Annotated in this window: 103 protein-coding genes, 1 other RNA gene, 2 pseudogenes and 1 riboswitch (2 of these 107 only partly in view); of the genes and pseudogenes, 48 read left to right on the forward strand and 58 right to left on the reverse strand. The window is 61.4% G+C overall.

Going from position 1 to position 114454, the window contains the following annotated elements; genetic code table 11:
* The 11 genes and pseudogenes from BFN10_RS21270 to BFN10_RS21320 form a co-directional block, all read right to left on the reverse strand.
* Window positions 1-240 (reverse strand): annotated as a pseudogene (locus tag BFN10_RS21270) (cobyric acid synthase) (its annotated part extends 1219 nt beyond the left edge of the window); the annotation flags it as partial.
* Window positions 237-1226 carry a threonine-phosphate decarboxylase CobD gene (gene cobD, locus BFN10_RS21275; RefSeq protein ID WP_071491314.1) on the reverse strand — a complete coding sequence of 330 codons (990 nt, stop codon included), beginning with the start codon at window positions 1224-1226 and terminating at the stop codon, window positions 237-239. The gene cobD and the pseudogene BFN10_RS21270, both read right to left, overlap by 4 nt.
* Window positions 1219-2127 carry an adenosylcobinamide-phosphate synthase CbiB gene (gene cbiB / locus BFN10_RS21280; protein WP_071491315.1) on the reverse strand — a complete coding sequence of 303 codons (909 nt, stop codon included), beginning with the start codon at window positions 2125-2127 and terminating at the stop codon, window positions 1219-1221. Before cbiB ends, cobD begins: the two co-directional genes overlap by 8 nt.
* Complete coding sequence (gene bluB / locus BFN10_RS21285; protein WP_071491316.1) at window positions 2124-2774, reverse strand: 5,6-dimethylbenzimidazole synthase; 651 nt, start codon at window positions 2772-2774, stop codon at window positions 2124-2126. The genes cbiB and bluB overlap by 4 nt, the downstream gene beginning before the upstream one ends.
* A complete protein-coding gene (locus tag BFN10_RS21290) occupies window positions 2771-4078 on the reverse strand; it encodes a cobyrinic acid a,c-diamide synthase CobB (RefSeq protein ID WP_071491317.1) in 1308 nt (435 codons plus the stop codon). Before BFN10_RS21290 ends, bluB begins: the two co-directional genes overlap by 4 nt.
* Window positions 4075-4686: a cob(I)yrinic acid a,c-diamide adenosyltransferase gene (gene cobO, locus BFN10_RS21295; RefSeq protein ID WP_010208674.1), complete on the reverse strand. Its 612-nt coding sequence runs from the start codon at window positions 4684-4686 to the stop codon at window positions 4075-4077. The genes BFN10_RS21290 and cobO overlap by 4 nt, the downstream gene beginning before the upstream one ends.
* 79 nt (window positions 4687-4765) lie before the next feature.
* Window positions 4766-5012, reverse strand: a riboswitch (cobalamin riboswitch).
* A gap of 165 nt (window positions 5013-5177) precedes the next feature.
* Window positions 5178-5717 carry a C40 family peptidase gene (locus tag BFN10_RS21300; protein ID WP_071491318.1) on the reverse strand — a complete coding sequence of 180 codons (540 nt, stop codon included), beginning with the start codon at window positions 5715-5717 and terminating at the stop codon, window positions 5178-5180.
* A gap of 144 nt (window positions 5718-5861) precedes the next feature.
* Entirely contained in the window at window positions 5862-6491 is a 630-nt protein-coding gene (locus BFN10_RS21305; protein WP_058424953.1) for a C40 family peptidase, read from the reverse strand.
* A gap of 209 nt (window positions 6492-6700) precedes the next feature.
* Entirely contained in the window at window positions 6701-7405 is a 705-nt protein-coding gene (gene hda, locus BFN10_RS21310; RefSeq protein ID WP_058424954.1) for a DnaA regulatory inactivator Hda, read from the reverse strand.
* Window positions 7406-7608: 203 nt separating this feature from the next.
* Window positions 7609-8682 (reverse strand): AI-2E family transporter, encoded by a 1074-nt coding sequence (locus BFN10_RS21315; RefSeq protein ID WP_071491319.1) that lies wholly within the window; start codon window positions 8680-8682, stop codon window positions 7609-7611.
* 32 nt (window positions 8683-8714) lie between these two features.
* Window positions 8715-9755 (reverse strand): DUF2066 domain-containing protein, encoded by a 1041-nt coding sequence (locus BFN10_RS21320; RefSeq protein WP_071491320.1) that lies wholly within the window; start codon window positions 9753-9755, stop codon window positions 8715-8717.
* 342 nt (window positions 9756-10097) lie between these two features.
* Here BFN10_RS21320 and purM point away from each other — a divergent pair, with 342 nt between their 5' ends.
* The 7 genes from purM to BFN10_RS21355 all read left to right on the forward strand — a co-directional run bounded on the left by purM (window position 10098) and on the right by BFN10_RS21355 (window position 18555).
* Window positions 10098-11156, forward strand: coding sequence for a phosphoribosylformylglycinamidine cyclo-ligase (gene purM / locus BFN10_RS21325; protein ID WP_016976515.1), 1059 nt, complete (start codon window positions 10098-10100; stop codon window positions 11154-11156).
* The gene (gene purN, locus BFN10_RS21330; RefSeq protein ID WP_071491321.1) at window positions 11156-11806 is read left to right on the forward strand and encodes a phosphoribosylglycinamide formyltransferase; all 651 of its coding nucleotides are present in this window, start codon (window positions 11156-11158) and stop codon (window positions 11804-11806) included. The genes purM and purN overlap by 1 nt, the downstream gene beginning before the upstream one ends.
* Before the next feature lie 8 nt (window positions 11807-11814).
* Entirely contained in the window at window positions 11815-12528 is a 714-nt protein-coding gene (locus BFN10_RS21335) for a DUF3108 domain-containing protein (RefSeq protein ID WP_058424959.1), read from the forward strand.
* A gap of 380 nt (window positions 12529-12908) precedes the next feature.
* The gene (locus BFN10_RS21340; RefSeq protein ID WP_071491322.1) at window positions 12909-13097 is read left to right on the forward strand and encodes a hypothetical protein; all 189 of its coding nucleotides are present in this window, start codon (window positions 12909-12911) and stop codon (window positions 13095-13097) included.
* A 205-nt stretch (window positions 13098-13302) separates the two neighbouring features.
* Window positions 13303-15231, forward strand: a complete 1929-nt coding sequence (locus BFN10_RS21345) for an IucA/IucC family protein (RefSeq protein WP_071491540.1) — start codon at window positions 13303-13305, stop codon at window positions 15229-15231.
* Window positions 15221-16432: an MFS transporter gene (locus tag BFN10_RS21350; RefSeq protein WP_071491323.1), complete on the forward strand. Its 1212-nt coding sequence runs from the start codon at window positions 15221-15223 to the stop codon at window positions 16430-16432. Before BFN10_RS21345 ends, BFN10_RS21350 begins: the two co-directional genes overlap by 11 nt.
* Window positions 16433-16443: 11 nt before the next feature.
* Window positions 16444-18555 (forward strand): TonB-dependent receptor, encoded by a 2112-nt coding sequence (locus tag BFN10_RS21355; protein WP_071491324.1) that lies wholly within the window; start codon window positions 16444-16446, stop codon window positions 18553-18555.
* A gap of 130 nt (window positions 18556-18685) precedes the next feature.
* Here the strand turns inward: BFN10_RS21355 and BFN10_RS21360 are convergent, their stop codons facing one another.
* From BFN10_RS21360 to BFN10_RS21395, 8 genes are all read right to left on the reverse strand, one after another.
* A complete protein-coding gene (locus BFN10_RS21360; protein ID WP_028617375.1) occupies window positions 18686-19231 on the reverse strand; it encodes a DUF2058 domain-containing protein in 546 nt (181 codons plus the stop codon).
* Window positions 19232-19256: 25 nt separating this feature from the next.
* The gene (gene mazG, locus BFN10_RS21365; RefSeq protein ID WP_071491325.1) at window positions 19257-20090 is read right to left on the reverse strand and encodes a nucleoside triphosphate pyrophosphohydrolase; all 834 of its coding nucleotides are present in this window, start codon (window positions 20088-20090) and stop codon (window positions 19257-19259) included.
* Window positions 20090-22333, reverse strand: a complete 2244-nt coding sequence (relA, locus tag BFN10_RS21370) for a GTP diphosphokinase (RefSeq protein WP_071491326.1) — start codon at window positions 22331-22333, stop codon at window positions 20090-20092. Before relA ends, mazG begins: the two co-directional genes overlap by 1 nt.
* Window positions 22334-22454: 121 nt before the next feature.
* Window positions 22455-23807 carry a 23S rRNA (uracil(1939)-C(5))-methyltransferase RlmD gene (gene rlmD / locus BFN10_RS21375; RefSeq protein ID WP_071491327.1) on the reverse strand — a complete coding sequence of 451 codons (1353 nt, stop codon included), beginning with the start codon at window positions 23805-23807 and terminating at the stop codon, window positions 22455-22457.
* Window positions 23807-24709, reverse strand: coding sequence for a cysteine synthase CysM (gene cysM / locus BFN10_RS21380; protein WP_058425337.1), 903 nt, complete (start codon window positions 24707-24709; stop codon window positions 23807-23809). The genes rlmD and cysM overlap by 1 nt, the downstream gene beginning before the upstream one ends.
* A gap of 108 nt (window positions 24710-24817) precedes the next feature.
* Window positions 24818-30736, reverse strand: a complete 5919-nt coding sequence (locus tag BFN10_RS21385; RefSeq protein WP_071491328.1) for an NEL-type E3 ubiquitin ligase domain-containing protein — start codon at window positions 30734-30736, stop codon at window positions 24818-24820.
* Between the two features lie 71 nt (window positions 30737-30807).
* Complete coding sequence (locus tag BFN10_RS21390; protein ID WP_071491329.1) at window positions 30808-31398, reverse strand: tRNA-uridine aminocarboxypropyltransferase; 591 nt, start codon at window positions 31396-31398, stop codon at window positions 30808-30810.
* A 5-nt stretch (window positions 31399-31403) separates the two neighbouring features.
* Window positions 31404-32297 carry a LysR family transcriptional regulator gene (locus BFN10_RS21395; protein ID WP_017134867.1) on the reverse strand — a complete coding sequence of 298 codons (894 nt, stop codon included), beginning with the start codon at window positions 32295-32297 and terminating at the stop codon, window positions 31404-31406.
* 249 nt (window positions 32298-32546) lie between these two features.
* Between BFN10_RS21395 and speB the strand changes: the two genes are divergently transcribed.
* Genes speB through BFN10_RS21415 form a run of 4 tightly spaced genes read left to right on the forward strand, consistent with a single transcriptional unit; the run spans window position 32547 to window position 36870 of the window.
* Window positions 32547-33497 carry an agmatinase gene (speB, locus tag BFN10_RS21400; protein ID WP_033900672.1) on the forward strand — a complete coding sequence of 317 codons (951 nt, stop codon included), beginning with the start codon at window positions 32547-32549 and terminating at the stop codon, window positions 33495-33497.
* Window positions 33497-33919, forward strand: coding sequence for a YybH family protein (locus BFN10_RS21405; protein WP_071491330.1), 423 nt, complete (start codon window positions 33497-33499; stop codon window positions 33917-33919). Before speB ends, BFN10_RS21405 begins: the two co-directional genes overlap by 1 nt.
* Before the next feature lie 21 nt (window positions 33920-33940).
* Window positions 33941-35452: a purine-cytosine permease family protein gene (locus BFN10_RS21410; RefSeq protein WP_071491331.1), complete on the forward strand. Its 1512-nt coding sequence runs from the start codon at window positions 33941-33943 to the stop codon at window positions 35450-35452.
* Between the two features lie 35 nt (window positions 35453-35487).
* On the forward strand, window positions 35488-36870 hold the full coding sequence (locus tag BFN10_RS21415) for a sodium:solute symporter family protein (RefSeq protein WP_071491332.1): 1383 nt from the start codon (window positions 35488-35490) through the stop codon (window positions 36868-36870).
* A gap of 64 nt (window positions 36871-36934) precedes the next feature.
* On the opposite strand, the gene BFN10_RS21420 is transcribed toward BFN10_RS21415, so the two are convergent.
* The 3 genes from BFN10_RS21420 to ptrR form a co-directional block, all read right to left on the reverse strand.
* Complete coding sequence (locus BFN10_RS21420) at window positions 36935-39025, reverse strand: FAD-dependent oxidoreductase (RefSeq protein WP_071491333.1); 2091 nt, start codon at window positions 39023-39025, stop codon at window positions 36935-36937.
* A 364-nt stretch (window positions 39026-39389) separates the two neighbouring features.
* The gene (locus tag BFN10_RS29900; RefSeq protein WP_003193089.1) at window positions 39390-39512 is read right to left on the reverse strand and encodes a PA1414 family protein; all 123 of its coding nucleotides are present in this window, start codon (window positions 39510-39512) and stop codon (window positions 39390-39392) included.
* A gap of 142 nt (window positions 39513-39654) precedes the next feature.
* Window positions 39655-40548, reverse strand: a complete 894-nt coding sequence (gene ptrR, locus BFN10_RS21425; RefSeq protein ID WP_071491334.1) for a putrescine utilization regulator PtrR — start codon at window positions 40546-40548, stop codon at window positions 39655-39657.
* Between the two features lie 103 nt (window positions 40549-40651).
* On the opposite strand from ptrR, the gene BFN10_RS21430 reads away from it, so the two are divergent.
* Window positions 40652-41857 carry an MFS transporter gene (locus BFN10_RS21430; RefSeq protein WP_071491335.1) on the forward strand — a complete coding sequence of 402 codons (1206 nt, stop codon included), beginning with the start codon at window positions 40652-40654 and terminating at the stop codon, window positions 41855-41857.
* Here the strand turns inward: BFN10_RS21430 and BFN10_RS21435 are convergent.
* The 3 genes from BFN10_RS21435 to BFN10_RS21445 all read right to left on the reverse strand — a co-directional run bounded on the left by BFN10_RS21435 (window position 41769) and on the right by BFN10_RS21445 (window position 44697).
* Complete coding sequence (locus tag BFN10_RS21435) at window positions 41769-43211, reverse strand: NCS1 family nucleobase:cation symporter-1 (protein ID WP_071491336.1); 1443 nt, start codon at window positions 43209-43211, stop codon at window positions 41769-41771. The genes BFN10_RS21430 and BFN10_RS21435 overlap by 89 nt on opposite strands.
* 198 nt (window positions 43212-43409) lie before the next feature.
* Complete coding sequence (locus BFN10_RS21440; RefSeq protein WP_071491337.1) at window positions 43410-43808, reverse strand: DUF2177 family protein; 399 nt, start codon at window positions 43806-43808, stop codon at window positions 43410-43412.
* Between the two features lie 52 nt (window positions 43809-43860).
* Window positions 43861-44697: a CvfB family protein gene (locus BFN10_RS21445; RefSeq protein ID WP_017134857.1), complete on the reverse strand. Its 837-nt coding sequence runs from the start codon at window positions 44695-44697 to the stop codon at window positions 43861-43863.
* 323 nt (window positions 44698-45020) lie between these two features.
* Between BFN10_RS21445 and BFN10_RS21450 the strand changes: the two genes are divergently transcribed.
* The 3 genes from BFN10_RS21450 to BFN10_RS21460 all read left to right on the forward strand — a co-directional run bounded on the left by BFN10_RS21450 (window position 45021) and on the right by BFN10_RS21460 (window position 47051).
* Complete coding sequence (locus BFN10_RS21450) at window positions 45021-45200, forward strand: hypothetical protein (protein WP_003193095.1); 180 nt, start codon at window positions 45021-45023, stop codon at window positions 45198-45200.
* A gap of 196 nt (window positions 45201-45396) precedes the next feature.
* Window positions 45397-46119 (forward strand): TorF family putative porin, encoded by a 723-nt coding sequence (locus BFN10_RS21455; protein WP_071491338.1) that lies wholly within the window; start codon window positions 45397-45399, stop codon window positions 46117-46119.
* Window positions 46120-46184: 65 nt separating this feature from the next.
* Window positions 46185-47051, forward strand: a complete 867-nt coding sequence (locus BFN10_RS21460; RefSeq protein WP_071491339.1) for a DUF6279 family lipoprotein — start codon at window positions 46185-46187, stop codon at window positions 47049-47051.
* On the opposite strand, the gene copD is transcribed toward BFN10_RS21460, so the two are convergent.
* From copD to BFN10_RS21485, 5 genes are all read right to left on the reverse strand, one after another.
* Complete coding sequence (gene copD, locus BFN10_RS21465; protein ID WP_071491340.1) at window positions 47048-47902, reverse strand: copper homeostasis membrane protein CopD; 855 nt, start codon at window positions 47900-47902, stop codon at window positions 47048-47050. The two genes, BFN10_RS21460 and copD, sit on opposite strands and share 4 nt — an antisense overlap.
* Window positions 47899-48273 (reverse strand): copper homeostasis periplasmic binding protein CopC, encoded by a 375-nt coding sequence (gene copC / locus BFN10_RS21470; protein ID WP_071491341.1) that lies wholly within the window; start codon window positions 48271-48273, stop codon window positions 47899-47901. Before copC ends, copD begins: the two co-directional genes overlap by 4 nt.
* A 53-nt stretch (window positions 48274-48326) precedes the next feature.
* The gene (locus tag BFN10_RS21475; protein ID WP_071491342.1) at window positions 48327-49142 is read right to left on the reverse strand and encodes a copper resistance protein B; all 816 of its coding nucleotides are present in this window, start codon (window positions 49140-49142) and stop codon (window positions 48327-48329) included.
* Window positions 49143-49152: 10 nt separating this feature from the next.
* Complete coding sequence (locus tag BFN10_RS21480; protein ID WP_071491343.1) at window positions 49153-50859, reverse strand: copper resistance system multicopper oxidase; 1707 nt, start codon at window positions 50857-50859, stop codon at window positions 49153-49155.
* Window positions 50860-50984: 125 nt separating this feature from the next.
* A complete protein-coding gene (locus tag BFN10_RS21485; RefSeq protein WP_071491344.1) occupies window positions 50985-51374 on the reverse strand; it encodes a transcriptional regulator in 390 nt (129 codons plus the stop codon).
* 154 nt (window positions 51375-51528) lie between these two features.
* Between BFN10_RS21485 and BFN10_RS21490 the strand changes: the two genes are divergently transcribed.
* A complete protein-coding gene (locus BFN10_RS21490) occupies window positions 51529-51804 on the forward strand; it encodes a hypothetical protein (RefSeq protein WP_071491345.1) in 276 nt (91 codons plus the stop codon).
* Between the two features lie 50 nt (window positions 51805-51854).
* On the opposite strand, the gene BFN10_RS21495 is transcribed toward BFN10_RS21490, so the two are convergent.
* Window positions 51855-53201 carry a DEAD/DEAH box helicase gene (locus tag BFN10_RS21495; RefSeq protein WP_071491541.1) on the reverse strand — a complete coding sequence of 449 codons (1347 nt, stop codon included), beginning with the start codon at window positions 53199-53201 and terminating at the stop codon, window positions 51855-51857.
* Window positions 53202-53394: 193 nt separating this feature from the next.
* Here BFN10_RS21495 and BFN10_RS21500 point away from each other — a divergent pair, with 193 nt between their 5' ends.
* Window positions 53395-54693, forward strand: coding sequence for a mechanosensitive ion channel family protein (locus BFN10_RS21500; protein ID WP_071491346.1), 1299 nt, complete (start codon window positions 53395-53397; stop codon window positions 54691-54693).
* Here BFN10_RS21500 and BFN10_RS21505 read toward each other — a convergent pair.
* The 3 genes from BFN10_RS21505 to BFN10_RS21515 all read right to left on the reverse strand — a co-directional run bounded on the left by BFN10_RS21505 (window position 54690) and on the right by BFN10_RS21515 (window position 56815).
* Window positions 54690-55559 carry a carboxylate/amino acid/amine transporter gene (locus BFN10_RS21505; protein ID WP_071491347.1) on the reverse strand — a complete coding sequence of 290 codons (870 nt, stop codon included), beginning with the start codon at window positions 55557-55559 and terminating at the stop codon, window positions 54690-54692. The two genes, BFN10_RS21500 and BFN10_RS21505, sit on opposite strands and share 4 nt — an antisense overlap.
* A 202-nt stretch (window positions 55560-55761) precedes the next feature.
* Window positions 55762-56361, reverse strand: coding sequence for an FMN-dependent NADH-azoreductase (locus tag BFN10_RS21510; RefSeq protein WP_071491348.1), 600 nt, complete (start codon window positions 56359-56361; stop codon window positions 55762-55764).
* Window positions 56362-56500: 139 nt separating this feature from the next.
* The gene (locus BFN10_RS21515; RefSeq protein WP_058425359.1) at window positions 56501-56815 is read right to left on the reverse strand and encodes a hypothetical protein; all 315 of its coding nucleotides are present in this window, start codon (window positions 56813-56815) and stop codon (window positions 56501-56503) included.
* A 49-nt stretch (window positions 56816-56864) separates the two neighbouring features.
* Here BFN10_RS21515 and BFN10_RS21520 point away from each other — a divergent pair, with 49 nt between their 5' ends.
* From BFN10_RS21520 to aqpZ, 5 genes are all read left to right on the forward strand, one after another.
* Complete coding sequence (locus BFN10_RS21520; protein ID WP_071491349.1) at window positions 56865-57788, forward strand: PA3225 family LysR-type transcriptional regulator; 924 nt, start codon at window positions 56865-56867, stop codon at window positions 57786-57788.
* Between the two features lie 14 nt (window positions 57789-57802).
* A complete protein-coding gene (locus BFN10_RS21525) occupies window positions 57803-58606 on the forward strand; it encodes an alpha/beta fold hydrolase (RefSeq protein ID WP_071491350.1) in 804 nt (267 codons plus the stop codon).
* Window positions 58607-58609: 3 nt separating this feature from the next.
* A complete protein-coding gene (locus tag BFN10_RS21530; RefSeq protein ID WP_071491351.1) occupies window positions 58610-59173 on the forward strand; it encodes a peptidylprolyl isomerase in 564 nt (187 codons plus the stop codon).
* A gap of 82 nt (window positions 59174-59255) precedes the next feature.
* Window positions 59256-61088: an ABC transporter ATP-binding protein gene (locus BFN10_RS21535; protein WP_071491352.1), complete on the forward strand. Its 1833-nt coding sequence runs from the start codon at window positions 59256-59258 to the stop codon at window positions 61086-61088.
* Window positions 61089-61224: 136 nt separating this feature from the next.
* The gene (gene aqpZ, locus BFN10_RS21540) at window positions 61225-61926 is read left to right on the forward strand and encodes an aquaporin Z (protein ID WP_071491353.1); all 702 of its coding nucleotides are present in this window, start codon (window positions 61225-61227) and stop codon (window positions 61924-61926) included.
* A gap of 55 nt (window positions 61927-61981) precedes the next feature.
* Here aqpZ and BFN10_RS21545 read toward each other — a convergent pair whose 3' ends face one another.
* The 3 genes and pseudogenes from BFN10_RS21545 to BFN10_RS21550 form a co-directional block, all read right to left on the reverse strand.
* Window positions 61982-62230, reverse strand: coding sequence for a BrnA antitoxin family protein (locus BFN10_RS21545; protein ID WP_071491354.1), 249 nt, complete (start codon window positions 62228-62230; stop codon window positions 61982-61984).
* Window positions 62208-62485 (reverse strand): annotated as a pseudogene (locus tag BFN10_RS29000) (BrnT family toxin). The gene BFN10_RS21545 and the pseudogene BFN10_RS29000 overlap by 23 nt, the downstream one beginning before the upstream one ends.
* A 77-nt stretch (window positions 62486-62562) precedes the next feature.
* Window positions 62563-63687 carry a GNAT family N-acetyltransferase gene (locus BFN10_RS21550; protein ID WP_071491355.1) on the reverse strand — a complete coding sequence of 375 codons (1125 nt, stop codon included), beginning with the start codon at window positions 63685-63687 and terminating at the stop codon, window positions 62563-62565.
* 282 nt (window positions 63688-63969) lie between these two features.
* On the opposite strand from BFN10_RS21550, the gene BFN10_RS21555 reads away from it, so the two are divergent.
* Window positions 63970-65292: a putative porin gene (locus BFN10_RS21555; RefSeq protein ID WP_028617432.1), complete on the forward strand. Its 1323-nt coding sequence runs from the start codon at window positions 63970-63972 to the stop codon at window positions 65290-65292.
* A 107-nt stretch (window positions 65293-65399) separates the two neighbouring features.
* Here BFN10_RS21555 and BFN10_RS21560 read toward each other — a convergent pair whose 3' ends face one another.
* The 4 genes from BFN10_RS21560 to hrpA form a co-directional block, all read right to left on the reverse strand.
* Entirely contained in the window at window positions 65400-65645 is a 246-nt protein-coding gene (locus BFN10_RS21560; protein WP_071491356.1) for an anti-sigma factor family protein, read from the reverse strand.
* Window positions 65639-66253 carry an RNA polymerase sigma factor gene (locus tag BFN10_RS21565; RefSeq protein WP_071491357.1) on the reverse strand — a complete coding sequence of 205 codons (615 nt, stop codon included), beginning with the start codon at window positions 66251-66253 and terminating at the stop codon, window positions 65639-65641. The genes BFN10_RS21560 and BFN10_RS21565 overlap by 7 nt, the downstream gene beginning before the upstream one ends.
* A 17-nt stretch (window positions 66254-66270) precedes the next feature.
* Window positions 66271-67392: a beta-ketoacyl-ACP synthase III gene (locus BFN10_RS21570; RefSeq protein WP_071491358.1), complete on the reverse strand. Its 1122-nt coding sequence runs from the start codon at window positions 67390-67392 to the stop codon at window positions 66271-66273.
* Window positions 67393-67699: 307 nt separating this feature from the next.
* Window positions 67700-71611: an ATP-dependent RNA helicase HrpA gene (gene hrpA, locus BFN10_RS21575; protein ID WP_071491542.1), complete on the reverse strand. Its 3912-nt coding sequence runs from the start codon at window positions 71609-71611 to the stop codon at window positions 67700-67702.
* A gap of 606 nt (window positions 71612-72217) precedes the next feature.
* Between hrpA and BFN10_RS29315 the strand changes: the two genes are divergently transcribed.
* Together BFN10_RS29315 and BFN10_RS29320 are read left to right on the forward strand one after the other, a co-directional pair.
* Window positions 72218-72517: a hypothetical protein gene (locus tag BFN10_RS29315; RefSeq protein ID WP_130898137.1), complete on the forward strand. Its 300-nt coding sequence runs from the start codon at window positions 72218-72220 to the stop codon at window positions 72515-72517.
* 18 nt (window positions 72518-72535) lie between these two features.
* Window positions 72536-72805 (forward strand): hypothetical protein, encoded by a 270-nt coding sequence (locus BFN10_RS29320; RefSeq protein ID WP_130898136.1) that lies wholly within the window; start codon window positions 72536-72538, stop codon window positions 72803-72805.
* A 34-nt stretch (window positions 72806-72839) separates the two neighbouring features.
* On the opposite strand, the gene aceK is transcribed toward BFN10_RS29320, so the two are convergent.
* On the reverse strand, window positions 72840-74555 hold the full coding sequence (gene aceK / locus BFN10_RS21580; protein WP_071491359.1) for a bifunctional isocitrate dehydrogenase kinase/phosphatase: 1716 nt from the start codon (window positions 74553-74555) through the stop codon (window positions 72840-72842).
* Window positions 74556-74961: 406 nt separating this feature from the next.
* Between aceK and BFN10_RS21585 the strand changes: the two genes are divergently transcribed.
* Window positions 74962-76572 (forward strand): methyl-accepting chemotaxis protein, encoded by a 1611-nt coding sequence (locus BFN10_RS21585; protein ID WP_414860447.1) that lies wholly within the window; start codon window positions 74962-74964, stop codon window positions 76570-76572.
* A gap of 52 nt (window positions 76573-76624) precedes the next feature.
* Window positions 76625-77509, forward strand: coding sequence for a DMT family transporter (locus BFN10_RS21590; RefSeq protein ID WP_071491361.1), 885 nt, complete (start codon window positions 76625-76627; stop codon window positions 77507-77509).
* Window positions 77510-77542: 33 nt separating this feature from the next.
* Here the strand turns inward: BFN10_RS21590 and BFN10_RS21595 are convergent, their stop codons facing one another.
* Entirely contained in the window at window positions 77543-78403 is an 861-nt protein-coding gene (locus BFN10_RS21595) for a DMT family transporter (protein WP_071491362.1), read from the reverse strand.
* A gap of 409 nt (window positions 78404-78812) precedes the next feature.
* On the opposite strand from BFN10_RS21595, the gene BFN10_RS21600 reads away from it, so the two are divergent.
* Both BFN10_RS21600 and BFN10_RS21605 read left to right on the forward strand, forming a co-directional pair.
* On the forward strand, window positions 78813-79604 hold the full coding sequence (locus tag BFN10_RS21600) for a CPBP family intramembrane glutamic endopeptidase (protein ID WP_071491363.1): 792 nt from the start codon (window positions 78813-78815) through the stop codon (window positions 79602-79604).
* Window positions 79605-79707: 103 nt separating this feature from the next.
* On the forward strand, window positions 79708-81273 hold the full coding sequence (locus BFN10_RS21605) for a methyl-accepting chemotaxis protein (RefSeq protein ID WP_058427327.1): 1566 nt from the start codon (window positions 79708-79710) through the stop codon (window positions 81271-81273).
* Between the two features lie 113 nt (window positions 81274-81386).
* Here BFN10_RS21605 and BFN10_RS21610 read toward each other — a convergent pair whose 3' ends face one another.
* Entirely contained in the window at window positions 81387-82079 is a 693-nt protein-coding gene (locus BFN10_RS21610) for an alpha/beta family hydrolase (RefSeq protein ID WP_071491364.1), read from the reverse strand.
* A 79-nt stretch (window positions 82080-82158) separates the two neighbouring features.
* Here BFN10_RS21610 and ccoN (BFN10_RS21615) point away from each other — a divergent pair, with 79 nt between their 5' ends.
* The 14 genes from ccoN (BFN10_RS21615) (at window position 82159) to hemN (ending at window position 96156) form a co-directional block, all read left to right on the forward strand.
* Window positions 82159-83583: a cytochrome-c oxidase, cbb3-type subunit I gene (gene ccoN, locus BFN10_RS21615; RefSeq protein ID WP_058427329.1), complete on the forward strand. Its 1425-nt coding sequence runs from the start codon at window positions 82159-82161 to the stop codon at window positions 83581-83583.
* A 10-nt stretch (window positions 83584-83593) separates the two neighbouring features.
* Window positions 83594-84202, forward strand: a complete 609-nt coding sequence (gene ccoO, locus BFN10_RS21620; protein WP_017735321.1) for a cytochrome-c oxidase, cbb3-type subunit II — start codon at window positions 83594-83596, stop codon at window positions 84200-84202.
* Between the two features lie 3 nt (window positions 84203-84205).
* The gene (locus tag BFN10_RS21625; RefSeq protein ID WP_010208563.1) at window positions 84206-84406 is read left to right on the forward strand and encodes a cbb3-type cytochrome oxidase subunit 3; all 201 of its coding nucleotides are present in this window, start codon (window positions 84206-84208) and stop codon (window positions 84404-84406) included.
* Window positions 84403-85350 carry a cytochrome-c oxidase, cbb3-type subunit III gene (gene ccoP, locus BFN10_RS21630; protein WP_058427331.1) on the forward strand — a complete coding sequence of 316 codons (948 nt, stop codon included), beginning with the start codon at window positions 84403-84405 and terminating at the stop codon, window positions 85348-85350. Before BFN10_RS21625 ends, ccoP (BFN10_RS21630) begins: the two co-directional genes overlap by 4 nt.
* A 350-nt stretch (window positions 85351-85700) precedes the next feature.
* Complete coding sequence (gene ccoN / locus BFN10_RS21635) at window positions 85701-87143, forward strand: cytochrome-c oxidase, cbb3-type subunit I (protein ID WP_071491365.1); 1443 nt, start codon at window positions 85701-85703, stop codon at window positions 87141-87143.
* Window positions 87143-87751 (forward strand): cytochrome-c oxidase, cbb3-type subunit II, encoded by a 609-nt coding sequence (ccoO, locus tag BFN10_RS21640; RefSeq protein WP_003193167.1) that lies wholly within the window; start codon window positions 87143-87145, stop codon window positions 87749-87751. The genes ccoN (BFN10_RS21635) and ccoO (BFN10_RS21640) overlap by 1 nt, the downstream gene beginning before the upstream one ends.
* A gap of 3 nt (window positions 87752-87754) precedes the next feature.
* Window positions 87755-87940: a CcoQ/FixQ family Cbb3-type cytochrome c oxidase assembly chaperone gene (locus BFN10_RS21645; protein ID WP_003175465.1), complete on the forward strand. Its 186-nt coding sequence runs from the start codon at window positions 87755-87757 to the stop codon at window positions 87938-87940.
* Window positions 87937-88914, forward strand: coding sequence for a cytochrome-c oxidase, cbb3-type subunit III (ccoP, locus tag BFN10_RS21650; protein ID WP_071491366.1), 978 nt, complete (start codon window positions 87937-87939; stop codon window positions 88912-88914). The genes BFN10_RS21645 and ccoP (BFN10_RS21650) overlap by 4 nt, the downstream gene beginning before the upstream one ends.
* A 301-nt stretch (window positions 88915-89215) precedes the next feature.
* Complete coding sequence (ccoG, locus tag BFN10_RS21655; protein ID WP_071491543.1) at window positions 89216-90619, forward strand: cytochrome c oxidase accessory protein CcoG; 1404 nt, start codon at window positions 89216-89218, stop codon at window positions 90617-90619.
* A gap of 14 nt (window positions 90620-90633) precedes the next feature.
* Window positions 90634-91173: a FixH family protein gene (locus BFN10_RS21660; protein ID WP_071491367.1), complete on the forward strand. Its 540-nt coding sequence runs from the start codon at window positions 90634-90636 to the stop codon at window positions 91171-91173.
* Between the two features lie 141 nt (window positions 91174-91314).
* On the forward strand, window positions 91315-93759 hold the full coding sequence (locus tag BFN10_RS21665) for a heavy metal translocating P-type ATPase (RefSeq protein ID WP_071491368.1): 2445 nt from the start codon (window positions 91315-91317) through the stop codon (window positions 93757-93759).
* Between the two features lie 22 nt (window positions 93760-93781).
* On the forward strand, window positions 93782-93994 hold the full coding sequence (gene ccoS / locus BFN10_RS21670) for a cbb3-type cytochrome oxidase assembly protein CcoS (RefSeq protein WP_010208549.1): 213 nt from the start codon (window positions 93782-93784) through the stop codon (window positions 93992-93994).
* Window positions 93987-94670, forward strand: coding sequence for a sulfite exporter TauE/SafE family protein (locus BFN10_RS21675; protein WP_071491369.1), 684 nt, complete (start codon window positions 93987-93989; stop codon window positions 94668-94670). Before ccoS ends, BFN10_RS21675 begins: the two co-directional genes overlap by 8 nt.
* A gap of 103 nt (window positions 94671-94773) precedes the next feature.
* Complete coding sequence (gene hemN, locus BFN10_RS21680; RefSeq protein WP_071491370.1) at window positions 94774-96156, forward strand: oxygen-independent coproporphyrinogen III oxidase; 1383 nt, start codon at window positions 94774-94776, stop codon at window positions 96154-96156.
* Between the two features lie 6 nt (window positions 96157-96162).
* On the opposite strand, the gene BFN10_RS21685 is transcribed toward hemN, so the two are convergent.
* Window positions 96163-96660: a hypothetical protein gene (locus BFN10_RS21685; RefSeq protein ID WP_071491371.1), complete on the reverse strand. Its 498-nt coding sequence runs from the start codon at window positions 96658-96660 to the stop codon at window positions 96163-96165.
* A gap of 156 nt (window positions 96661-96816) precedes the next feature.
* Between BFN10_RS21685 and fnr the strand changes: the two genes are divergently transcribed.
* Window positions 96817-97551 (forward strand): fumarate/nitrate reduction transcriptional regulator Fnr, encoded by a 735-nt coding sequence (gene fnr, locus BFN10_RS21690; RefSeq protein WP_071491372.1) that lies wholly within the window; start codon window positions 96817-96819, stop codon window positions 97549-97551.
* Window positions 97552-97631: 80 nt separating this feature from the next.
* Window positions 97632-98180 (forward strand): adenine phosphoribosyltransferase, encoded by a 549-nt coding sequence (locus BFN10_RS21695; protein ID WP_071491373.1) that lies wholly within the window; start codon window positions 97632-97634, stop codon window positions 98178-98180.
* 112 nt (window positions 98181-98292) lie between these two features.
* On the opposite strand, the gene BFN10_RS21700 is transcribed toward BFN10_RS21695, so the two are convergent.
* From BFN10_RS21700 to dnaX, 5 genes are all read right to left on the reverse strand, one after another.
* Window positions 98293-99441: an acyl-CoA dehydrogenase family protein gene (locus BFN10_RS21700; protein WP_071491374.1), complete on the reverse strand. Its 1149-nt coding sequence runs from the start codon at window positions 99439-99441 to the stop codon at window positions 98293-98295.
* A gap of 65 nt (window positions 99442-99506) precedes the next feature.
* The gene (gene recR, locus BFN10_RS21705) at window positions 99507-100109 is read right to left on the reverse strand and encodes a recombination mediator RecR (protein ID WP_015885312.1); all 603 of its coding nucleotides are present in this window, start codon (window positions 100107-100109) and stop codon (window positions 99507-99509) included.
* A 65-nt stretch (window positions 100110-100174) separates the two neighbouring features.
* Window positions 100175-101209, reverse strand: coding sequence for an NADP-dependent oxidoreductase (locus BFN10_RS21710; RefSeq protein WP_071491375.1), 1035 nt, complete (start codon window positions 101207-101209; stop codon window positions 100175-100177).
* Between the two features lie 133 nt (window positions 101210-101342).
* Window positions 101343-101681 (reverse strand): YbaB/EbfC family nucleoid-associated protein, encoded by a 339-nt coding sequence (locus BFN10_RS21715; protein ID WP_017527493.1) that lies wholly within the window; start codon window positions 101679-101681, stop codon window positions 101343-101345.
* Between the two features lie 43 nt (window positions 101682-101724).
* Window positions 101725-103776 (reverse strand): DNA polymerase III subunit gamma/tau, encoded by a 2052-nt coding sequence (gene dnaX / locus BFN10_RS21720; RefSeq protein ID WP_071491376.1) that lies wholly within the window; start codon window positions 103774-103776, stop codon window positions 101725-101727.
* Window positions 103777-103909: 133 nt separating this feature from the next.
* Here dnaX and BFN10_RS21725 point away from each other — a divergent pair, with 133 nt between their 5' ends.
* Together BFN10_RS21725 and BFN10_RS21730 are read left to right on the forward strand one after the other, a co-directional pair.
* On the forward strand, window positions 103910-104659 hold the full coding sequence (locus BFN10_RS21725) for a substrate-binding periplasmic protein (RefSeq protein WP_071491377.1): 750 nt from the start codon (window positions 103910-103912) through the stop codon (window positions 104657-104659).
* Between the two features lie 59 nt (window positions 104660-104718).
* Window positions 104719-105090, forward strand: coding sequence for a VOC family protein (locus BFN10_RS21730; RefSeq protein ID WP_071491378.1), 372 nt, complete (start codon window positions 104719-104721; stop codon window positions 105088-105090).
* Here the strand turns inward: BFN10_RS21730 and BFN10_RS21735 are convergent.
* On the reverse strand, window positions 105004-105963 hold the full coding sequence (locus BFN10_RS21735) for a DMT family transporter (RefSeq protein ID WP_071491379.1): 960 nt from the start codon (window positions 105961-105963) through the stop codon (window positions 105004-105006). The genes BFN10_RS21730 and BFN10_RS21735 overlap by 87 nt on opposite strands.
* A 102-nt stretch (window positions 105964-106065) precedes the next feature.
* Between BFN10_RS21735 and BFN10_RS21740 the strand changes: the two genes are divergently transcribed.
* Window positions 106066-106929, forward strand: coding sequence for a LysR family transcriptional regulator (locus tag BFN10_RS21740; protein ID WP_071491380.1), 864 nt, complete (start codon window positions 106066-106068; stop codon window positions 106927-106929).
* Here BFN10_RS21740 and BFN10_RS21745 read toward each other — a convergent pair whose 3' ends face one another.
* From BFN10_RS21745 to ligA, 7 genes are all read right to left on the reverse strand, one after another.
* On the reverse strand, window positions 106930-107520 hold the full coding sequence (locus tag BFN10_RS21745; protein ID WP_071491381.1) for a hypothetical protein: 591 nt from the start codon (window positions 107518-107520) through the stop codon (window positions 106930-106932). It lies immediately after the preceding gene.
* A gap of 1 nt (window position 107521) precedes the next feature.
* Window positions 107522-108568: an N-acetylmuramidase family protein gene (locus BFN10_RS21750; RefSeq protein ID WP_058427350.1), complete on the reverse strand. Its 1047-nt coding sequence runs from the start codon at window positions 108566-108568 to the stop codon at window positions 107522-107524.
* Window positions 108569-108725: 157 nt separating this feature from the next.
* On the reverse strand, window positions 108726-110687 hold the full coding sequence (locus BFN10_RS21755; protein WP_071491382.1) for a hypothetical protein: 1962 nt from the start codon (window positions 110685-110687) through the stop codon (window positions 108726-108728).
* Between the two features lie 20 nt (window positions 110688-110707).
* A complete protein-coding gene (locus BFN10_RS21760) occupies window positions 110708-111121 on the reverse strand; it encodes a hypothetical protein (protein ID WP_071491383.1) in 414 nt (137 codons plus the stop codon).
* 125 nt (window positions 111122-111246) lie between these two features.
* Window positions 111247-111343, reverse strand: an RNA gene (gene ffs / locus BFN10_RS21765) — signal recognition particle sRNA small type.
* A 224-nt stretch (window positions 111344-111567) separates the two neighbouring features.
* Window positions 111568-112734: a zinc-binding metallopeptidase family protein gene (locus tag BFN10_RS21770; protein ID WP_071491384.1), complete on the reverse strand. Its 1167-nt coding sequence runs from the start codon at window positions 112732-112734 to the stop codon at window positions 111568-111570.
* Window positions 112735-112862: 128 nt separating this feature from the next.
* Window positions 112863-114454, reverse strand: the 3' portion of a protein-coding gene (ligA, locus tag BFN10_RS21775) for an NAD-dependent DNA ligase LigA (RefSeq protein ID WP_071491385.1). 766 nt of this gene lie beyond the right edge of the window; 1592 of the gene's 2358 nt are visible here — the last part of the coding sequence; its start codon lies off the right edge, out of view; it ends in the stop codon at window positions 112863-112865.

Raw genomic sequence — 114454 nt, forward strand, 5'->3', positions numbered from 1 at the left:
GGGTTTGAGCAGCACCGGGTTCATGTCGGTATGAGGCGCCAGGTTGGCGGCCTGGGCCTGCACCGCCTGGGCGCGGCCGATTTCACCACCTTCGGCGGTCACGGCGCTGTTGAGCGCCATGTTCTGCGGCTTGAACGGCGCCACGGCCACACCCTGGCGCACCAGCCAGCGGCACAACGCGGTCACTAACGTACTTTTGCCGGCATCGGAGGTGGTGCCCTGCACCATCAGCGTACTCATGTTGCGTCCTTATAGGCGGCCAGGGCGTCGTCGAGGCGCTGCCAGTCGGCCTCAGTGTCGGGCAGGCCGAAACGCAGGCTGCTGTCGTGGACGAACAGGCGCAGCAGAATGCCGCGCTGGGCCATGAATTCGTGCACACGTTCGGCATGGGGCGTGATCAGCCATTGGAACAAGGCACAGCCGCCCTGAGGTGGAAAGCCGTGGCGCTCCAGCAACGCGAACAAGCGCTGGCCCGCCTCTATGCAACGCGTGCGTTGCCGCGCATGCCCGGCGGTGTCGCGCAGGCACCCTTGGCCCAGCACCCGCGTCGGTCCGCTGACCGCCCAGGGGCCGACCTGCTCGGCGAGCAACTTGAGCAACTTGCGCTCGGCCAACACAAAGCCCAGCCGCACGCCGGCCAGGCCGAAGAACTTGCCGAACGAACGCAGCACGATCAAACCGACCTGATGCGCCTGGCCGGCCAGGCTCAGTTGCGGGGTGACGTCCATGAAGGCCTCATCCACCACCAGCCAGCCGCCGCGCTGGGCCAGCCGCGAGTGCCAATCCAGCAGGCGTTGCGGGCTCAGGCTCAGGCCGGTGGGGTTATTGGGGTTGACCACCACCAGCACGTCGAGGCCATCAAGAAAGAAGTCGACTTCCTGCTCCTGCACTTCGCGCACCACGTAACCGGCGCGGCGCCACGCTTCGGCGTGTTCGGCATAGCACGGCGACAACACGCCGACCTTGCCGGCGCGACGCAGGCGCGGCAATAACTGGATCGCCGCCTGGGAACCCGGCACCGGCAATAGATGCGCAGCGCCGTAGTATTCGCTGGCGGCCTGCTCCAGGCCGTCGTCGGTTTCCGGCAGGCGCGCCCAGGCACGCAGGGGAATCCCGGGGATCGGCCAGGGCCAGGGCGCGAGCCCGCTGGACAGGTCCAGCCAGTCGGCTTCGGCTATCCCGTACTGAATCGCTGCCTTGCGCAGCCGGCCACCATGCTCAAGCATAGAATTGCGCCCCCGCGCACAGGATCAACAGCCACAACCATACGCCGCGCTGCACCAGTTGCCAGCCCCGATCGATGGAATCGGCATCCGCCGCCGGGCCTTCGCCCAGTTGCGGACGATGGTGCACTTCGCCGTGATAGATCGCGGCACCGCCCAGCTCCACGCCCAGGGCGCCCGCACCAGCGGCCATGACCGGGCCGGCGTTGGGGCTGTCCCAGGTCGGGCCCTGGGTGCGCCAGCATTTGAGCGCCAGCCGGGTCTTGCCCAGCAACGCGTAGGTCAACGCCACCAGGCGTGCGGGAATGTAGTTCAGCACATCGTCGATTTTTGCCGCCGCCCAACCGAAGCGCTCAAAACGCTCGTTGCGATAACCCCACATGGCGTCGAGGGTGTTGCTCAGGCGGTAAAGCACCACGCCCGGCACACCGGCCACCACAAACCAGAAAATCGCAGCGAACACCGCATCGCTGCCGTTCTCCAGCACCGATTCGGTGGCGGCACGGGCGACTTCGGTGCGGTCCAGCTCGCTGGTCTGGCGGCTGACCAGGTAGCTCACGCGTTTGCGCGCCGCCTCCAAGTCATCACTGCGCAGGGCCTGGGCCACCGGGATCACATGCTCGCCAAGGCTGCGCATGCCAAGGGCGCAGTACAACGCCAGGATCTCCAGTACCCAGCCAATGTAAGGCGCCCACGACAAGGCCGTAGCCAGCAGCGTCAGCGGCACCACGGCGATAAACCACGCGGTCACGCCATGGCTGCGCCAGCCACGGCCACCGGTATTGAAACGTTGCTCGATGCGCCCGGCAAAATCGCCGAACGCCACCAGCGGATGCCAGCGCCTGGGTTCGCCCAGCAGCGCATCCAGCGCGACTGCAGCGACACACAGCAAGGCCACACTCATTGACTCACTCCCCACGCATTTTCATACAACATGTCACTCAAGGGCCGAGGCTCGGTCCAGCCTTCGAGCTGCAACATCGGTGCCGGGTAGAACTCGGCTACCGGCCCCAGGCACAACACGGCCAGGGGTTTCGCACCGGGCGGCAAACCCAGCAGATCGGCCAGCGCCTGGGGTTCGAACAACGAGACCCAGCCCATGCCCAGGCCTTCGACCCGCGCCGCCAGCCACAAATTCTGGATAGCACAGGACAATGACGCCATGTCCATTTCCGGCAGGGTGCGACGCCCGAAGATGTGCCGCTCGCGATCATCCATCAACGCCGCTACCAGCACTTCGGCACAGTCGTGAATGCCTTCGACCTTGAGCTTCATGAACTCATCGGAACGCTCGCCCAGGGCTTCGGCGGTGCGTACGCGTTCTTCTTCCACCACCTGTTGAATCTGCCCACGCAACTGGCGATCGCTGATGCGAATAAAGCGCCAGGGCTGCATCAGGCCGACGCTGGGCGCCTGGTGTGCGGCCTGGAGCAAGCGGTGGAGCAGCTCGGGGGCGACAGTGCCGCCGCTGAAGTGGCGCATGTCGCGGCGTTCGGCGATGGCGCGGTAGACGGCGTCGCGGTCGGCCTGGGGAAAAGCGTTGTCGCTCATAGTGCTGGATCGGGCGCGAACAATGCGGCCACCGCCTGGGGATTGGATGGGAAATAGAAGTGTACGTAGGACGCCGTCATCCGCCCCTGTCGATACACCGCCTCGGCACCGCGCCCGCCATTGGGGCTCAGGCCACGGGCAATCGGTTGCCATTCAGTGGTGGTCAGGGAATGGTGATAGGTATGGCCACGCAGGGTGCCTTCCGGCAATTCGACGCTTTGCAGGGCCAGGGCCGCCAGTTTCTTTTGCATCACCGCGTCGCCCTGCAACAGGCCGAGCAGTTCAGCGCGGATGCCGTCGACATCGGTCAGCGAGTCCAGCAGGTAGAGCATGCCGCCGCATTCGGCAAGCAAGGGTTTGCCGGCCGCGTGGTGAGCGCGAATGGCGTCGAGCATCGGGATGTTTTCCGACAGCGCCTGGTGGTGCAATTCGGGGTAACCACCGGGCAGGTAGAGGCTGTCGGCATCGGGCAATTGGCGATCGTGAATCGGCGAAAAAAACTTCAGCTCAGCGCCCATTGCGCGCAGCAGGTCGAGACTCGCGCCGTAGGTAAAGGCGAAGGCCTCATCGCGGGCCACGGCAATGCGCACGCCCTTGAGCAACGGCTCAGCCTCGATCACTTGGGGCGCAGCGAACGTCACCGGCGGCGGCAAGGCGACTTCGCAACTGCTGCCCAACGCTTGGGCGGCGGCGTCCAGGCGTACATCGAGGTCATTCAGTTCGCTCGCTTGCACCAGGCCGAGGTGGCGACTGGGCAGTTCGATACCGGTCTCGCGTGACAATGCGCCATACCAGCGCAGGCCCTCGGTGAGGCTGCCTTCGAGCAGTTGCGCATGACGCAGGGTGCCGACACGGTTGGCCAATACGCCGGCGAATGGCAGATCCGGCTGATAGCGCGCCAGGCCCAATGCCAACGCGCCGAAGGTCTGCGCCATGGCCGTGCCGTCGATCACCCCCAGCACCGGCACGCCGAAGTGTCGCGCCAGGTCGGCGCTGGAGGGTGTGCCGTCGAACAGGCCCATCACGCCTTCGATCAGGATCAGGTCTGCCTCCCCCGCCGCTTCCCACAGCAAACGACGACTTTCCTGCTCGCCCACCATCCACATATCCAACTGATACACCGGCGCACCGCTGGCGCGTTCGTGGATCATCGGGTCGAGAAAGTCCGGGCCGCATTTGAACACGCGCACCTTGCGCCCCAGGTTGCGGTGCAAACGGGCGAGCGCGGCGGTGACGGTGGTTTTGCCCTGGCCGGACGCCGGAGCGGCGATCAAAACGGCAGGGCAATGACGGGGCTGATTCAAAGTTCGACGCCCTTCTGTGCCTTGATACCCGCCTGGAACGCGTGCTTGAGCATGCCCATTTCGGTGACGGTGTCGCCCATTTCGATCAACTCGGGCTTGGCGCCGCGGCCGGTGACCACCACGTGTTGCATCGGTGGACGGGCTTGCAGGTCGCTGAGGACCTGGTCCAGGTCGAGGTAGCCGTGCTTGAGCGCGATGTTCAGCTCGTCCAGCACCACCAGGCCGATGGAGGGGTCTTGCAGCAATTCGCGGGAGACCGCCCAGGCGGCCTCGGCGGCGGCGATGTCGCGCTGGCGGTCCTGGGTTTCCCAGGTGAAGCCTTCGCCCATTACATGGAAGCGCACTTGCTCGGGGAAGCGACGGAAGAACAATTCTTCTCCAGTGCTGTTGCGCCCCTTGATGAACTGCACCACACCGCACTGCATGCCGTGGCCCATGGCACGGGCCAACATGCCGAACGCGGAGCTGCTTTTACCTTTGCCGTTGCCGGTCAGCACCAGCAGCAGACCGCATTCGTTGGGGGAGTTGGCGATGCGCTCGTCGATCACGGCTTTTTTGCGCAGCATGCGCGCCAGGTGGCGTTCGTCGCGGTCGGGGGAATCGGTCATGGCAGCTCTCCGTTGGGGCTGGACAAAAACGGCGGGCAGGAAAAAAGAAAAGCAGACAGCCAAGCATCGCCCACCGTGATGCTGTTGGATGTTGCAGGCCGGTCTCCGGGCTCATGAGTGGCGTGCTGGCTGAAGGCAGGCCAACGCTGCGCCTTCCCATATCGCAGGCGATACAGTGGCAAAAGGCAGCGTCTTGACTCATTTACCGTTGCGGGGGCAGCGCCGGAATCGCGGCGGCACTGTGTAGAAGTGCGCTCACTCACCGGCTTCCCTGTTTCACTCTGTCGACCCGTGGGTCACAGAGCACCTGAAACAAGCAGCGAAGGGTAGTAGGTTGGGGGTGGAGCGTCAATTAAAGCAACTTGAAGTCGACACAAAACAACTGTGGGAGGGGGCTTGCCCCCGATGGCGGTGGATCAGCCCAGTTATCTTTAGCTGACACACCGCTATCGGGGGCAAGCCCCCTCCCACATTTCGATTCGAGTCTGGCGCTAAGGATTGCGTGCCAGGTTGCCCGGCAACACGCGCTTGGCGCTCAAATAGGCATTCTGCCAATAGGCCTTGGACAACGTGTCCAGCTTCACCGTACCGCCGGTTTGTGGCGCATGCACAAAGCGCCCTTCACCCACGTAGATTCCGGCGTGGCTGACCTGGGAACCGCCACCGGTGGCGAAGAACAGCAGGTCGCCGGTCTGCAGGTTCTGCTCGCTGACGTCCTGCGCGCGCATTACGATCAACTCGCGGGTGGTACGCGGCAGGGAAATCCCGGCGGCATCGCGGAAGACAAACCCGATCAGGCCGCTGCAATCAAACCCGGAGTCCGGCGTGTTGCCGCCCCAACGGTAAGGCGTGCCGACAAGGCCCAGCGCGCGGAAGAGTACGTCTTCAGCTGCGGGCGAGAAATTCTGGGTGGAATAGTTGAACACCGGCTTGGGCTTCACCGCTACGGGAGCGGGCGGCGGTGTGCGGCTTGCGCAGGCGCTGAGCAGCGCGGCGCAAACAATGAGAATCAGGCGGGCCGAGGTCGACATGTGCAGAACAATCCTGGTCTGGATGCGGCTTTCGCTGCCGAACGCTGAAAACCAGAACGCGCAAGCAAAGCTCGCGCGAACGGATTACAACAATGTCCAGGGATTCTAGCGCTTACACGTCAAACTTCAAGTATCACTTTAAGTTTACTTGCTAGCGGTAACCGTCGTCGGGGCCATGGCGAGTGCGCGCTTGGCTTCGATGAAGGTTTTGCTCCAGTAGCTGTCACCCAGGTTATCGACCCGGACACCGCCACTGCGACGGCTGCTGGAGTGGATAAACTGGTTATCGCCCAGGTAGATACCGGCGTGGCTCACACGACCACGGCCTGCCGTACTGAAGAAAAGCAGATCACCAGGCTTGAGGTTGTTGCGTGCGACCAACGGTGCATTCACGTTGATCATTTCGCGGGTGGAGCGCGGCAGATTCATGCCGGCCTCTTCACGAAACAGGTAGCCGATGAAACCGCTGCAGTCGAAACCGGCTTCAGAGGTACCACCGAAACGGTAACGGGTACCGATCAGGGACATGCCGCGTTCGAGGATGCTGTCGGCCAGGACTGGAAGCTGATAAGGCTTGTTGCCGGCGAAGTCGGCCAGTTCCTTTTCCGTTGCGACTTCTTCCTCATAAACAGAGGCAGATTGTGCAGCAACGAATTTTGCCTGATTTTGAACCTGTGGTTTCTGCTGATCTGCCACCTGCTGAGGGTGGGAGGCGCAACCAAACAACAGGGTAACGAGTGCGAGGGGCACGAGGGGTGCGAAGCGATTTAGCATGGGCACGACCGTGGCTGATATGTAAAGAAGTCGAGACTATGCCTTCTATCACATCGATTTGCAAATTCAATCGTGCTCTATGTGACTTCCCGATTGGACTATGACATCTAAGCCGTAATTCCATTTATCGGTTCGAATGCGAAGCCCAGCCGGCAGAAACGCAGGTTTTCTGGCGCCCGTAAAATGGCGAACCACGCAAATTCAATGAGTTACCAGCCCAACGTTTCCTTGAGAAAAGGGATCGTCAATTTTCTTTGCGCCTGCAAGGACGCCTGATCGAGCTGCTCGAGCAAATCGAACAGCGCACTCATGCTGCGGGTGCCTCGAGTAAGGATAAAGTGCCCGACTTCGTCGGTGAGGTGCAGGCCGCGACGGGAGGCCCGCAATTGCAGGGCACGCAATTTGTCTTCGTCGGACAGCGGGCGCATCTGGAAGATCAGCGCCAGGGTCATGCGCGACTTGAGGTCGGCCAGCTTGATCGGCAACTCGCGTGGCGAAGTCGACGCGGCAATCAGCAGGCGCCGACCGCTGTCACGCAAGCGATTGAACAGGTGAAACAGCGCTTCTTCCCAATCCGCCTTGCCGGCGATCGCCTGCAAGTCATCCAGGCACACCAGTTCGTATTGCTCAAGGTGATCGAAGATGCCGATACCGCGATCCATCAACTCGGCCAACGGCAGGTACACCGCCGGTTCGCCCATCTGCTCGAACCGCAGGCACGCAGCCTGCAACAGGTGGGTACGCCCTACGCCGTGCTTGCCCCACAGATAGATCAGGCTTTCAGTCCACCCGGCGTCGGCTTCGCAGAGCCGCTCGACATAGCCGAGTGCAGCGGCATTGGCGCCTGGGTAGTAGTTGATGAAGGTGGCGTCGTCACGCAGACGCACACCCAAGGGCAGCTGAATCGGTTTCATGCTGACTGAACGGCTCCGAACGAACCGTTAGTGGCCTCTGTGTAAAGTTTGCAAAGTTTATACCCGTGACGCCGGGCGCACAATGCAACAGACCCCAAGCAAAATCAAAGGTTTGCGTTAACTTGTTGGATTTATGCAGATTGTTTGACGGACCGCCCCCAGAAAAGACAAACCCGGCCTTGGCCGGGTTTGTGAAGATAGAGTTACAGGTCGGGATCTTCAACCCCCGTATAAGCATCCGAATCCTTGTACAGATCGTGCACATGGCGCACCAGCACCATGATCACTGCAGCCACCGGCAACGCCAGCAGGATGCCCGTGAAGCCAAACAACTCACCACCCGCCAGAATCGCAAAGATCACCGCCACCGGATGCAGACCAATCCGATCCCCGACCAACAACGGCGTGAGCACCATGCCTTCCAACGCCTGGCCGACCATGAAGACGGCCACGATCCCCAGCATCGGGTACAAGTCCCCGCCAAACTGGAACAAGCCCGCGACCAGCGCCGCGCCGATCCCAATCACAAACCCCATATAAGGCACGATTGCGGCAAGGCCGGCGATCAGGCCGATCAACAGACCCAGCTCCAGGCCGATAGCCATCAAGCCGGCCGCGTAGATGATCCCCAGGGCCAGCATCACCAGCAACTGCCCGCGCACGAAGGCGCCGAGCACCTCATGGCATTCCTCAGCCAGCGAAACAATGCGCTCCTCACGGTTGCGCGGCAGCAGGCTGCGGATCTTGGCCATCATGATGTCCCAGTCGCGCAGCAGGTAGAACGCCACCACCGGGATCAGCACCAGGTTGGTCAGCCAGCCGATCAACGCCAGGCTGGACGCCGTCGCCTGGCTGAGGATGACCCCGACAATATCGGTGGTCTGGCCCATATGTTCGCTGATGGCCGCCTTGACCTTGTCGAACTTCCAGAAACCATCCGCCAACCCCAACTTGGCCTGGGCCCACGGCATCGCCGTGTGCTGCAGCCAATCGAGCATCTGCGGCGCCAGCTCATACAAGCGGAACAACTGCTTGGCCAGCATCGGCACCAGCACCAGCACCAACGCCGTGATGATCAAGGTAAACAGGGCGAACACCGTCACCACGCCCCAGGTCCGCGACAACCCGGCTTTTTCCAGGCGATCCACCACCGGATCGAACAGGTAAGCCAGCAGCAACGCGACCAGGAATGGCGTCAGGATCGAATGCAGCAGGAACACAAAAACGCACAGCAGGACAAACCCGCCAAGCCACACCCAACGACGCGTATCCGCCATAAACCACTCCATCTATATAAAGAAGAAAACTGCTACCAGCGAAAACGCAGCTGCGCCTGAGGTTCTGGTGCAGCAGCCGGCTGCGCACCCTCCGCCACCGGTTGCGGGACCGGTGCCTCACCCGCAGGAATCTCCTGCAACTTGGCCAGGCTCAACTGGGTACGCAACTGATCGGCACTGCCATTGACGCGGTATACGATGCGATTGCCATCCACTAACTGCGGCTGGCCACCGAAAGGCTCCAGCAGGTGACCCAGCGCGGCATAACGCTCAAGGGTCATGCCCTGCACTTCCAGCAATTGTTCGGTGCTCACGCCGGGTTTGACCGCAAAGCGTGGCGCGAGCTTTTGGCTGACCGCCAGCATCACCGCGTCGGCTACAGCGCCGGTGTCGGCCCCTTGCGCGGTGCCCTGCTCGCTCTTGTCGCCCAGCCACAGGCGCCATTTGGCTTGCCATTGGTTGCCTTCCTGACGCGCATGCACGGCCAGCAAAGCGTCGGCGCCGTAACGTTCGGAAGCGGCGCGCAACGGTGTGGCGTCAGCACTTTCCAGGTTCGGTGCGGTGGCGACCACCTGCTCATCCAGGTCGCCCAGCGGCAGGCGCAGCGGCAAGCCACGGTGTTGCGCGGCACGGCGCAGCGCCTGGGCGACGGTCTGGCCATCACCCACCAGGCTGCTGCCTTCGGTGGAGTCGTTCAGCCACCAGCCAAGGATCGACGGCCGATTGCTGCCCCAGATCGACAGACCCGCTTCACGCAGCACGCGATCGGTGCTCACCGGGTCGAAATCCACTTGCAGGCTTTCCGGCGGGCCGGCGTCGTAGCCGTACTGGCTGATGATTTGTTGCGGATCCTTGCGAACGGCCGCCAGACCGGGCCCCTCGGCGGCCTTGGCGTCGCCGGTCAGGCGGATCACCAGGGTCTGCACGGCGCGCTGGGTCGCCTGTTCACGCTCTTGCGGCGACTGACTGCTGACGGGTTCGAGTACTTGATAAAGGCCATTGAGGGTTTCGGCATGACTCGCCAGGCTGACCAACGACAAGCAGCCCACAAAGAAGAATTTACACAGACGCATGGAAGATTCCCGAACGACAAATTTAGCGGCTGGAACAGACCGCGTGAACTCGGTTTGCCAAGGCTGTGACCACGGCGACCGATAAAACATTCACAGGGTCTTGGTAAGTTTTCGTACTGTCACAACGCTAGCGCAGTAAAGGCTATACCTTAATACGCACCAAAGCAGACCCGATTAGCATTTTTTTAACGCCATATGCCCCTGCCCGTCGGCCCGAGGATGGCCGCTGCCCCTCAAGCCTGATAAAATCGCGCGCCTTCGCAGACCGTCAACGGCGTGGCCTTTATAAAAGCCCCCGCCCGCTCGGTCGTTACCCAGAAATCCCCCCTAAAGGCCTGGATCATGAGCAAGCAACCCTCCCTGAGCTACAAGGACGCCGGTGTAGACATCGACGCCGGTGAAGCATTGGTCGAACGCATCAAGAGCGTCGCCAAGCGCACTGCGCGCCCTGAAGTCATGGGCGGCCTGGGCGGTTTTGGCGCCCTCTGCGAGATCCCGGCCGGCTACAAGCAGCCTGTACTGGTGTCCGGCACCGACGGCGTGGGCACCAAGCTGCGCCTGGCGCTGAACCTGAACAAGCACGACACCATCGGCATCGACCTGGTCGCCATGTGCGTCAATGACCTGGTGGTGTGCGGCGCCGAGCCGTTGTTCTTCCTCGACTACTACGCCACCGGCAAGCTGAACGTGGACACCGCGGCCCAAGTGGTCACCGGCATCGGCGCCGGCTGCGAACTGTCGGGTTGCTCCCTGGTCGGCGGCGAAACCGCTGAAATGCCAGGCATGTACGAAGGTGAAGACTACGACCTGGCCGGCTTCTGCGTCGGCGTCGTGGAAAAAGCCGAGATCATCGACGGCTCCAAGGTTGCCGCCGGCGATGCCCTGCTCGCCCTTCCATCCTCCGGCCCGCACTCCAACGGTTACTCGCTGATCCGCAAGATCATCGAAGTGTCCGGCGCCGAGATCGAGAACACCCAGCTCGACGGCAAGCCGCTGACGGACCTGCTGATGGCCCCGACCCGCATCTACGTCAAGCCGTTGCTCAAGCTGATCAAGGACACTGGCGCCGTCAAGGCCATGGCCCACATCACCGGCGGTGGCCTGCTGGACAACATCCCGCGCGTGCTGCCAAAAGGCGCCCAGGCCATCGTTGACGTGGCCAGCTGGCAGCGTCCGGCAGTATTCGACTGGCTGCAAGAGAAAGGCAACGTCGACGAAACCGAGATGCACCGCGTGCTGAACTGCGGCGTCGGCATGGTCATCTGCGTGGCTCAGGAGCACGTTGAAACCGCACTGAACGTACTGCGCGAAGCCGGCGAGCAGCCTTGGGTCATCGGCCAGATCGCCACCGCTGCCGAAGGCGCGGCTCAGGTTGAGCTGAAGAACCTCAAGGCTCATTAATGTCTCAGACCTGTGATGTCGTGGTGCTGCTCTCCGGCACCGGCAGTAACTTGCAGGCCCTGATCGACAGCACGCGCACCGGCGACAACCCGGTGCGCATTGCTGCGGTGATCTCCAACCGCAGCGACGCCTACGGCCTGCAACGCGCCAGGGACGCGGGTATCGACACCCGCTCGCTGGATCACAAGGCGTTCGACGGTCGCGAGGCCTTCGACCGCGCCTTGATCGAACTGATCGACGCCTTCAACCCCAAGCTCGTAGTACTCGCCGGCTTCATGCGCATCCTCAGCGCTGACTTCGTGCGGCATTACGCCGGGCGCCTATTGAATATCCACCCTTCCCTGCTGCCCAAGTACAAAGGCATGCACACACACCAGCGTGCGCTCGAGGCCGGCGACAGCGAGCATGGCTGCAGCGTGCACTTTGTCACCGAGGAACTCGATGGCGGGCCTCTGGTCGTACAGGCAGTGGTTCCGGTAGAGTCTGACGACTCGGCGCAGACGCTTGCGCAACGGGTTCACGCCCAGGAACACAGGATTTACCCGCTGGCCGTTCGCTGGTTTGCCGAGGGGCGGTTGATTCTTGGTGACCAGGGTGCATTATTGGACGGTCAGTTACTCGCGGCCAGCGGCCACTTGATTCGAACCTAGGAGATTTTATGCGTCGCGCCTTGCTCTTCGCTTTTGCGCTGTTCGCCTTGCCAGCCGTGCAAGCAGCAGACCTTCACCCCTTCTCCGTCAGCTACACCGCCGACTGGAAACAGTTGCCCATGAGTGGTTCGGCCGAACGCAGCCTGGCCAAGAACGGCGACGGCTCCTGGACCTTGAATTTCAAGGCTTCCATGATGATCGCCAGCCTCACCGAAACCAGCGTGATCCTGTTTGACAAGGACACCCTGCAACCGAAGAGCTACACCTTCGAACGCGGCGGCCTGGGCAAGGCGAAGAAAATCAATCTGGACTTCGACCAGACCGCCAAGAAAGTCACCGGTTTTGAAAACAAAGACCCGGTCAACGTGCCCCTGCAAAGCGGCATGCTCGACAAGTCGACTTACCAGTTGGCCTTGCAACGCGATGTGGCCGCCGGCAAGAAAAGCATGAGCTACAACGTGGTCGAAGGCACCGACGTCGACACCTACGACTTCCGCGTGATCGGCCCGGAAAAAGTCCAGACCAAGGTCGGCTCCATCGACGCCATCAAGGTCGAGCGCGTGCGTGACCCGACGCAAAGCAAGCGCATCACCCAGATGTGGTTCGCCAAGGACCAGGGCGGTATTCTGGTTGCCCTGCGCCAGGTAGAAACCGATGGCAAGGAATACAACATCATGCTGCAGGACGGCACTGTTGACGGTAAGGCTGTCAAAGGTAGCTGATCGGTAGCTGGAACAACGAGCCTCGCGAATGCGGGGCTTTTTTTCGCCTATGGATTTGGTGTTCAAACCTCTACCGCTATCGGGGGCAAGCCCCCTCCCACACTTGGTTGTGTTCACCGATCAAAATGTGGGAGGGGGCTTGCCCCCGATAGCGATAGCCGGGCCAACAAAGGGTTCAATGCCTGACTTGAACATGAAACTTTCGTCATAAAACTCAGCACCCTGCGGCGTAATGTCGCGGTTTACGCGGCCTGCAGCACTGTTGCGTTTGCTGCAATGATTTGTTGCGCGAAAAGTCGGTTTACTTAGCAAGCTAACAAAACATATAACAAAGGCCTGCGACGACTTGCCGCAGATCCACCAGAGATTGGAGCAAGCAGATGACTGTAAAAGTAACTGAACGCGACGACGAACATATGTCCCACGAAGCACTGGGCCATGGGATTCACATCTGGGATGTACACCAGCAAGACCTGTTGGTCGGCATGTTTCACAACGAGAGCGACGCTCATAATTATAAGAACGAGCTCGAAGCCCTTGAGATGAGACGCCAGACACAAAGCTCCTGAACACCTGAAATCTCGTAGGCCCCAGCCCCACGCAGCTGGAGGGCCTACCCCCGACGACCCCGCCTTCGAGCGGGGTTTTTCGTTTTGGCAAACTGCACGGCGGGCATAAACGATTCAGTAAAATTGTATCAGCAAATAGACAATTGGAAATGATTCTCGATAATATCCACCACCTTTCAGCACGCCCATGAAAACGGAATTCATCATGACGAACGGATGCAGCAATACGCCAGACCAACAATTGCTCAAACGCTGGGGTGAAGCACTGGTTACGCCCCAGTTCCAGACTCACAACGTCACCCTCGAAGCCCTGATCGACACCCTCGCACCCGCCGCCGAACGCAGCTTTCAACGCCTGATCCAGGCCCTGTTCCGTGAAGGCCTGCTGGCACCCGATACACTCACCCAAGACGAACAAGGCCGCCACCACCTACCGCTGTCCGATCACGCCTGCCTGCGTTTCGACCACCTGCGTGCCGGGCGCATGGCCAGCTGGGACCTGCGTGGCGCGGTGACGCTTGTGCAAACTGGACAGGCCGCACGGAAGATCCAATTCCCATCGCAGTTGCTGACGCTGCTCAACGACACCCTCGAAACACCTGCCGCCCCGCAGGTATTGAGCCGCCTGAACAGCGAGATCGACGACAGTTTTGTCAACGATACGCTCTGCCTGGCCTTCCACGAGCAATGGAGCCTGAGGCTGCACGCCTCGATGGGCCCGTCCCATCAGGACAACCTGCTGAGTCACCTCAAGGATGAGCCAAGCGTTACCAACCCGACTTCCGTGCTTGAGCAGTGGGGCACGCTGGGCCACCCCTGGCACCCCAACTACAAAACCAAACTGGGTTTGGACACCCACCAGGTCATCGACTTCTCACCGGAGTTCGAAGCGCGCTTCCCGGTGTTGCTGTGCGCGCTGCACCACCAGTACGCCCACGTGGAAACGCTGGCCGATACCGCTGATTACTGGCAATGGTGGCAAGCCCACTTTCCACGTGCTGCACAGCAATTGACCGCAGCGCTGACGGCCCAGGGCCTGGAAGCCAGTGAGTATCTGCCGCTGCCTGCGCACCCTTGGCAAGCCCAACGGGAACTGCCTCAATTGTTCGCCAACGAAATCGGCGACCGACTGCTGGTGCTGACCGACATCGTCGCGTTTACCGCCCACCCCACCATGTCCTTCCGGACCGTATTGCCTGATGGCCAGGGCGGTGCGCCCATGGTCAAGCTCCCGGTCTCACTGCGCCTGACCAGCGTACAGCGCACGGTATCGCCACGCTCGGCGCGCATGGGGCCGCGGATCAGTCACTTGCTGCAAACGATCCTGGCGCGCGAACCCGCGATCCAGAACATCCTGAACATCGTTCCCGAGCGGATCGGCGTGCATTTCAACCCCCAACCGGTGAATGACGAACACGCCCGCCACCTGGCCGTGCTCTACCGCGACAACCCCCAGAGCCTGCTACAACCGGGGGAAATGGCCGTTCCGGTAGGTAGCCTGTTTGCCATCGACCAACACGGGCAGCCTTTGCTGAGACAGTGGGTACGTTTGAGTAAAGGCCAGGACAATGCACCGGCCATGCTCGCGTTCTTTCGAGACTATGCAGCGATCACTGTGCCGGCCCTGCTGGGGATGTACCTGCGCTACGGTGTGGCGTTCGAGGCCCATCAGCAGAACGCCTTCATGGTCATGGCCGCAGACGGGCAGTTGAGCCGCCTGCTGTTGCGTGATTTTGGCGATATTCGCATCGACCGCCAGACCTTGCATGCCCACGGGCTGGACATCGAACTGCATGACCCCAAGATGACCCTTTACGACGATGCCGGTTTTGTCCGTGACAAGCTGCTGCACACGGTATTCATGTGCCACCTGGGCGAACTGGTGCTGCTCAGTGCCCGCTACTTCGATATTCCCCAGGCGCAACTGTGGAACGAACTCGCGACCCAAGTCAGCCAGTGCTTTGATCGCATGCGCAACGAGGTCGCTCCCCAACGCTGGGAAACCGAACGTGCAGCGCTGCTGGAGCAGCCGTGGCCAGCCAAGTCGTTCATGCGGATGCGGCTGCTGGACAGTCACGCCGATATCGTCGGGCGCCTGCCGAACCCGCTGAGCGGCGCCGCACATGCCGGCTAACAGCACTGCACTGCGTTTGTTGGTGGTCATCCAGTTGGTGTCGATGGGTGCCATGGAAATGAGCGGCCCCTTCTGGCCTTTGCAGATCCAGAGGCTGCTTGGCGATGCCGGCGCCCATTACACCGGCCTGCTGTCGTCGCTGGTATACGCCGGACCGATGATGGCAGCGATGATCCTGACGCCCCTGTGGGGTCGCCTGGGCGACCGAACCGGGCACAAGCCGATGATCATTCGGGCGCTGCTGGCGCTGGCGGCCTGTCAGGCGCTGGCCGCCCTGACCTTCGATCCCTGGCTGCTGGTCGCGATCCGCGTGGCACAAGGTGCACTGGCGGGTTTTATCGCGGCCGCCCAAGCCTATGCGCTGGCGTGCTGCGGCGACAGTGGGCGCGGACACATAATGGCCCGCCTGCAATCCGCCACCGCCGTGGGTTCGCTGGCCGGTCCGGTGTTGGGTGGCTGGCTGATGGATATCTCCGGATTCGCCCTGCTGTGCTACAGCGCTACCGCCGTCTGCCTGGTATGCGCGCTGGTCAGCCTGTTCTTGCCCAGCGACACCCAGCGCCTGCGAAAGACTCATGCCACCACGCCCACCGCCCTGCCCAAAGGCTGGCTCGGCGCAATGTTGGGGATCATCGTACTGATCCAGGCTGCCAAAATGATGCCCCAGCCGTTTTACGCCCTATACGTCGCGGACGTCCTGCATGCGCCAGGCTGGTTGATCGGTGCCAGCTATGCCGCCAGCGCACTGACCCTGGCCCTGTCCGCACCGCTCTGGGGTCGCCTGTTCGACCGACACTCGCCCGCACACACGCTGCGCATCATCGAATGGGTCACCTGGGCCTGCGCCTTGACCCTGGCCTGCACAGCACTGGCCAACGAATGGCTGGGCTTCATCGCCAGCCGGCTGCTGTGGGGCATGTGGCAAGGCGCCTTGCTGCCGGTCGCCTATACGTTGATCGCCAATACCGTTGCGCCCGCCCAACAGGGGTTTGCCCTGGGCATCGGCAACAGCGCCGCCAAGGCGGGAGCGCTAGGCGGTGCCTTGTTGGGTGGTATCGGCATGGGGATGGTAGGCCTGGCACACAGCTTCTGGCTGGTTGCACTCACGTACGCCTTGGCCGCCCTGGGTATCCGCATCATCCGCTCGTTCACCCGAACACCCGCTATGCCTGTTTTTTCTGTCAATACGTCTAATAATTGAAAGGCAAGATCATGAGAAAGTCGCAATGGGCAGCGCTGCTGCCACTGATGGGATCGATAAGCGCACCGACCTGGGCCGATCAGTCCGAGGCCGAGCCCACCAACCTGCAATTGCAGGCCACCGTCGTCTCGGCCACGCGCAGTGAAACCAGCATTGCCGCGATTCCAGGCTCCGTACAGGTCATCGACGAAACCCAGATCCGCCAGCAAACAGCCGCGGGGCGCCGGGTCGCGGATATTCTCGGGCAATTGGTGCCAGGCATTGCCCCTTCCAGCGGTGGCATGAGCAACTTCGGCCAGACCCTGCGCGGACGCAATACGCTGATCCTGATCGACGGCGTGTCCCAGAACGCCACACGCGACAACTTCCGCCAGCTCAACAGCGTTGCGCCGGAAAGCATCGAGCGCATCGAAGTGATCTCCGGAGCGAGCAGCGTTTATGGCGCGGGCGCCTCAGGCGGCATCATCAATATCATCACCAAGCGTAACCAAGGTGAAGACCTCGCCTTTAGCAGCAAGATCGGCATGACCAGCGGCAATAACTTCAGTCACAAGGGCTTTGCCTACGAGGCGTTCCAAAGCGCTACTGGGCGCAAGGGCCCGGTGGACTGGTACGTATCGGCGAACGGCGTGCAGCGCAACGACCAGTTCGACGGCAACGGCAAGCGCATTCCCCAGGACACGTCCCAGGGCAGCAACATGGATACCCAGACCTACGACCTGCAAGGTCGCTTCGGCTACACGCTGGATGACGACAAGAAGATCAGCCTGTCCCTGCAAGATTACAAAGACGAACAGGACACCCGTTACACCAAGAACCCACGCATCACCACCACCGCCGTTGCGGTCAAAGGCCTGGACCTGGACGATCAACCGTTCACACACAACCAGGCGGTCAACCTCAACTACTCCGACAAAGCGTTCTTCGGACAGGGCTTGCAGGTCGAAAGCTACTGGCGCCGGGCCGACGCGCTGTTTTTCCCGGACCTGTCCCGCGGTCGCGCAGGGGTTTCCGACAACAACAGCGTGCAGGACGTCTATGGCGTGCGCGCAGCCATCGACACGCAAATGCCGGATATCGGCCCGGCGACCGGCAACCTGGTCTGGGGCGCTGACTATGATCACGAAACCTCACGCCAGCGCGGCGACCAGTACCGGGTCAATGGCCTGACCTACACCAAGACCGGCACCACGTTCGAGATGGGGCCGGACATCACCACTACCACCAAGGCGATTTTTGGCCAACTGTCCTACGACATAGACGACTGGACCTTGCGTGGCGGTGTGCGCCGCGAGTGGATCGAGAGCCGGATCGACGACAGCATTGCCTATGGCGAAATCGTTCAGACCGGTAACCGCGCTACCCTGCCGGGCGGCACCCTCAAATATGACGACACCCTCTATAACCTCGGGGCGGTGTATCACCTGAGCGAAAACCAGGATGTATTCGTCAACTACAGCCAGGGCTTTTCCCTGCCGGACATCCAACGTTTCCTGCGGGACGTCAACAGCCAGTACGACATTCAGAAGCTCAATGCCCAAGCCCTCAAGGTCGACAGCTATGAGCTGGGCTGGCGTGGCAACTGGGACAAATGGCTGGCCAACGTCACGGCGTATGAAAACACTTCGGATGTCACCCAGTTCTATGACGCCAATGATCGCGTGCTGCGCCTGATCAACCAGAAAGAACGCGTGCGCGGCATTGAAACCAGCCTGACGTACAACGTCACTGACCAGTGGTCGGTCGGCGGTACTTACGCGTATGCCAAAGGCGAGACCCGCCAAAACGGCAAATGGATCGACTTGCCGGCCACGCGCATCTCCCCCGCCAAGACCACCGCCTTTGTCGGCTATGACCACGACGACTACAGCCTGCGCCTGCAAGCCATGCGCCTGGCCGACTATGACGCCGCGTTCAAGGACAACAACGGCCGCGATATCCAGGGCTACACCCTGGTCGACCTGCTGGGTTCGGTACGCTTGCCTGTGGGTCGCCTGGAGGGGGCGATCTACAACCTCAGCAACCGCAATTACCAGAACATGTTTGCCCAGGCCAACGCGCGAGCACCGTACCCGAATGCCGAAGGTCGGACCTTCAGCGTGAGTTATGCCGTGGACTGGTAACACGCGGCGCTGAAAGCACAAACCCCGCCTTTTGAGCGGGGTTTGTGTTTTGGGGCCGCTTCGCGGCCCAACGCGGGGCAAGCCCGCTCACCACAGGCAAGCCTGCTCACCACAATTGAGGCTTGCAGCCTTACCACATCAGATCATCCGGGATCTGGTAGGCGGCGTAGGGATCATCTTCATCCGGCACCTGGCTTTCGGTAAGGATATTGAGCTGCACGATACGCTCCGGTGCGCGCTCCTGGATCTTCAGCGCCGCTTCACGCGGGATCACCTCATAACCGCCACCGTGGTGCACGATCGCCAGGGAGCCGTTGCTCAGCTTGTTGCGCATCAGCGTGTTGACCGACAGGCGCTTGACCTTCTTGTCGTCCACGAAGTTGTAGTAGTCCTCGGTGGTCAGCTTGGGCAGGCGCGAAGTCTCGATCAGTTGCTTGACCTGGGCCGTGCGGGCCTTGGCCTCGGCTTTTTCCTGCTGCTGGCGGTTCAGCTCCTGGTCGCGCTTGACCTTCTCGGCGTGCGCCTCGGCCGCCAGGCGGGCCTGGGTGTCGTCGGCCTCGATCTGGCCTTTATGGACCAGGCGCTGCTGTTTCTGTTTCTCTTTGCCGACCTGCTTGGCCTGCTTTTGATTGACCAGACCTGCTTTGAGCAACTGGTCGCGAAGGGAAAGGCTCATGGTGCTTACTCACTTAGGCAACTGCTCAACCGCAGCTGGACACATTCTTTTCCTGACGTTTGGCTTCGCCCCACAGGGCGTCCAACTCTTCGAGGGTGCAATCTTCTATGGGACGGCGGGTATCGCGCAATGCCTGTTCGATAAATCGGAAGCGTCGTTCGAACTTGGCATTGGCGCCCCGTAGCGCGGTTTCCGGGTCGACCTTGAGGTGACGGGCCAGGTTGACCGCCGCAAACAGCAGGTCGCCGACCTCATCGGCAATCGCCGCCGGGTCGTTATCGGCCATGGCTTCGAGCACTTCATCCAGCTCTTCGCGCACGTTATCCACCACCGGCAAGGCGCAGGGCCAGTCGAACCCGACCTGGCTGGCGCGCTTCTGCAATTTGGCGGCACGGGAAAGGGACGGCAACGCGGTGGGTACATCGTCCAGCAGGGAAAGCTGCTCCGGCGCGTCGGACTTCTGCGCGCGCTCCTCGGCCTTGATCTGCTCCCAGCGTTCCTTGACCTGTTCTTCGCTCAACTGCGGGATATCCAGCGGCGCATACAGGTCGCCGGTGGGGAACACATGGGGATGGCGACGGATCAGCTTGCGCGTGATGCTGTCGATCACCCCGGCAAATTCGAAGCGCCCTTCTTCCCGCGCCAACTGGCTGTAGTACACCACCTGGAACAGCAGGTCGCCCAACTCACCTTGCAGATGATCGAAGTCGCCGCGCTCGATGGCGTCGGCGACTTCGTAGGCCTCTTCCAACGTGTGCGGGACGATGGTGGCGTAGGTTTGCCTGATGTCCCACGGGCACCCATATTGCGGGTCCCGCAGGCGACTCATCAGGTGCAGCAGGTCTTCGAGCGTATACATCATGGGGTACGGTTACGCCGCGTCTCGATGATATTCGGCAACTGGGAAATCCTCCCCAGCAACCGTCCCAGTGCGTCCAGCCCCGGAATCTCGATGGTCAGGGACATCAGCGCGGTGTTGTCCTCTTTGTTCGAGCGGGTGTTGACCGCCAGTACGTTGATCCGCTCATTGAGCAGCACCTGCGACACATCACGCAGCAACCCGGAACGGTCGTAGGCACGGATGACGATGTCCACCGGGTAAGTGAGCACCGGCACCGGCCCCCAGCTGACCTGGATGATCCGCTCCGGCTCACGCCCGCCCAGTTGCAGCACCGAGGCGCAATCCTGGCGGTGAATGCTTACACCGCGGCCCTGGGTGATATAGCCGACGATGGCATCCCCCGGCAGCGGCTGGCAACAGCCGGCGATTTGAGTCATCAGGTTGCCCACGCCCTGGATCTGGATATCGCCACGCTTGCCAGGCTTGTAGCCGGTGGCCTTGCGCGGGATCAGTTCCAGCTGTTCGCTGCCGCGTTCCGGCTCGACCAGTTGCTGGGCCAGGTTGACCAGTTGGGCCAGGCGCAGGTCGCCTGCACCGAGGGCGGCGAACATGTCTTCGGCGATCTTCATGTTGGCCTTTTCGGCCAGCTTGTCGAAGTCCACCTGAGGCAGGCCCAGGCGTGCCAGTTCGCGCTCGAGCAAGGTTTTACCGGCAGCGACGTTCTGGTCGCGCGCCTGCAGTTTGAACCAGTGGACGATCTTCGCCCGCGCCCGCGACGTGGTGATGTAGCCCAGGTTCGGGTTCAGCCAGTCGCGGCTCGGCGTACCGTGCTTGCTGGTGATGATCTCGACCTGTTCACCGGTCTGCAGGCTGTAGTTGAGCGGCACAATGCGCCCGTTGATCTTGGCGCCCCGGCAGTTGTGGCCGATCTCGGTGTGCACGCGGTAGGCGAAGTCCAGCGGCGTGGCACCCTTGGGCAGGTCGATGGCGTGGCCGTCTGGGGTGAAGATGTAGACCCGGTCCGGCTCGATATCCACGCGCAGCTGTTCGGCCAGGCCGCCGATGTCGCCGAGTTCTTCGTGCCATTCCAACACCTGGCGCAGCCAGGAGATTTTCTCTTCGTACTGGTTGGACCCGGCCTTGACGTCGGTGCCCTTGTAGCGCCAGTGCGCGCATACCCCAAGTTCCGCCTCTTCGTGCATGGCGTGGGTGCGGATCTGCACTTCCAGCACCTTGCCCTCGGGGCCGATCACCGCCGTGTGCAACGAGCGATAGCCGTTTTCCTTGGGGTTGGCGATGTAGTCGTCGAACTCCTTGGGAATGTGCCGCCACAGGGTGTGGACGATCCCCAGCGCGGTGTAGCAGTCGCGCATTTCCGGCACCAGCACGCGCACCGCACGCACGTCGTAGATCTGGCTGAAGGCCAGGCCCTTGCGCTGCATTTTGCGCCAGATGGAATAGATGTGTTTGGCGCGGCCGCTGATGTCGGCTTCGACGCCAGTGGCCTGCAACTCGGAGCGCAGCTGGTTCATCACATCGGTAATGAAGCGCTCACGGTCCAGCCGCCGCTCATGCAGCAACGTGGCAATCTGTTTGTATTGATCGGGTTCGAGGTAGCGGAAGGACAAGTCCTCCAGCTCCCACTTGATATGGCCGATGCCCAGGCGATGCGCCAACGGCGCATAGATGTCGAAGACTTCGCGGGCAACACGGTTGCGTTTTTCGTCGTCGGCGGTCTTCACCGCACGGATCGCGCAGGTACGTTCGGCCAGCTTGATCAGGGCGACGCGCACGTCATCGACCATCGCCACCAGCATCTTGCGCAGGTTCTCGACCTGGCCCTGGGTGCCCAGCACCATGGACTGGCGCGGGCTCAGGCTGGCACTGATCGCCGCCATGCGCAGCACGCCGTCGATCAGCTTGGCCACCACGGTGCCGAAACGCTGGCTGACGGTGGGCAACGGGATATGCCCTTCACGCACGCCGCGATAGAGCACGGCGGCAATCAACGAATCCTGGTCCAGCTTGAGATCGGCGAGGATCTCAGCGATTTCCAACCCGGTGCGAAAGCTGGAAGTGCCTTCGGCCCATAGGTTCTTGGCCGCATTGTCTTGCTGCTCAGACTCACGAGCGAACTCGCAGGCTGCTTTCAAGGCTTCACGGTCCAGTGCCGGATCGACACTGATGGCATGGTCCAGCCATGCCTCGAGATTGATACTGCCGTCGGTGTTGATCGGCTGGTGTGCTCTCACCTGTACCATCTTGCTTACCTTCCCTACGACGCACCTTCGATGCGCCAAAATCATCGCCGACGTTTACTGCGGACTCCCTGGCAGATCAGAGGCCCTGGAGAACGCAGGCCAGTCGGATTAAACAGGCATCCTAGCCCGCTTCAAATAACGCCATGGCCTCGACATGCGCGGTTTGCGGAAACATGTCGAGGATCCCGGCACGTTTTAGCCGGTAGCCTTGCCTGACCAACTCAACCGTGTCCCGCGCCAGCGTGGCCGGGTTGCAGGACACATACACCAGACGCTTGGCACCCAAGGTCGCAAGCTTGCGCACAACCTCCAGGGCACCGTCACGGGGTGGGTCCAAGAGTACCGCAGAAAAGCCCTGTTTGGCCCATTCTGCGTCAATCAAAGGCTGGGACAAATCGGCTTGAAAAAACTGCGCATTGTGCAAATCGTTGCTGACGGCATTCACGGCCGCCCGGTCCACCATGGTCTGCACACCTTCCACCGCCACCACTTCGCGTACCTGGCGTGCCAGTGGCAAGGCAAAATTGCCCAGGCCACAAAACAGGTCCAACACCCGTTCGTCGGGTTGTGGCGCCAGCCATTCCAGGGCCTGGGCAACCATCGCGGCATTGACGCCGGCGTTGACCTGCACAAAGTCGCCTGGCCGGTAAGCCAGTTCCAGATTCCACTGTTCCAGTGGAAAGCCCAACACAGCATCGGTGTCGACCGGCGCCGGCTGGCCCTCGCCCTGCAGCCACAACTGGGCCTCGTGGAAAGCGCAGAATTCGTTCAATACCTGCAGGTCCGCTTCGGACAGCGGCGCCATATGCCGCAGCAACACCGCAATGGACGTACCGCTGAACAATTCCACATGCCCCAGGGCCTGCGGTTTGCTCAGGCGGCGCAGCATGTTCGGCAGGCGCTGCATGATCGGTTGCAAGGCCTGTACCAGCACCGGGCAATCATCGATGGCGACGATGTCCTGGCTGGCCACGGCGCGAAAACCGACGTCCAGGTGTTTCGCCTTGGCATCCCAACGCACGGCCACGCGGGCGCGGCGACGGTAGCCGAATTCCGGCCCGCTCAACGGTGCGGCCCACTCTTGCGGTTCCACGCCCGCCACGCGGGACAGTTGCTCGGCGAGCATGCGCTGTTTCAGGGCAAGCTGTTCGGCATGGGGCAAATGCTGCACGCTGCAACCGCCGCAACGACCGACGTGCGCACAAGGCGCCGGGCGGCGCAGCTCGCTGGCCTTGAAGACGCGCTCGGTGCGCGCCTCGACGATTTTGCCGTGGGCACCCAGCACCCGCGCTTCGACTTCTTCGCCGGCCAGCGCGCCGTTCACAAACCAGGTGCGCCCTTCGAAGAACACGATGCCACGGCCGTCATTGGCCAGGCGCTCGATGGTCAGGCGTTGTTTCTTGCCCACCGGAATCTGCGGGGCGCGGCTGCCGCCCGTCGGTTGGAAGCGCAGGCCTCTCTCGTGCCTGGCCATCAGTTGGGTTCGTCGAAGATGCCGGTCGACAGGTAGCGGTCGCCTCGGTCACAGATGATCGCGACGATCACCGCGTTTTCCACCTCCTTGGACAGGCGCAACATACCGGCCACGGCGCCGCCGGAGGATACGCCGCAGAAGATGCCTTCTTCACGGGCCAGGCGGCGGGTGGTGTCTTCGGCCTCGCGCTGGGCCATGTCGATGATGCGGTCCACGCGCGTGGCGTTGTAGATCTTCGGCAGATACTCTTCGGGCCAACGGCGGATACCCGGGATGGCCGCGCCTTCCATCGGTTGCAGGCCAACGATCTGGATCGCCGGGTTCTGCTCCTTGAGGTAGCGCGAGTTGCCCATGATGGTGCCGGTGGTGCCCATGGAGCTGACGAAATGGGTGATGGTGCCCTGGGTCTGGCGCCAGATTTCCGGGCCGGTGCTGGTGTAGTGCGCCTCGGGGTTGTCACCATTGGCGAACTGGTCAAGCACCAGGCCACGGCCTTCGGCGGCCATGCGCTCGGCGAGGTCGCGCGCGCCCTCCATGCCTTCTTCCTGGGTAACCAGCACCAACTGCGCGCCATAGGCAGTCATCGCCGCCTTGCGCTCGGCACTGCCGTTGTCGGGCATGATCAGGATCATCTTGTAGCCCTTGATCGCGGCGGCCATGGCCAGGGCGATACCGGTGTTACCCGAGGTGGCTTCGATCAGAGTGTCGCCGGGCTTGATCTGCCCGCGCAACTCGGCGCGGGTGATCATCGACAGCGCCGGACGGTCCTTCACGGAACCGGCCGGATTATTCCCTTCGAGCTTGAGCAGCAGGGTATTGCTGGTTTCACCCGCCATGCGTTGCAAGCGGACCAGGGGCGTGTTGCCGACGCAATCGGCGATTGTAGGGTACTGCAAGGTCATGGCGTATTCGCAATCCAGACTGCGGGGCGCACATCATACCGGGAAAGGCCGGCGGGCCATATCACGCAAAGTGTGGTGCTTATTGCGTTAGGATATAAGCACGAAAAATCATCCGATCACGAACGCCGTCCACTCCTGGCGGGTAAGTTCCCGAATCCGCTTGTTTTCGGCTGATGCCCTTGCGTCCCGCACGCCATTGAGACGATTCACGTACTGCCCTTCACTGATCAAGCCGCTCGCCAGTTGTTGATCAGCAACCTCCAATAGCCTCTGGAAACGGCGGAGTTTGAATTCGAGATCTGCGGCATATTTATGTTGAATAAAATGCACCCAGAAAGGCTCATTCTGTAACAACTCAGGCCAGTTCGTTCCCGTCTCATTATTCAGTACAGCCGTGCGCACGGTATTGACTGAATGGGCATCCGGCACAGCCGCCTCAAAACGCTGGGGAAGTACTTGCGGCAAATTCAGGCTCGATGCCAGGGCGATGCGATAACTCAGGACCCGCGTGCAAGCGAATGCCATGCCCTGGGGCTCAAAGTGCCTGGAAAGATACTGATCTATGTATTCAAGGCGACGCCGTGCCCGGTAGTAATGCAACAGATTTGGCCCTGCCGTTTGGACGCCGGCATCGAGTATCCGTAAAGGAACTATTTGCAACTCAAGTTGATGCAAGCACAACAGGCAACCATCAATCCCTCCGCGAAGGGTGCGATAACACGGTAAGTAAGCAATCCGCTCCATGCCCTCATGGGACATCGCATCGTCAATCACCCCCCAGACTCGGTGTGAAATGATCTCTCTCATTACACGGTGGTGAGGGTCAATGAACTGCGGGTATTCGGCAATGCTTGCCAGCAACTCAAAGAAATAATCCGCCATTGGCTGGTTTTGCAAGTACGCCCAATCGAGTTGGCGCGCTTGTACTTCTCCAGGAGGGAGCAGCGCCAACCAGCGGTCGGGACGCTGATCAAGAGGAACCGTCGGTTCCCATAGTCCGAAATCAATACCGGGTGGTCCCCGACGCTCGCCCACTCGGCGTAACAACTGCCGTGCCTCGGCGGAAAGCGGATTACCTCTCAGGTTCATCCCTCGATGGACATCGGGATAAATGAACAAGTCCGTCTCGGCCAATTCCTGTAGTTGATTGTCACGCAGGTCAAGGCTGCTCAAGGTAGGGAGGCTCACGGCACCGCGCGGCAATTGCTTCAACTCGCAATTGCGCAGGTTCAGCTCCCGCAGGCTCTTCAACTTATAGACATTCAAGCGTCGGCCCTGCCCAAGCGGGTTTCCCGACAAATCGAGGCTTCTGAGTCGGGTAAGCTCAGCCAACCGTTCCTCGTCTATGTAGTTGAACCGCAAGTGGTTGTTCGACAAATTGAGCACTGCCAGGTGAGCGTGGACATCCAGATTGGGAAGATGAGTGAGTTGGTTACCATTGAGATAAAGAATGCGCAGGGCCGGAAAGTTGAACAGAAAGCGCTCCGGCAACGCCGTCAATCGGTTGTTTCTCACGCTCAACATCGTCACATGACCAAAGTACGCGCCCAGGGTGGGTAAACTTGCCAAATCCAAATCGTCCAGGTTGAGTTCCTCGGCCACTCCCGGAGTGAACCCTTCCTTGGCCCAGCAACGCTGAATCCGCTCGGCCGCCAAGGCCCGCGAACGGGCCGATACGCTGTCCGGCTGGACTGTCGACGCCTGATCCCGCCACGCCTGCAAATCCCTGTACAGCCGATCACGCTCCCTGACCTGATAGTTGATCAAGTCTTCGCGCTCTCTGACCGTGTCACCCGCCTCCGCCAGCATCGCCCAAACCTCGGCATCCGTTTTAGAGGGGTACAGCTCGCGCATGCGTGAGATCTGATCACGCTCTGTCGGCCCAAACTCAGTTCCACCACTGAATGGATAGCCTTTGCGACCATTGATCAGCCGGAATGGCCCAAGCCTCAATGGCATTTGACGCATGTTGAGTGTCGCTTGGATTCCCGACCAATCCTGCCCCAGGCGGGCGCCCATGTCGGCGCGCAATTCCTCCAATGCGCCGGCGTGGGTATAGCCCAACGACTGGCGCTCGGCCGGGGGCAATGCGCCGAACAAAGCCTCCAGGAACGGCGCGCGCGCGCCCACCGCCTGCAAGGTGCCATCTGCCCGTTGGACGTAAGCCAGGTACTGCCCGACGCTTGGTTTCAAGACCCGCCGAAGATCCGCATCATCAGGACCGACACTGTCGATCACGCGATGGGCGTCCCAGAGTTCAACCCGCAGCGATGTCGGCCAACCCTCGAGACCGGCCAGCTCATGGAGCATCAGCCGTGAACTGTCGTCATTCGCCAACGGGGACAGGTAGACGCCTTCCAGGGCGCCACAGACCCGTAACCAACGGATCCACCAACGCGCCTCTTGCGCCAGAGAGTTCGGTACACGCCCCGCCCTGAGGCGCTCCAACTCCGATGCAGAGGCGTGTTGCACCCAGTCTTGCGCGATACCCAGTGTCAAGCCGGGATACTGGCGCAATATCACCTGTACCAAAGGGTCGTCGGAACGCTGGTTCTTACGACGCAGCACATCGAAAAACCGTGCATGCATCTGCAGTTTGTCCATATTCACCTTGGCTTCCAACACCGTAACCTGGTCTTCACGGGCAGCTCCAGGCAGGCCTACCAACACATCAGCGTTGTCGGGCGTTATTTCATCGAGCACCTGGACGATAAATTCCGACCCAGCCTCCAGCCCTTGCTTGACCCGTTCAAAAATATTCAGCCGCTCGAACGTCTCCACCAGCAGCACCGGCGGCGGTTCGCCGCGCACATGCACCTTGCGCAGCATGTCCGGCGTCACGCCGCTGATCTGCTGAACCTTGTCGATGGCATCAGGGGTCAATGCGCGAAACCTGGGCCCTAGGCGGTAAAAGGGTTTCTGCCCATCCCACGTCAGCGGGTTCTCCCATTCATGGCGCCAGGCGCCCGCACCGTTATGGCTCAATACCGGCGCATACGCGTCGTCCAGGGAAGGATGGCGGATACGCCAGGGTTGGGTCTGATCCGCTTGGGTCACTTTGAAATATTGGCTGTCGATAAACAAATAGCGGTCCGACTCCAAACGGTACACACCCATCGCATCAGGCTCGGAGGCCATACGCGTGGCGTCGACGTGGCTCGCATACTGGGTGATCTCGCGCAGCACGGGGTAAAACGTGCCTTGCGGTGCACGATTGCGCAGCATGGCCTGCGCCACCTGATGACGAAACCCGGTGATGGCTGCCGGAATATCGGCGCCGAACCTGGCGCGATCATGCTCGGAGAGTTGGCTCAGCATCACCCGGAAAAACGCATCCGCGCCACCCTGCTGCACACCGGCACTCTGGCTATCCGGATCGTAGGGCGAAAATTCTCCCTCGCCGTGGTCGAGGACCAACACGGCATGTCTGTCACGGTCCAGGGGCACATAGGTTGGAGGGCCGACAATCAGGCGTTTGCCGAGAGCGCCCAAGGCACTGCGGGCGAACGCCTGGACCCACGCCTGGGTTTGCGGGTCAAACCTGCGGCGGTGGTAGATCCGGTCAATGAGGGCCTCGGCGCGCGCCATCTGCGCGGCGGCCTTGAGCCCATCGTACAGTCCCTCGGGTTGTTGTCGGACCTCAAGCAGACGGGCTTGCTGATCAGCCGACAGCGGATGCTGATCCAGCACCTCCAACAATCTCGGCAGGCTGACGTCGGGATGCAAAGCGCGCAGCACCTCGATCACCTCGGGTACCGGGTAGTCATGCCCAACGCTGTCGGGCAACCACTTGCGCACGGACACCGACGCGCGGATAGCGGCCGACCGATGGATATCGGCAAACCGGGTCAGGGCTTCGAACAGATCGAACCGCGACGCCTGGGCCTGGGCTGACAGTTGCCGACGAACCGCGTGCTCGTCGGCAAAACGATTGGGTAATAGCCGCATGACCGCCTGGGTCAGGTCCATCGTGATGCGCTGAGGGATTGCGTAGCCAAACTGATAGTTTTCCAGCGCTGTCACCGTGACCACCGCGGTCGTCGGATGGTCGGCATCCTTGCTGTAGCGCCGCAGCTCCAGGCCCTGCGCATTCACGATACGCAGCGTGGTGTCCACCGGCCATGCGGGCAACTGCACGAGCAGCGGGCCCGCCACGGCAAAACTATCGACAGGCGCCGGCCCGCCTGCGCCGGCGGGATCGGCGACCCAGTCAATCAGGCGGTCGGCATTGAACCGTACGGTAGCCTCGACCAGCGAAGCCGACGGTTTCTCACCCGCCCACACACGCTCAAGGTCAGCCCGTGAGGTACCGCTGGTGTCGAGCAGCGCCTGTATTTCACGCGCCGGTGCCTGAGCGGGCAGCAGCATGCGCTCCACCCACTGGGAGTCGCTCAGGTCTTTGGTTTCCTGGGCGCGGGTGGCTTCAGGCAGTTGCGACAGGCGTCTATACAACGCGTGATGACGCCGCCGTACACTGATTGCCAGTCGGGAGTGCAGCCGCCCGCTGATAAGCAAGTCGGCCAAGTCGGCAAAGGCCAGGACCAATTCGCCGGCGTGCCCCTCCAACATCCTGGAAACACCATTGAGCAGCCCTTCACCGAGTGCCGCAAACAATGCAACAACCCGTATGCGCGCCAGCCCTTTTAGCGCACCAGGCACCGGCAGCAGCAATATTTCCAGCACCTCACTCAACACCACCCGAGCAACACCGGTAATAGTCTGCAGAAGCCCGGGAGTCTCATTAGCCAGGCATTTCAGGTTGGTGCGGATACGCGTCAGGTGGAGGTCTCCCAGACTGACGGGGGGCGCTTGGGTCACAGTCTTGCGGTCATACCCGGTCCTGTCCTCCAACCGAGACTCGAACGTGCGATGGACAAAGTCCTGTAGTATTCTGGCATATTCATAAAGGCCTTCTTCACGAGCGTAACCTCGCCTGAGTCTCGTCAAGCGCTCTTGGTCAGGGTATGCCATGACCGTGTAAAGCCACGCCACCTTACCCTGCCTGTAGAAAGCGCTGAACACGACATAGAACTCCTGGCAGGCTTCCCGGTGACTGTCGTAATGACGCAAATCGCCTCCGCCTGGCCTTCCGGGGAAGTAACTGAAAGCGCCTTTGCAACCGTTAACGGCAAATACCAGGTGAGAAATCTCCAGGGTGTCACCGGGTGGCCTGCTAAGGATCTGCCCGATATACCCGACAAACTGAGGCACCCAACCGATGACGTCTTTATCTTTGCCATCGGGGATGAACAGTTGCATTTCTTCGCAGTGCCCCCAGCGTCCCTCTTGCTCCAACGCTTGCTTGATATACCGATATTTTTCCCGATCAACCCGGGTGGTTTTCGAGTCTCTCAGGGCCTCGATCAGGGCGAACTCAAATTCCAGGCGCCCCAGGCTCGCAATCGCGACACCCAACGGCTTATCCTTGCCCAGGCGGTCGTCGAGCAGAGTGCGGAGTTGACCGCCGAGGTTGAGTTTACGCACCAACGCAATGAAATCCTCAGGGCTGATATCAACACTCAGCCTGCTGGATTTCGCCACCCCGGGCTCGCCTGGGCGCTCCCAACTGGTCAGGCCGTCGTAATTCATGCACGCGGCCACCCAGAGTGTCAGGTGAAGTTGTCCGTGAGAGGGAGGCCCCGAAGGCGCGCGACGATAACGACCAGACCGCAAGGAATACACCGTGGTGATATGCTCGGCCTTCGGGTCGATATCCTTGCCGACCAGGTCTTTGAGGCCTTTGCGCAAACGCTCCAGGCCTTGGCGTTCAAACTGCGCCACCAGTTGACTTACATCTCGCGACACCGTCGTCTGAATCTCGATCAAGGCCCGCTGCGCGCGCACATACTCACGCCGCTCACCTTCTTCGAGCCCACCGAGGAAGGCCGCGAACTTCTCACGCAAGGCGTCCACGGTTTGCAGGGTCGCCCACTCGTCGCCTGAGACCAGGGGCAGCCTCGCTCGCTGCTCCGTCATGAACGTGGCCAACGGGTCTGCCTGCTGGTGTGTCGCTAACGGCTCGATCATTTCACACTCCTTGAAATGATCAGCCTATCCACTACTTGTCGACGGCTCCGGTAACTATGTAGCGCGTTGATTCAGCCATGGTTCTTCTCGAAGACCGCTGCGCCCATCGCTGCAATCTGCCGCTCGATCAGTGCGTCGAACGGGCGCAGCAATGGCTCGAAGGAGGCAGGCGCTTCCAATACTTGCAGGGCCTGCGCAATCGCTTCGACGGTGGACAACGCACCGGGCCCGGGCGCCTTGCGCAATCGATAGCGTGATACGGCGTCGCCCATCAAGGTCACTCGCGGCAACGCCGCCAGCAAAGGGTTGAGGTGCAGCAATTTGCGCGCCTTGCGCCAGGTGCCGTCGGGAACCACGAGCAACATCGGCTGTTCGTCCGGCGCATAGCGTTGCAAGGGTTGCGCATCGTCCGACGGAAACAACAGCCGCGCCTGATAACCGGGTGGGTTCAACAATGTCGCCAGATCGTCGAACACCTCCCCCACCACCAACTGCGCGTTGTTCAAACCCAGCGCGGCCAGCCTTGCGGTATTCAGCGCGTGGTTGACCTCACTCGGGTGCTGCAACAGCAAGACGCGGGTGCGGCTTTCCAGGCTGGGGATCAACGGGCACAGGCAGTGGGTGGCAGGCCTGAGACAACGGGAGCATTGGGGTCTGGACATGATTTTCAGGCCTGGTTGAGCTGGGCTTTGAGGAGGTCGCGAAAGGTCTGGATCAGCGGTTCACGGCTGCGACCACGGCGCATGATCATCGAAAACGGCGCCTGGTAGCCGAAGGTCGCCGGCAGCAACACACGCAAATCGCCCTTGTCGGCCCAGGCCTGGGCATAGTGTTCGGGCAAGTACCCGATATAGGCACCGGACAACACCAGGATCAGTTGCGCCTCCATACTTTCCACTGTCGCCGCGCTGTGCTTGAAGCCATGGCGCGCCAGTTCGGCCTGGCTCCAGTAGCCGCGTCCGACCATGCGTTGCTGGGTAATCACTTGTTCCGGGATACGTCGTTCATTGAATAAAGGATGCCGGGTGCTGCAATACAGCCAGTGCTGTTCGCGGTACAGCGGCATGTAGATCAGCCCGCTCATGCGGTTGGAGAAGGCGCCGATGGCCAGGTCCAGGCGGTTGTCCTGCACGCCCAGTTGCAGCTCGTAGGGGCTCATCACCGATAAGTGCAAATGCACCGCCGGGTGCTCCAGGCTGTAGGCGCCGATCACCTCGGCGAACGGCAGCGCCTTGTCGCTGACGGTGGAATCGAGCACGCCGAGCTTGAGGGTGCCGCGCAACTCGCCCTTCAACGCGGCAGCATATTGCTCGAAGCCTTCCAGCTCACCGAGCAGGCGCAGGGTTTCCTGATGGAACAGCTCGCCCTTGCTGGTGAGGCTGAACCCGCCGCGGCCGCGATGGCACAGCACCAGGCCCAACGCCGATTCCAGCTGGCTCATGTAGGTGCTGATGGCCGAGGTGGACAGGTTGAGTTCGTGCTGGGCATTGGCGAACCCCTGGTGACGCACGACGCTGACGAAGATGCGCAGGAGTTTCAGGTCGGGCAAGGCGTTGGCCATGGGCGGCTCCAGAGGCACACACAAAATCCTGTGGGAGGGGGCTTGCCCCCGATGAGGGCGTGTCAGTCGGCACAACATTGACTGACCCACCGCCATCGGGGGCAAGCCCCTTCCCACATTTAAACGCAGTTTACCCCAGGCATTAGTTTAGAAAAATCTGAACTAAGTATTTGCCCCTGCCGATTCTTTCGTTTCCCTGTATTTCGCAGAATCGACCCCTAATAAACAAAACAACGATGAGGCACTCCCGTGGACAAGATTTTCCACCAACCACTGGGCGGCAACGAAATGCCGCGCTTTGCCGGCATCGCCACCATGATGCGACTTCCCCACCTGCAAACCGCCAAAGGCCTGGACGCTGCCTTCATCGGCGTGCCCCTGGACATCGGCACCTCGCTGCGCGCCGGCACCCGCTTCGGGCCGCGTGAAATCCGCGCCGAATCGGTGATGATCCGCCCGTACAACATGGCCACCGGCGCCGCACCGTTCGACTCGCTGTCGGTGGCGGACATCGGCGACGTGGCGATCAACACCTTCAACCTGCTCGACGCCGTGCGCATCATCGAAGAAGCCTACGACGAGATCCTCGAACACGACGTGATCCCGATGACCCTGGGTGGCGACCACACCATCACCCTGCCGATCCTGCGGGCGATCCACAAGAAACACGGCAAGGTCGGGCTGGTGCATATCGATGCCCACGCCGATGTGAACGACCATATGTTCGGCGAGAAAATCGCCCACGGCACCACCTTCCGCCGCGCCGTGGAAGAAGGCTTGCTGGACTGCGACCGTGTGGTGCAGATCGGCCTGCGTGCCCAGGGCTACACCGCCGAAGACTTCAACTGGAGCCGCAAGCAAGGCTTCCGCGTGGTCCAGGCTGAAGAATGCTGGCACCACTCCCTCGCACCGCTGATGGCCGAAGTGCGTGAAAAGGTCGGCGGCGGCCCGGTGTACCTGAGCTTCGACATCGACGGCATCGACCCAGCCTGGGCACCGGGCACCGGCACCCCGGAAATCGGCGGGCTGACCACCATCCAGGCCATCGAGATCATCCGTGGCTGCCAGGGCCTCGACCTGATTGGTTGTGATCTGGTAGAAGTTTCGCCGCCCTATGACACCACCGGCAACACCTCGTTGCTGGGCGCCAACCTGCTGTACGAAATGCTCTGCGTATTGCCGGGCGTGGCGCACCGCTGATGAGCACGCACGAGGTGCTGCAAGCCGCCGCCGAGTTGGTGGCGGCCTTCGCCCGCAATGACCGCGCCGCCTACTTCGGCGCGTTCACGGCCGATGCCAGCTTTGTGTTCTACACCCTCCCCCAGCCGCTGCTCAGCCGCGATGCCTACCAGGCGTTGTGGGACAGCTGGCGTCGGGACGAGGGGTTCGAGGTGCTGTCGTGCACCTCGAGCAACGCCGTGGTCAGCCTGCAGGGCGACGTGGCGATATTTATCCATGACGTGGCCACCGAGCTGCGCATGAACGGGGAGCAATTCAAAAGCCAGGAACGCGAGACCATTGTCTTCACACGGCAAGGATCTGGCGCACAACAAAAACAAGGCCGGTGGCTGGCCTGTCACGAACATTTGTCCGCTATGCCGGAAGGGCTGCCGCCCCCTTAGCCAATGTGATCGGAGCTGATCATGAATAATAAAAACAACGATAAAAGTATTCGAAAAATAGAAACCAACGGGGTCGAGCAGATCCCGGACCACGAACGTACCGCCGGCCCCAAGGATCTGTTCCGACTGATCTTCGGCGGTGCCAATACCTTTGCCACCGCCGTGCTGGGCTCCTTCCCCGTGCTGTTTGGCCTGTCATTCCAGGCCGGCGTCTGGGCGATTGTGCTGGGCGTGCTGGTGGGTGCGCTGATCCTGGCGCCCATGGGCCTGTTCGGGCCGATCAATGGCACCAACAACGCTGTGTCTTCCGGTGCGCACTTTGGTGTGCACGGGCGGATCGTCGGCTCGTTTCTGTCGCTGCTGACGGCGATTGCCTTCTTCTCACTGTCGGTGTGGAGTTCGGGTGATGCGCTGGTGGGCGGTGCGAAACGTCTGATCGGCCTGCCGGAAACCGACCTGACCCTGGGGCTGGCCTACGGGGTGTTCGCCATTCTGGTGCTGACGGTGTGCATCTACGGCTTTCGCTTCATGCTGTGGGTCAACCGCATTGCGGTGTGGGCGGCGAGCCTGTTGTTCCTGCTGGGTATCTTCGCCTTCGCGCCGGCTTTCGACAGCCACTTCGCAGGCACCGTCGCGCTGGGGCAGACCGGCTTCTGGGCCGCCTTCATCGGCGCCGCGCTGGTCGCCATGAGCAACCCGATTTCCTTCGGCGCGTTCCTCGGCGACTGGTCGCGCTACATCCCGCGTGAAACGCCGAAAATGCGCATCATGCTGGCAGTGGTCCTGGCACAAATCGCGACGTTGATCCCGTTCCTGTTTGGCCTGGCCACCGCGACCATCGTGGCGATCAAGGCACCGGACTACATCGCGGCGAATAACTACGTCGGCGGTTTGCTTGCAGTGGCACCGACCTGGTTTTTCCTGCCGGTGTGCCTGATCGCGGTGATCGGCGGCATGTCCACCGGCACCACCTCGCTGTATGGCACCGGGTTGGACATGTCCAGTGTGTTCCCGCGCCTGCTGTCACGGGTCAAGGCCACCTTGCTGATTGGGGTGATGTCGATTGCCTTCATCTTTATCGGACGTTTCGCCGCCAACCTGGTGCAGAGCGTGTCGACCTTCGCCGTGCTGATCATCACCTGCACCACGCCGTGGATGGTGATGATGATCATCGGACTGATCGTGCGTCGCGGCTTTTACTGCCCGGATGACTTGCAGGTGTTTACCCGTGGAGAAACCGGCGGTCGCTACTGGTTCAGCCATGGCTGGAACTGGCGCGGGCTGGGGGCGTGGATTCCGAGTGCGCTGGTGGGTCTGTGCTTTGTCAACCTGCCGGGGCAGTTTGTCGGGCCGCTGGGCAACCTGGCCGACGGCATCGATATCAGCCTGCCGGTGACGCTGGGACTGGCCTCGGTGGTGTACCTGACCTTGCTGCGTGTGTTCCCGGAACCGGCGGCCGTCTACGGGCCCGCCGACCCTCGCAGCAAGCGCACGGATGCGCGCGTTAAACCGGCGCTGCAACCCGCCGCCTGATCGCCCATAAAAAAGATAATCGGAGAACCGCCGTCATGGCTTTGGATTTATTCGTCGTACTCATCTACGCCGCCGGCATGCTCGTGCTCGGCTACTACGGCATGCGCCGCGCCAAGACCCACGAAGACTACCTGGTGGCCGGGCGCAACCTGGGCCCGTCGCTGTACATGGGCACCATGGCCGCCACGGTATTGGGCGGTGCATCCACCGTCGGCACCGTGCGCCTGGGTTATGTGCATGGCATTTCCGGCTTCTGGCTGTGTGCCGCGCTGGGCATGGGCATCATTGCGCTGAACCTGTTCCTGGCCAAGCCGCTGTTGAAGCTGAAGATCTTCACCGTGACCCAGGTCCTGGAAAAACGCTACAACCCCATGGCCCGCCAGGCCAGCGCTGTGATTATGCTGGCTTATGCACTGATGATCGGCGTGACGTCGATCCTGGCCATCGGCACTGTGTTGCAGGTGTTGTTCGGCTTGCCGTTCTGGATCTCGGTGCTGCTCGGCGGTGGCGTGGTGGTGGTGTACTCGACCATCGGCGGCATGTGGTCGCTGACCCTGACCGACATCGTGCAGTTCGTGATCAAGACCGTCGGCCTGATGTTTATCCTGCTACCGATCTGCCTGTACCGCGTCGGCGGCTGGGATGAGTTGGTCGCGAAGCTGCCGGCGTCGAGCTTCAGCTTCACCGCCATCGGCTGGGACACGATCATCACCTACTTCATGATCTACTTCTTCGGCATCCTGATCGGCCAGGACATCTGGCAGCGGGTGTTCACCGCCCGTGATGAAAAGGTCGCCCAGTACGCCGGCACCTTCGCCGGTTTCTACTGCATCCTCTACGGCCTGGCCTGTGCGCTGATCGGTATGGCCGCGCACGTGCTGATCCCGGACCTGGACAACGTCAACAATGCGTTTGCCGCTATCGTGAAAGCCTCGCTGCCAGATGGCATCCGTGGCCTGGTGATTGCCGCAGCACTGGCGGCGATGATGTCCACCGCCAGCGCCGGCCTGCTCGCTGCCTCCACCGTACTGACCGAAGACCTGCTGCCGCGCCTGCGTGGCGGCAAACAGTCGAGCCTGGCCGTCAACCGCCTGTTCACGATGCTGACCGGTGTTGCCGTGCTCGGCATCGCACTGGTAGTCAGCGATGTGATCAGCGCCCTGACCCTGGCCTATAACCTGCTGGTGGGCGGCATGTTGATCCCGCTGATCGGCGCGATCTTCTGGAAGCGCGCCACCACCTCCGGGGCAATTACTTCCATGACGCTGGGCTTTGTGACCGCGCTGGTATTCATGATCAAGGATGGGCTGGATTCGAACACGCCGATCTATTACAGCCTGGCGGTGGGGCTGGTGAGCTTTGTGGTGGTGAGTTTGTTGTCGCGTCGACCAGAGGGCGTGGCGGCCAGCGCGGTTTGAGAGACAGCGGGGTTTAGAGGGGTTTCTTCAGCGGGCGCGACGTCGGATGTCGCGCCCGTTTTTTTCATTCAACCGCCAGGTTCTGGTTTGCCTGGATGATCTCCTGGACCAGGGAGGCCCATAACAGTCCTTGCGTTGTGCCGGCGGCGTAGGCTCCTCCGGCTGCGATGTGGTGGTGGGCCGACCAATGCACTATCGAAAGCCCATCCGAGGTGCCGGGCCTGGCACATTCGATAACTTGTAAATCACCACGTTCGATTGCCCTTCGGTAGGACTGTGGAAAGTGCCGAGAAACAGCCGCCAAGCATGCCCCCAATATCTGCTCTTTGCGTTCTGGCGCCGAATCAGGAGGAACCTGCCCGCCGGAAACAAGCATGCAGTCTCCGTCCAATCGGCAATTCATAACCCCGATTGGTAAATCGTACTGCAGTTTGAGCCCGCGTATCCCGGCGCCTTCATGACCCACTGCGCGCAGCTTGAAAAACCAACCAGTGATGGCGATTATCTCTGACTCCTCGACCCCCATAGCAGTAACAACGAAGTGTTCTCTGCTTAGCTCACCAATTTGCATCGGAGTCAGGTGCCCAGGCATGAACTGAACTCCAGAGTTCAGCAACAGCACCTCTATTTCATGCTTTAAATCGATAAAATCCAAATCGTAGCCCGACACCTCAATAGCGCGACCGACCCCGGGAACGCCAAAAGTCTCCAAGAACGTCTGCTGACTGATTTCTGTGAGCTCACCTCCTGGCTTGCCACTCGGCCAAGGTCTGTTTTCTATATCGCGTTGCTCGCGTATCGCAGTCTCTACCCCGCTGGCGTCGTCCATATAAGCGCGTACTACCCGAGCCCGCGCGAATGGTGCCAGCGTTGGGTTGTCAGCCAGAAACTTTTCAAACAGCTCGATACCTGCACGGTTGCACTCAACAGCCAAATATTGATTGGCGGGAAGTAGATAGTCGTTATGCAGTGGCTTTGCAGTCGTCTCCGTTGCCGACATATGGCGCATGTTTACAGGCTTATGACTGGCGCCATCGCTCTTCTGATTTCCCCCATACACCGTGACCTGATAATTCGCCAACCGGAGCATCACGGCCTGGAACAGGCCATTAATGCCTCTGCCGATGATTGAAACACGCGGCGCACTGGCCGCTGCGGGCAGAGAAGGGAGCGTCAATGACTGTGCAAGTTTACGCCTCACCAGACCGCGCAAGGCCATCAAACTCAGTTGTATTGAAACGGCATAGTCAAGGTCGCGGTGGCAGGCCTCGGTAGTTGACGCCTGGGTGGTCAGCGTCGCAGGCCTGTACCAAGTGGAGACCTCACAGCCGAGCCTCTGTGTGCGTTGTCGGAACTCATCCAGTGTCGCAGGCCCATAGTCCAATACCAGCTGAATATGTTCAGCCTCGGCCAGGGCGTGCAACGCACCGTCGCTGAAGACGTCCGGCTTGGCGACACAGATCAGGCGGGCTTGTCGGTGCAGGCACTGAATGAGGACCCGATCGAGGCGATGAACGGACTCGTCATTGAGGGATACGCATACAGCGACAGCGGCGGCGCCCTCCAAGGCCTCGAACCAGTCCACGACAAATGACACTCGACTGTCGGAGGCGGCATTACCGAGAGTATCCGACGCTCGACCTGGCCGGACCAGCACTCTGATCCGAACATCGGGATCTCGATCAAGCAACAGGTTGACCAGTTCTTTCCCCACATTGCCGTATCCCAGTACACGCACGTCACGGGGAATGGAACCATCAGCCAGTCTCAGCCAACGCAGGATATAGGCGGCCACATGCGGCGCATTCACCCCTGGGGTGTTGAGTACTTGAATGGCGTGGGATTCACACAGGTCCTGTCGTATCTTGTCCAAACTCGTCCCCCTGCGGATCAAACAGAGGTTTCCAAAGGGGTGGGAGGTACGCCATTGCTCCAGGACATCTGCATCGATGGGTTGGTCTCCAACAATGATGGTTGTTGGACGCAGGAGCGCGATCTGTATCAGCAGCGCCTGCCTGGTCAATGCCGGCGAAAGAAACACGACGTTTCTGGGCGCGTCGGCCCTCCAGCTTTTCGACACAGGCGCAGCCTGTAAAACACAATCGGTTGTGGTGATGAGTGACGCGGCGACCGGAGGAACTGAAGAGAGCAACATAGCTTTGTCTCCAACAACTCTGACTGACACCTCGAAAAGAGGCACTCAACAACGTTGGGGCGCTATGAAGAGGCGCTTGAATTTCAAGCTATGGGTATTTCTAGAATTAGATAAGCCAGCTGATTCCGACTGACAGGTAGTCCGATTCTGACCATTAGTCAAAACGCTTGAAGAGAGGCGGATGCTCACCCTAAAACGGGGCGACGTTAGCTGTCGCACATTTCTTTGGCCTGGTACAAAACGACTGTGGGAGCGGGCTTGCTCGCGAAGGCGGTGTGTCAGTACATAAAATGTTGACTGACACACCGCCTTCGCGAGCAAGCCCGCTCCCACATGGATTCTGAGGCGATTTACAGGTCGCGTTTTATCGCCGACGTGGACGACGCTGCTCGTCATCTGTGCGAATCGGCACCGGCTGCAGCGGAGGCTCGATCAAGCCCAGTGCAACACCCAGGTCATGGAGCCAGTTTTGAATTTTCTCTTTCATGGTTGCCCCCTTTGAGGGTAATGCGAGTAGGCGCAAGTTCTGTCGCCCTTTCCTACAGTGATAGTAGCCCTAAGTCCTACGTATTGCTTGAACGAAACCACAACGAACTATTACTGAATTCATCAAAATCCTGACGGATCGCTCAAGCAATGGCGCGCGTGTCTTGCACCACCGCAGCCTTGCCGGCTTGCTGCAGGTCGATCCATGCGTTGAGGTTAGCGCCGAGCATACCCTTTCGCCACATCAGCCAGGTGGTCGCAGTGGCAAAAGGCCCTGTCAGCGGATGAACGGACACGCTGTCCTTGCCAGGCAGGCTGTCGAGCATCGATTCGGACATTAGCGCCACGCCCGACCCGGCGATCACACAGGCGAGCATGCCTTGGTAGGACTCGATCTCAATCGCCCGGCCCATGGCCACGCGCTCATGGGAGAACCAGGTCTCCAGGCGGGTGCGGTAGGCGCAACTGCGACGGAAGGTGAACACCGAGCGCCCCGCTACATCCTGAGGCCCACGCACGGGGGGATGATCGGCTTCGCAAATCAGCACCAGACGTTCTTCGCACAGGGCGATGCCGTCCAGGGAGGCGATGGTGATGGGGCCGTCCACAAAGGCCGCATCCAGGCGACCGGTGATCAACCCTTCGAGCAACTCCCCGCTGGGCGCCGATTGCACCTGAAGGTTCACCATCGGATAAGCCTTGTGATAGCCCGCCAACAGCTTCGGCAAATGCACCGCGGCCGTGCTGTACATGCTGCCCAATACGAAATCGCCAGCCGGTTGCCCACCTTGCACGGCGCCATGGGCTTCATCATGCAGGGCCAGTAGACGGGTGCTGTAGTCCAGCAGCACCTTGCCCGCAGGAGAAAGCTGCAAGCGCTGGCGTTCACGCACGAACAGCTCTACACCGAGCTGCTCCTCCATTTGCTTGAGGCGCGTCGACAGGTTCGACGGCACCCGGTGCAAGCGGTCAGCCGCACGGGTAATGGAGCCCTCTTCCGCCACGGCCTGGAAAATGCGCAATTGACTGAACTCCATGACTTTCTCCAAAACTGAACAAGTTGCTCACTATTATTCAATTCTACAGAAAGTCAATCCACCTTAGCCTGAAGGTATTCGCTTAGCCGCAGGAAATGTGACCATGTCTCCCTTGATTCGCTTAACTGCCAGCTTTGTCGCCTTGATGATGGCGATGGGGATTGGCCGCTTCGCCCTCACCCCGCAAATGCCGCACCTGCTCAGCGAGGGGCAGATCGACTTGACCGGTGCGGGCCTGATCGCCGCCGCCAATTACCTGGGCTACTTCGTCGGCGCGGTAGATTCGATCTTCGCGCGCAGCCATCACCACGTCCGTGGCCGGTTGTATGGCGGCTTATGGCTGTGCGTGCTGCTGACCCTGGCGTCGTACTGGGCCCATGGCTTTTGGCCACACCTGTTGCTGCGCTTTGGCACCGGCGTCGCCAGTGCCTGGGCATTGGTGATGATCACCAGCCTGAGCCAGCCACTGGCGATTGCCGCCGGACGTCCGCGCCTGGGTGCCTTGGTGTTTGCCGGTCCGGGACTGGGGATTTTGCTGACGGGCTTGCTGGCGCTGGGCTCCAATCTGCTGGGGCAAAGCTCCGCAACGTTGTGGCTGGTGTATGGCGCAGTGGCGCTGGTGATGTTGCTGGCGATTCTGCCGTTCCTGCCCAAGCCGTCTGCCGCCGCCCCCCTTAGCGGCCACTCCGACGCAGGCATTAATGGCAGCATCGCGCATTTGTGCTGGATCTACGTACTGTTCGGCCTGGGCTACATCATCCCGGCGACGTTCCTGTCACAGATGGCCAACGCGCAGTTCAAAGGCGCCTGGCAGGCCGACCTGTTCTGGCCGTGCTTCGGCCTGGCCGCCGCGATCGGTGTGGTGGTGGCGACCCTGCGCCGCAAGGACCCGAACACCACACGCCGCTGGCTGATGACCACGCTATGGCTGCAAGCGGCCGGGGTGTTTGCCTGCTTGCTGGGCAATGGCTGGGGCCTGGCACTGGGGGTCTTGCTGTGTGGCGGGCCGTTCCTGGCCTGCATGCAGTTGGTGATGGCCCGGTTGCGGGACGTCGCGCCCCATGGCTACCAGCGCAGCACCGGGCTGTTGACCGCCAGCTTTGCCATCGGCCAATTGAGCGGGCCGTTGCTGGCGTCGGTCAGCAGCCACCTGAGCGGTGGCCTGCAACCGGCGTTGGTGGTCGCCGGGGCAGGCTTGTTGGTGGCGGGCTCGGTGTTGATCAGCCGACAACCAGCGGCGCAGGCACACGCACCTGTTCACGCCGCGCCAGTACCAGGAAAAACAGCCCACCCAGGAAGCACCCGGTAAACCAGGCAAAATTGGCCATGCCCTGCAAGGCCGGGGTGAAGGTGATCGCGACGCCCACCAGCGTCGCGGGCACCAATGCCTTGACCGCCGTCCAGTTCACGCCACCGTCGAAGTAGTAGCGCCCGCTGGGGCTGTCATCGAACAGTGCATCCACGTCGATCTGCTGTTTTTTGATCAAATAGAAATCCACCAGCAGGATCCCGAACAGCGGCCCGATAAACGCCGCGAGGATGTCCAGGGTGTAGTGGATCATCAGCGGGTTATTGAACAGGTTCCACGGGGTGATGAAGATCGACGCCACGGCAGCGATCATCCCGCCGGCGCGCCAGCTGATCTTGCTCGGTGCGACGTTGGCGAAGTCAAACGCCGGGGACACGAAGTTGGCGACGATATTGATGCCGATGGTCGCGGTGACGAAGGCAAAGGCCCCGAGCAATACGGCCATGCTGTTGTCGATGCGCGACACGGTCGCGATCGGGTCATGCAGCATTTCACCAAACACCGGCAAGGTGCCCGAGACAATCACCACGGTCACCAGGGAAAACGCCAGGAAATTCACCGGCAGCCCCCAGAAGTTGCCGCGTCGTACGTCCTGCATGCTGCGGCAGTAACGGCTGAAGTCACCGAAGTTCAATGTTGGCCCGGAGAAGTACGACACCACCAGCGCCGTCGCCACAACGACCTGGCCAAACGCCTGCCAGCCCGACAGGGATTTTTCCGCCAGGGTAAAACTGATGTTCGACCAACCGGCCTTCCACACGATCCAACCGGCCAGGGCAAACATCACCGCGTACACCACCGGCCCTGCCCAATCGATAAAACGGCGGATGGACTCCATGCCCGCCCAGAACACCGCCGCTTGCAACACCCACAGGCTGAGGAAACCAAACCAGCCAAGGTAGGACAGGCCTGCAAAATGCGGCTCTGCATACACCGCCATCTGTGGGAAGAAGCGCAGCACCACGATGATCAAGGCACTCGACGCCAGGTACGTCTGAATCCCGTACCAGGCCACGGCGATCAGGCCGCGAATCACCGCCGGAATATTCGCGCCAAACACACCAAACGCCAGCCGGCAGATCACCGGATAAGGCACCGCAGCCTGCTGGCTTGGCTTGGCCACCAGGTTGGCGATCAACTGCACAATGCAGATCCCCACGAGCAAGGCGATCAACACCTGCCAACTGGCCAGCCCCAGGGCGAACAAGCTGGCGGCGAACACGTAGCCGCCGACGCTGTGCACGTCGCTCATCCAGAAGGCGAAGATGTTGTACCAGTTCCACTTTTGCGGCAGCGGGCCCAAGTCCTGGTTGTACAGGCGTGGGCTGTAGCCTTTGGGCAATTGTTCGGTCATCGCTGGGCTCCTCGAAATACCGGCCTGCGCTTCCGTCACGGGGTGCATACGGGAGGCGGCATGGTTTGTATACGAGATAGTCAGCAGAATGCGTGCCAATTGAACGCAATCCCTCTGGCACGGTGCTCCAAAGGGACTGATAACGGGCTATAGGGCGGCGCCACGCTCAGCAACGGTGCACAGATATCCTGTACACAATCAGCGTTGCACTCGTTGTGCACACAGGTAGCCCACCGTACAGCATGCGGCGGTCAGGAACGTCCCCCAGGCCATGTCCATGATCGCCAATCGAGCGGACCAACCTTGCAGCGTGGCCCAGTTGCTCAGGTCATAGGTGCCGTAGGCGACCAGGCCGAGCAAGGCGCCCAGGCGGCCGGCGCGTTGCCAGCTTGCGCTGGGCAAGACCACGAACACGACGCAACCGAGCACATAAAGGAGATAGAACAGCGTTGCCGGCAACAGCCGAGGTTGATCCAGCATCAGTGGACCCAACAGGGACTTATAGGTGGGCCCCATGATGACGCCGAGCCAGAGGCCGTCCAGGATCAGGAAGGCGAGCAACGTGCCGAGGTAGGCGAACAGCGTTTTCTTATTCATTGAGGCGGCCTCTGTAGACGCCAATGGGCGCCTACAGAAGAGCAGAACGCACTCAGCTTAGTTCAATGCGATCGGCATGAATCACAATCTGGCCCTGCTTATACAGCGCACCGATGGCCTTCTTGAAGTTGCCCTTGCTCACGCCGAACAAGTTGCTGATCACCGCCGGGTCGCTCTTGTCGCTGACCGGCAACGTGCCGTTGTTTTCACGCAACTTGGCAAGGATCTTCGAGTTCAGGCTGGAGGCCGCTTCCTGGCCAACCGGTTGCAGGCTCAGGCTGATGTTACCGTCGGCACGGATCTCTTTGATAAAGCCTTTTTCTTCCTTGCCCGGGCGCAGGAACTTGAACACTTCGTTCTTGTGGATCAGGCCCCAGTGCTTGTTGTTGATGATCGCCTTGAAACCCATGTCCGTGGCTTCGGCCACCAGCAGGTCGACTTCCTGGCCCACCTGGTAGTTGGCCGGAGTCTTGTCCAGGTAGCGATCCAGGCGCGCGGTGGCGGTGATGCGCTTGGTGTGCTTGTCGAGATAGACATGCACCACGCAGTATTCACCGGCCGTCAGCTGGCGCTTTTCTTCCGAATACGGCAGCAGCAGATCCTTGGGCAACCCCCAGTCGAGGAACACGCCAATACTGTTGACTTCCACCACTTTCAAACTGGCGAATTCACCGACTTGAACTTTGGGTTTTTCAGTCGTGGCGATAAGTTTGTCATCGCTGTCCAGATAAATGAAAACGTTGAGCCAGTCTTCATCTTCACTGGGAATATCTTTGGGGATATACCGATTGGGCAAGAGGATTTCGCCATCTTGCGCACCGTCCAGGTACAAACCGAAGTTAGTATGTTTAACCACTTGCAAGCTGTTGTAGCGCCCGACTAAAGCCATGTCCAAACCCCTCATTACGTGGGCGGCATTCTACCCGAGTTGCACTCGCCACGCGCGCGCGCCTGAAAAATCGCGGGCTGGCGTGGCCTTCCAATGGCACAGCCCCGCTCGTCCGATCACTGGACTGAATTTTCCCGCGCTGCCGAACGCCCTCCATCCCCGTGGTTTCGAGTTAAAACAGTAAGTTAGAGGCTTATCTCAAAGATAAACTTTGGCTATTTCCACACCCGACACTTATTCCCGGGGGATATTTACCAAGCAATTGTCAAGTATTTCATGTACGATGCCTGGCCAAGTTAATTTTCTACAGGTTAGTGGCCGCCATGCGCGTAAAAGCATCCAACAGCAAAGCAAAGCCAGCTCCCGCCGTTGAAACCAGCGAGTCGATCAACAGCCAGATTGCGGCGTTCCTCAAGTCCGGCGGCGAAATCCAGCAAATTGCCAAAGGCGTAAGCGGCCAGACTTTCGGCCCGTCCAAGCAGATCAGCCTGGGTAAAAAGTAATACCGCGCAATACCCCTGGTCCCTAAGCGTCTTGACTCTCAAGGCGCTAGGACTAGAGCCCCAAGTCCCCCCGCTATACCTCTAATCGACGAACGGGCCTCACCGCCTGCCATTCGCCGGTATGCTTGCACACGTCTAGCACGGGCATCTGCCCGATTTCATCCGTCACTGCTCCTCGCTTTTCATGGAGTGAAGCATGTTCAAATCCTGCATCTTCCTGGTCTTTGCCCTGGTTGCCAGCCCCCTCGCCGAAGCGCAGGTCTTCCAGCGTGAATTGGGCGATTTCGACCTGAAATTGGGCACCACGCCCAGCCGAAGCATGGCCCAGGGCCTGGTCAAGCCCACCTCCCCCGGCAGCGACTCGTTCCATGGCGGGCTGGACCTGAGCCACGACAGTGGCCTGTATTTCGGTCAGTTTTCACCCAACATGGGCTTGTCTTCGTCCAGCAACCTCGAAGTCGATTCCTACATGGGTTTCAAACACCCCTTCGACCAGACCCTGGGTTACGAAGTGGGCCTGATCCACTACAGCTACCCCAAGCTCAGCCCCCTCGACAGCCAGGAGTTCTACGGCGGCCTGAACCTGTTGGGCAACCGCTTCGGGGCGTCCTTCAGCAACGACCCGGACCGCCAGGACAGCACCCTGTTCGCCGACCTCGGTGGCACGCAGCCGTTTGGCATCGGCGTCAGTATGAAATACACCACCCATCAGTTGGGCACTCCGGTTTCGGTGGACGGCGGCTCCATTCGCAGCTTCAGCGACTGGTCGGTGCAATTCTCCCGGGAGTGGATGGGCGTTGACTTGAACCTGATCTACAGCGACTCCAGCCTCAGCGGCGGGGATTGCTCGGCCTACTCCGGACACAATTCGCAATGCGATGGCCTGTTGACGCTGAAGGCTGCGCGGTCGTTTTATTGATGGGCTGAACTGTTGCAACCGCCGCGGGTTCACATGTGATAACCCACTCTGCGAAGGACCCGCCCATGCTGCGTCGGCTCAAACTACTGGTGCTATTACTGAGCCTGAGCCTGGTGCTCGCCGGCTGCAATCGCGTGGGCCTGGCCTACCGCAACCTGGACGTGATCATCCCCTGGACCCTCAACGACTACCTGGACATGAACGCCGGGCAGAAGAGCTGGTTCAACGACACCCTCAAGCAGCACCTGGCCTGGCACTGCACCACGCAATTGCCGGGTTACCTGGATTGGCTGGACCGCCTGCAGCGGATGGCCGATGACAATCAGGTCACCGACGCTGCCTTGCAGGCCCGTACCGTCGAGGCCAAGCAGGCCATCAACGAAATCGCCCACGAGATCACCCCCTCCGCCATCCAACTGCTACAGGGCCTGGATGATCAGCAGGTCAAGGACATGAACGACGCGCTGGCCAAGGACCTGCGCAAACGCCAGGACGAATACCTCAAGCCGCCCCTGGCACAGCAGATCAAGGAGCGCGCCGAACGCATGAATAAACACCTGGACGCCTGGATAGGCCCGCTCAGCGCCAGCCAGCAGAACCGCGTAACCGCGTGGTCCATCGCCCTGGGCGAGCAGAACCGGGAATGGATCGGCAACCGCGCCCGCTGGCAGGCGCAATTTATCGACGCCGTGCAACAACGCCGCAGTGCCGATTTCCCGCAGAAGATCCAGCAGTTGCTGGTTGACCGCGAAAGCCTGTGGACCCCGGAGTACAGAGCGGCCTATGCCCGGACGGAAGCGGCGGCGCGCAGCCTGATTGTCGATGTGATGGCCGAAAGTACGCTGCAACAACGGCAGAAACTCACGCAGAAAATCGACAAGGTCCGCAGTGATTTCCAGGCACTTAAATGCTTGAAGAGCGCGCAGTCCTAACCGGGCGCCAACGTCCCCAGCCAGGCCACCAGCGCCAGGATCAACACCACTGCGGCAGACTCCAGCGCAATGCTGCGACGCAGTGCTTTGACTGCCACGGTAGTGGCGCCCGCCGCCAGGGCGCGTTGCAGCAACGGCGTGAAGTGCGAGCGATTGAGCGCCGCCAGCCCCAGCATCACACCGAACACGCCCAACTTGACGCACAACAGGAGCGCGTAGGTGCCCCCGGTGATGCCATCGAGGTTCGGCCCGACCACAAACAGATAATTCGCCACGCCCGTGCCGATCAGCACCGCTACGAACAGCATGCCCATCCGCTCGAACGCCGCCAGCGCGTGGGCCAGCCTGTGGAGCGCCGGTAACGAGGTACTCCTCAGCGCCAACCCGAATGCAGCCAGCGCGCCGACCCAACCCGCCGCCGCCAGCAGGTGCGCACTGTCGCTGAGGACGTGCCACAACCCCTGCGTACCCTCATGCATCACGCCGTGTCCAGCCCACGCCAGCGTCACCAGCGCAATCGCGCCGAACAGCGGCGCCAGTCCGGTATTGAGCGCAACCAGCACCAACGCCACCATTCGCAAGCTCCAGGTCCAGCCCAGCTCGGTCTGCCAGAGCATCATCTGCAGGTGCGGCCACAGCGTTTGCCAATCTTCAGCGCCGCTCATGGCCTGGGTCATGACCAGCAGCGACGCCACCGACAGCAGTACGCCCAGGCACGCCGCCAGTCGCAACAGCGGCTGCAGATTCAATAGGCCGCGGTCGCCATAGAGGCCAAACAACCCCAGGCCGAACAGCAGCATCAAATCCAGATAAAGCGCAAAACGCAGGAATATCGAGACCGCCTCACTCATGGCTGGACGCTGAACATCACATTCCCCAGGATCGGATGCGTATCGGACGACACCGCGCGCCAATCCACCCGATAAGTACCCGCCGTCAGCGCGGACGCCGGCTTGATCAGCATCACCTTGGGATCGGTACTGGCCGCGACGCTGGCTTTCACCGGCATCGGCGATTGAGACATGCCGGGCATATCGGTCATGGTCAGTTTGGCGCCAGAAAACTGCGTCAGCAGGTTTTCCGAGAAACGCAGTTCAATCACGGCGGGTGGCGCCCCCTTGGCCCCATCCGATGGTGTGGACGACAGCAGCTTCGGATGAGCTGATACCGCCAGGCTGGTGATCAGTCCGGCGCACAGCACAGTAGTTTTCAACAATGACATGCAAGGCTCCAGGCCGCTCATGGCGGCGAGTGAGTTATAGGATGGGTAAACCGTCAGAACCACAGACGCACACCGACCACCCAGCGCCATTGGCTGATGTCTTCGCCTTCATCCCGGGCGTATTGCGCGGTCTGGCCGTAGCTGCGGTTCCAGCTGACGCCCACATAGGGCGCGAACTCACGGCGTACTTCGTAACGCAACCTCAAACCCAGCTCACTGTCCGACAGGCCCGAACCGACGCCGCGCGGCGGATCGTTGCGTCCATAGAAGTTGAGTTCAGCGGTGGGCTGCAGGATCAGCCGGTTGGTCAGCAGGATGTCGTAGTCGCCTTCCAGGCGAGCAGCGGTACGACCCGCCTCACCGACAAACAACGTGGCTTCGGCTTCGAAGTTGTACAGCGCCATGCCCTGGGCGCCGAACGCCGCCCAGGTCTGGCCGTCGCCCGGTTTGAAGTCATGGCGCACGCCGCCCATCAGGTCCCACCACGGGCTGATGGCGTGCCCCCACAAGGCCTGGACCTCGGCACTTTCAGTGCGGCCGGCACTGCGCTCGCCTTCACTGCGCAGCCACAGACGGTCGATATCGCCGCCAACCCAGCCTTTGATGTCCCAGTTCAGCGCGCCTGCACCGTCACCGCCCTGCCATTCCAACTGGTTGATCAGCAGCAGCGAATTGACGCCACTGTCATGAACCCTGTGCCCACCGGGGGCGTTGTACACCGCCGCGCGATCAGCATCGGTCAGCGCCGGGATCGGTGTCCGGCTCTCGGTGAGCGCCGGTGTCGCCGGGCTCATGCCCTGGAACTCGTCGGCCTGCACCAACGGAGCGAACGCCAGCCCGATAAAGGCGAATAAAACACGATGGCTCATGCTTGCGTCCTTACTCATGCACGCGCACCTCTCGGAACATGCCCATTTCCATGTGGTACAGCAGGTGGCAGTGATAGGCCCAGCGCCCCAGCGCATCGGCGGTTACCCGGTAGCTGCGCCGCGAGCCCGGCGGCATGTCGATGGTGTGCTTGCGCACCTGGAACTGGCCGTTTTCATCCTCCAGATCACTCCACAAGCCATGCAGATGAATGGGATGGCTCATCATGGTGTCGTTGACCAGCACCAGCCGGACCCGCTCGCCATAGGTCAATTGCAAGGGTTCGGCGTCGGAGAACTTCACGCCATTGAACGACCAGGCGAACTTCTCCATGTGCCCGGTGAGGTGCAGCTCAAGGGTGCGGCTGGGGTCGCGGCCGTCAGGGTCTTCAAAGGTGCTGCGCAAGTCGGCGTAAGTCAGGACACGCCGGCCGTTGTTGCGCAGGCCGATGCCGGGGTCGTCGAGTTTGGGCACCGGGTTCATGGCCTGCATGTCCACCAGCGGGTTGCCTTGCTCGCTGGCCGGATGGGCCTGCATCGACATGGCGCGGTGATCCATGCCCGCCATGTCCGGCATATCCGCCATGGCGCCGTGGTCCATGCCGCCCATGCCCATGTCGTCCATGGTGATCCAGGGGCGCGGGTCCAGCGCCGGCACCGACGCGATTGCTCCCGCTTGAAGGGCCAGCGTGCCGCGGGCGTAACCACTGCGGTCCATCGACTGCGCAAACAGGGTGTAGGCGGCCGCGGTAGGTTCGACCAGCACATCAAAGGTCTCCGCCACGGCAATGCGGAACTCATCGACACTCACTGGCTGCACCGGCTGGCCATCGGCGGCGATCACCGTCATTTTCAGCCCCGGGATGCGCACATCGAAATAGCTCATCGCCGAGCCGTTGATGAAGCGCAGGCGCAGGGTCTCGCCCGCCCGGAACAGGCCAGTCCAGTTGCGTTCCGGTGGCTGGCCGTTGAGCAGGTAGGTGTAGGTCTCGCCGCTGACGTCGGCCAGGTCGGTGGGGTTCATCTTCATCTGCGCCCACATCAGGCGATCGGCGGCGGTGGCCGACCAGCCCTGCTTGCCCACATCCCGCACGAAATCGCCCACGGTGGGTTTGTGCAGGTTGTAGTAGTCGGACTGTTTCTTGAGGGTTTTCATCAGCGCAACCGGGTCTTCATCGGTCCAGTCCGACAGCATCACCACGTAGTCACGTTGGTAAGTGAAGGGCTCGGGCTCCCTGGGATCGATCACCAACGGGCCATACACGCCCTGCTGCTCCTGAAACCCCGAGTGGCTGTGGTACCAGTAGGTGCCGTGCTGCTTGAGCGTGAACTGGTAGACAAACATCCCACCCGGCTCGATGCCCTTGAAGCTCAAGCCCGGCACACCGTCCATGGACGACGGCAGGAGAATGCCGTGCCAGTGGATCGACGTCGGCTCGGCCAGGCGGTTCTTCACGCGCACGGTGACCGTGTCGCCTTCGCGCCAGCGCAGCAAGGGGCCAGGCAGGCTGCCGTTGATAGTCAGCGCGGTACGGTTGCGACCGGTGAGGTTGATTGGCATCTGGTCGATGAACAAATCAAATTCGGTACCCGCCAGCACGGTGGGCTGGCCGGGACTGGTGAGCGCCCAGACCGGGCTGCGCCAGAGCCCTAGCCCGCTGAGCAAGCCGCCGGCGGCCAAGCCTTTGACGAAGGTTCGTCGGGTAGTGGTGGAGTGCATGCCGATTCAATTCCATGGGTTGAATGGCAGCAGATTAGGCAGGGCCGGCTGTCAGCCAGCTTAGCGGCAGATTACCGATCTGACAGTTTCGCCCGGCACCGTACTCGGTGCCGGAGCGTAGGGGGTCAGGCGATCTGCGCCTTGGAGGCCACTTCGGCAAAGGTCGTTGGGTCCAGCGCATCCGCCTGTTCGTCCAGCACCTGGCGCGGGTGATCATTGCCCGGGATCGAACTGTCGATCAGCGCCAACAGCTGCGCGCCGAGCGGAGTCAGGATGAAATTCTCACCATTGCCGCCCTCCTCTTCAGGGCGCGACTCGATGAAGCCGCGCTTGAACAACAGCGCTTCATAATCTGCCGCGGTCTTCTTGAGCGCGTCCAGGTTACCGGTGGGCTCGCCCGCGGTGGCCTTCTCGGCCGCTTCCTGCTCGGCGTATTTGCGTGGGGCGAAGCTGCCCTCGCCGTTCTGCACTTCATGCAGCAGACGTTCGATCAGATCCCAGTTGTAAGTCGTCATCCTGATTCCTCCTGCAGGCGGGTGGAAAATAGCCTGTCTAAAGGTGTGACACGCCCTGTCGGTCACCGTTCAGCCGAATAGACGGACGTTATTTCTCTGAACTTTCCAGACGTTCGCGGCCTCAACAGCTCATATCCGCCAAGGAGGTGTGCCCATGAAAACCCTGATGAACCTGGCCGTCGCGGCCGCGCTGTTGAGCGCCCTGCCCGCCTGGGCCTGTACGCCCGACGAAGCCACGAGCAAGCGCGAGCAATTGGCTCAGGAAGTGACCAGGCTGACCGAGCAGAATCCGACCAAGGCCAAGGAGATCAACGACGAACTGCAGAAGATGGACCTGGATACGCAAAGCGCGGAGTTCCCCGACAAATGCCAGTTGATCGACGCCCGGCTCAAGGAACTCAAGGAAGCCGCCGCCAAAGCCAAAGACTGAGGGCATAAAAAAACCGGACAATCGTCCGGTTTTTCACATCACCCGCGCCTTTATTCGGCAGCCGGGGCTTGCGGCTTGCGGCGCTTGAGCGGTGCCATGCCGTCCTTGCTGACGAGCGACAGGTTGTCGGTCTTAGGCCGGTTGGCGATCTTGCGCTTGGTGGGCGACTTGGCGCCGGTTTTCTTCTTGTCGCCCTTGGCGTCGGTCTTTTTCTTCTTCACGCCAACGGCCTTGCCCGAGGCCTTGACCTTCTTCGGCCCGGTGTAGGTGCCTTTGACTTCCTTGATGGTACGGCGCTCGAACGACTGCTTGAGGTAGCGCTCGATGCTCGACATCAGGTTCCAGTCGCCGTGGCAGATCAGCGAGATGGCCAGGCCATCGTTGCCGGCACGCCCGGTACGCCCGATACGGTGCACGTATTCGTCGCCGCTGCGGGGCATGTCGAAGTTGATCACCAGGTCCAGGCCGTCCACGTCCAGGCCGCGTGCGGCAACGTCGGTGGCCACCAGGATCTTCACGCCGCCGGCCTTGAGGCGGTCGATGGCCAGCTTGCGGTCCTTCTGGTCTTTCTCGCCGTGCAGCACGAACGCCTTGTATTCCTGGGCCACCAGGCGGCCGTAGATGCGGTCGGCGGCGGCGCGGGTGTTGGTGAACACAATGGCTTTCTGATAGGTCTCGTTGGCCAGCAGCCAATTGAGGATCTGCTCTTTATGCACGTTGTGGTCGGCGGTGACGATCTGCTGGCGCGTGGTCGCGTTCAGGTCGCTGACGTTGTTGACCTGCAGGTGCTCAGGATTGTTCAGCACCTTGGCGACCATCTCGCGCAGGGTGGAACCGCCGGTGGTGGCGGAGAACAGCATGGTCTGCTGGCGGTTGACGCACTCGCCCACCAGGCGCTGTACATCGTCGGCAAAGCCCATGTCGAGCATGCGGTCGGCTTCGTCCAGCACCAGCACTTCGACTTCCTTGAGGTCGAGGTTGCCGGCGTTGAGCTGCTCGATCATGCGCCCCGGGGTGCCGATCAGGATGTCCGGCACCTTGCGCAGCATGGCGGCCTGGACCTTGAAGTCTTCACCGCCGGTGATGATGCCGGACTTGATGAAGGTGAACTGGGAGAAGCGCTCGACTTCCTTCAAGGTCTGCTGGGCCAGCTCGCGGGTCGGCAGCAGGATCAGGGTCTTGATGCTGACGCGCACTTTGGCCGGACCGATCAGGCGGTTCAGCACAGGCAGGACAAAAGCGGCGGTCTTGCCACTCCCGGTTTGAGCTGTCACCCGCAGGTCACGCCCTTCGAGCGCGAGCGGGATGGCCGCTGCCTGCACAGGCGTAGGCTCGACAAATTTAAGCTCGGCCACGGCTTTGAGCAGGCGTTCGTGCAGGGCGAATTGGGAAAACACGGGTGCTACCTCGAAGAAATACAAAAAATCAGCTGCATAGGTTACCGGTTTCGGGCGCCCAAACCGAGTTTCTTTACGTGAACGGTGTGAATCGGCCGCTTTTTTGTCAGGACATTTGTCCATGGCGTCAACTTTGTTGCACTTAAATGCTCTAATCGCCCCGTCTTGTCCCACAGAAGAATCGGTTTCACCCATGGATATCAAACAGCTCTGGCTCAACGCCCAGGACCTCTGGGGCGCCCTCGACGAACACCCGCTGCTGCACGCCAGCCTCGGCTTGCTGGTGTTGCTGGTGGTGGCCCTGGTGCTCGGACGGGTGGCACGCTACCTCATCCTCCACGCCGTCAAACTGCTTGGCCGGCAACCGTCCCTGCACTGGCTCAACGACCTGCGGCACAACAAGGTCTTCCATCGCCTGGCGCAGATGACGCCGTCACTGGTGATCCAGTTCGGCCTATACCTGGTGCCGGACCTGAGCAAGACCGCCATCCTGTTCATCGGCAACGTGGCCCTGGCGCTGACCATCCTGTTCCTGGTGCTGGCCATCAGCGCCCTGCTCAACGCCCTGCTGGACATCTACGCCCGCACCGAACACGCGCGCACCCGCTCGATCAAGGGCTATGTGCAGTTGGCGAAGATGGTGCTGTTCGTGTTTGGCGCGATCATCATCGTCGCCACCCTGATCGACCGCTCGCCGCTGTTGCTGCTGTCGGGGCTGGGTGCGATGTCGGCGGTGATCCTGTTGGTGTACAAGGACACGTTGCTGTCGTTCGTCGCCAGCGTGCAGTTGACCAGCAACGACATGCTGCGGGTCGGCGACTGGATCGAAATGCCCCAAGTCGGCGCTGATGGTGATGTGGTGGACATCACGTTGCACACGGTCAAGGTGCAGAACTTCGACAAGACCATCGTTTCCATCCCCACCTGGCGCCTGATGTCCGAGTCGTTCAAGAACTGGCGCGGCATGCAGGCCTCCGGCGGGCGCCGCATCAAGCGCAGCCTGTTCATCGACGCCAGCGGCGTGCGCTTCCTGCGCGACGACGAAGAACTGCGCATGACCCAGGTGCACCTGCTCACCGACTACATCGGGCGAAAACAGGCCGAACTCAAGGCCTGGAACGAAGCCCAGGGCCACAGCGCGCAACTGTCGGCCAACCGCCGCCGCATGACCAACCTCGGCACCTTCCGCGCCTATGCCCTGGCCTACCTGAAAAGCCACCCGGACATCCAGCCGAACATGACCTGCATGGTGCGCCAGATGCAGACCACTGCCCAGGGCGTGCCGCTGGAAATCTACTGCTTCACCCGCACCACGGCATGGGCCGATTACGAGCGGATCCAGGGGGATATCTTTGATTACCTGCTGGCGGTGTTGCCGGAATTTGGCTTGAGTCTGTATCAGCAGCCGAGTGGCAATGACTTGCGCGCCGGGGTGTTGCCGGCGGTATTGGGGGCCAGTCATTTGCCGGCCCCTGAAAGTCACGCTGGCTAAACCAGGGAGCGGTTGGGCGCCTTCACGCCCAACCGACTGATCCACACCGCCCCCAGAATCACCACCCCACCCAACGCCAACCGTCCCAGCGGCTCATGCTGGTTCCAGATCAGCAAATTCAGCAGCAACCCCACCGGCACATGCAGGTTATTCATCACCGCCAGGGTGCCACCCTGCACCAGGCAGGCGCCCTTGTTCCACCAGTACATGCCCAGCGCCGTACTGACCAGGCCAAGGAACACCAGCACGCCCCATTGCAGCGGCGCCTCCGGCAGGAAGTCAGCCTTGCCGAACAGCAGGAACGCCGGCAATACCACCAGCAACGCGCCGAGGTAGAAGTAGCCGAAGCGCCGGTAGTGCGGCAGAGTGCTCGGGTAGCGCGCCACCAGGTGCTTGTACATCACCTGGCCGGCGGCGTAGGTGAAGTTGGCCAATTGCAGCAGCAGGAAACCGCCAAGGAAATGCGGGGTGATCTGGTCGAAGCGAATCACCGCTGCGCCTGCTACCGCCACGAGTGCGGCGACCAGTGCCCAGGGGTTGAAGCGACGGTTGAGGGCGTCCTCGATGAGGGTCACGTGCAACGGCGTGAGAATGGTGAACAGCAGCACTTCCGGCACGGTGAGCACACGAAAGCTCAAGTACAGACACACGTAGGTCACGCCGAACTGCAGCGCGCCGATCACCAGCATGCCGCGCATGAAGGCCGGCTCCACCGAGCGCCAGCGGGTCAGCGGGATGAACACCAGCCCGGCCAGCAGCACACGCACCAGCACGGCGAAGTAGCTGTCGACGTGACCGGCGAGGTATTCGCCGATCAAGCTGAAGGAAAATGCCTGAATCAGGGTAACAACCAGTAAGTAGCCCATGCGCGCCTCGTTTCGAATGGGCGGGACATTAAAGGTTTTCGACGGTTGAAGAAACTCGGGGCAAAAAAAACCCGACCTCGCTAAAGCGTCAGTCGGGCGGTAGCACTCAGGAGCAAAAGTGCAAAGGGAGGTTCGTTACGCGTACTTGAAGGGTTGGCGTGGAGCGATATAAACACTGCGCGATTATGTGACGATTAAAGGATCAAGCCACCTGGGCCAACAGCGCCTTGGCGTGGTTGATGCCCTTTTCCTGGAAGTCACCGCTCAGGTTCACCCCTTCGGCATGAATGAACGTAACGTCATGAATCCCGATGAAGGCCATGACCTGACGCAGGTACGGTTCCTGGTGATCGGAGCTGGCGCCGGTGTGGATGCCGCCGCGAGCGGTGAGCACGATGGCGCGCTTGCCGGTCAGCAGACCCTGAGGGCCGGTGGCGGTGTACTTGAAGGTCACACCCGCACGCAACACGTGGTCCAGCCAGGCTTTGAGGGTGCTGGGGATTGCGAAGTTGTACATCGGCGCAGCCATCACCAGGACGTCGGCGGCGAGCAATTCGTCGGTCAATGCGTTGGAGCGATCCAGGGACGCCTGTTCGTCGGCGTTGCGCTGATCGGCCGGCTTCATCCAGCCGCCGAGCAGGTTGGCATCCAGGTGTGGAACCGGGTTGAGCGCCACGTCACGCACGGTGATCTGATCTGTCGGGTGAGCGGCCTGCCATTGGCTGATGAATTGCTGGGTCAGTTGGCGGGAAATCGAATCCTGCTGGCGAGCGCTGCTTTCGATGATCAGAACGTTGGACATGGCGTTGTAGGCTCCATCTGTAATTGCTGTGAGTCGATGGAGTGAAGATTAAACAGAGCCAATTCGATTAAAAAGCGCAAAAAACTGCTATAACCCATCTATAAATTTGTTCAAAGGCGGAGCATGCTCCGCTCTCGGCTTATTTCGGCGTGCAGGCCAGGGCAATACGCATCTTGATAATGGCGCGGTTGAACTTGACCGTGGTGTTGGTACTTTTGCCCGCCGGCACCGTGACCGTGCGGCGACGCGGCGATTCCGGGCCGTTGGTGAAGGTTACCGAGCACACGGCATCGTGGGTGCCGTAGTTATTGAGTTGGATCGAGCTGATGTCGCCGTCCACGTCAGAGGCGGTGTAATCGATGCTCACGCCGTCGATCTTCTTGGTCACGTCAATGGGGTAGGCAAACGCACTCATCGGCAGCAGCGCCAGCAACACACAACAGAATTTTCTCATTCGGCAGTCTCCAATAAGGACAGCCAGCTTAGGACAAGAGGAGCCCATCTTGAAAGCGCCCCGCGTTACCCTCGATCAATGGCGCACGCTGCAGGCCGTGGTCGACCATGGCGGCTTCGCCCAGGCGGCCGAAGCGCTGCACCGTTCGCAGTCCTCGGTGAGCTACACCGTGGCCCGCATGCAGGACCAGCTTGGCGTACCGCTGTTGCGCATTGACGGGCGCAAGGCGGTACTCACCGACGCTGGTGAAGTGCTGTTGCGCCGCTCCCGGCAACTGGTGAAAAACGCCAGCCAGTTGGAGGACCTTGCCCACCATATGGAGCAGGGCTGGGAAGCCGAAGTGCGCCTGGTGGTGGACGCGGCCTATCCGAATGCGCGCCTGGTGCGCGCTCTTTCCGCCTTCATGCCCCAGAGCCGTGGCTGCCGCGTGCGCCTGCGGGAAGAAGTGTTGTCTGGCGTTGAAGAGTTGCTGATGGAAGGCGTCGCCGACCTGGCGATCTGCGGGTTCAGTATCCCCGGCTACCTGGGCACGGAAATGAGCGATGTGGAGTTTGTCGCAGTGGCCCATCCCGAGCACACGCTGCACCGCATGAACCGCGAACTGAGCTTCCAGGACCTGGAAAGCCAGATGCAGGTGGTGATCCGCGACTCCGGCCGCCAGCAACCGCGCGATGTGGGTTGGCTCGGCGCCGAACAGCGCTGGACCGTCGGCAGTCTTGCCACCGCCGCCGCCTTTGTCGGCAGCGGCCTGGGCTTTGCCTGGTTGCCCCGGCACATGATCGAGCGCGAACTCGCCGAAGGCGTTCTCAAGCAACTGCCGCTGGAACAGGGCGGTAGCCGCCACCCCACGTTCTACCTGTATTCAAACAAGGACAAACCCCTGGGGCCTGCCACGCAGATCCTCGTGGAACTGCTGCGCACCTTTGACACCGCACCGCTGGACGCGCCTTTCGCCGCCCCCCGGCAAGCCTGAAACGGAGTTCGCCCATGGCCTGGTTCGACCATGAAGGATGCAGCCTGCACTACGAGGAATATGGCCACGGCACGCCGCTGGTGCTGATCCACGGCCTGGGCTCCAGCAGCCAGGATTGGGAACTGCAGATTCCAGTACTGGCCCGGCATTACCGCCTGATCGTGGTGGACGTGCGCGGTCACGGCCGCTCGGACAAACCGCGCGAACGCTACAGCATCCCGGGTTTCACCTACGACCTGATCGCCTTGTTCGAACACCTGGACCTGCCACCGGCCCACGTGGTGGGCTTGTCCATGGGTGGCATGATCGCTTTCCAACTGGCCGTGGACGAACCGGCGCGGATCAAGAGCCTGTGCATCGTCAACAGCGCCCCCGAGGTCAAGGTGCGCAGTGCCGATGATTACTGGCAGTGGGCCAAGCGCTGGAGCCTGGCACGCTTGCTGAGCCTGTCCACGATCGGCAAGGCGTTGGGCGAGCGGCTCTTCCCAAAACCGCACCAGGCCGACCTGCGCCGCAAAATGGCCGAACGCTGGGCAAAGAACGACAAACGTGCTTATCTCGCAAGCTTCGATGCGATTGTGGGATGGGGGGTGCAGGAACATCTTTCGCGCATTACTTGTCCTACGCTGGTCATCAGCGCCGACCACGACTACACCCCTGTGGCGCAGAAACAAAACTATGTAAAACTGCTGCCCGATGCGCGACTGGTGGTGATAGAAGATTCCCGCCATGCCACGCCCTTGGATCAACCCGAAGTCTTTAACGCAACCTTGCTCGAATTTCTAAAGACAGTCGAAACCACTACCCAGGATCACTGACCCATGCTGAAAAAAATCGCCTTCTTTGCCGGTTCTGTTCTGTTCGCCGCCAACCTGATGGCCGCCGAGCCCGCCAAGGCGCCCCACGTATTGATCACCACCACCAACGGCGATATCGAGATCGAACTGGACCCGGTCAAGGCGCCAATCAGCACCAAGAACTTCCTGGCCTATGTCGACAAGGGCTTCTACACCAACACGATTTTCCACCGTGTGATCCCGGGTTTCATGGTCCAGGGCGGCGGGTTCACCGCGCAGATGGCGCAGAAGCCGACCGACGCGCCAATCAAGAACGAAGCCAGCAACGGCCTGCATAACGTACGTGGCACCTTGTCGATGGCGCGCACCAATGATCCGAATTCGGCCACCAGCCAATTCTTCATCAACGTCGCCGACAATGCGTTCCTCGACCCAGGCCGCGATGCCGGTTACGCCGTGTTCGCCAAAGTGGTCAAGGGCATGGATGTGGTCGACATCATCGTCAACTCCCAGACCACTACCAAGCAAGGCATGCAGAACGTGCCAATCGATCCTGTCGTGATCAAGTCGGCCAAGCGCCTCGACTGAGCCTGGCAGGCAGTTCCGCGCGCAGCCCACAAGGCTGCGTGCGCATTTGAAAGGAGAGCCCGCACGGCGGGCGTCATACCTAATGCTCTATCGTCGCTTTGAACAACTGATCGACATCTTCCGCGACGCCCCCAGCGCCGCCCCGCCTGATAAAGTCCTGCCCTTCTACCTCTACTACCTGCGCCAGGTGTGGCCGCATTTCGCCGCCTTGCTGGTGGTGGGCCTGATCGGCGCGCTGATCGAAGTGGCGCTGTTCAGCTACTTGAGCCGCATCATCGACCTCGCCCAAGGCACGCCGCCCGCCGACTTCTTTCAGGTGCACAGCACCGAGCTGATCTGGATGGCCGTGGTCGCCCTGTTGCTGCGCCCGATCTTCGGCGCCCTGCATGACCTGCTGGTGCACCAGACCATCAGCCCCGGCATGACCAGCCTGATCCGCTGGCAGAACCACAGCTACGTGCTCAAGCAGAGCCTGAATTTCTTCCAGAACGACTTCGCCGGGCGTATTGCCCAGCGCATCATGCAAACCGGCAACTCCCTGCGCGACTCCGCCGTGGCGGCGGTGGATGCGATCTGGCACGTGGCGATCTACGCCATCAGCTCCCTGGTGCTGTTTGCCGAGGCCGACTGGCGCCTGATGATCCCGCTGGTGACCTGGATCCTCTGCTACAGCCTGGCGCTGCGCTACTTTGTGCCAAGGGTGAAGGAGCGCTCGGTGATTTCCTCCGAGGCGCGCTCCAAATTGATGGGCCGCATCGTCGATGGCTACACCAACATCACCACCTTGAAGCTGTTCGCCCATACCCGCTATGAGCAGGAATATGCCAAGGAAGCGATCATCGAGCAGACCGAAAAAACCCAGCTGGCCAGCCGCGTGGTCACCAGCATGGACATCGTGATCACCACCATGAACGGCCTGCTGATCGTGACCACCACCGGCCTGGCGCTGTGGCTGTGGACGCAGTCGCTGATTTCCGTTGGCGCGATCGCCCTGGCCACCGGCCTGGTGATCCGTATCGTCAACATGTCCGGCTGGATCATGTGGGTGGTCAACGGCATTTTCGAAAACATCGGCCAGGTGCAGGATGGCCTGAAGACCATTGCCCAGCCGCTGGCCGTGATCGACCGCGACAAAGCCCCGCGCCTGAGCGTGCCCCATGGCGAAGTGCGTTTCGAGCAGGTGGATTTCCACTATGGCAAGAAGAGCGGGATCATTGGCGGCCTCAACCTTGAGATCAAGGCCGGTGAAAAGATCGGCCTGATCGGCCCGTCCGGTGCGGGCAAGTCGACCCTGGTCAACCTGCTGCTGCGCCTGTACGACCTGCAAGGCGGGCGTATCCTGATCGACGGCCAGAACATCGCCGACGTCGCCCAGGAAAGCTTGCGCGAACAGATCGGCATGATCACCCAGGACACGTCGTTGCTGCACCGCTCGATCCGCGACAACCTGCTGTACGGCAAGCCCGATGCCACCGACGAAGAACTCTGGGCCGCCGTGCACAAGGCGCGCGCGGATGAGTTCATCCCATTGCTGTCGGACTCCGAAGGCCGCACCGGGCTGGATGCGCATGTCGGTGAGCGCGGCGTGAAACTCTCCGGCGGGCAGCGTCAACGTATCGCCATCGCCCGCGTACTGCTCAAGGACGCGCCGATCCTGATCATGGACGAAGCCACCTCAGCGCTGGACTCGGAAGTGGAAGCCGCGATCCAGGAAAGCCTGGAAACCCTGATGCAGGGCAAGACCGTGATCGCGATTGCCCACCGCTTGTCGACCATTGCGCGGATGGACCGCCTGGTGGTGCTGGAGAAAGGCCAGATTGCCGAAAGCGGCAGCCATGCCGAACTGCTGGCCCATGGTGGGTTGTATGCACGGTTGTGGCAGCACCAGACCGGCGGCTTCGTCGGCATCGACTGATCCCACATTAGAGCCCTGGATTTGTGCCATAGCCGTGCTGTACTCAGTGCAGTGCCCAGACGGGCGCTGAAGTAAATCTGCAGGGAGCATCACTGATTTACTGATTGGGTAGAGCGATCTATCAAGGACGGGTTGCATGTCTTTGTTCAAGCGTTCAGTCACAGAGGGGTTGGGTACGTTTTGGCTGGTGTTGGGCGGGTGCGGGAGTGCGGTGCTGGCCGCGGCGTTTCCCGCAGTCGGGATCGGGTTGTTGGGCGTGTCCCTGGCCTTCGGGCTCACGGTGCTGACCATGGCGGTGGCCATCGGGCATATCAGCGGTTGTCACCTCAACCCGGCAGTATCGGTGGGGCTGGTAGTGAGCGGAAGGTTTCCGGCCAGGGAGTTACCGGCGTACATCGTCGCGCAGGTAGTCGGTGGCACGGTCGCCGCTGCGTTGCTGTACTTCATTGCCAGCGGCAAGCCGGGGTTCGAACTGGCATCGGGCCTGGCGTCCAACGGCTATGGCGAGCATTCGCCCGGCGGGTATTCACTGGCGGCGGGGTTTGTGTGTGAGCTGGTGATGACGGCCATGTTTGTGGTGATCATTCTGGGCGCCACCGACCGCCGCGTTCCCAAGGGCGTGGCACCCTGCGCCATCGGCCTGGCCCTGACCCTGATCCACTTGATCTCCATTCCCGTGACCAATACCTCGGTCAACCCGGCCCGCAGTACCGGCCCGGCACTGATCGTCGGCGGGTGGGCGATCCAGCAATTGTGGATGTTCTGGCTCGCGCCGATCCTGGGTGCGGTGATCGGTGGGTTCACTTATCGATGGCTGGGCAAGGAGGCGCCGGGCTGAGGCAAACGGGTTCAGCCCTGCCGATAAGGCAGGGCTGCTCTTATCGGACAGCCATTCACCCTTGATGGGCCTGCATGTACTGACGCAATAGCTGGTTAATACGCGTCTGGTAACCAGATCCTTGATCTTTGAACCACTCCAGTACATCAGCGTCCAGCCTGATAGTGACCGCCTGCTTCACTGGAACACGTAACTCGGCATGCCGGAAAAAATCGGCATCCAGCTCAGGAATATCGCTGGTATCGATCTCGTTATCATTCATTTTGGCCAAGCGCTCCCAGTCAGTTTTCGATGTTTGCGTCATAGTATTTGGCCTCCTTCTTGGTTGCTTTTCGGGCAGAAATGATGCGAATCACACCACCATGCCGCTCGGTATATACGACCACACCCACTAACAATTTGATCCAGCCAATACTGATCCACGCTCTTCGCCATAATCCGCTCGATCATCGCGTAAGGCCAGCATCGGGTGCCTGAAGATATCTGGAACGTCATTGAAATCGATGCCGTGTTTAACAATATTGGCTTTATTTTTGGATTCATCCCACTCAAATAGCATGGCACGACCTGTATGTACTTTTGTACATACAAAATAGCAATTTCAGCCTTGCCTGGAAGCGCCACAAGACCAGCGGCTCAGCCCTGCCGATAAGGCAGGGCTGCCCTTGCCTCCTGTGCATACGCCACGATCCCCACCCGTTCACGCTCGAGAAAATCCTCCACGGCATTCTTCAATCCCGGATGGCGCAGGTAGTGCCACGACCGCGTGATCACCGGCTCGAACCCACGGATCAACTTGTGCTCGCCCTGCGCCCCCGCGTCGAAGCGTTGCAGGCCGTGGGCGATGGCGTAGTCCATGCCCTGGTAGAAGCAGGTTTCGAAGTGCAGGCGATCAAACTCTGCCAGGCAACCCCAGTAGCGGCCGTAGAAACTGTCGCCGCCGAGCAGGCTGAAGGCCATGGCTACCGGACGCGAGCCTTGCTTGGCCAGTACCACGCGGATCGCTTCGGGCATGCGCTCGGCCAGCAGGCTGAAGAAAGCGCGGGTCAGGTAGGGAGATTGGCGGCGCACGGCATAGGTGTTGGCGTAGCAGGCGTAGACAAAATCCCACTGCGCCTCGCTCAGTTCATGGCCTTGCAGCCACTCGAAATCGATCCCCTGCCCCGCCACTTGCTCGCGCTCCTTGCGCATCTGTTTGCGCTTGCGCGAGCTCAAGGCGTCGAGGAAGTCCTGGAAGTCGCGGTAGCCCCGGTTCTGCCAGTGATACTGACAGCCCAGGCGCTGCAACCAGCCCGCTTGCCGGGCCAGTGCAGCATCGGCCAGATCATCCGTGAAGTTGATATGGGCGCTTGAAAGCCCCTCGATCTCGAGGTAACCCGGCAGGCTCTTGAGCAGCTCAAAACCGTCATCGGCACTCGCGGCCAATAAGCGCGGACCGCTGACCGGGCTGAAGGGCACCGCCGTGAGCAACTTGGGGTAATAGTCGATACCGGCGCGCTCGCAGGCATCAGCCCAGCCGTGATCGAACACGTACTCGCCATAGGAATGCCATTTGCGATAGCTGGGCAACGCCGCCACCAGCCGCTCACCCTCCCAGTGCAGCAAATGCTCCGGCTGCCAGCCAGATTGCGGGCCCAGGCTGGCGCTGTCTTCCAAGGCACTCAGGAACGCATGCCGCACGAACGGCTGCCCCTGCGGCACCAGCGCATCCCAGGCTTGCGGGGCGATTTCGGACAGGCTGTCCAGGCGTTGCAGCGGCATCGGCATCCTCACTGGTTCGGGGCGTGAAAGCCTGGCGAGTATCGCCGATTGCCAGCCCTGGCACATCCCCGATTCGCACGACAAGGCTCTAAACCAATAGTTCCGAATATAAATAATTTGTCATCTAGATGACATCACTTCGCCACTGCGTCGTCATAAACGGTCGCGATACTGACGCCTGTTTTTAGAGCGCCTGGTTCTACCCGGCGGCTATTTTCCGTCCGTCATCGGTCGGTTGTGTCCTGGATGGTTTGCCATCCCTCCTCACTTTCGGAGATTGATATGCGTCTTGCTTCCACTAAAACTGCGGCGGTCCTGTGCGGCGGCCTGTTACTGGCCCTGAGCGTTCCGGCCAGCGCTGCAGTCGACGCTAAATTGCTCGACATGCTCAAGGCCAACGGCCAGATCACCGCAGCGCAGTACACCGAACTGCAAAGCGAATTGGCCAAAGACCAGAAAGAACAGCAGATCGCACGGCAAGCTCAACAAGAGACCAACGAACAGATCGCGGCCACCGCGAAGAAAACCAATGAGCTGAGCAGCTTTGACCAGAAGCTGGCCTGGGCCGCCAAGACTCAGTTCAAGGGTGACGTACGTTTCCGTCAGGAAACCGTGAAAATCCAGGGCGAATCCAACAACGGCGGCCGCGACAAGGACCGTCAGCGTATCCGTGCCCGCCTGGGTGCCTACACCGAGATCAACTCGCAGGTCGACACCGGTATCCGTATTGCCACCGGCAGCAGCGACGATGCGCGCTCGACCAACCAGGACCAGGACAACTATTTCGACAAGAAGTCGATCTGGCTGGACCTTGGCTACATCGACTACCACCCGGACCAGATCAAGAACCTGCACGTGATCGGCGGCAAGATGCTGCAACCGTGGGTGAACATGGGCGACGTCATCTGGGATAGCGACATCAACCCTGAAGGTCTGGCCCTGACCTACAAATACCCATTGGGCAGCAGCGCCGAACTGTTCGGCAGCCTCGGCAACTACAACCTCAAGGACAACGTCGACGGCGACGGCGTGCAGTTCCGTCACGACCTGCGCCTGACCTCTGGCCAGTTGGGCACACGCTTCTCGGTCACCGACAACCTGAAAATGACCCTGGGCGGCAGCGTCTACGCCTACCAGAATGACAAGGACAGCCGTTGCACAACCACCACCACGCCTTGCGCACTGGCGGTCAACGGTAACTCGGCCGACAACCAGTTCCGCCTGTATGAAGGCTTTGCCCAAGCCGACATCGGCGGCCTGGCTGTACCGCTGGCGTTCTACGGCCAGTACGTGAAAAACAACGACGCCGTGACCGACCAGGACACAGCCTGGCTGATCGGCGCCAAGTCGAAAGTGTTCGGTTTCAACCTGGACTACAACTACCGCGACATTCAGCGTAATGCCGTGGTAGGTGCCTTCACCGATTCGGACTTCGCCAACGGCACCACCGGTTCGCGCGGTCACAAGATGAAGGTCAGCTACGACATCGACAAGAACTTCGCCCTCGGTGCCACGTACTTCCTGACCAAGGCCGACTACGCCAGCCGCACCCAGCGTGATGCCAACACCAACACCCTGCAGCTGGATGCAGAAGCCAAGTTCTAACAGTAAGTGTTGAAAGCCTTGGGCCAGGACGGCCCGAGGTGGCTGTACCAGTCTTGCGTAGGTGGATCGGTCCCCATCATCCGTTCGCTCCACCCACGCGAGCCTGTTTATTCCCCGCCTTTATGATCCTTGAGCCGCTCGTCAGCCAGACGCTGCGCCAAGGCCTCCACACCGTCTACCGGTTCGTCCGGCATTATCCTCAGCGTCGCCTGCATCAAGCGCATCTGGCGGATAAACCGGCGGCAGTTCGGGCAGAACATCAAGTGATGACGCACCAGCAGACGCTCGCGAAAGGTCAACTGCCCATCGAGATAGTCACTGGAACGTGCCACTTGTTCTTTACAGGTCAACATTCGCCCGTTTCCTCAAAATGCTCCACCGTGGCGAAGACTTTAAGCCGTGCCCGATGCAACAGCACACGGACATTGGAGAGCGACAACGTCAGAAGATTACAGATCTCTTCCAACTCCAGGCCCTGGCGCTCACGCAGTACCAGCACACTGCTCTGCAACTCCGACAGGCTCAGGATTGTATGCTCCAGGCATTTGCGCAGTTCATCCTCGGTGAGCAAGGCTTCCGGGGTGTCCTGGTGCCAGGCATACGGGGCGACGGCCCAGTGACCATCGTCGGGGGTGAAGCGATCGTCACCGATAGTGCCGTGGGGCGAGGGCAGATCGTCGAGCAACACTTCGCGACGGTTCTGCTTGTAGCGCCCCTTGGCAGCGTTGGCGGTAATGGTCAGCAGCCAGGTCTTGAGGCTGGAACGGCCTTCGAACCTGGCCAGGTTGCGCACCACTGATAGCCAGGCGTCCTGCACGACTTCGTCGGCGTGACGCTGGCCGACGATGGCATAGGCCACCGCCCGCATGGCGCTCTGGTAGGTGGTGACCAATTCCTTGTAGGCCCGCTGCTCACCCTGGAGCAGGCGTTCAAGCAGGTGCGCGTCGTCCGCTGCTGCCATTCAAGACCTCGACTGTCTTAGCGTTTGCGCAGGATCACGCTGCCGATCGAATAGCCCGCGCCAAACGAGCTGAGCACCGCCACGGAGCCCTTGGGCAGATCATCCTGATTCTTGTGGAACGCAATCACCGAACCCGCCGAGCTGGTATTGGCGTAGGTATCGAGGATCACCGGGGCTTCTTCCACGGTGGCTTCGCGGCCCAGCAGTTTCTTGACGATCAGGTGGTTCATGCTCAGGTTGGCCTGGTGCAACCAGAAGCGCTTCACGTCGGTCACGTTCAACTGGTTCTCTTCCAGGTGCACGCCGATCAGCTCGGCGACCATCGGGCATACGTCGCGGAACACCTTGCGGCCTTCCTGTACGAACAGTTTGTCCGGCGCGCCGATGCCCTCTTCCGCGGTGCGGTTGAGGAAGCCGAAGTTGTTGCGGATGTTATTGGAGAACTTGGTCAGCAACTTGGTGCTCACCACGTCGAACTGGTGTTCGGAGGTTGCCAGGTCGGCGCGCTCCAGGACCACGGCGGTGGCCGCATCGCCAAAGATGAAGTGGCTGTCGCGGTCGCGGAAGTTCAGGTGGCCGGTGCACACCTCCGGGTTGACCATCAGGATCGCCCGCGCCTGGCCCAGCTGAATGCTGTTGGCGGCGTTCTGGATGCCGAAGGTGGCCGAGGAACAGGCCACGTTCATGTCAAAACCAAACCCTTCGATGCCCAAGGCTTCCTGGACTTCGATGGCGATGGCCGGGTAGGCACGCTGCAGGTTGGAACAGGCGACGATCACGCCGTCGATGTCGGCAGCGGTTTTGCCCGCGCGCTGTAGAGCTTGTTCAGCGGCGCCGACGGCCATCTGGCAGAGCACCGACCATTCGTCGTTGCTGCGCTCGGGCAGGCGTGGGGCCATGCGCTGCGGATCGAGAATGCCGTCCTTGTCCATCACGAAGCGGCTCTTGATGCCGGAGGCCTTTTCGATGAAGGCGGCGCTGGATTCGGTCAGCGGCTGCACGTCACCGCGCTCGATGGCGGCGGCGTTGTCGCTGTTGAACTGTTGCACGTAAGCATTGAAAGACTGCACCAGCTCTTCGTTGGAGATGCTGTTGGCCGGGGTATACAGGCCAGTGCCGCTGATGACGACGTTATGCACGGTCGTTCCTCTAAATCTGTCAGGCAGAAGATATTGGTACCGTCGTACCAAACTGTAAGTAGTCCGATTCCGCTCCGCGGACACCAAACTGGCATCGCTTTATTCCATCGCGCCGCAGCCTTTCGCGACGATCCCGGCATTTATAACCGCGAAGTTTGCCACAACCCTCGGAATTTGGCGCTATCTGTGGGAGGGGGCTTGCCCCGATAGCGGTGGGCCAGTCAACACATCCTTTACTGACAGACCGCAATCGGGGGCAAGCCCCCTCCCACACTGGACCTGTATTGCCCTGGAAACCGTGCAAATATCAGGCTTCTACCAGGCTCCACTGCTTGCTCAGGCGCTTGTCGGAAATCGGCACTTTGGTACCCAGTTGCTGGGCAAACAACGACACCCGGTATTCCTCCAGCCACCAGCGATACAGCTCCAGCTGGGGATCGCGCTTGCCTTCCTGGGCATGTTTTTTCAGGCGGTTTTCGTACTGCGTCCACAGGCCGCCCAGCTCGCCGCTCCACACCCGATCCTTCTGCACCTGGCTCGGTAGTTTTTCCAGGCGCAACTCGATGGCCTTGAGGTAACGCGGCAATTCCTTGAACCACTGCACCGGGGTTTCCCGTACAAAACCGGGGTACACCAGGTGGCTCAGTTGCTGCTTGATGTCGTTCAAGGCCACGGCCTGGGCCAGGTCGATCTTGCCTTTGAAGCGCTTTTGCAGGCCATGCCAGAGTTTCAGCACCTCCAGGGTCAGGCGCGCCAGGCGCTCGGCATGTTCGGTCCAACTGCCGCGCTTGCGCTCGGCCAGGGCCGCCAAACCTGCGCCATCACGCGGCAGGCTGGCTTCGCCTTCGAGCACGCAGGTGTCGAGGCTGGCCAGCAGGATGTCTTCCACCAGCGCATCGATCCGGCCCAACTCACGGTACATCAGGCCCAGTTCGGTCAGGCCCGGCAGTTTGCCGCGCAGGAATTTCGCCGGTTCCGCCAGTTGTTGCATCAGCAGGCGTTGCAAGGCACGGCGATGCTGGAACTCAGCCTCGGCCGCCGTGGAGAAACGCCCTTCCTTGACCGTGCCGTTTTCCTCCACCAGCGCCGGATACACCGTCATCGACAACCCGGCGATCTTCTGTTGCGTCTTCTCGGCTACCGCCGCGAACACCTTGGCCTCCACCGGCTGCTGGCTTTTTGCAGTTTGCGGTATGGCCAGCGCGGCCTGGCTGGCCTCGGCAAAGCGCGCCGTCAGTTCGGCGAGATCCCGGCCTTCACCGAGGAACTTGCCCTGGCCGTCCACCACTTCCAGGTTCATCTTCAGGTGGCTTTCTACCTGCTGCGCGGCTTCGGCCCAGGCTTCATCGCTGACCCGCGCCCCGGTCATGCGTAACAATTCGCGGCCAAGGGCCTGGGGCAACGAGCCCTGGCCGAACTCGATGCGTTGCAGGGCCGCCTTGACGAAGTCTGGCACCGGCACGAAGTTCTTGCGCAGCGCCTTGGGCAAGTTGCGCACCAGGGCGATGCACTTGGCCTCGATCACCCCCGGCACCAACCACTCCAGGCGCTCCGCCGGCAAGGCGGGCAACAGCGGCGCCGGCACGCGCAAGGTCACACCGTCACGCGGGTGGTTAGGTTCGAAGTGGTAACTCAAGGCCAGTTCCAGGTCACCCAAATGCAGGGTGTCCGGGTAATGCGCGGCGGTGACTTCGCTGGCCTCGCGGGCCAGTACGTCTTCTTCGCGCATGATCAGCAGTTGCGGGTCTTTCTGGCTGTTGACCTTGTACCAACTGTCGAAGGTCGCGGTCTGGTGGATCTCCGCCGGCAGGCGCGCATCGTAGAAGGCGAACAGCGTTTCCTCGTCGGCCAGGATGTCGCGCCGGCGCGCCTTGGCCTCCAGCTCGTCGAGCTGCTCCAGCAATTGCTGGTTGGCTGCCAGGCACTTGGCCCGCGACTGGATCTCGCCACGCACCAGGCCTTCACGGATAAACAGTTCGCGAGACACCACCGGGTCGACCGGCCCGTAATGCACCGGACGGCGCCCGACCACAATCAGCCCGAACAGGGTGATCTGCTCGAAGGCCACGACCTGGCCGCGTTTTTTCTCCCAGTGCGGCTCGAAGTGGTTTTTCTTGATCAGGTGCCCGGCCAGCGGTTCGATCCAGTCGGCGTCAATCTTGGCGACCATGCGCGCATACAGCTTGGTGGTTTCCACCAGTTCGGCGGTCATCAGCCATTGCGGGCGCTTCTTGCCGATGCCCGACGAGGGGTGGATCCAGAAACGCCGCTGACGCGCGCCCAGGTAATCGCCGTCCTCGGTTTTCTGGCCGATCTGGCTGAGCAAACCGGACAGCACCGCCTTGTGCAGTTTCGGGAAATCCGCCGGCTCTTTATTGACGCTCAACTGCATGTCGCGGCAGATCAGGCTCAACTGGCGATGGGAATCACGCCACTCGCGCAGGCGCAGGTAATTGAGGAAGTTCTTGCGGCACCAGTTACGCAGCGGGCTGGCAGTGAGCTCCTGGCGCTGCTCTTCAAAACCGCGCCACAAATTGACCAGGCCGGCGAAGTCCGAATCCGGGTCCTTCCACTGTGCGTGGGCCTGGTCGGCGGCCTGCTGACGCTCCGGCGGGCGCTCACGCGGGTCCTGGATCGACATGGCGCTGGCGACGATCAGTACTTCCTGCAAGCTGCCGAGCTTGGCGGCTTCCAGCAACATGCGGCCCATGCGCGGATCCACCGGCAGGCGCGCCAACTGGCGGCCCAGCGGGGTGAGCTGGCTGTTGCGGTCGACCGCCGAGAGCTCTTGCAGCAGGTTGAAACCGTCGCTGATCGCCTTGCCGTCCGGCGGTTCGATAAACGGGAAGTCGGTGATTTCGCCGAGACGCAAATGCAGCATCTGCAGGATCACGGCGGCGAGGTTGGTGCGCAGAATTTCCGGGTCGGTAAATTCCGGGCGGCCGATAAAATCTTCTTCGCTGTACAAGCGAATGCAGATGCCCGGCTCGACCCGGCCGCAACGGCCTTTACGCTGGTTGGCGCTGGCCTGGGAAATCGCCTCGATCGGCAGGCGTTGCACCTTGGCGCGGTAGCTGTAGCGGCTGATGCGCGCGGTGCCGCTGTCGATCACATAACGAATGCCCGGCACAGTCAGCGAGGTTTCCGCGACGTTGGTTGCCAGCACCACACGTCGGCCCGGATGGGACTGGAAGATGCGCTGCTGCTCGGCTGGCGACAGGCGCGCGTATAGCGGCAGGATCTCGGTGTGCTTGAGCTGGGCCTTGCGCAGCATGTCGGCAGCGTCACGAATCTCGCGCTCGCCCGGCAGGAACACCAGCACGTCGCCCGGGCTGCGCCGCTCGCTGCGCTCATAGGCGGCAATTTCATCCAGGGTGGCGAGGATCGCCTGGTCGACGGTGAGGTCGTCCTCGACGCGGTTGCCCTCCTCGTCCTGCTCCAGGGTCAGTGGGCGATACCAGGTGTCCACAGGGAAGGTGCGGCCCGACACCTCGACAATCGGCGCATCGTCGAAATGCTTGGAGAAACGCTCCAGGTCGATGGTCGCCGAGGTGATGATGACTTTCAGGTCCGGGCGACGTGGCAACAGGGTTTTCAGGTAGCCCAGCAGGAAGTCGATGTTCAGGCTGCGTTCGTGGGCTTCGTCGACGATGATGGTGTCGTAGCGTTCCAGGTAGCGGTCGTTCTGGGTTTCTGCCAGCAGGATGCCGTCGGTCATCAGCTTGATCAGGGTGTTGGAATCGCTCTGGTCTTCAAAGCGCACCTGATAACCGACCAGCGCGCCCAATGGCGTGGCCAACTCTTCGGCGACCCGGCTGGCCACGCTGCGTGCGGCGATCCGGCGGGGCTGGGTATGACCAATGAGACCGAACTGGCCGCGACCGATTTCCAGGCAGATCTTCGGCAACTGGGTGGTCTTGCCCGAGCCGGTTTCGCCGGCAATGATCAGCACCTGATGCTTGTTCAGCGCTTCTTTGATTTCATCGCGCTTGGCCGCAATCGGCAGGCTGTCGTCATAACGAATCACCGGCAGGCTGGCGCGCCGCGCCGTGACCTGGGCGCAGGACGCCTGCATGCGCGCGACCCACTGCACCAACTTGTCCTCGTCGGGCTTTTTGCGCAACTCAAGCAACTGCCGACGCAAACGGTGGCGGTCGGCGAGCATGGCGTGATCAAGGGTTTTGAGCAGTTGGTCGATGGTGGGCGCTTGGTCGGTCATCAGGGCGGCAAAGGTCTTCTGAGTGAGGCAGGACACGCCTGCATAGCTACGGACGAAAAAACGAGGGGCGATTGTCGCAGATTTCGGCATTTCTGGAGACGCTCAGTCAGTGACTGACGGCGTAGCGCCTCCGAATGAACATATTTCATACACGAGCAAGTCGCTCATCCGACCCTTTCACAGTAGAAATCCGATGGTTTAAGTGAAGTACGCAGGATCAAATCAACCCGCCAGAAATCTCTGGCAGATCACTGTATCGCTTATGAAACCGGAGCTTTTATGCCTATCGAATCGACAAACAGCCAACCTAACCTACCCAGCTACGCGCAATCCATGCGAGCCCAACCGCGCTCGGCAGCGTCGGAACCACCACCCCCCTATGAGTTCCCGCCCGCGTACACCGAGAAGCCACCGCACAACGCATCCTCCCGGACCTACTCGACACCGCCCACTAATTTGACGGCAAATCGAATCTCGAGCTTTCACACGACCAGTCAGGCATTACGAGGAATGGGTTTCATGAGCGGCCTGTGACGCAAAGGTCCTGGATCCACTCGACCTATTAGAAACGACAGATTCCCTCCAAGCTCATCGCACGAGGTGTATATGCCCATCAACTCCAACAACCACGCGTACAGCGGCAATACCCACAGCTATGCCGAGGCTACCGAGCCGCCAACCTATTACGAAGCCGCGAAGCCGCCCCCAGCCTATACAGAAAAAACCAGCGTCCACTTCAAACAGCCAAGCCACATGGCAGCCGACGATCAACCTTACGGCGCTGAGACTGGGATACCAACCCGAAGAAAACAGCCTGGCAATGATCGGAACGCCTCGCTGATCGGCACCCACTCAGCAAGGCCCTCCAGCACAAATCGTGTGCTTACCCAGCCCGCAGCGGTATGACCCAATACAGGAGTTTCCATGCCAATTGATTCCAGCCGTTCCACCGCCCAACTGCCCACTTATGCGCAAGCATTGAGCCTGCAGCTACGCAGCGCCGATACGTTGCCGCCACCCCCGTATGAGTATCCGCCGGCCTATTCGACGCTGACCAATACCGATTCGATAAACCGGATCGGTTCAGGCCGGTCTTCGAACACGACGTCCCCTCAAATCGATCAACAACTACCCGCGGATCGATCATCAACGCTTGGCGTAAGAATGTTGATGGGCTTTCTCAGCCGTATATAAGCCGCACGGCGCGATCACCTGTAGACAGTCGCTGCTACAGTTGATCGCGCTCCTTGCGCCGATACGGAAAGACATCGATCACCTTCCCGGCCCGAATCGCCTCCTGCAGCCCCTTCCAGTAATCCGCGTTGTACAGCTCCCCGTGCAGCTCATCGAACAACTTGCGCTGACCAGCATCCGCAAACAGGAACGGGGGGAATTCCTCGGGGAACACATCCAGTGGGCCGATGGAGTACCAGGGTTCTGAGGCCATCTCATCTTCCGGGGTGCGCGGTGCGGGGATGTGACGGAAGTTGGCTTCGGTGAGAAAACAGATTTCGTCGTAGTCGTAGAACACCACGCGACCGTGGCGGGTAACGCCGAAGTTCTTCAGCAGCATATCGCCAGGGAAGATATTGGCGGCCGCCAGCTGTTTGATCGCCAGGCCGTAGTCTTCCAAAGCTTCGCGCACCTGGGCGGGGTTGGCGTTGTCGAGGTAGAGGTTGAGCGGGGTCATGCGCCGTTCGGTCCAGCAGTGACGGATCAGCACGGTATCGCCTTCGACTTCGACGGTGCCCGCAGCCACTTCCAATAGCTCGGCCAGGCACTCAGGTTCGAATTTGCTCAGGGGGAAACGGAAGTCGGCGAACTCTTGGGTATCGGCCATGCGTCCGACCCGGTCGACGCTTTTGACCAGGCGGTACTTCTCGATCACCGTGGCGCGGTTGACGTTTTTCGACGGTGAAAAACGGTCCTTGATGATCTTGAACACGGTGTTGAAGCCCGGCAGGGTGAACACGCTCATGACCATGCCGCGCACGCCGGGGGCCATGATGAACTGATCGTCGGTGGTCGCCAGGTGGTTGATCAGCGCGCGGTAGAACTCCGACTTGCCGTGCTTGTAGAACCCGATGGAGGTGTACAGCTCGGCGATGTGCTTGCCCGGCAGGATGCGTTTGAGAAAGCCGATGAATTCCGCCGGCACCGGTACATCGACCATGAAGTAGGAGCGGGTGAACGAGAAGATGATCGACACATCGGCTTCGTCGGTGATCAGCGCATCGATCTGGATGCCCTGCCCTTCACGGTGCAGCAGCGGGATCACCAGCGGCCATTGTTCGTCGCGCGTGTAGATGCGCCCGACGAGGTAGGCGCCTTTATTACGGTAGAGCACCGAGGAAAACAGCTCGACCTTGAGGTCCGGGTCCTTGCACACCCAGTCCGGCAGGTTTTCGCGCAGCTGGGTTTCGAGGCGATGAAGGTCGGCTGCGAGGTCGGCGTAGGGTTCGCTGAAGCGGTAGTCGGCAAAGATCTGCGCGAGCATTTGCGGGATTTGCCCGGCGGGCGTGTAGGTGCGCGTCTGCGCGGCCCGTGCCCGGCGCAGGCTGGGCCGGGTGGTGTGGATGAACATGCAGCCGTCGCTGATCAGGTCGTGGCTGAACAGGCCGCAGAAGATCGAGTTGTACCAGGTCTCGGAGAGTTCATCGTCGAAGCGCAGGTCGATCAGGCCGATGTAGGCACTTTTGACCACGGGCCACACATCGATGTCGAGCAGCGCGGCGTCATTGAAGTGCTCACGCAACCGCTGAGTCACCTCGGAGACCTTTTCCTCATAGAGATTGATGCGCGCCGCCGACGCCGCCTGGCCCTGTTGCCACTGGGCCTTTTCGAAACGCTCGCGGGCGCCGTCGGTGATCTGGCGGAAGTGCTCTCGGTAGTCGTCGAAGCCATCGAGGATCATCTGGGCAATGGCGAGGGCGGATTGCGACATGCGGGAAACCTCGAGCGGGCATCGGGAAGCCCTGAGCTTAGCCAGTGTACGAACACAGGAGAAGAGTCATTTTTTGTGCAGCCTTGTACAACTCCGTTCATTTCGTACATTTATTTTCAATTTATTTAATTCGACCAATTGGTCAATAAACGCACTGAAAAGTCGCACATTGTTTTCCCCATACGCCCACAACGACGCGGCCTTGCCGCTTAGCGCCGGAATCCCGCGTACTCCCCCCGGGGCTCTGCTCCAAATACACCGTTGAATCCAGCTAAGGGAAACCCTGATTACCACCTTGAGGGCACTTTGATATATAGCGCGCCCTCTCCCACCCTAACAAGGTCCGAAGACCGATCCGGGAACAGGTTCTAATCGCCCAAGGAGCATTGAGATGTCATTGAGGAACATGAGGATCGGTCTGCGTGCCAGTCTGAGTTTTGGGGTTTTGGCCAGCTTGCTGGTGATCGTGGGCATGTTCGGCCTGGGCCAGATGGCCAAGCTGCGCCAGAGCGCGCTGGTCATCGAGCAATCGTGGATGCCGAGCATCGAGAACATCCACGACAGCGCAGCCTTTGTCGCCAGCATCCGCCTGGAAGCCTTGCGCCTGGCGACCACCGACGAATCGCGGATCCGCGACAACAGCAAAGCCCTGATCACACGCCAGCGCAGCGAGCTGCAAACCCTGCTCGACCATCACAAAACCCTGCTCAGCAGCGACGAAGAGCGCCAGATGCTCAAACAGCTCGAAGGTAACGTGGACGCTTACCTGGCCCTCGTCGAACAGATCGTCACCCTGGTGGACAAGGATCAGCAGCAAGACGCCATTGACCTGCTCAACACCCGCCTCGCTCCCCAGGGCGTGATCCTCAGCAAGAGCCTGGAGGACCTGATCGTCTTCAACCAGAACGGCGTGGAAACCGCCGTGGATTCCGCCGCGCAGACCTATTCCAGTGCACAGTGGATCGTCGGCCTGATCATCGTATTCGCCTTGATCGCCACCTTGTTGCTCGCCTGGCTGCTGACCCACAGCATCACCGCCCCGCTCGGCCAGGCACTGAGCGTGGCGCGCACCATTGCCGGCGGCGACCTGAGCCAGCCGATCGCCGTCAGCGGCAAGGACGAACCGGCCCAATTGCTCAACGCCCTGGCCACCATGCAGGCGCAATTGCAAGGCACCATCCGTGGCATCAGCGAATCGGCGCAACAGTTGGCCTCCGCCGCCGAGGAGATGAGCTCGGTGATGGAACAAAGCACCCGTGGCCTGCAGGCGCAGAACGACGAGATCGAACAGGCGGCCACCGCCGTCACCGAAATGAGCGCGGCCGTGGACGAAGTGGCGGGCAATGCGGTGTCCAGCGCCGAGGCGTCCCAGGCCTCCGACGAGGACAGCAAGCACGGCCACTACCAGATCAGCGAAACCATCAGCTCGATCCAGAACCTGGTCGACGAGGTGCTCGGCGCCTCGAACAAGGCCGAAGGCCTGGCCGTGCAAGCCCAGGACATCAGCAAGGTGCTGGAAGTGATCCGCGGCATCGCCGGGCAAACCAACCTGCTGGCGCTCAACGCCGCCATCGAAGCAGCCCGCGCAGGCGAGGCCGGGCGTGGTTTTGCGGTGGTAGCCGATGAAGTGCGCTCCCTGGCGCAACGCACCCAGGACTCCACCGAAGAAATCGAGCAGATGATCACCGGCATCCAGCGCGGCACCCAGGATACGGTCGAAGCGCTGAACAGCAGCGCCGAGCACGCCGGCCAGACGCTGCAACGGGCCAACAGCGCCGGTAGCGCCCTGGAAAAAATCACCGCGGCCATCTCGCAGATCAGCCAGCGCAACCTGGTGATCGCCAGCGCCGCCGAGCAGCAGGCGCTGGTGGCACGTGACGTGGACCGCAGCCTGGTGAACATCCGCGACCTGTCCACCCAGACCGCCGCCGGTGCCACTCAGACCTCGGCCGCCAGCCAGGAACTGTCACGCCTGGCGGTGGACCTGAATGGGCTGGTGACGCGGTTTGTCCTGTAATCATTAGACATGTCATGCAACACTCGCGGCCTTATTGAGGTAGGAGTGTTCCGTGAGACCTGTCGACACCTTGTACTTGCTGGGGCTCGCCGCCATCTGGGGCGCGAGCTTCCTGTTCATGCGCATTATCGCGCCGGAGATCGGCACGCTGCCAACGGCGTTTTTCCGCGTGTCGATCGCCGCCGCCGGGTTGCTGGTGATCCTGGCGGCGATGCGGGTGAGCTGGGATTTCCAGGGCAAGTTCAAGACTGTACTGCTGCTCGGCGTGATCAACTCAGGCATTCCCGCGACCATGTATTCAGTCGCTGCCCAAGTACTGCCGGCGGGTTACTCGGCGATCTTCAACGCCACCACGCCGTTGATGGGCGTGTTGATTGGCGGGCTGTTCTTCAGCGAACGCCTGACCCCATCGAAAGTCGCCGGGGTGTGCCTGGGCCTGCTGGGCGTGGGGGTACTGACCCGCGCAGGGCCGGTGGCGTTTGACCTGGAATTATTGATGGGCGCGCTGGCCTGCTTGCTGGCGACCACCTGTTACGGCTTTGCCGGGTTCCTGGCAAGGCGCTGGCTGGATCAGCGTGGTGGCTTGGACAGCCGCCTGTCGGCCCTGGGCAGCATGCTCGGCGCGACGTTGTTCCTGTTGCCGTTCTTTGCCTACAGCGCCATCAGCCAACCGCCGGCGAGTTGGGGTGGATGGCAGGTGTGGGGATCGTTGCTGGGGTTGGGGCTGGTGTGTACGGCGTTTGCCTACATTCTTTACTTCCGGTTGCTGACGTCCATCGGGCCGGTTAAGTCGATGACCGTTACCTTCATGATTCCGCCGTTTGGGGTGTTGTGGGGCGCGTTGCTGCTGGATGAGCCATTGTCCATGGCGCATCTGTATGGCGGGGTGTTGATTGCGGGGGCGTTGTGGTTGGTGTTGCGCCCGCGAAAATTGTAGGAGCCCGGCTTGCCGGGCTCCTACAGTACAGTGTCAACGCTTACGGAAGACAAACACTAAACCGATGATGATCAACCCCATCCCCAACAGGCTCAACATCGCAAACCGGTTGCCAAAGATCAGATAGTCCATCACCGCCGTCACCGCCGGCACCAGATAGAACAGACTGGTGACATTCACCAGGTTGCCCCGGGCGATCAGGCGGTACAGCAACAGCGTGGCCAGCAACGACACCACCAGGCCCATCCACAGCACCGGCAGGTAAAAGCTGCTGCTGTGTTCAAAATGGAACGGCTGGAACGGCACAAACACCGAACACAGCAGCAACCCCGCCAGGTACTGCACCGGCAGCGTGCCCAGGGGCTCGTCGGTGATGCGTTTCTGCATGATCGAGCCGAAGGTCATGCTGGCCAGGGCCAGCAACCCGAACAGCATGCCTGCCAGGGACATGCCAGAAAGGCCGATGCCTTGATACACCACCATGATCAGCCCCGCCAACCCGAGGCCCAGGCCGAACACACGGCTGAAAGAACGCTGGCGCTCTATCAGCACCACGGTGAGGATCGGCTGTACGCCCATGATGGTTGCCATCACGCCGGGGGTGACGTTGAGGTCCAGGGCCAACAGATAGAAAATCTGATAGGCGCCCAACAACACCAACCCCGTCGCCGCTGCGTATAACAGTGGCTTGCCGGGGCGCGGCAGTTTCAACTTGAGGATCGGTATCAGCACCACCAGGCCCCCGAGGGCAATGGCAAAGCGGATCAGCAGAAACGCAAAGGGTGACGCGTGGGCCAGGCCCCATTTGGAGAAGATCGCCCCACTGCTCCACAGCAGAACAAACAGGCTCGTCGAGGCCGCCGCGGCCACGGATTGTTTCGAAAAAACAGACATGGTTACCACCTGTCATCAGGCAAAAAAAGCCGATTCAGCAGACGCTGAAATGCATTAGGTTTTTTTCAGGCGGGCAGACGGGAACAGCGATCAGCTGATCAACCCGCAATACCAACACCCGGCGGTGATACGACTGCGTACACCGACGTGCTGCTGACAGGTGGAGGGTAGTGACTGATCTGCGCAGGCTGCTTGTCCCCGCACGGCACGACCGCAGCGTTGACCGCTGAATCGACTACCGCTGTGCGCTGGGAAGCAGGCATGGGCTGATCTTGTGTGAAGGGATGGAGAGGCTCGGACTATAACCAGCCGGTGATAGGTTTTGCAATCACTCTGAATGGAGGAGTTTCATGTAAGCCCCGTAGGACAGATCGCTATAATGCCGCCCAGTTTTTCCCAAGGATTTCCCATGATCGCATTGCCCTGGCTGTACCTGGCGCTTCTTTCCATTGGCTATCTACTGGCCTTGATCTACGGGCAATTGGGCGTGCTGGCGGGCGTGTCCGTCGCCCTGCTGCTGATTGCCGGCTACGCCGTACGCCAGCAACGCACGCCGTGGGCGCGTTACCTGGGCCACGGGCTGTTTGTGGTGCTGGCCCTGAGCCTGGCGATGCACTGGTTGCCGGGTTTCTACAACGGGCGCGGCATTGCCTCGCAGCGTTTCACCGAGGATGCCGTGCCCTTCTCGATGTACCTGAACCAGGACAAACCGCTGATTGGCTTCTGGCTGTTGCTGGCCTGCCCGTGGATTGTGGCGCGGCGCTCGTTGCGTTTGTCGATCTGCGTGGCCGCCCTGGCGTTGACCCTCACCGCCATCGCCGCCCTCGGCGGAGCGGCCTTGCTGGGCATGATCAGTTGGGCGCCGAAGTGGCCGGAACAGGCCTGGCTGTGGGTACTCAATAACCTGCTGCTGGTGACGCTGGTGGAAGAAGCCCTGTTCCGCGGTTATGTGCAGGGCGGTTTGAGCCGTCGCTTCAAACACCTGCCCTATGGCGAAAACCTCGCCCTGCTGCTGGCCTCGCTGTTGTTCGGCCTGGTGCACATCGGCGCAGGCTGGCATTGGGTATTGCTGGCAAGCATCGCCGGGGTGGGTTATGGCCTGGCCTATCGATTTGGCGGCCTGGGCGCAGCGGTGGCCACGCACTTTGGCTTGAATCTGCTTCACTTCGGGTTGTTTACCTACCCGATGCTGGCCGGTTGATCTCGTGCTGGGGAACGTGCATCCCGTCGATTGTTGCAAAAATAAGTTAAATAAACCGCCGTTCTTGCCGATACCCCCTGAAAGCCTTGCGGATTGAACAATCATGCGTAATAACCAACCCGTTACCCAGCGCGAACGTACCTTCCCCGCTCAGCAACGGTTGATCTCCACCACAGATGCCAAAGGCGTGATCACCTACTGCAACGACGCCTTCGTCGAAATCAGTGGGTTCTCTCGCGACGAACTGGTGCGTGCCCCGCACAACCTGGTGCGTCACCCGGACGTTCCGGCGGCGGTGTTCGCGCACATGTGGTCAACGCTCAAACAAGGCTTGCCATGGATGGGCATTGTCAAGAATCGCTGCAAGACCGGTGACCACTACTGGGTTAACGCCTATGTGACGCCGGTTTTCGAAGGCAACCAGGTGGTCGGCTACGAATCGGTGCGCATCAAGCCCACCGCCGAGCAGATCCGCCGGGCCGAAGCGCTCTACCAACGCATCAACCAGGGCAAGTCGGCGATCCCTCAGCGGGACAAGTGGTTGCCGGTGTTGCAGGACTGGCTGCCGTTTATCCTGGTGAGCCAGTTGAGCTTCATGATCGGCGCTTCGCTCAACTCCCACTGGGGCTTTGCCCTGGCGGCGGGGTTGTCGGTGCCGCTGGGCCTGCTCGGCCTGAGCTGGCAGCAGCGCGGCCTCAAGCGTTTGCTGCGCCTGGCCGAACAGACCACCTCCGACCCGCTGATCGCGCAGATGTACACCGACAGCCGTGGCGCCCAGGCGCGCCTGGAAATGTCGATCCTCAGCCAGGAGGCGCGTCTGAAGACCTGCCTTACGCGTTTGCAGGACACTGCCGAGCACCTCAACGACCAGGCCGCGCAGTCCAACACCCTGGCGCACAACAGCTCCAGCGGCCTGGAACGCCAGCGCGTCGAGACCGAGCAGGTGGCCACGGCGGTCAACCAGATGGCGGCGACTACCCAGGAAGTCGCCAGCCATGTGCAGCGCACGGCCGATGCGACCCAAGAGGCCAACCGCCTCACCGGCCGTGGCCGCGATATCGCCGGGGAAACCCGCGAGGCGATCCAGCGTCTGTCCGTGGCTGTGGGTGAGACCGGTGTGACCGTGACCCAGTTGGCCAAGGACAGCGATGAAATCGGCGGTGTGGTCGACGTGATCAAGGGCATTGCCGACCAGACCAACCTGCTGGCGCTCAACGCCGCCATCGAAGCGGCGCGTGCCGGGGAGATGGGCCGTGGTTTTGCGGTGGTGGCTGATGAAGTCCGCCAACTGGCCCAGCGTACCGCCGAGTCAACCGGGCAGATCCATGCATTGATCGCCAAGCTGCAGCAGACCGCCGCTGCCGCCGTGCAAACCATGGACGCCGGGCATCGCCAGGCCGAAGAAGGTGTAGCGCGGGTGATGGAAGCGGACCAGGCGTTGGTGGGCATCAGTGAAGCGGTGGCGCATATCACCGATATGACTACCCAGATCGCGGCTGCCACCGAAGAGCAAAGCTCGGTGGCCGAAGAGATCAGCCGTAACATCAGCACCATTGCGCTGTTGGCGGACCAGACCTCGGAGCAGGCGCTGAACTCGGCGCAGTTGAGTGAAGAGCTGACGCATACCGCCAATACTCAGTACTCGCTGGTGGAGCGGTTTAACCGGTAGGTCGCTATCGGGGGCAAGCCCCCTCCACATTTGACTGTGTTCACAATTTGGAATGTGAGAACACGGTCAAGTGTGGGGGGCTTGTCGAAGCGTCGCACCGCCCCGATGAGGCCCTATAGGCCAGCCAAAAACCCAGCCACCCCCACTGCCGCGGCTTCCAGATGCTGCTCATGACTGAATCCCGACGCCTTCAACGGCTTCAAGTCATGATCCCCCGCCACCAGCCACATCACCTCGATGCTCGGCGACAGCTCATACCCTTCCACCGCCGCCCGATTGCCCAGTGCATCGCGCTCGCCCTGCACAATCAAGGTTGGCGTCTTCAGCCCGGCCAGATGTTCGACCCGTGGCTTTTCCGGCTTGCCCACCGCATAGAACGGATACCCCAGGCACACCAACCCACCAACACCCAATTCATCGGCCAATAAACTGGCCATGCGCCCGCCCATGGACTTGCCGCCAATGGCCAGTTTTCCAGCGACATGACGTCGCACCTCGGCATACACCTCACGCCAGGATTCGAGTAGCTTCGGGGCCGGGTTGGGCGGGCGTTTACCGCCGTCAACCCGGCGCTGGGCCATGTAGGGAAACTCGAAGCGCAACACGTTGACGCCCTGCCCGGCAAGGCGTGCAGCCATATCGTTCATGAAGGATGAGTCCATCGGTGCACCGGCGCCGTGGGCCAGGATCAGCGTCACGGGTGCAGCCTCAGCCGCCCCCGCCGCGACATCCCACAACCACCCATGTTCCCGCACACACTGCGCCCATTGATCCCCGTCAATACTGGCCTTGTGCTCTTTGCCCATGCTTGCCTCGCTTTTTAGTCTGCCTATAACTCCAGCCCAAGTGCCGCATCTGCTTGGGTTGAACCGTGGATGGGGAACCATGAACACTACTTTAAGTACCGCCTATAACTACAAGGTGGTCCGCCAATTCGCCATTATGACGGTGGTGTGGGGCATCGTCGGCATGGGGCTCGGGGTTTTTCTCGCGGCCCAATTGGTGTGGCCTGCACTCAACTTCGACTTGCCCTGGACCAGCTTCGGCCGCCTGCGCCCGCTGCACACCAACGCGGTGATCTTCGCCTTCGGTGGCTGCGCGCTGTTCGCCAGCTCCTTCTACTCGGTGCAGCGTACCTGCCAGACGCAGCTGTTCGCGCCTAAAATCGCCGCGTTCTGCTTCTGGGGCTGGCAGTTGGTCATCCTGCTGGCAGCGATCTCCCTGCCGCTGGGCTACACCAGCTCCAAGGAATACGCCGAGCTGGAATGGCCGATCGACATCCTGATCACCATTGTCTGGGTGGCCTATGCCATCGTGTTCTTTGGCACCGTGGCCAAGCGCAACACCAAGCACATCTACGTCGGCAACTGGTTCTTCGGTGCGTTCATCATCACCGTGGCCATCCTGCATATCGTCAACAACCTGGAAATCCCGGTCAGCCTGACCAAGTCCTACTCCCTCTATGGCGGTGCGACGGATGCCATGGTGCAGTGGTGGTATGGGCATAACGCGGTAGGCTTTTTCCTCACCGCCGGTTTCCTCGGCATGATGTATTACTTCGTGCCCAAGCAGGCCGAGCGTCCGGTGTATTCCTATCGCTTGTCCATCGTGCACTTCTGGGCGCTGATCACCCTGTACATCTGGGCCGGCCCGCACCACTTGCACTACACCGCGCTGCCGGACTGGGCACAGTCCCTGGGCATGGTGATGTCCCTGGTGCTGCTGGCACCGAGCTGGGGCGGCATGATCAACGGCATGATGACCCTGTCGGGCGCCTGGCATAAGTTGCGCAGCGACCCGATCCTGCGCTTCCTCGTGGTGTCCCTGGCGTTCTACGGCATGTCGACGTTCGAAGGCCCGATGATGGCAATCAAGACCGTCAACGCCCTCTCCCACTACACCGACTGGACCATCGGCCACGTACACGCCGGCGCCCTCGGCTGGGTGGCGATGATCTCCATCGGCGCGTTGTACCACATGATCCCGAAAGTCTTCGGCCGCGAGCAGATGTACAGCCTTGGCCTGATCAACGCGCACTTCTGGCTGGCCACCATCGGCACCGTGCTCTATATCGCTTCGATGTGGGTCAACGGTATCGCCCAGGGCCTGATGTGGCGGGCGGTCAACGAAGACGGCACTTTGACCTACTCCTTCGTCGAAACCCTGGTGGCCAGCCACCCTGGCTTCATCGTGCGGCTGGTGGGCGGTGCGATCTTCCTCAGCGGCATGTTCCTGATGGCTTACAACACCTGGCGCACCGTGCGTTCGGCGCAGCCTGTCGAAGCCGCCACCACTGCGCAGTTGGCCTGAGGAGTCTGTGATGAAACACGAAACGATTGAAAAGAACGTCGGCCTGCTGATGCTGCTCATGGTGCTTGCCGTGAGCATCGGTGGCCTGACCCAGATCGTCCCGCTGTTCTTCCAGGACGTGACCAACAAGCCGGTGGAGGGCATGAAACCCTACACCGCGCTGCAACTGGAAGGCCGCGACATCTACATCCGCGAAGGCTGCGTACAGTGCCACTCGCAGATGATCCGCCCCTTCCGTGCCGAAACCGAACGCTACGGCCATTACTCGGTCGCCGGTGAAAGTGTGTGGGACCACCCGTTCCTGTGGGGCTCCAAGCGCACCGGTCCGGACCTGGCGCGCGTCGGCGCACGCTACTCGGACGACTGGCACCGCGCGCACCTGTATAACCCGCGCAACGTGGTGCCCGAGTCGAAAATGCCGGCCTATCCATGGCTGGTCACCGCCGCCGTCGACAGCAGCCACACCGAGACCAAGTTGAAAGTGATGCGCACCCTCGGCGTGCCGTACACCGACGACGACATCAGTGGCGCCGTGGCCAGCCTCAAGGGCAAGACCGAGATGGACGCGCTGGTCTCGTACCTGCAAGTGCTCGGCACCGCCATCAAGAGCAAGAGGTGAGCCATGGGATTTGAATTCGATGCAGGCACCATCCGCGGCCTCGGCACGCTGGTGGTTGCCATCGCCTTTATCGGCCTGTCGCTGTGGGTGTTCAACAACCGGCGCAATGCGGAATTCGAGCAGGCGCGCCTGCTGCCCTTCGCCGATGAACCCTCTCCATCCGACGCTCAAGAAGAGCCTGCAATAAGGAGCACCCGGCCATGACCCTATTCTGGAGTACATGGATCTGCGTACTGACCCTCGGCAGCCTGATCGGCTTGACCTGGCTGCTGGTCGGCACCCGCAAGGGCGAGACCAAGGGCAGCGTCGACCAGACCATGGGCCACGCCTTCGACGGTATCGAGGAATACGACAACCCGCTGCCCCAGTGGTGGTTCATGCTGTTCGCCGGCACCCTGGTGTTCGCGGTCGGCTACCTGATCCTCTACCCGGGCCTGGGCAACTGGAAAGGCGTGTTGCCGGGCTATGAAGACGGCTGGACCCAGGCCAAGGAATGGGACAAGGAAATGGCCAAGGCCGACGCCAAGTTCGGGCCGATCTTCGCCAAATTCTCGGCCATGCCCGTGGAAGAAGTGGCCAAAGACCCGCAAGCGCTGAAAATGGGCGGTCGCCTGTTCGCCTCCAACTGCGCGGTGTGCCACGGCTCGGACGCCAAGGGCGCGTTTGGCTTCCCGAACCTGGCGGACAACATCTGGCGCTGGGGCGGTTCGGCCGAGGCGATCAAGACCACCATCCTCAACGGTCGCCACGCGGCGATGCCGGCCTGGGGTGACATGCTCGGCGATGAGGGTGTGAAAAACGTTGCGGCCTTTGTTCGCCACGACCTGGCCAAGTTGCCCCTGCCCGCCGACAGCAGCGCCGATGTGGCTGCCGGCCAGGCAGCCTTCAACACCACCTGTGTCGCCTGCCACGGGCCGGAAGGCCACGGCATGGAAGCCATGGGCGCGCCCGACCTGACCAAACCGGCCGGCTACATCTACGGCACCAGCCTCGCGCAGTTGCAGCAGACCATCCGCCACGGCCGCCAGGGCCAGATGCCGGCGCAGGAAGTGCTGCAAGGCAATGACAAGGTGCATCTGCTGGCCGCCTACGTTTATAGCCTGTCCCACAACGCTGATGGCGCAACGCCAGAAAGCCAGGCGCAATAACCTCTGATCGCCGCCCCATTTTGGGGCGGCAACCCTGGCGCTGTACGCGACCAAGTGTCACACCCCTCCAAAGCACAACTTTCCCCTCCTCACTTTCGGGTCTACGCTTGTTCCCACAGCGGACCGATCCTGGCGTACGCAACGACATTCGTTGCGACCCTCGAATTTTCCTGTCCACTCGATCAGCTTTCGATTTCCGATTTTGTCCTTACACCAAACATGGAAAGGGCGCAGAATCTGGCGTGGAACGCATTGATACAGGTCAGTCATTGCGTTGCAATGACCCCTCGCTTTCTACATACTTGCGGCCGATTTTACCTATAAAAAAACCTAAACCGTGGAACCTTAGAATGAGCACAGCAATCAGTCCGACTGCTTATAACTATAAGGTAGTCCGCCAGTTCGCCATCATGACGGTGGTCTGGGGGATCCTTGGCATGGGGCTCGGGGTGTTCATCGCCTCGCAACTGGTCTGGCCGGAATTGAATTTCGGTTTGCCATGGACGACCTTTGGCCGCCTGCGCCCGCTGCACACCAACCTGGTGATCTTCGCCTTCGGCGGATGTGCATTGTTTGCCACCTCCTACTATGTCGTGCAGCGAACCTGCCAGACGCGACTGATCTCCGACAGCCTTGCGGCCTTCACCTTCTGGGGTTGGCAAGCAGTCATCGTTGGCGCCATCGTCACCCTGCCACTGGGCTACACCACTACCAAGGAATACGCCGAGCTGGAATGGCCCATCGCCATTTTGCTCGCCATCGTGTGGGTGACCTACGCCGTGGTGTTCTTCGGCACCATCGTCAAGCGCAAGACCAAGCACATCTACGTGGGCAACTGGTTCTACGGCGCGTTCATCCTGGTAACGGCGATGCTGCACATCGTCAACCACGCCTCGTTGCCGGTGAGCCTGTTCAAGTCCTACTCGGCCTACGCCGGGGCCACGGACGCGATGATCCAGTGGTGGTACGGCCACAACGCCGTGGGTTTCTTCCTGACCACCGGTTTCCTGGGGATGATGTACTACTTCGTGCCGAAACAGGCCGAACGTCCCATTTACTCGTACCGCCTGTCCATCGTGCATTTCTGGGCGCTGATCACCCTGTACATCTGGGCCGGCCCGCACCACTTGCACTACACCGCGTTGCCGGACTGGGCACAGTCCCTGGGCATGGCGATGTCGATCATCCTGCTGGCCCCGAGCTGGGGCGGCATGATCAACGGCATGATGACCCTGTCCGGCGCCTGGCATAAATTGCGCACCGACCCGATCCTGCGCTTCCTGGTGGTGTCGCTGGCGTTCTACGGCATGTCGACCTTCGAAGGGCCGATGATGGCGATCAAGACCGTCAACTCGCTGTCCCACTACACCGACTGGACCATCGGCCACGTACACGCCGGCGCCCTCGGTTGGGTGGCGATGATCTCCATCGGCGCGCTGTACCACATGATCCCCAAACTGTTCGGCCGTCCGCAGATGCACAGCGTTGGCCTGATCAACGCGCACTTCTGGCTGGCCACCATCGGCACCGTGCTCTACATCGCCTCGATGTGGGTCAACGGCATCACCCAGGGCCTGATGTGGCGAGCCATCAACGATGACGGCACCCTCACCTACTCCTTCGTCGAAGCGCTGCAAGCCAGCCATCCGGGTTACATCGTGCGCGCCCTGGGCGGTGCATTCTTTGCCTCCGGCATGTTCCTGATGGCCTACAACGTCTGGCGCACCGTGCGTGCCGCCGACCCGGCAGAAGCCGAAGCCGCCGCCAAGATCGCCGTTGTGGGAGCTCACTGATGAAGCATGAAGTAGTCGAGAAGAATATCGGCCTGCTGGCCTTCTTCATGGTCATCGCCGTGAGTATCGGCGGCCTGACCCAGATCGTTCCGCTGTTTTTCCAGGACGTGACCAACAAGCCGGTGGAAGGTATGAAGCCGCGCACCGCCCTTGAACTGGAAGGCCGCGACGTCTACATCGCCAACGGCTGTGTCGGCTGCCACTCGCAGATGATCCGCCCGTTCCGTGCCGAAACCGAACGCTACGGCCACTACTCGGTCGCCGGTGAAAGCGTGTGGGACCACCCGTTCCTGTGGGGTTCCAAGCGTACCGGCCCGGACCTGGCCCGTGTCGGCGGGCGTTACTCCGATGACTGGCAGCGTGCGCACCTGTACAACCCGCGCAACGTGGTGCCTGAGTCGAAAATGCCGGCGTACCCGTTCCTCGTGGAAAACAAGCTCGACGGCAAGGACACCGCGAAGAAGATGGAGGTCTTGCGCACCCTGGGCGTGCCCTACACCGACGAAGACATCGCCGGTGCAGCGGCCGCCGTGAAAGGCAAGACCGAAATGGACGCACTGGTGGCCTACCTGCAGGGCCTGGGCACCATCATCAAAAGCAAACGGTGATCTATGGATATCGGGATGATTCGTGGCCTGGGCACCGTTGTGGTGATGGTGGCCTTTATCGGCCTGGCGTTGTGGGTGTTCAGCCCCAAGCGCAAGTCGGAGTTTGAAGACGCGACCTTGCTGCCCTTTGCGGATGATCCCGAAGCCATCAAGCACGTCGAGCAAGCTTCTAGGAGTAACAAAGAATGACTACGTTCTGGAGTCTGTACGTCACAGTCCTCAGTCTGGGTACCATCTTCGCCCTGACCTGGCTGCTGCTGTCGACCCGCAAGGGCCAGCGCGCCGAGCAAACCGACGAGACCGTCGGCCATTCGTTCGACGGCATCGAGGAATACGACAACCCGCTGCCCAAGTGGTGGTTCATGCTGTTCGTCGGCACCATCGTCTTCGCCCTCGGCTACCTGGCGCTGTACCCCGGCCTGGGCAACTGGAAGGGCCTGCTGCCGGGCTACAACTACCTCGACACCGACAAGCAAACCCCCTTCGCCAATGGCCAGACCGGCTGGACCGGCGTGCACGAATGGGAAAAGGAAATGGCCAGGTCGGACGCCAAGTTCGGGCCGATCTTCGCCAAATTCGCGTCGATGCCGATTGAAGAAGTGGCCAAGGACCCGCAAGCGTTGAAGATGGGGGGTCGCCTGTTCGCCTCCAACTGCTCGGTGTGCCACGGTTCCGATGCCAAGGGCGCCTATGGCTTCCCCAACCTGACCGATGCCGACTGGCGCTGGGGCGGCGAGCCTGCCACCATCAAGGAAACCATCATGAAGGGCCGTCATGCGGTGATGCCGGCCTGGTTGGATATCCTCAAGGAGCAAGGCGTCAGCGATGTGGCTGCGTTCGTGCTCACCAACCTCGACGGGCGCAAACTGCCCGAAGGCGTGAAAGCCGATGTGGCCAACGGCGAGAAACTCTTCGCCGCCAACTGCGTGGCCTGCCACGGCCCGGCCGGTAAAGGCACTCCTGCCATGGGCGCGCCCGACCTGACCCACCCGGGCGCCTTCATCTACGGCTCGAGCTTCGCCCAACTGCAACAGACCATCCGTTGGGGCCGCCAGGGCCAGATGCCGGCGCAGGAACAGCTGCAAGGCAATGACAAGGTGCACTTGCTGGCGGCGTATGTGTACAGCTTGTCCCATGGGGATAAGAAGGCTGAAGAGCAATAAAAGCCGCTGCAATACCAATGTGGGAGGGGGCTTGCCCCCGATAGCGGTGGATCAGTGACAGATGCACTGATTGACACACTGCAATCGGGGGCAAGCCCCCCCTACATTGGATCCGCGGTGTTTCATAGAACCGGGCCAGCCAAAACCGGCCATACTTGCCAGATCAATTGATCCAGATCACTTAGGTCGCCCCCTTTCAGCACCACCGGGGGCGTATCATTACACCACTGCAACACCCCTAATTTGACCCCGGCTGGCACGTACTGGCCAAGGCAAATCTCCACCGCCGTGGGATGCAATGATGAGTAACCAGATACCGGTACATGACGTTACCCCGCCTGCCAAAACCGTCGACCTCTACGCCTCGCGAGAGAAAATCTACACGCGCGCCTTCACCGGCCTGTTCCGCAACTTGCGCATGCTCGGCGGGGCCGGTCTGTTCCTGCTGTACTTCGGCACGGTGTGGCTGAACTGGGGTGGCCACCAGGCCGTGTGGTGGAACCTGCCCGAGCGCAAGTTCTTCATTTTCGGGGCAACTTTCTGGCCCCAGGACTTCATCCTGCTCTCGGGCATTCTCATCGTTGCCGCGTTTGGCCTGTTCTTCATCACGGTGTACGCCGGTCGCGTGTGGTGCGGCTACACCTGCCCGCAGAGCGTATGGACGTGGATCTTCATGTGGTGTGAGAAGGTCACCGAAGGCGACCGCAACCAGCGCATCAAGCTCGACAAGGCACCGATGGGCGCCAACAAATTCCTGCGCAAATTCAGCAAGCACACCCTGTGGCTGTTGATCGGCTTTGTCACCGGCATGACCTTTGTCGGCTACTTCTCGCCGATCCGCGAACTGGTGTTCGACTTTTTCACCGGCCAGGCGGATGGCTGGTCGTATTTCTGGGTGGGTTTCTTCACCCTTGCCACCTACGGCAACGCCGGCTGGCTGCGCGAACAGGTGTGCATCTACATGTGCCCGTACGCGCGCTTCCAGAGCGTGATGTTCGACAAGGACACCCTGATCGTTTCCTACGACCCACGCCGCGGCGAACTGCGTGGCCCGCGTAAAAAAGGTACCGACTACAAGGCACAGGGCCTGGGCGATTGCATCGATTGCACGATGTGCGTGCAGGTGTGCCCCACCGGTATCGACATCCGCGACGGCCTGCAGATCGAGTGCATCGGCTGCGCCGCCTGTATCGATGCCTGCGACAACATCATGGACAAGATGGAGTACCCGCGCGGCCTGATCAGCTACACCACCGAGCACAACCTGTCAGGGCAGAAAACCCACAAGCTGCGCCCGCGCCTGATCGGCTACGCCCTGGTGTTGCTGGCGATGATCAGCCTGCTGGTGGCGGCATTCTTCATGCGCTCGCTGGTGGGTTTCGACGTGAGCAAGGACCGCGTGCTGTACCGCGAGAACGCCGAAGGCCGCATCGAAAACGTCTACAGCCTGAAGATCATGAACAAGGACCAACGCGACCACACCTACGTGCTCGATGCCGCCGGCCTGCCCGACCTCAAGCTGCAAGGCCGCCGGGAGATCAAGGTGGCGGCCGGCGATATCGTCAGCATGCCGGTGGAGCTGTCGAGTGCGCCGGAACAATTGCCGTCGAGCACCAACGAGGTGAAATTCATCCTCACCGATGCCGATGACGCCAGCGTCCATATTGAAGCCAAGAGCCGATTCATCGGCCCTCAAGTCCGCTAACAGGGAACCGAACAATGTCCGTAGCAACCGCCGCAAGCCCTTGGTACAAGCACCTCTGGCCGTGGATCATCATCGGCATCCTGGCCTGTTCGGTGACCTTGACCCTGTCCATGGTGACCATCGCGGTGAACAACCCGGACAACCTGGTCAACGACAACTACTACGAGGCCGGCAAAGGCATCAACCGCTCCCTGGACCGCGAGCTGCTGGCCCAGACCTTGCAACTGCGCGCCAAGGTGCACTTGGATGAGCTGACCGGTGAAGTCGAGGTCAACCTCACCGGCTACAGCAACCCGAAAACCCTGGAATTGAACCTGATTTCCCCGACCCAGCCGGAGAAAGACCGCAAGATCAACCTGGCCCGCAGCGACAGCGAGCCCGGCCGCTACATCGGCCAGGTCACCGACAAGGTGGAAGGCCGGCGGTTCGTCGAGTTGCTCGGCGTGGAAGGCGACCGGACCTGGCGCATGTTCGAGGAAGAACAAGTCAGCCACGACAAGGACTTGCTGCTGGGTGATGAACCGTTGCAGGGTGCCGAAGACCTGAAAAAGTAAAAAGCCTGCGCTTCGCGCATCGGGGGCAAGCCCCCTCCCACACTGGATTGGGTTTACACATATCTATTGGTGAAATCAGTCAAATGTGGGAGGGGGCTTGCCCCCGATGAGGCCCTACCAGCCACCATAGATTCCCAAGCCATGACCACCCCCTGCTACCACTGCGCCCTCCCCGTCCCCTCCGGTAGCCGTTTCACCACGGTCATCCTCGGTGAGCGCCGCGAACTCTGCTGCCCCGGCTGCCAGGCCGTGGCCGAAGCCATCGTGGCCGGCGGCCTGGAAAGTTATTACCAGCACCGCAGCGAAGCCTCGGCCAACCCTGAGGCGTTGCCGGTGCAACTGCTGGACGAATTGGCGCTGTATGACCGCGCCGACGTGCAGAAACCCTTCGTGCGCCACGAGGGCGAGCTGGCCGAAACCACCCTGCTGATGGAGGGCATCAGCTGCGCCGCCTGCGGCTGGCTGATCGAGAAACACCTGCGCAGCCTGCCCGCCGTGGCCGAGGCGCGGTTGAACCTGTCCAACCATCGCCTGCACGTTCGTTGGACCGATGGGCAACTGGCATTGAGCCAACTGCTCAGTGAACTGCGCCATATCGGCTACGCCGCTCACCCCTATCAGGCCGATCGCGCTGCCGAGCAGCTGGCCGGCGAAAATCGCCTGGCCCTGCGCCAATTGGGCGTGGCTGGCTTGCTGTGGTTCCAGGCAATGATGGCAACCATGGCTACCTGGCCGGAATTCAACATCGACCTGAGCCCCGAGCTGCATGTGATCCTGCGCTGGGTGGCGATGTTTCTTACAACACCCATCGTGTTCTACAGCTGCGCACCGTTTTTCAAGGGCGCCTTGCGCGACTTGCGCACGCGCCACCTGACCATGGATGTCTCGGTTTCCCTGGCCATCGGCGGGGCTTACCTGGCGGGCATCTGGACGGCAATCACCGGCGTGGGCGAGTTGTACTTCGATGCGGTGGGCATGTTTGCGTTGTTCCTGCTGGCCGGCCGTTACCTGGAGCGCCGCGCCAGGGAGCGCACGGCCGCCGCGACGGCGCAATTGGTGAACCTGCTGCCCGCCTCGTGCCTGCGACTCAAGGCCGACGGCCAGAGCGAGCGCATCCTGCTCCCCGAACTGACCCTGGGCGACCGCGTGCTGGTGCACCCCGGCGCCGTGCTGCCGGCGGACGGCGTGATCCTCGACGGGCAATCGAGCATCGATGAATCCCTGCTCACCGGTGAGTACCTGCCGCAACCGCGCCAAAGCGGCGATGCGGTCACGGCGGGCACGCTGAATGTCGAGGGGGCATTGACCGTCGAAGTACGTGCCCTGGGCCATGACACGCGCCTGTCCGCCATCGTGCGCCTGCTGGAGCGCGCCCAGGCCGATAAACCACGCCTGGCGCAGATCGCCGACCGCGCCGCACAGTGGTTCCTGTTGTGCTCGCTGATCGCCGCCGCGCTGATCGGCCTGCTGTGGTGGGAGCTGGATGCGTCGCGGGCGTTCTGGATTGTGCTGGCGATGCTGGTAGCAACCTGCCCCTGTGCGCTGTCCCTGGCCACTCCCACCGCCCTCACCGCCGCCACCGGCACCTTGCACAAACTCGGGCTGCTGTTGACGCGCGGCCATGTGCTGGAAGGGCTCAACCAGATCGACGCGGTGATCTTCGACAAGACCGGCACCCTCACCGAAGGACGCCTGGCGTTGAGAGCCATACGCCCGCTGGGCACCTTGAGTACCGACCTGTGCCTGAGCCTCGCCGCCGCCCTGGAAAACCGCTCCGAACACCCGATTGCCCGCGCCTTTGGGCGTGCGCCAGTGGCCGCCGATGAGGTCGTCAGTTCGCCAGGACTGGGCCTTGAAGGTCGCGTCGGCGAGCGCGTATTGCGCATTGGCCAGCCGGGTTTTGTCTGCGAACTCAGTGGTTGCCCGATCCCGGCAGCGCCGGAGGTTTGCGGCCAATGGCTGCTGCTCGGCGACCGCGACGGCGCCCTGGCCTGGTTCGTGCTCGACGATCGCCTGCGCAGTGATGCGCCTGCATTGCTGGCCGCGTGCAAGGCGCGGGGTTGGCGCACGCTATTGCTGTCCGGGGACAGTTCGCCAATGGTCGCCAGCGTCGCCGCCGAGCTGGGTATCGACGAGGCCCACGGCGGCCTGCGCCCGGATGACAAGCTGCAAGTCCTTCAGCAACTGCACAAGCAAGGCCGCAAAGTGCTGATGCTTGGCGACGGTGTCAACGATGTGCCGGTACTCGCCGCCGCGGACATCAGCGTGGCGATGGGCACGGCCACCGACCTGGCCAAGACCAGCGCCGATGCGGTGTTGCTGTCCAACCGCCTGGACGCCCTGGTGCAAGCCTTTACTCTGGCGCGGCGCACCCGCCGGGTAATCATTGAAAACCTGCTGTGGGCCGGGTTGTACAATGGCCTTATGCTGCCGTTTGCCGCCCTGGGCTGGATCACTCCTATCTGGGCGGCGATCGGCATGTCCCTCAGTTCGTTGACCGTGGTGCTCAATGCCCTGCGCCTGACTCGCCTGCCGAGCGCGCCGGCCGCCCGAGCCCCCTCAGTAACCCGCCCGCTGCCAGTGTGAGCCGCGCGGGCATGGAGTGCAGATGCCAGCTTTATACGTAATGATCCCGGCGGCGCTGCTGTTAGTGGGCGTGGCCATCTACATCTTCTTCTGGGCGGTGGACAGCGGCCAGTACGACGACCTCGACGGCCCGGCCCATAGCGTGCTGTTCGACGACCAGGACCCGAACCACCTGGCCGGCGTCGAAGAGGCCAACCACCCCGAACAACCACCAAAAGACCCGCCTCATGCTTGAGCTGGCGCCGCTGCTGGTCTCTGCACTGATCCTCGGCCTGCTCGGTGGAGGCCATTGTCTGGGCATGTGCGGCGGGTTGATGGGCGCGCTGACCCTGGCGATCCCCAAGGAGCAACGCGGTCGCCGGTTTCAACTGCTGCTGGCCTACAACCTGGGACGCATCCTCAGCTATGCCGCGGCCGGCGTGTTGATCGGCCTCGCCGGCTGGGCGGTGGCGAACAGCCCCGCGGCGATGTTCATGCGCGTGCTCGCCGGCCTGCTTTTGATCAGCATGGGCCTGTACCTGGCGGGCTGGTGGAGCGGTCTCACCCGTATCGAAAGCCTCGGACGCGGCCTATGGCGCTATATACAGCCGGTCGCCAACCGTTTGCTGCCCGTGTCCAACGTACCGCGTGCATTGCTGCTGGGCGCGTTGTGGGGATGGTTGCCGTGCGGATTGGTCTACAGCACGTTGCTGTGGGCGGCGAGCCAGGGCAATGCGCTGGACAGCGGGTTGCTGATGCTGGCATTCGGCTTGGGGACTTGGCCAGTGCTGTTGGCCACTGGACTGGCGGCGGAACGGGTGACGGCACTGTTGCGCAAGCGCAGCGTGAGGATGGCCGGTGGCTTGCTGGTAATTCTATTCGGCATTTGGACGTTGCCCGGTCCGCATCAGCACTGGCTAATGGGCCATTGAAAGGCCATGTGGCATAGCGCCGCTCCCTGTTGATGCAAATCAAGGTGGCCTCCCCGGCCAGCCCCTAGACTCGGCCCACTAGCCTATCCGGGGGAACGCCCGCATGCTCGACGCCATTCGTTGGGATACCGATCTGATTCACCGCTACGACCTGGCGGGACCGCGCTACACGTCCTACCCCACCGCCGTACAATTCGACAGCCAGGTCGGCACCTTCGACCTGCTCCACGCCCTGCGCGACAGCCGCAAGGCGGTGCGGCCGCTGTCGTTGTATGTGCATGTGCCGTTCTGCGCGAACATCTGCTACTACTGCGCCTGCAACAAGGTCATCACCAAGGACCGTGGCCGCGCCCAGGCCTACCTGCAACGCCTGGAGCAGGAAATCCAGCTGGTGGCGTGCCACCTCGACCCCAGACAGCCGGTGGAACAGCTGCACTTCGGCGGCGGCACCCCGACCTTTCTCAGCCACGACGAATTGCGCCAGGTGATGAGCTGCCTGCGCCAGCACTTCAATTTGCTGGATGACGATTCGGGCGACTACGGCATCGAGATCGACCCACGCGAAGCGGATTGGGCCACCATGGGCCTGCTGCGCGAACTGGGTTTCAACCGCGTGAGTATCGGCCTGCAAGACCTCGACCCCGAGGTACAACGGGCAGTCAACCGCCTGCAAAGCCTGGAAGAAACCCGCGCGGTGATCGATGCCGCACGCACCCTGCAATTTCGCTCGATCAATGTCGACCTGATCTACGGCCTGCCCAAGCAAACGCCGATCAATTTTGCGCGCACCGTGGAGGAGGTGATCAGGCTGCAACCCGACCGCTTGTCGGTGTTCAACTACGCTCACCTGCCCGAACGTTTCATGCCCCAGCGGCGCATCAACACCGATGAACTGCCGTCCCCGGCGTCAAAGCTGCTGATGCTGCAAACCACCATCGAGCAACTGACCCAGGCCGGCTACCGTTACATCGGCATGGACCACTTCGCCCTGCCCGACGACGAGTTGGCCATCGCCCAGGAAGAAGGCACCCTGCAGCGCAATTTCCAGGGCTATACCACCCACGGTCATTGCGACTTGATCGGGCTCGGGGTGTCAGCGATCAGCCAGATCGGCGACCTGTACTGCCAGAACAGCAGTGACCTCAACGCCTACCAGAACACCCTGGCCGGCGCGCAACTGGCCACCAGCCGGGGTCTGGTCTGCACCACGGACGATCGCTTGCGCCGGGAGGTGATTCAGCAGTTGATCTGCAATTTCAGCCTGGCCTTCGACGAGATCGAGCAGGCGTTCACTATTGATTTTCGCGGGTATTTCGACGACATCTGGCCGCAACTGACGGCGATGGCCGAGGATGGCCTGATCGAACTCGACGCCCAAGGCATTCGCGTTTTGCCAGCTGGGCGCCTGCTGGTGCGTTCGGTGTGCATGGTGTTCGATGCCTACCTGGAGCACCAGAACAGGCAGCGGTTTTCGCGGGTGATCTGAAACACCCTACGCCATAGCGAGGGAGCCGGCCTTCAACGCGTCTTCCCCGCTGAGGCCTTTCATGGCCTTGGCCAGGGAGGTTTGTGCAGTCATCAGGCTCGCTTGCAACTGGGCAAGCGCCCCTTGCAGATTGCTGACCTTGATCCGTGCCTCGTCGGGGCTGAGGCTCTTGTCCGCCATCACGGCTTGCAGTTCGGCCTGCTTCTCGGCGATCTGCTCCTTGAGCTTGCGAATCATCTTGAGAACCTGCTGGACGTTATCCGGCAGACCGCTGTCTTCGATGTCGTTGCTGGGTTTCTTGGCCTCCGTCAGGGCTTTCAAGGCAGCTCCGGAAAAGGTCACCTTCACCCCCTCCTCGTCCTTTTTTTCCCGCAGCGGCGCCTCAGTAGCGTCCTTGAACGCTTTGGCAGCCTTGGTGAGCTTGGCTTCTGCCACCAAGTCTTTCGGCTCCGCAAAGGACTGCACCTGAGTGCGTGCAGCGTTCGTTGCACCGATGGAAATCATGATATCGAGCCTCCAAGCTCAAGGGTTCGTGACTTTGTATCGGCGGCGACACAAAACTCTTTATACCGTTGCTGGTTTTTTGTACACGCTGGCCTCACCAGCCCACAGTGCGTTACCCTTACGTCTTATGTGTGTTTTCCCACAAGGATTTAAGAAATGTCCGAGCCAGTTAAACTGCGCGCTCACAGCCAGGCTCATTGCAAGGATTGCAGCCTGGCGCCCCTCTGCTTGCCACTTTCGTTGAATCTGGAAGACATGGATGCGCTGGACGAGATCGTTAAACGCGGTCGCCCGCTGAAAAAAGGCGAGTTCCTGTTTCGCCAGGGCGATAAGTTCGATTCCGTTTATGCAGTACGCTCGGGTGCGTTGAAGACATTCAGCCTGAGCGACAGCGGCGAAGAACAGCTCACCGGTTTCCACCTGCCCAGCGAACTGGTGGGCTTGTCGGGCATGGACACCGAGATCCACCCGGTGTCGGCCCAGGCGCTGGAGACAACCTCGGTGTGCGAAATCCCCTTCGAGCGCCTTGACGAGCTGGCCCTGCAATTGCCGCAACTGCGCCGCCAGTTGATGCGCGTAATGAGCCGCGAGATTCGTGACGACCAGCAAATGATGCTGCTGTTGTCGAAGAAAACCGCCGACGAGCGCATCGCGACTTTCCTGGTCAACCTGTCGGCGCGGTTCCGTGCCCGGGGTTTCTCGGCCAACCAGTTCCGCCTGAGCATGTCACGCAACGAAATCGGCAACTACCTGGGCCTGGCGGTGGAAACCGTGTCCCGCGTATTTACCCGTTTCCAGCAGAACGAGCTGATCGCCGCCGAAGGCAAGGAAGTGCATATCCTCGACCCGATCCAGTTGTGCGCGCTGGCCGGTGGTTCGTTAGACGGTTGACGCAGACACTTGCGGCCGCGCCAACCGGCGAGGCCGCAGGTATACTTCGAGTCCGTTTCCAGCCCCAGGACTCTTCGACGATGACCTTCGATTCGTTCGACATCAAATCCCTGATCCGTCCCGTCATCGACTTCCCCAAGCCAGGGGTGATCTTTCGTGACATCACGCCGCTGTTCCAATCGCCCCGAGCCCTGCGCCTGGTGGCCGACACCTTTGCCCACCGCTACGTCGAGACCGATTTCACCCATATCGGCGCCATGGATGCGCGGGGTTTCCTGATCGGTTCGATCATCGCCTACCAACTGAACAAACCGCTGATCCTGTTCCGCAAGCAGGGCAAGCTGCCCGCTGACGTGCTGGCCGAGGGTTACCAGACCGAGTACGGCGAGGCCTTCCTCGAAGTGCACGCCGACAGCTTGTGCGAAGGGGATTCGGTGTTGATGTTCGATGACCTGATCGCCACCGGCGGCACCCTGATCGCGGCGGCGAACCTGGTACGCCGCATGGGCGCGAAGATCTTCGAGGCCGCGGCAATCATTGATTTGCCGGAGCTGGGGGGGTCGCAACGTTTGGAGGACATGGGGATTGCGACGTTCTGCCTGACGCAGTTTGCGCTGACTGAACAATAACGGTTGCCTGGGCTGACGCCATCGGGGGCAAGCCCCCCCACATTTTGATCTGTGAACCGGTCAAGTGTGGGAGGGGGCTTGCCCCCGATGAGGCGCTGAAAGGCACTAAAGATCAGAAGCCCATCTGCTTACTGATGATTTCATTCATCACCTCGCGGGTACCGCCACCGATGGAGAGGATGCGGTTGTCGCGATACAGCCGCTCCACCAGGCTGCCACGCATATAACCCTGGCCCCCGAGGATCTGCACCGCGTCGTAGGTGACGCGGTCGGCGGTGTCGGTGGCAAGGTTCTTGGCCATGGATATCTCCTTGACCACGCTGATACCGGCGGCCATCTTTGCTGCCTGCCGATAAGTGAACTCCCGAGAGACCTCCACGGCGGTGGCCATTTCCGCCAGGCGATGCTTGATCACCTGGAATTTGCCGATGGGTCTGCCGAAGGCTTCGCGCTCGGCGGCCCATTTGAGGCTTTCCTCCAGGGCCAGTTGCGCGGTCATGTTGGCCATGAGCGCCAGGGCCAGGCGCTCGCTCTGGAAGTTGCCCATGATGCAGGCAAAGCCCATGTTTTCGGCGCCGATCAGGTTGCCTACGGGCACCCGACAATCGTCGAAGAACAATTCAGCCGTGTCCGACGCCCACCAGCCCATTTTCTTCAGGGGCTGGCCGACGGTAAAACCGGGGGTGTCTTTTTCGATCAGCAGCAGGCTGATCCCGGCAAAGCCCGGCCCGCCAGTGCGGACGGCGACGGTGTAGAAATCGGCGCGGATGCCGCTGGTAATGAAGGTCTTGCTGCCGCTGACGCGGTAATGGTCGCCGTCACGAATGGCCCGGGTTTGCAGGCTGGCCACATCAGAACCGCCACCCGGTTCGGTGACTGCCAGGGCGATGATCTTTTCGCCGGCCAGCACCTGGGGCACCACCCGTTCGCGGACCTCGGGCCTGGCCCATTTGACCACCGGCGGCAAACCGATATCGAGCGACCCCAAGCCTGCCACCACGCCACCGGAGCCACAGCGCATCAGCTCCTCGCTGGCCGCGACCTTGGCAAACAGATCACCTTCGTGGCTGCCGCCGAAAGCTTCGGGATAACCGATACCGAGGATGCCCGCCGCTCCGGCCTTGAAGTACAACTCCCGGGGAAAGCTTTCCGTCTCCTCCCATTGCTCGATACCCGGCAGCATCTCGCGCTCGACAAAGCGACGCACGCTGTCGCGGACCAATTGGTGGCTGGGGTCGAAGTAGTCCTGATAGGCAGACATCGGCAAGCTCCACGGTAAGGTGGAGCGAAATTACCAAGCGCTTGCTTGGTTATCAAGCCATGGAGTCAGAGCGCGATAGGTTTGCGGCCGGCGAATGAATGCGCCAGCGTGCCGCCATCGACCAATTCCAACTCGCCACCCAGTGGCACGCCATGGGCAATGCGCGAGGTGATCAGGCCTTTGTTGGTGAGCAGTTGGGCAATGTAATGCGCGGTTGCCTCGCCTTCCACCGTCGGGTTGGTGGCCAGGATCACTTCGGTAAAGGTGCCCTGCTCTTCGATGCGCGCCACCAGTTGCGGAATGCCGATGGCTTCCGGGCCAAGGCCGTCCAGGGGCGACAGGTGGCCCTTGAGCACGAAGTAGCGCCCGCGATAGCCGGTCTGCTCCACCGCGTATACATCCATCGGCCCTTCCACCACGCACAGCAGCGTGTCGTCGCGGCGCGGGTCAGCGCATTGCGGGCAGAGTTCTTCTTCGGTGAGGGTGCGACACTGGCGACAGTGACCCACGCCGGTCATGGCCTGGCTCAAGGCCTGAGCCAATCGGGTGCCGCCGCTGCGATCACGCTCCAGCAGTTGCAGCGCCATACGCTGGGCGGTTTTCTGGCCGACACCCGGCAATGTGCGCAGGGCGTCGATCAGTTGGCGAATCAGGGGGCTGAAGCTCATGGGCATGGGTCCGACAAAACAACGAGACGCGGTTTATACCCGCGCCCCGGATTAGCGTCAAATACTCAATCCTGCGCGACGCGTACCACCAACTTGCCGAAATTGCGCCCTTCCAGCAAACCGATAAAGGCTTCGGGCGCCCGCTCCAGACCGTCGACCACATCCTCGCGGAACTTGATCTTGCCGTCGCGCACCCACGGCGCCATGGCGCTGAGGAATTCAGGCTGGCGGTCGCCGTAGTCATCGAACACGATAAAGCCCTGGATGCGCACGCGCTTGGTCAGCAAGGTACGTTGCAGCGCCGGCAAACGATCAGGCCCGCTGGGGGCTTCATGGGCGTTGTAGCCGGCGATCAGCCCGCACAGCGGGATGCGAGCCTTCGGATTCAACAACGGCACCACCGCATCGAACACCTTGCCGCCGACGTTTTCAAAATAGATGTCGACGCCCTTGAAGCACGTCTGCGCCAGGTCATCGGCAAAGGTCGCGCTCTTGTGATCGACGCAGGCATCAAAGCCCAGCTCGTCCACTACATAGCGGCACTTTTCTGCGCCCCCCGCGATCCCGACCACACGCAAGCCCTTGAGCTTGGCTACCTGCCCCACCACCGATCCCACCGCGCCGGACGCGGCCGCCACCACCAGGGTTTCCCCGGCCTTGGGCTGACCGATGTCCATCAGGCCCATGTAGGCCGTCATGCCCGGCATACCCAGCACGCCCAGTGCCATCGACGGGCTGGCCAGGCCCTTGGGCACCGGCATCAGGTTGCGACCATCGGAAATGCTGTGACTCTGCCAACCGGTAGCACCCACCACCAGGTCGCCCACTTCGAATTTCGGATTACGCGACTGCTCGATACGACTGACAGCGCCACCGGTCATCACTTCGTCGATTTCTACCGGCGCCGCGTAGGACGGTGCATCGCTCATGCGGCCGCGCATGTAGGGGTCGAGGGACAGGTACAGGGTTTTCAGCAGGACCTGGCCGTCTGCCAGCTCCGGCAGGCTCACCCGTTCCAGGCGGAAATTTTCCGGGGTGGGTGCGCCCTGGGGGCGTGAGACCAGGACGATGCGCTGGTTCAGGGTCGGTTCTTGAGGCATGAAGGGGCTCCTTTATCGAATCCATCGGTATAGGGTGCAGACCATGCGTGGCGTGCCCGGGTTCGATCCAATTGGCACAAACAAAAATGCCAGGCACAAGGCCTGGCATTGGAGTCTAGCTAAAGCACGCCGATCAGAACGGCAGCTTCATGCCCGGAGGCAGTTGCATGCCCGCGGTCACGCCGGACATTTTGTCCTGGCTGTTGGCTTCGATCTTGCGCACAGCGTCGTTGACGGCCGCGGCGAACAAGTCTTCCAGCACTTCGCGGTCATCATCGCTGACGCCTTCGAGCAGGCTCGGGTCGATGCTCACGCGCTTGATGTCGTGACGACCAGTCATCACCACGCTGACCATATCGCCACCGGCTTTACCGGTGACTTCGGCGTTGGCCAGTTCTTCCTGCATCTTGGCCATCTTTTCCTGCATCTGCTGCGCCTGCTTCATCAGGCCGGCCATGCCACCTTTCATCATGGGAATCACCTCAAAAGTACGTGGATCAATAAGTAGCCCGGTTTTATGACGCTTGGGGCACCGGGGCTTCGACAGGTTCAATAGTATCGTGACGCACGACCGCACCGAACTGTTGCATCATTTGCTGGATGAGCGGATCGGCATGGATCGAATCCTCGGCCTCACGCTGGCGGTTGATGCGCCGACGAGTCGCGGCCTGGGCCGGGGTTTCCTGCTCGGGCTTGATCAGCTCTATGGCGATGGTCAGCGTGCGCCCATGGTACTGGTTCAGCGCATCGTTGAGACGGCGCTGCTGGGTCGCGTTGAACAGGGCGCTGTGGGCCGGGTCCAGATGCAACAGCCAGTGGTCGCCTTCGATGGAGATCAATGTGCAGTTGGCGGCGATGCTCCCGGTCATGCCGGAGATCGGCAGTTTCGGGAACAGCTCCAGCCATTGCAGGGCCAGGCCGGTGGCGGGGGCCGCAGCGGGTTCCGCTTCGGGCTCGGGGGCCGGTTCGGCGGTGTGCTCGCTGGCCAGGTCGTCCAGGTAGCTGTAGGCCGAATCCATGTCCGGCTCGATGTAGTCTTCGTCCAGCGGCGGTTCGTCGTCGAGGTCGATACCCGGCGTGGCGGCTTCCACCTGGGCCACGGTCGGCTCGGGGACGGGGGCAGACACCCATTCGGGGGCATCCGGCACCACGCTATCCGGAGTCGGCGTGGGCATCGGTGTCAGTTCGGGCTGCTCGCCGCTGGTTTCCAGCACGGGCTCCACGGCGGGCGCTTGCTCGGCCTCGGCGTCTGCTTCGACCGGATCATTCCAGGGCAGGTCGACGACCGGCTCGGGCTGGACAACGGGTGCCGGCTCGACCACTGGCGCAGCTGCCACAGGTTCAGGCACCGGTGCAGGTGCAGGTGCAGGTGCAGCAACCACTGGTGCGACCTGCGCCGCGCCAGCCACTGGTTTGGCGGAATCAACTGTGGCCTGGCTGATCCCCACTGGCTTTAGCGGCTGTCTCGGCGCGTCTGCCGAATCAGCGGGCCGGAACGCCAGCATTCGCAGCAACACCATTTCAAAGCCGCCGCGCGGGTCGGGCGCCAGGGGCAAGTCGCGGCGGCCGATCAGGCCCATCTGGTAGTAGAACTGCACATCTTCAGCCGGCAGCGCCTGGGCCAGGGCCAGCACACGGTCGCGATCGCCATGGCCGTTGTCGACGCCTTCAGGCAGCGCCTGAGCGATGGCGACACGGTGCAGCACATTGAGAATTTCCGAGAGCACGCCGTTCCAGTCCGGGCCTTGCTCCGACAGGTGGCGCACGGCTTCGAGCAGCGCCTTGGCGTCGCCTTCGATCAGCGCGTGCAGCACGTCGAAGACCTGGCCGTGATCGAGGGTGCCGAGCATGGCGCGCACGTCGGCGGCCATGACCTTGCCTTCACCAAAGGCGATGGCCTGGTCGGTGAGGCTCATGGCATCGCGCATCGAACCATCGGCGGCGCGACCGAGCAACCACAGCGCGTCGTCTTCGAACGGTACGTTCTCGACGCCCAGCACATGGGTCAAATGCTCGACCACCCGCTCGGGGGTCATGTTTTTCAGGGAGAACTGCAGGCACCGCGACAGAATCGTTGCAGGAAGTTTCTGCGGATCGGTGGTGGCCAGGATGAATTTGACGTAGGGCGGCGGCTCTTCCAGGGTTTTCAACAGGGCGTTGAAGGAATGGCTGGACAGCATGTGCACTTCGTCGATCAGGTAGACCTTGAAGCGGCCACGGCTGGGCGCGTACTGCACGTTGTCGAGCAACTCGCGGGTGTCTTCGACCTTGGTGCGGCTCGCGGCGTCGATCTCGATCAGGTCGACGAAACGCCCTTCGTCGATTTCCTTGCACACCGAGCAGGTGCCGCAGGGCGTCGAAGTGATACCGGTTTCACAGTTCAGGCATTTGGCGATGATGCGCGCAATGGTGGTCTTGCCCACCCCACGGGTACCGGTGAACAGGTAGGCGTGGTGCAGCCGTTGGCTGTCCAAGGCATTGATCAGAGCCTTGAGCACATGGGTCTGGCCGACCATTTCGCGGAACGAGCGCGGACGCCATTTACGTGCAAGAACCTGATAACTCATCGAAAACCGTCGCAACTGGGAAGCGGAAGCCGGTAATGCTAGCGGAGCAAGGGGGAAATTGCATCCGGCACGCTCGCCTAATCTGACTAAGCTTGCCTGGTTGGCCCCAAAAAGGCCTGAACCCGGAGTGTGTATGCGCGTAGTCCTGGGCGCTTTATGGATGATCACCATGGCTTGCCTGGCAGCGCCCGCACCGTTGCGTTTCTCGGTTTCCGACAGCTGGGCGATGCCCATGGTGCAACTGGACAACGACCGGCCCACCCAGGGCATTTTGTATGACCTGATGTTGAGCCTGGCTACCCAGGTCGGACGGCCGGCCGAATTCCATGTGTTGGCACGGGCGCGTATCTCAAGTGCCATGGAGCATGGCGATATCGATGTGCGCTGTTATGTCACCCAGGCCTGGGTCGACGAAGCGTCCGGCGATTACGTCTGGAGCGTGCCGCTGATGGTGCAGCGCAACCTGTTGGTGAGCACCCACATCCCCCCGAAGCCGATACAGCTGGACACACTCGCACCGCAGGCCATCGGCACTGTGCTCAACTACCGCTACGCGTCCCTCGACCCTCTGTTCGCCAACGGCCAGCTCAGCCGCGACGACGCGCGCAGCGAAGAGCAGGTGCTGCACAAACTGGTGGCCGGGCGCTTCAAGTTTGCGGTGAGCAACGAATGGATACTCGAGCGGTTCAACCAACGCATGCCGGTCGGCAAGCGGCTGCACAAGGTTGCGGTGATTGATGAGCAGCGCCTGGGCTGCATCGTGCGCAACGACCCGAATGTGCCGGTGCAGCTGATCCTGCGCACCTTGCTGCGCATGCAGCAGTCGGGCGAGATCGAGCAGATCATCCGGCTCTACACCGGTGAGACTCCTGACAGAAACTGACAATGCCGCCTTATAGACTTGGCTCCATCGAATCGAACACGCATTCCCAAGGAGCCTGCATGAACACCCTCGCCCATTACTTCCTGCTGTACGTCGACAGCCCGGCCACCAGCGCCAACTTCTATAGCCGCCTGCTGGACAAGCCGCCCGTGGAACTCAACCCGACCTTCGCGCTGTTCATTCTCGACAATGGCGTAAAGCTGGGGCTGTGGTCGCGTCATACCGTGGAACCGGCGGCCCGGCTCACCGGGGGTGGCGGCGAAGTGGGCCTGTCCCTGGCTGACCAGGCCGCGGTGGACGCGCTGCATGATCAATGGGTAGAGCGCGGCGCAACCATCATCCAGTCACCGACCACCCTGGATTTCGGCTACACCTTCGTCGCCCAGGACCTCGATGGCCACCGGCTGCGCGCGTTTTGCCTGAGCGACTGACCGCCAGCGCCCCTCCAGGCTGATGGCGGCCACGCTGGCCAGCACGATCACGCCGCCCAGCACCACTTGCAGGGCGATGTGCTCACCGAGCAGCGTGGCCGCCATCGTCATCGCCACCGGGGGGATCAGGTACATCGCTACCGAGGCGCGGCTGACCTCGACATGTTTCAACACATAGCCCCAGGCCAGGTACGCCAGGGCGCTGGGGAAAACCCCGAGCACCAGCACCGCGAGGTTCTCGGGCAACGGCGCCTGTACCACCGCAGCCGGCAGGCCCGGCAGGTTCACGCAGAGCATCAAGGTGCCGGCCCAGACCATGTAGCACGCCATCGTCAGCGGGCTGTAGCGATGGGCGTAATGTTTCTGGATGGCGAAGTACAGGCTCCATGAGACTGCCGCCAGCAGAATCAGCAAGCCGCGCGGGTCAATATCACCCACGCCGTGATCGCCCCAGATCACCACCAGCACGCCGAGCAACCCCAGCAGCACGCAGCTCCAGCGCCAGAGGCTGACCCGCTCCTTCAAGCAGAAGAACGCGATCAACACGCTGAACAGCGGCGCCGATTGTGCCAGCACACTGGACGCCGCCGCCGTCACGAATTGCTGCCCATAATTGAGGCTGGTGTGGTGCAGGAACACGCCGAAAAAACTCAACACCAACAGCCACGGCAGATCCCGCAGGCGTGGCCGACCGATGCCGAGCACCAGCGCCACGCCGGCCATGAACAGCGAGGCGATCAGAAACCGCAACAGCGCAAGCTGGCCAGGGCTGTAGCTGTGCAGGCCCATGTGCACGCCAATCGGCGAATAGGCCCAACAGAGGATGACGCTGGCGATGACTAGCGTAAGCTTCAGGGGTGACGGGGTGTTCATCGACGGCATCCGAAAACGGGGAAGGAATGCCGTCAGTCTTCGCCCGAGCAACGCGCAGGACAATTAACCGTTTCTGACTTCTGAAATCACTGGAACTGAGCAATGGAACTGGCCCAACTGAAAATGGTGCGCGCCGTGGCACAAACCGGCAGCGTGGCCCAGGCCGCCGTGCAATTGCATTGTGTGCCGTCCAACATCACCACGCGCATCAAGCAGCTGGAAAGCGAGTTGGGCACACCGCTGTTTATCCGTGCCGGACGCGGGCTGGCGATCAGTGCGGCCGGTGAGATCTTCCTGGAATATTGCGAACGGATCCTGGCCCTTGTGGACGAATCCAAACGCGCCGTCGATGCCAATGCCATCCCCCGTGGCACCCTGCGTATCGGTGCGGTGGAGTCCAGCGCCAGCGGACGCCTGCCGCCGTTGCTCGCCGAATACCATCGGCGCTACCCGGATGTCAGCCTGGAGCTGGTGACCGGCGCCTGGGGCGAACTGCTCGATGACCTGCAACACCACCGCCTGGACGTGGCGCTGGTGGCCGCGGGCAACAAACGCGCAAAGCTCGAACACAGCGTGGTCTACAGTGAACGCCTGGTGCTGATCGCCAGCGCCTCCAGCGCACCGATCCACAGCGCCGAAGACCTGGCCGGCCGCACCCTGCTGGTATGGCCGCCCGGCTGCCCTTATCGGGCGGCGCTGGAGAACTGGGTCAAGCCCCACGCGTTCAAGCCGGCCATTGCCAGCTATGCCAGCTGGGGCACGATCATCGGTTGTGTCAGTGCGGGAATTGGCGTGGCACTGGCGCCGGAGGGCATCCTGGCCCGCTATGAACAGGCCAACCAATTGGCGTCGTACCGATTCGAGGAACTGCAGGCGGTGGACAACCTGCTGTTCTGGCACAAGGACACCCAGCGGCACCTGGCACGGGATGCGTTTGCCGGGTTGTTGCGCGAAACCTTCGGCTGATCAGCTTTTGGGTGCCGCCAGGCGGCTGTACTGATCCTGACTGATCCACCCGGTAAACGAACGGTCATCGGCATTGATGAACTCGACCTGGGCCCAGCCATCCTTGAAGGCCAGCACCCCCACTACGTCATTCTTGACGATGTACGGACGCTTGGCGGCCTTGGCGCTTGGGTTTTTCAGCAGGTAAGCCTTGTCGGCGGACACCTTCACCAAGCCGATCCATTTCGTGTTGGCGGTCTGGCTCAGGTCCAGGCCGGTGGCAATTTCCGGCATCAGCACATTGAGGCAACCCGGATGCTGACGGCCTTCTGCCACGGTGAGGGTCACGCCATCGGACGAGGGTGCCACGCTGCCGGGGTAGGTGGCGTCGGCCCAGGTGGTCAACGCCGCGGGTTTGCCCTGCAGGTAGAACGCGCAACTGCGGGTCACGCCTTCGCCCATCTCCTCCGAGTAGTAACCTTCCACCTGATGCTCAGGCGTCACCGCCAGCATTAGCCCTTCGTACTTGCCCGAATGCAACGCGGGCGAACCGGCAAACGCAGGGGCTACGGCGCACAACGACAACACACCCATCGCTAGAAAACGGATCATCTTATTTCTTCCCTTCAAGTTTCTCGTAGGCTTTCTGCATAAGGACGTCATAGTTGCCGTAGTCCTCACCGTTATAGTTACGCGCCATGCCGGTAAAATCCTTGGCTTTCATGGCCTTCATCAACGCCGGGCTCTTGCTGCAAAAACCGAGGAAGGCCTTTAGTTGGTTACCGGCATTCACTTTCAATGCCGCAGAGAATTCAAACACCGTCTTGTAGCCGCAGGACGCGTAGTTGAAGCCCATGATCTGAAACATGCCCCAGGACGCCGACATCAACGCCGCTTCCTGATCCAGCGCAAACGCGGTGGCCATGGTTTCCCAGGCCTTGGTCTGGTCCTTGTTATTGGTCTGCCACTGCGGCCCGGCTTTTTTCTTGTAGGGGTAGGACAGCAGCGGATGCGCCTGGTCGTAGATGTGCTTGGTGTACTTGCGAAACAGGTGCCCTTCGAACGCGATTACCGGCAACTTGGCCGGGCCGAAACCCGAACGGCCGCCGGATTCTACCGTGGCGAAGGCCTTGATGATGTTCACCGAAATACCGCCACCCAACTGCGTAGCGGCATTCTGGAAATCCGTCTCGCTGAGGGTCATTCCCCCGTCGCACGTGGCCTGCAGCATCAATTGGCGGTTGCGCTTCTCGGCCTCGATCATCGCGCGCATGCGGTCCAGGTACACATTCACCGTGGCCTGCACTGCGTCGCCCTGATTGTTGCCGAACACATTCAGAAAGCTCGGGATACGCATACTCGGGAACGCCTTCACCGGCACTTTCACCGCTTCTTCGATCAGGCTGTTGAAGGTTTTACCAGTCGGGTCGATCACGCCATCAGGGTGGGCATATTTGAGATGACGGAATTGGTACTGGCTGATGCATTGCACCAATTGGCCATCGCACTTGCCGTTTTCGGCCAGCGGGAAACCCATTTTCGGAATGATCAGATTGAATAAATACTGGACGCACTGCACATCGGCGGGCAAGTTGCGGGCTTTGCCGGGCGCGCCTACCGAAGCACTGATAAGACGGGGCAACCCTTGCAGGCTTTTCATCACAGACATCCTTGTTAGTTAAAGAAGTGATGGCACTTCAATATCAACCTCGCGTACTTGTCACACTCTGAAACAAGTAGCTGGCGGAAACTAGCAAGGTGGTTTTGGGTTGTCCAGAGCGACCTGCAAAAGTTGTGAAACAGCCGAATTAAATCAATCAGTAACCGTGGAACTCCCGGGTTTTCTGATACGTGTGGAAATCAATCCACTCGACCACGTCGTAAGGCAGGTAAAGCTGCATCCGCGCGCGGGAAATGGCGATATACACCTCGCACAGCCGCTGGTCGAACGCGTAGGCGTCCTTGAACTTCACGTTGGTCAGCAACTCGGGCGTCAGTAGCACCCGGTCAAACTCCATGCCGCCCGCCTCTGCCGCCAGCATCAGCAGGCAACGTTTGCCGGGCACGCCGCCCAGCCGGTTCAAGCGCGTGATGTCGGCGACATTGAAGCCTTTTTCCAGCTCGCTCTCGACCCACTGAAACGCCTCGTCGAACTGGCTGGCGTCGCGCACCTGTTGCCAGTCTTGCATATCACTGAAATAGGCGTGAGGGCCGTTGTCGTTGTGCTCGTTGCTGTAGAACTCCGGCTTGAACAAGGCAATGACGCTGATCATGAAACGCTGCAGATCCTGCTGCGCCGCAGTGTCGAAGAACCCGAACGGGCAGTTGGCCTGCTGCAACTGGATGGCCCATTTCATGGTGTCCCAATGGGAGGCGGTCAACACCACGCAGCCTTCCGGCGGTACGAAGCCCTGGGGGTAATGTTCGATGCCGACGTCCGCATCCCGTGCGCCTTCGAAGGGGGTCTTGCACTTTTGTGAGTGCACACTGATCAATGGGTTGACCAGGCGCTCGACGTTGCGACCCGAGCGCACCGAATAATTGATGTCGGTGTGTCGGACTTCGCGCTTTCTTCGCACCATCACACCGCTGGCCAATTGGTATTCATCGCCGAGGGTGATCAAGACTTGGCGGCCACGCTCGATGATCTGCAGCAACGAAGGCGGGATGTCCTGGCTTTCATCGATCAACACATGGGTATAGCGAGGCGGCACCACACAGCCTTCGAGACTCGCACGCTTGATCAGCCATAGCGCCGCGAAAGCAGTCTGGCCGGCCCACTGTGGGTTGGCCTCCAGGTACGTCCACAACCGGCTGGAATACTCCAGCAACGCCTGGGTATCCACGCTGGACAACGGGTGCTTGAAATGCGGCAGGTGCCTGGCCGACAGGCTGTGATGGCTGGAGTGGCAATAGCTTTCGAGCACCTTCAGACAGATATCCAGCGTCGCCACGCCCTCGTGCCCTCGCCAGCCGTGGATATTCAGGGCCTCAGACACTTCATGTTTGCCGGGCAACCTGCCCGGCGTGCCCTGCACGGAAGGGCGTGGCCCCTGCAGCAGCGCCTTGGCGAACGCAGCGAAGGTCGAACCCGCCTTGCTGTCCTTCCCCAGCCCCATGCGCTCACGCAGGGTCGCCAGTTTTGCCCCCGTGCGGGCCAGCACCAGGGTCTGAGCGGGGCGCAGGCACTCCATCAAGGCGCCGAGCAAGTGGCTCTTGCCGATGCCGGCGTAGCCTTGGACGTGCAAATCTTCGTTGAGGTTGGCGCGGAAGGTACGCACCAGTTTGTCCTGGGCCGGGCTGAGCCAGCGCTCACGCTGGCGGGGCGTGATCATCTGCTGGCTGAAGGGGTCATTGCTGCGCAGGTGGCGGACCTTGTAGCCGATATCCCATTTTCCCGTAGGCAGCAGGTAATCCCGCGCGGCGACCTCTTCCGCCGACAACAGGCGCAGGTTGACACTTTTCAGCGCGTTGAAACCGAAGTAGAGCTTGCGCGGGTCGAACAGTCGCTGGGCTTCGGACAGCAGCGTCGCGGCGCCCCCTGCCTGCGTGTCCACCGACCAGTCGAGCAATTTGGACAGGATGCGCTCGGCGCCCGCGCAGGTCAGGTCTTTTTCCGCGGCCTGGGCCAGGTTCTGGATGACCAGCACGGCGGCCAGCTCCGGATTCGTCAGGCCGACCAGGGCCTGGGCGCCGTCCGAGCCTAGCAGGGCCGTGCAGGTTTGCTCCGTGACAGGCAGGAAGACCGGGCTGGATAAATCGAAGTGTTCAGGTTGCATAGTGCCTCGCCGCCAGGGAGTCAGGCATTGCCCTGACCGCCCAGTTCAAACCGATACTCGCCCAGCGAGCCCGACATACCGCCGCAATGAGGGCCTGCGCCAGCCGCAGACGCCATCGCATTGATCTGTTGCTGGAGTTCGAACACAGCCATATCGAGCAAGCGACGCAAGTCTTCGGCGCTCTGCGCGACCACGTTCAATTGCAGCGTGCAAGCGCCCGCCAGCGGTGGCTGCGCGGGCTCATCAGCCACTTGCGCAGAGCGGATCATTTCCGCCTGGCTGAGAATTTCCGCATGTTCGTCGTCCATGAGGTCCAGCACCCTCGACAATTCCAGGGTCTGCTCAGGGTGGGATTGAATGCGGTCCTTGATCTCCAGGCGGCGCATCTGCCATTCCCGCAGTTTTTCGCGAGTGAGGTCGTCGACTTTTTCCACGTGTGCTGTCTCCGGATGCCAGGCACTGGAGTATGCCGCCATGGACTGCCCGATGGCAGATGGCGTGAAAGCATTTTTGATTTGAATTTGAACAGGTACTGCAAGGAAGAGCGTTATGGAGGCAACCCCACCAGCCACACCCCGGCACACAATGTTCCCGCTGTGGCTGCTGCCTTCCGGCTCTGACCAGGTTCACGGGTAATCGTTGCGGGGGGACCGATGGGGTCACCATAACGACGCCTGCCTCTCGGCAAGCGGGGCCATTGTACCGATCTCATCGGAAGTTACAACCGTTGGGGACGGATTAAAAATATGAAGGGGTTCAAGTACTTGTCACCGCCAACAGCATCTGTGGCAGGGGGCTTGCCCCCGATGACGGTACATCAGCCAATAAACAGGTGACTGACCCAGCGCCATCGGGGGCAAGCCCCCTCCCACAGTGCTCATCATTGTGCCAGTACCACCTCATCTGCCCGGCCGCCTTCTTCCTGGATCACCAGGTGAATGAAATGCAGCTTGGCGATCACCGCCGGTGGCAGCACGAAGGGGTAGAAATCCGGCTGGCCCATGCTGCGCGACAGTTCGTTGAGCATGCCGGCCAGTTCGATCCAGGCGTTGACGAATGACAGGAATGCCGCGCCGCCAGGGTGTTCGGGATCATAGAGCGTGCTGAGGGGAAATGGCTGGTAATCCAGGTCCATCTCGCGGGCGCTCATGCCAAAGCCGAGGGCGGTGTCGACGGCGTCCATCATATGCAGGTAGTGCGCCCAGGTTTCTGCCCAGTCTTCCCAGGGGTGCATGGTGGCGTAGGCGCTGACGCAGGTTTGCTGCCAGTCGGCACGTGGACCGTGCTGGTAGTGCTGGTCGAGGGCGTCGGCATAACTGGCACGTTCGTCGCCGAACAGGTTGCGAAACGGTTCTAGCCAATGGGTATTGGCGATCAGGCGATCCCAGTAGTAATGGCCGACCTCATGGCGAAAGTGACCGAGCAGCGTGCGGTAGGGTTCGCGCATCTGGACGCGGACCTTTTCACGGTGGGCGTCGTCGGCCTCCTTGATGTCGAGGGTGATCAGGCCGTTCGCGTGGCCGGTCATGGGCGCGTTGCCTTCCAGGTCGATACCGACAAAATCGAAGGCTAGGCCGGTGTCTTCGTCGACGCTTTTGGGCACCACTTGCAAACCCAGGCTGATCAATTGCGCGACCAACCGGCGCTTGGCGGTTTCGACTTTTCGCCAGCGTTCATGGTTTTCCGGGATCGACAGGTCAGGAATGGTGCGGTTCAGGCTACAGGCCACGCACAGCGGCGTTGTGCTGTGGGCCGGGATCAGCCAGTTGCAGGCGGCCGGAGTGTCGAGGTTGGCGCAGCGACGGAAGGCGCCGGCGTCGAGGTTGCCGTCCTGCAGCCAGGTGCCTTCGACCGGGCCGGGCTGCAGGGAGTCCAGCCGGGCTTGCTGGGGTTGGTAGCCCAGCAGCGCCTGGCAGGCCAGGCACTGGCTGTTGCGAAAGAACAGGGATTGGCCGCAGCGGCACTGCCACACCTTGCTGTCGCGAGATGTGCCGGCTACAAAGGGGGCAGCGATGCGAGAACTGAGTTGCTCGAAGTAGCGGAACATGGTGATCTCTCCCTGGGTGACTGAGACTAGATCACTTTCTGTTCAGGATCGTTCCACTTTGGTGATGGTTGGGAGAGGGCTGCTGCGCAGCCCGACGCGGGGCAAGCCCGCTCGCCACAAAGCCCGGATCAGACCGTGATGTTGTGCTTGGCCAGGAAGGCGACGAAGGCTTCTTCATCCAGTACCTTCAGGCCCAACTCGCTCGCCTTCGCCAGCTTGGAACCGGCGCCCGGCCCCGCCACCACGCAGTGGGTTTTCGCCGAGACGGAACCCGCTACCTTGGCGCCGAGGCTTTCGAGTTTTTCCTTGGCCACGTCGCGGCTCATCAGTTCCAGGGAACCGGTGAGCACCCAGGTGTGCCCCGCTTCGGGCAAACCTTCGACGACCTTCTTCTCGCTCAACCAGTGCATGCCGAAGTCCTTGAGCTGCTGCTCGATGGCCAGGGCATGGTTGGCGTTGTCTGCGTTATCGAAGAACTCACGCACAGCCTTGGCCTGCTTTTCGGGCAGCGCCTGGCGCATATCCAGCCAGTCGGCCTTGATCACGCCTTCCAAGGTGCCGAATTTGTCCGCAAGTTTCTGCGCGGCGCCGGGGCCGACGCTTGGCACATGCAACTTGTCGAGCAAGCCGCCCAGCGTGGTACTGGCGGCGAATTCGGCACTCAGGTCGCCCTGGTCCTGCAATTGCAGGCCGCATTCGTCTGGCGACAGCAGCGCACCGATCACGTCCTGGTTATGGCTGTCTTCAAAGAAGCTGTGGATCTCGTGCGCCACTTCCAGGCCCACGTCCGGCAGGTACGTCAGCACTGCCGGCAAGGCTTTCTGCACGCGCTCCAGGGATGCCAGCGAACGCGCCAACACCTTGGCGGTCTCCTCGCCCACGTCGGGAATGCCCAGGGCATAGATAAACCGCGCCAGGGTCGGGGTCTTGCTGTTTTCGATAGCGGTGATCAGCTTCTTGCTGGAAATATCGGCAAAGCCTTCGAGGTCGATGATCTGCTCGTACTTGAGCTTGTAGAGGTCGGCCGGTGAGCCAATCAGTTTTTCATCCACCAGTTGCTCGATGGTCTTGTCACCCAGGCCATCGATGTCCATGGCGCGGCGCGAGACGAAATGAATGATCGCCTGCTTGAGCTGCGCGCCACAGGCCAGGCGCCCGACGCAACGGTACACCGCGCCTTCGCTGACGGTTTCCTTGCCCTTGCTGCGCTTGACCAGTTGCGTGCGCTCCACATGGGAGCCGCACACCGGGCAGCTTTCGGGGATCTGCACGGCGCGTGCATTTTCCGGGCGGCGCTCGGTGACCACCGAAACCACTTGCGGGATCACATCCCCGGCGCGGCGGATGATCACGGTATCGCCGATCATCAGGCCCAGGCGCGCGACTTCATCCATGTTGTGCAGGGTGGCGTTGGACACGGTCACACCCGCAACCTTGACCGGCTTCAAGCGCGCCACAGGCGTCACGGCGCCGGTGCGGCCAACCTGGAATTCCACGTCGAGCAGTTCGGTCAGCTCTTCCATGGCCGGGAATTTATGCGCGATGGCCCAGCGCGGTTCGCGGGCGCGGAAGCCCAGTTCACGCTGGGAGGCGATGCTATTGACCTTGAACACCACGCCGTCGATTTCATAGGGCAGGCTGTTACGCCGCTCACCGATGTCGCGATAGTACTCCAGGCAATCCTGAATGCCTTTGGCCAGCTTCAGCTCATGACTGATGG

Origin of the sequence: Pseudomonas extremorientalis (genome assembly GCF_001870465.1) — a bacterium.
Lineage (GTDB): Bacteria > Pseudomonadota > Gammaproteobacteria > Pseudomonadales > Pseudomonadaceae > Aquipseudomonas > Aquipseudomonas extremorientalis.

What these genes read in the sequence shown, in the direction of transcription:
- BFN10_RS21505 (WP_071491347.1), bottom strand. Translation starts at nt 55,559, where the DNA reads ATGGGCTACTTACTGGTTGTTACCCTGATTCAGGCATTTTCCTTCAGC.
- cobO (WP_010208674.1), bottom strand. Translation starts at nt 4,686, where the DNA reads ATGACCGATTCCCCCGACCGCGACGAACGCCACCTGGCGCGCATGCTG.
- BFN10_RS21625 (WP_010208563.1), top strand. Translation starts at nt 84,206, where the DNA reads ATGGGATTTGAATTCGATGCAGGCACCATCCGCGGCCTCGGCACGCTG.
- BFN10_RS21315 (WP_071491319.1), bottom strand. Translation starts at nt 8,682, where the DNA reads ATGGCGGATACGCGTCGTTGGGTGTGGCTTGGCGGGTTTGTCCTGCTG.
- BFN10_RS21530 (WP_071491351.1), top strand. Translation starts at nt 58,610, where the DNA reads ATGCTGAAAAAAATCGCCTTCTTTGCCGGTTCTGTTCTGTTCGCCGCC.
- hrpA (WP_071491542.1), bottom strand. Translation starts at nt 71,611, where the DNA reads ATGACCGACCAAGCGCCCACCATCGACCAACTGCTCAAAACCCTTGAT.
- BFN10_RS21565 (WP_071491357.1), bottom strand. Translation starts at nt 66,253, where the DNA reads ATGGCAGCAGCGGACGACGCGCACCTGCTTGAACGCCTGCTCCAGGGT.
- BFN10_RS21695 (WP_071491373.1), top strand. Translation starts at nt 97,632, where the DNA reads ATGACCTTCGATTCGTTCGACATCAAATCCCTGATCCGTCCCGTCATC.
- BFN10_RS21750 (WP_058427350.1), bottom strand. Translation starts at nt 108,568, where the DNA reads ATGAAAAGCCTGCAAGGGTTGCCCCGTCTTATCAGTGCTTCGGTAGGC.
- BFN10_RS21355 (WP_071491324.1), top strand. Translation starts at nt 16,444, where the DNA reads ATGAGAAAGTCGCAATGGGCAGCGCTGCTGCCACTGATGGGATCGATA.
- BFN10_RS21460 (WP_071491339.1), top strand. Translation starts at nt 46,185, where the DNA reads ATGCTGCGTCGGCTCAAACTACTGGTGCTATTACTGAGCCTGAGCCTG.
- BFN10_RS21610 (WP_071491364.1), bottom strand. Translation starts at nt 82,079, where the DNA reads ATGGGCAAAGAGCACAAGGCCAGTATTGACGGGGATCAATGGGCGCAG.
- BFN10_RS21510 (WP_071491348.1), bottom strand. Translation starts at nt 56,361, where the DNA reads ATGTCCAACGTTCTGATCATCGAAAGCAGCGCTCGCCAGCAGGATTCG.
- BFN10_RS21755 (WP_071491382.1), bottom strand. Translation starts at nt 110,687, where the DNA reads ATGCAACCTGAACACTTCGATTTATCCAGCCCGGTCTTCCTGCCTGTC.
- BFN10_RS21480 (WP_071491343.1), bottom strand. Translation starts at nt 50,859, where the DNA reads ATGCACTCCACCACTACCCGACGAACCTTCGTCAAAGGCTTGGCCGCC.
- ccoG (WP_071491543.1), top strand. Translation starts at nt 89,216, where the DNA reads ATGAGTAACCAGATACCGGTACATGACGTTACCCCGCCTGCCAAAACC.
- ccoO (WP_017735321.1), top strand. Translation starts at nt 83,594, where the DNA reads ATGAAACACGAAACGATTGAAAAGAACGTCGGCCTGCTGATGCTGCTC.
- BFN10_RS21605 (WP_058427327.1), top strand. Translation starts at nt 79,708, where the DNA reads ATGCGTAATAACCAACCCGTTACCCAGCGCGAACGTACCTTCCCCGCT.
- aceK (WP_071491359.1), bottom strand. Translation starts at nt 74,555, where the DNA reads ATGTCGCAATCCGCCCTCGCCATTGCCCAGATGATCCTCGATGGCTTC.
- ccoN (WP_071491365.1), top strand. Translation starts at nt 85,701, where the DNA reads ATGAGCACAGCAATCAGTCCGACTGCTTATAACTATAAGGTAGTCCGC.
- BFN10_RS21730 (WP_071491378.1), top strand. Translation starts at nt 104,719, where the DNA reads ATGAACACCCTCGCCCATTACTTCCTGCTGTACGTCGACAGCCCGGCC.
- BFN10_RS21490 (WP_071491345.1), top strand. Translation starts at nt 51,529, where the DNA reads ATGAAAACCCTGATGAACCTGGCCGTCGCGGCCGCGCTGTTGAGCGCC.
- BFN10_RS21305 (WP_058424953.1), bottom strand. Translation starts at nt 6,491, where the DNA reads ATGCTAAATCGCTTCGCACCCCTCGTGCCCCTCGCACTCGTTACCCTG.
- BFN10_RS21430 (WP_071491335.1), top strand. Translation starts at nt 40,652, where the DNA reads ATGTCTCCCTTGATTCGCTTAACTGCCAGCTTTGTCGCCTTGATGATG.
- recR (WP_015885312.1), bottom strand. Translation starts at nt 100,109, where the DNA reads ATGAGCTTCAGCCCCCTGATTCGCCAACTGATCGACGCCCTGCGCACA.
- cbiB (WP_071491315.1), bottom strand. Translation starts at nt 2,127, where the DNA reads ATGAGTGTGGCCTTGCTGTGTGTCGCTGCAGTCGCGCTGGATGCGCTG.
- hemN (WP_071491370.1), top strand. Translation starts at nt 94,774, where the DNA reads ATGCTCGACGCCATTCGTTGGGATACCGATCTGATTCACCGCTACGAC.
- BFN10_RS21410 (WP_071491331.1), top strand. Translation starts at nt 33,941, where the DNA reads ATGAATAATAAAAACAACGATAAAAGTATTCGAAAAATAGAAACCAAC.
- BFN10_RS21725 (WP_071491377.1), top strand. Translation starts at nt 103,910, where the DNA reads ATGCGCGTAGTCCTGGGCGCTTTATGGATGATCACCATGGCTTGCCTG.
- copD (WP_071491340.1), bottom strand. Translation starts at nt 47,902, where the DNA reads ATGAGTGAGGCGGTCTCGATATTCCTGCGTTTTGCGCTTTATCTGGAT.
- BFN10_RS21535 (WP_071491352.1), top strand. Translation starts at nt 59,256, where the DNA reads ATGCTCTATCGTCGCTTTGAACAACTGATCGACATCTTCCGCGACGCC.
- rlmD (WP_071491327.1), bottom strand. Translation starts at nt 23,807, where the DNA reads ATGGCCAGGCACGAGAGAGGCCTGCGCTTCCAACCGACGGGCGGCAGC.
- BFN10_RS21700 (WP_071491374.1), bottom strand. Translation starts at nt 99,441, where the DNA reads ATGTCTGCCTATCAGGACTACTTCGACCCCAGCCACCAATTGGTCCGC.
- BFN10_RS21710 (WP_071491375.1), bottom strand. Translation starts at nt 101,209, where the DNA reads ATGCCTCAAGAACCGACCCTGAACCAGCGCATCGTCCTGGTCTCACGC.
- BFN10_RS21515 (WP_058425359.1), bottom strand. Translation starts at nt 56,815, where the DNA reads ATGAGAAAATTCTGTTGTGTGTTGCTGGCGCTGCTGCCGATGAGTGCG.
- mazG (WP_071491325.1), bottom strand. Translation starts at nt 20,090, where the DNA reads ATGTATACGCTCGAAGACCTGCTGCACCTGATGAGTCGCCTGCGGGAC.
- BFN10_RS21555 (WP_028617432.1), top strand. Translation starts at nt 63,970, where the DNA reads ATGCGTCTTGCTTCCACTAAAACTGCGGCGGTCCTGTGCGGCGGCCTG.
- BFN10_RS21435 (WP_071491336.1), bottom strand. Translation starts at nt 43,211, where the DNA reads ATGACCGAACAATTGCCCAAAGGCTACAGCCCACGCCTGTACAACCAG.
- BFN10_RS21715 (WP_017527493.1), bottom strand. Translation starts at nt 101,681, where the DNA reads ATGATGAAAGGTGGCATGGCCGGCCTGATGAAGCAGGCGCAGCAGATG.
- cysM (WP_058425337.1), bottom strand. Translation starts at nt 24,709, where the DNA reads ATGACCTTGCAGTACCCTACAATCGCCGATTGCGTCGGCAACACGCCC.
- BFN10_RS21685 (WP_071491371.1), bottom strand. Translation starts at nt 96,660, where the DNA reads ATGATTTCCATCGGTGCAACGAACGCTGCACGCACTCAGGTGCAGTCC.
- purN (WP_071491321.1), top strand. Translation starts at nt 11,156, where the DNA reads ATGTCTCAGACCTGTGATGTCGTGGTGCTGCTCTCCGGCACCGGCAGT.
- BFN10_RS21340 (WP_071491322.1), top strand. Translation starts at nt 12,909, where the DNA reads ATGACTGTAAAAGTAACTGAACGCGACGACGAACATATGTCCCACGAA.
- purM (WP_016976515.1), top strand. Translation starts at nt 10,098, where the DNA reads ATGAGCAAGCAACCCTCCCTGAGCTACAAGGACGCCGGTGTAGACATC.
- BFN10_RS21300 (WP_071491318.1), bottom strand. Translation starts at nt 5,717, where the DNA reads ATGTCGACCTCGGCCCGCCTGATTCTCATTGTTTGCGCCGCGCTGCTC.
- BFN10_RS21665 (WP_071491368.1), top strand. Translation starts at nt 91,315, where the DNA reads ATGACCACCCCCTGCTACCACTGCGCCCTCCCCGTCCCCTCCGGTAGC.
- BFN10_RS29900 (WP_003193089.1), bottom strand. Translation starts at nt 39,512, where the DNA reads ATGAAAGAGAAAATTCAAAACTGGCTCCATGACCTGGGTGTTGCACTG.
- BFN10_RS21320 (WP_071491320.1), bottom strand. Translation starts at nt 9,755, where the DNA reads ATGCGTCTGTGTAAATTCTTCTTTGTGGGCTGCTTGTCGTTGGTCAGC.
- relA (WP_071491326.1), bottom strand. Translation starts at nt 22,333, where the DNA reads ATGGTACAGGTGAGAGCACACCAGCCGATCAACACCGACGGCAGTATC.
- BFN10_RS21360 (WP_028617375.1), bottom strand. Translation starts at nt 19,231, where the DNA reads ATGAGCCTTTCCCTTCGCGACCAGTTGCTCAAAGCAGGTCTGGTCAAT.
- BFN10_RS21395 (WP_017134867.1), bottom strand. Translation starts at nt 32,297, where the DNA reads ATGGCCAACGCCTTGCCCGACCTGAAACTCCTGCGCATCTTCGTCAGC.
- BFN10_RS21420 (WP_071491333.1), bottom strand. Translation starts at nt 39,025, where the DNA reads ATGTTGCTCTCTTCAGTTCCTCCGGTCGCCGCGTCACTCATCACCACA.
- BFN10_RS21350 (WP_071491323.1), top strand. Translation starts at nt 15,221, where the DNA reads ATGCCGGCTAACAGCACTGCACTGCGTTTGTTGGTGGTCATCCAGTTG.
- BFN10_RS21660 (WP_071491367.1), top strand. Translation starts at nt 90,634, where the DNA reads ATGTCCGTAGCAACCGCCGCAAGCCCTTGGTACAAGCACCTCTGGCCG.
- BFN10_RS21545 (WP_071491354.1), bottom strand. Translation starts at nt 62,230, where the DNA reads ATGACGCAAACATCGAAAACTGACTGGGAGCGCTTGGCCAAAATGAAT.
- BFN10_RS21335 (WP_058424959.1), top strand. Translation starts at nt 11,815, where the DNA reads ATGCGTCGCGCCTTGCTCTTCGCTTTTGCGCTGTTCGCCTTGCCAGCC.
- fnr (WP_071491372.1), top strand. Translation starts at nt 96,817, where the DNA reads ATGTCCGAGCCAGTTAAACTGCGCGCTCACAGCCAGGCTCATTGCAAG.
- aqpZ (WP_071491353.1), top strand. Translation starts at nt 61,225, where the DNA reads ATGTCTTTGTTCAAGCGTTCAGTCACAGAGGGGTTGGGTACGTTTTGG.
- cobD (WP_071491314.1), bottom strand. Translation starts at nt 1,226, where the DNA reads ATGCTTGAGCATGGTGGCCGGCTGCGCAAGGCAGCGATTCAGTACGGG.
- BFN10_RS29320 (WP_130898136.1), top strand. Translation starts at nt 72,536, where the DNA reads ATGCCAATTGATTCCAGCCGTTCCACCGCCCAACTGCCCACTTATGCG.
- BFN10_RS21560 (WP_071491356.1), bottom strand. Translation starts at nt 65,645, where the DNA reads ATGTTGACCTGTAAAGAACAAGTGGCACGTTCCAGTGACTATCTCGAT.
- BFN10_RS21585 (WP_414860447.1), top strand. Translation starts at nt 74,962, where the DNA reads ATGAGGATCGGTCTGCGTGCCAGTCTGAGTTTTGGGGTTTTGGCCAGC.
- BFN10_RS21390 (WP_071491329.1), bottom strand. Translation starts at nt 31,398, where the DNA reads ATGTCCAGACCCCAATGCTCCCGTTGTCTCAGGCCTGCCACCCACTGC.
- ccoS (WP_010208549.1), top strand. Translation starts at nt 93,782, where the DNA reads ATGCCAGCTTTATACGTAATGATCCCGGCGGCGCTGCTGTTAGTGGGC.
- BFN10_RS21345 (WP_071491540.1), top strand. Translation starts at nt 13,303, where the DNA reads ATGACGAACGGATGCAGCAATACGCCAGACCAACAATTGCTCAAACGC.
- BFN10_RS21445 (WP_017134857.1), bottom strand. Translation starts at nt 44,697, where the DNA reads ATGGCTTTAGTCGGGCGCTACAACAGCTTGCAAGTGGTTAAACATACT.
- BFN10_RS21385 (WP_071491328.1), bottom strand. Translation starts at nt 30,736, where the DNA reads ATGATCGAGCCGTTAGCGACACACCAGCAGGCAGACCCGTTGGCCACG.
- hda (WP_058424954.1), bottom strand. Translation starts at nt 7,405, where the DNA reads ATGAAACCGATTCAGCTGCCCTTGGGTGTGCGTCTGCGTGACGACGCC.
- BFN10_RS21675 (WP_071491369.1), top strand. Translation starts at nt 93,987, where the DNA reads ATGCTTGAGCTGGCGCCGCTGCTGGTCTCTGCACTGATCCTCGGCCTG.
- BFN10_RS21525 (WP_071491350.1), top strand. Translation starts at nt 57,803, where the DNA reads ATGGCCTGGTTCGACCATGAAGGATGCAGCCTGCACTACGAGGAATAT.
- BFN10_RS21645 (WP_003175465.1), top strand. Translation starts at nt 87,755, where the DNA reads ATGGATATCGGGATGATTCGTGGCCTGGGCACCGTTGTGGTGATGGTG.
- BFN10_RS21475 (WP_071491342.1), bottom strand. Translation starts at nt 49,142, where the DNA reads ATGAGCCATCGTGTTTTATTCGCCTTTATCGGGCTGGCGTTCGCTCCG.
- ccoN (WP_058427329.1), top strand. Translation starts at nt 82,159, where the DNA reads ATGAACACTACTTTAAGTACCGCCTATAACTACAAGGTGGTCCGCCAA.
- BFN10_RS21595 (WP_071491362.1), bottom strand. Translation starts at nt 78,403, where the DNA reads ATGTCTGTTTTTTCGAAACAATCCGTGGCCGCGGCGGCCTCGACGAGC.
- BFN10_RS21415 (WP_071491332.1), top strand. Translation starts at nt 35,488, where the DNA reads ATGGCTTTGGATTTATTCGTCGTACTCATCTACGCCGCCGGCATGCTC.
- copC (WP_071491341.1), bottom strand. Translation starts at nt 48,273, where the DNA reads ATGTCATTGTTGAAAACTACTGTGCTGTGCGCCGGACTGATCACCAGC.
- BFN10_RS21600 (WP_071491363.1), top strand. Translation starts at nt 78,813, where the DNA reads ATGATCGCATTGCCCTGGCTGTACCTGGCGCTTCTTTCCATTGGCTAT.
- ccoP (WP_071491366.1), top strand. Translation starts at nt 87,937, where the DNA reads ATGACTACGTTCTGGAGTCTGTACGTCACAGTCCTCAGTCTGGGTACC.
- BFN10_RS21735 (WP_071491379.1), bottom strand. Translation starts at nt 105,963, where the DNA reads ATGAACACCCCGTCACCCCTGAAGCTTACGCTAGTCATCGCCAGCGTC.
- ptrR (WP_071491334.1), bottom strand. Translation starts at nt 40,548, where the DNA reads ATGGAGTTCAGTCAATTGCGCATTTTCCAGGCCGTGGCGGAAGAGGGC.
- BFN10_RS29315 (WP_130898137.1), top strand. Translation starts at nt 72,218, where the DNA reads ATGCCCATCAACTCCAACAACCACGCGTACAGCGGCAATACCCACAGC.
- BFN10_RS21455 (WP_071491338.1), top strand. Translation starts at nt 45,397, where the DNA reads ATGTTCAAATCCTGCATCTTCCTGGTCTTTGCCCTGGTTGCCAGCCCC.
- ccoP (WP_058427331.1), top strand. Translation starts at nt 84,403, where the DNA reads ATGACCCTATTCTGGAGTACATGGATCTGCGTACTGACCCTCGGCAGC.
- BFN10_RS21740 (WP_071491380.1), top strand. Translation starts at nt 106,066, where the DNA reads ATGGAACTGGCCCAACTGAAAATGGTGCGCGCCGTGGCACAAACCGGC.
- BFN10_RS21405 (WP_071491330.1), top strand. Translation starts at nt 33,497, where the DNA reads ATGAGCACGCACGAGGTGCTGCAAGCCGCCGCCGAGTTGGTGGCGGCC.
- BFN10_RS21770 (WP_071491384.1), bottom strand. Translation starts at nt 112,734, where the DNA reads ATGTTCCGCTACTTCGAGCAACTCAGTTCTCGCATCGCTGCCCCCTTT.
- BFN10_RS21450 (WP_003193095.1), top strand. Translation starts at nt 45,021, where the DNA reads ATGCGCGTAAAAGCATCCAACAGCAAAGCAAAGCCAGCTCCCGCCGTT.
- BFN10_RS21440 (WP_071491337.1), bottom strand. Translation starts at nt 43,808, where the DNA reads ATGAATAAGAAAACGCTGTTCGCCTACCTCGGCACGTTGCTCGCCTTC.
- BFN10_RS21745 (WP_071491381.1), bottom strand. Translation starts at nt 107,520, where the DNA reads ATGATCCGTTTTCTAGCGATGGGTGTGTTGTCGTTGTGCGCCGTAGCC.
- bluB (WP_071491316.1), bottom strand. Translation starts at nt 2,774, where the DNA reads ATGAGCGACAACGCTTTTCCCCAGGCCGACCGCGACGCCGTCTACCGC.
- ccoO (WP_003193167.1), top strand. Translation starts at nt 87,143, where the DNA reads ATGAAGCATGAAGTAGTCGAGAAGAATATCGGCCTGCTGGCCTTCTTC.
- dnaX (WP_071491376.1), bottom strand. Translation starts at nt 103,776, where the DNA reads ATGAGTTATCAGGTTCTTGCACGTAAATGGCGTCCGCGCTCGTTCCGC.
- BFN10_RS21485 (WP_071491344.1), bottom strand. Translation starts at nt 51,374, where the DNA reads ATGACGACTTACAACTGGGATCTGATCGAACGTCTGCTGCATGAAGTG.
- BFN10_RS21550 (WP_071491355.1), bottom strand. Translation starts at nt 63,687, where the DNA reads ATGCCGCTGCAACGCCTGGACAGCCTGTCCGAAATCGCCCCGCAAGCC.
- BFN10_RS21500 (WP_071491346.1), top strand. Translation starts at nt 53,395, where the DNA reads ATGGATATCAAACAGCTCTGGCTCAACGCCCAGGACCTCTGGGGCGCC.